Source organism: uncultured Citricoccus sp., from assembly GCF_937871995.1.
Classification (GTDB): Bacteria; Actinomycetota; Actinomycetes; order Actinomycetales; family Micrococcaceae; genus Citricoccus.
The window spans coordinates 1-112,596 of the sequence record NZ_CALMQR010000069.1; the positions used below are offsets into that span (position 1 = coordinate 1).

The window sequence follows — 112,596 nt, forward strand, 5'->3', positions numbered from 1 at the left end:
CTCCTTGAAGTAGTTCTTGGCCAGCTTCCAGGCGGACTCCACCGCCTCGCCGCCACCGGTGGTGAAGAACACGCGGTTCAGGTCCCCGGGCGCGTAGGCGGCCAGCCGCTCCGCCAGGTCGATGGCCGGGGGATGGGCGTAGGACCACAGCGGCATGAACGCCAGCTCCCGGGCCTGCTTCGCCGCCGCCTCCGCCAGCTCCTCGCGACCGTGCCCCACCTGCGCCACGAACAGGCCGGCGAGGCCGTCGATGTAGCCCCTGCCGGCGTCGTCATAGATCATGTGGCCCTCGCCGCGCACGATCACCGGGACGTCGGCCCCGCGCTGGATCGGGCCGTGCGCGGTCATGTGCATCCACAGGTGGTCACGGGCCGCGTCCGTGCGCAGCGCGCCGGTGGGTGTGGTGCGTACCGAGTTGTCGGTCATCGGGTTCCCCAATCGTATTCCTGCTTCCGCAGGGAGAGGTAGGTGAGGGTCTGCGTCTGCGTAACCCCCTCGGTGGTCCGGATGGCGGTGATGACGTCCAGGAGGTGCAGGTCGTCCTCGCAGACCACCTCCACCAGCACGTCCCAGTCACCGGCGACCACCACGCAGTAGTCGACCTCCGGGATCTGCGCGAGGCGGTCGGCGGTCCCGGTCAGGTCGGCCCCGGTCTTGACGTGCACCATGGCCTGCCGGGGGAAGCCCAGCTGCATCGGGTTGGTCACGGCCACGACCTTCAGGACGTCGTCGTCGAGCAGTTTCGTCACGCGCTGCCGCACGGCGGCCTCGGAGAGCCCCACGGCGCGGGCGATCGCCGAGAATGAGCGCCGCCCGTCCTGCTGCAGCTGCTCGATGATGGCCTTGGAGCGGTCGTCCAGCGCTGCGGAATGGGCCTCGGACGGCTTCGCGGGGGCGAGGCTGCTCTGCGGCGTCACGGTGCCTCCTGGCGTCCATGGGGGGGGTGGGGTGTCGGGTACGGGCCGCACCCGGAAAACGGATCTCGTTGACTGGGGGTGGGCTTGCCTCATTGAATCCCACGCGGAGAGGGGGCGCAAGGGTCGGATTTCGTTTCCGAGAGGTAAATGCTCAACGAAAAACCTTGTCAGTGCAGGAGTGCTCTGTCACACTCTGGTCAACAGCCGCGGCAGTACACAACGCTCAGGTCCCGGCCCCCGGGGACCCGCCGTGGCCGCTCGCGTCGATCCGAGGAGCCAGCATGTCCCCCCGATCCCATCCGTCCCACCGTCTCAGCCTCCGGCCGGGTGCCACGCCCGGTCCCCGCGATCCTGACGTCGCCGCGCTGGTCCGGCTGGCGCGGTCGGCGTCGGCCGGCAGGATCAGCCGGCGGTCCCTGCTGACCGGTGCCGGCGGGCTCGGACTGGCCTCCGTGCTGGCCGCCTGCGGAACCGGTGGCGGGACGACGCCGGCCGGGGAGAGCGAGTCCTCCGGGCAGCTGACCCCCGCCGAGGACCGCTCGGCCGAGGACGGGACGCTGCGCTGGTCCAACTGGACGCTCTACCTGGACTATGACGACGCCGCGGGCGTCTATCCCACGCTGGAGCGGTTCCAGGCGGAATCCGGCCTGGAGGTGACCTACACCGAGGACATCGACTCCAACGACGGCTTCTTCGGAAAGTACCAGAACCAGCTGTCACGGGGGCAGGACATCGGCGCGGACCTGATCACGCTGACGGACTGGATGGCCGCGCGATTGATCCGCCTGGGCCAGGTGCAGGAACTGGACGCGGGGAACATCCCGAACCTGGCCAACCTGCTGCCCAACTACCGGGAGGTCGAATGGGACCCGGGTCGCGTGCACTCCGCGACCTGGCAGGGTGGGTTCACCGGACTGGCCTGGAACAAGGAGGAGGTCCCCGGGGGCCTGCGCGCGCTGGACGACCTGTGGGACCCGGCGCTGAAGGGGCGCGTGGTCGTGCTGGACGAGATGCTCGACACCATGGGCCTGCTGATGATGGCAGACGGGGTGGACATCACGGGGGACTGGGGTGACACCGAGTTCGACAACGCCCTGGAGGTCCTGCAGAGGCACATCGCCAGCGGCCAGATCCGCCAGGTCAAGGGCAACGCCTACAAGGAGGACCTGATCTCCGGTGACGCCCTGGCCGTGATCGGCTGGTCCGGGGACATCACCCAGCTGAACGTCGAGAACGGCGACCGCTGGGAGTTCGCCCTCCCGGAGGCCGGCGGGACCATGTGGGCGGACAACCTCATGGTCCCCATGGGGTCCTCGCACAAGGCCAACGCGGAGAGGCTCATCGACTTCTACTACGACCCCGCGGTGGCGGCCGAGGTCGCCGCGTACGTCAACTTCGTCTGCCCGGTGGAGGGGGCGCGGGAGGAGATGGAGAAGATCGATCCCCAGCTGGCCCAGGACCCGATGATCTTCCCGACGGACGAGTACCTGGCCAACGCCCAGATCATCCGGGCACTCACCCCCGAGGAGGAGACCCGGTACAACGAGTCCTTCCAGCGGGCGATCGGCAACTGAGCCCATGGGACAGCTGCCGGCGACGACATCGCCCGAGAGCATCCCGGGGACGGACCTGGCCGCACCCGGGCAGCAGCCCGCCGGGGACCGGCCGGCATCCGGGGGCGCCGAACTGGTCCTGCACCGAGTGCGCAAGCAGTTCGCCGGCTTCGCGGCCGTCCAGGCCACGGACCTGACGGTCCCGGCCGGTGAGTTCTTCGCGCTGCTGGGCCCCTCCGGTTGCGGAAAGACCACCACCCTGCGCATGGTGGCCGGCCTGGAGACGCCCACGGCCGGCAGCATCCGGATCGGTGGACGCGACGTGACCTCCCTGCCGTCCTACAGGCGGCCGGTCAACACCGTCTTCCAGTCCTACGCGCTCTTCCCCCACCTGTCCGTGAAGGAGAACGTGGCCTTCGGGCTGCGCCGCCGGCGGGTGCGGGACTGGAGGGGCCGGACGGAGGAGTTCCTGCGACTGGTGGAACTGCACCACCTGGCCGACCGTCGTCCCGCACAGCTCTCCGGCGGGCAGCAGCAACGCGTGGCGCTGGCCCGGGCCCTGGTCAACCAGCCGGAGATCCTGTTGCTGGACGAACCCCTGGGCGCCCTGGACATGAAGCTGCGTCGGCAGATGCAGTCCGAGCTCAAGCGGATCCAGGCCGAGGTGGGCCTGACGTTCATCCACGTCACCCACGACCAGGAGGAGGCCATGTCCATGGCCGACAGGATGGCCGTGATGAACGAGGGCCGCATCGAGCAGATCGGCAGGCCGGAGGACCTCTACCACCTGCCGCGCACCGCCTTCGTGGCCAACTTCCTCGGCCGGTCGAACCTGATGGCCGGGACCGTCACCCGGGGAGGTGGCGGCACGGACCCCCTGCTCGAGGTGAACGCGTCCGGCCACCGGCTCGCGGTGCACCGGGACCGGGCGGTCTCCACCACCGGAGAGGTCCTGGTGGGCATCCGGCCGGAGAAGATCCACATGCGTGCGGCGGGGGCGGACCCGGACGGTGCCACCGCGAGCGGGGGAGTGAACCGGGTGGCCGGGACCGTCACGGACGTGGCCTTCACCGGGGTCTCCACCGAGTACCGCGTCGAGGTCCCGGGACTGGGCGAGCTCGGCGTCTTCGCCCAGAACCGCGGCGAGGACCTGATGCGGCCCGGTGACGCCGTCGGGCTCTCCTGGGACCCGGCCCACGCCTTCGGCCTGGACGGGCGGCAGGACGCGGCGGCCGGGGACGGCGCGGTATGACCTCCCGGGTGGCGGGCCGCTCGGGGCGGCAGGCCGGATTCGACCGGGCGGCTGCGCTCGCGGACGGGACCGCGCCGGCCCGCGGCCGGGCCGGGTACGGACTGGTCAGCCCCGGGCTGGTCTACCTGCTGGTGTTCTTCGTGCTGCCGGTCTTCACGCTGCTGGCCACCTCGCTGTACGTGAAGCCGCCCGGGGCCGAGGTGGGCCAGTTCGTCCCCGCCCTGGAGTTCGGGAACTACGCCGTGGTGCTGGGCGGGTACTGGCCGGAGCTGCTGCGTTCCTTCGGCTTCGCCCTGCTGGCCACGGTCCTGTGCCTGGTGATCGGCTACCCGATGGCCTACCTGATCGCCGTGCGGCTCCGGGGGCGGGCCTTCGTGCAGGGGCTGCTGCTGGTGCTGCTGATCGCACCGTTCTTCACCTCCTTCGTGCTGAGGACCCAGGCCTGGAAGCAGATCCTGGCGGACGAGGGGTTCCTGGTCCAGGCCCTGAAGACGCTGCACCTGATGCCGCAGGGTGCCTCCCTGACCGCCACGTCGGTGGCGGTGGTGGCGGGACTGACCTACAACTTCCTGCCGTTCATGGTGCTGCCGATCTACGCGAACCTCCAGGCCCTGGACCACCGGCTGCTGGAGGCGGGCCGGGACCTGTACGGCAGCGACCTCACGGTCTTCCGGACGGTCACCCTGCCGATCTCCGTGCCCGGCGTGCTGGCCGGGACCCTGCTGACGTTCATCCCGGCCTCGGGGGACTTCGTCAATGCGGCCATCCTGGGCAACAACCGGAACACGACCATGATCGGGCAGGTCATCGACTCCAAGTTCATGCGCGTGCTCGACTATCCCGGTGCGGCCGCGCTGTCCTTCATCCTCATGGTGACGATCCTCGTGCTCGTGACCCTCTACGTGCGCAGGTTCGGCACCAGGGACCTGGTGTGAACGGAAGGCAGGGACCGACATGACCAGTTCCGGGACGACCACCACGACGCCGGTCCCCCCGCCGGCCGGCAGGCCCGCCTCCGCCGCACCCCGCGCCACCGGGGGCGGGCCAGACGGTCCCCCGGACGGCGGGACGGTGGGCTCGCGACTGGGCCGGGCGATCGGGCGCTGGGCCGTCCCGGTGCTCGGCGGCCTGGCGTTCATCTACCTGCTGGTCCCGATCGCCTACATCTTCGTGTTCTCCTTCAACCAGCCGGCCCGCACCAACCTGACCTGGCGGGGATTCACCTGGGAGAACTGGCAGAACCCCTGCGGGGCGCCCGCGGTCTGCGCGTCGGTGCAGACCTCCCTGCAGGTCGGACTCGTGGCCACGGCGATCGCCCTGGTCCTGGGCACCCTGCTGGCCTACGGGCTGGGACGCTACGCCTTCCGGTTCCGCGACGCCGCCGGATTCCTGATCTTCCTGCCGCTGGCCACCCCGGAGGTGGTGCTGGGCGCCTCCCTGCTGTCCCTCTTCCTGAACGTGGGGATGCACCTGGGGTTCTGGACCGTGGTGCTGGCCCACGTGATGTTCTGCATGTCCTTCGTGGTCGTGACCATCCGGTCCAGGGTGTCCACCCTGGACCCGCGGCTGGAGGAGGCGGGACGGGACCTCTACGGGTCCCCGGCCCAGGTGTTCCTCCGGGTGACCCTGCCCCAACTGGTGCCGGGCATCCTGGCGGCCGGGCTGCTCTCCTTCGCGATGAGCTTCGACGACTTCATCATCACCAACTTCACCTCCGGCACCCTGGAGACCTTCCCGAAGTTCGTCTACGTGGCGGCCGCCCGGGGCATCCCGGCAGAGGCCAACGTGATCGGTTCGGCCATGTTCCTCATCGCCCTGATGGCGGTGATCGTCATCCAGCTGGTCTCCTGGCAGCGGCGGCGGATGACGGCCGGGCCGCGCTGACGTGCCGGCGTCCTCCCGCGGAAGGCCCCCGGACATGGGATACTCACCTCCATGGACGGTGGGGAAGACGTTGACAACGTGGAGTCGGGCGGGGCTGACGGCGAGGTCCGCTGGCTGACGCCGAAGGAACGCCGGGCCTGGCTGAGCATCGTGGCCACCCACATGCAGCTCATGCCGGCCCTGGAGGCGGACCTCCACCGTGAGGGGCCGGTCAGCTTCTTCGAGTACCAGGTCCTGGCCATGCTCTCGGAGAACGACGGCCCGCTGCCCATGAGCGAGCTGGCGGCCCGGACCAACTCCTCGCTGTCCCGGCTCTCGCACGTGGCCCGGAAGCTGGAGGCCAGGGGCTGGATCCACCGCCGGCCCTCCACCGAGGACGCGCGGGTCACCCTGGCCGAGATGACCGATCTCGGCATGGACGAGGTCGTCCGGATCGCCCCCCACCACGTGGCCAGCGTGCGCGCCTGCCTGCTGGACGTCCTCGATGACGAGGACCTCGAGGACATCGGGCGGATCGGGGCCAAGATCCTGGGCCACCTGGAACCCGGGCACTGGGTGTTCCGTGACCCCGTCCTGACGTCCGCCGGCCTCACCCCGTCCTGATCGCGCCGGTTTGATCGCCGTGACGCCGTGCCCTAAGATAGAACGGCGTCAAGCCACGCTGTGTCCTCGCGCGCCCGGTGCCTGCACCGGGAGGAGAGGGCGTCGGAAAACAGCGTGACTCCCGCACATCGGATCCCGCGTCCGCCATCCGGCGACGCGCGGGGCTCACCGTCTTCCCCAGCGATCAAGGGCGCTTCGGTTGGTTCTCACCCAGCCTGGTTATCCCTTCGGAAAGTCGCAGTAAGAGCGCGGTGTCACAACTGGTGGCGGGACTCGTGGTGCGCCGGTCCGACCGGAGGCTCCACAGCGGGTTCCGCCCGTTCTTTTACTACTACTTGCAACGAGGAGTGATCATGGCAGCACACTGCCAGGTAACCGGGGCTGGGCCGGGCTTCGGCCACAGCATTTCCCACTCGCACCGTCGCACCAAGCGTCGGTTCAACCCGAACATCCAGAAGAAGACCTACTGGGTGCCGTCCCTGCGTCGCAACGTGACGCTGACCCTGTCCGCGAAGGGCATCAAGACCATCGACGTGCGCGGGATCGACGCCGTCGTCGCCGACCTGATCGCCAAGGGAGTGAAGCTCTGACATGGCCAAGGACAAGGACGTACGTCCCATCATCAAGCTCAAGTCCACCGCCGGCACCGGGTACACCTACGTGACCCGCAAGAACCGCCGCAACAACCCGGACCGCATCGTGCTCAAGAAGTACGACCCGGTGGTCCGCCAGCACGTCGATTTTCGAGAGGAGCGCTGAGGCATGGCGAAGAAGTCCAAGATTGCCAAGAACGAGCAGCGTAAGGTCATCGTGGCCCGCTACGCCGAGAAGCGCCAGGAACTGAAGAAGACCCTGGTGGACCCCAACGCCTCCGACGAGGCGCGCGAGGCAGCTCGCGTGGGCCTGCAGAAGCTCCCCCGCGACGCGTCCCCGATCCGCGTGCGCAACCGCGACGCCATCGACGGCCGCCCGCGCGGCACCTTCCAGAAGTTCGGCATCTCGCGTGTCCGCTTCCGGGACATGGCCCACCGCGGTGAGCTGCCGGGCATCACCAAGTCGTCCTGGTGATCCACGCGCCGGTGCTCATCGCCGGCCAGGGTGCCTGAACGGCGCCGCCTGATCCACACCGGAAGGGGTGGCAGACCACATGGTCTGCCACCCCTTCCGGCGTTCCGGGGCCCGTCCTCTGTCCCGACCGGCCCCGCGCCCGGGTGCCGTTGCGCAGGCCTGGGCAGTGGGTGCCGGGACGTCCGGAGGGCCCGAAAAGGACCCGAATGGTGGGAATTCGGACATAAATCACCGGAAATCCGCGTGTTCCGGCGCCTCTAGGCCATGTCGGGGGCCTTCCGGGTGGTAGCTTTCCAACCATGTGCCCGGCCCCGCCGGTCCGGGCTTGAACGAATCACCACCGACGTCCAGGAGGACACATGGCTATGAACCGCAGCGAACTGGTTGCCGCCGTCGCCGAGAAGAACAACCTGTCCCAGTCCGCCGTGAACGGCGTGCTGGACGCACTCTTCGAGACCTTCGCCTCCCAGGTCTCCAAGGGCGAGAAGGTCAGCATCCCCGGCTGGCTCTCCGTCGAGCGCACCGACCGTGCCGCCCGCACCGGCCGCAACCCGCAGACCGGTGAGACCATCCAGATCCCGGCCGGCCACTCGGTCAAGATCTCCGCTGGCTCCAAGCTGAAGGCCGCTGCCACCGGCAAGTGACCTGCCGCAGGCCTGACGGCTCCAGCCGTTCACCACAGGGCGTCCCGCCACGGCGGGACGCCCTGGGCGTTTAACCGGCCAGATCGTTTTTCTACGCTCGGTAGAACTCGCGTAGCATGGGAGATCGTCAGAACGAGAGCGTTCCAAGGGTCTCGACGCGGTGGGAGGTGGACGTGGTGGAGCACCGTCCCCTGAGTTCCGCGCGGCACCGTCCCGCGATCCGCAGTGCCGGGCCGGGCCGCCTGCGCGGCCCGGCCCGGCTGCTGCGCGGTTGGGCCGCCGCTGTCGTGGCCACCCTGGTGGCCGCCGGGTCCCACACCCTGGCCTCGAGCACCGAACCCGGACACGACGCCGGCCCCGCGCCGGTCGTCTGGATCCTCACCCTGGCCCTGGCCGGGCCGCTGTGCACCGCACTGGCCGGCAGGGCCCTGTCCTGGTGGCGGCTGGGGTCCGCCGTGGCGTCCAGCCAGTTGCTCTTCCACTGGCTCTACTCGCAGTCCGCGGTCCTGCCGGGTCACCCGGCCGGCCCCGTGCCGGCGGACCCCGCCGGGCACGCCGCCCACGCGGGTCATCCCGGACTCGCCGCCCAGTCCGTCCAGGTTCCACCGTCCTCCCCGGCCGTCGAGGCCTCCCAGCCCGCCGCTGCGCCGGGCCTCGTCGACGGCCCCCTCCCCGGGGCCGAGGCGCTGCAGTCCGCGGACCACTCCAGCCTGGCCATGGTGGCCGCCCACGTGCTGGCAGCGGTGGTCACCGTGTTGCTGCTGCGCCGCGGGGAGGCGATGGCCGCCCGCGTGGTGGAGCTCGCCGTCGGGTTCGTCCTGCAGGCCCCGGGCGCCCGCTTGGCCCGCTGGGTCCCCGCGGTCCGTCGACCGCGTCTGCCGTCCCGTCCCCTCGCCCCGGTGCTGCGCGCCGGGGCGGTCGTGTCGTCCGCTCTCCGGTTGCGGGGTCCGCCGGTGCCAGCGCTGTCCCTCTGACCGCTGACACCCCCACCTGCCCGGCGCCGAGTACGGCCCGGGACCGCAAAGGACACCATGAACCCCCCTGTCTCCCCGCTGCACCCTGCCCTGGACGCCGACGCGTCCACCGCCCGGACCGCCCGCGCCGCCCGCTCAGCCACCGACCGGACGGCCGGCACCCGGCCCGCCGGCCGGCGTCGGGCCCCCCGCCGACGCCTGGGCGGCGTCACCGCCGCGGCCCTGCTCGCCCTGTCCGCGGCCACCGCCGCGGCACCCCCGGCCCTGGCGCACGACCAGCTGCTGTCCACCACCCCCGAGGCCGGGGCCACCGTCACCGCGGCGCCGGCCGAGCTGTCCCTGACGTTCTCGGGCACCCTCATCACCGGCCAGGGCATCCAGAACCTCGTCACGGTGACGGACGAGGCCGGGCACCAGTGGCAGGACGGTGCCGCGCAGGTCGCCGGCCCCGAGCTGACCTCGGCCCTGTGCGAGGGCATGCCCAACGGCGACTACGACGTCGCCTACCGGGTGGTCTACTCCGACGGCCACTCCGAGGCCAAGCAGTACGGCTTCACCGTGGATGACCCCTCGGCCCCGGACACGGCGGTCCCGCAGGACTGCGGCGTGCCGAACCCGGATGCCCCGGTCGGCAGCGGTGAGGGGGCGACGTCGGCCGATGCCGCCTCCCCGGGCGGCGCCACCGGTGACGTGGCCTCGGCCGATCCCGGTGCCGAGCCGGCCCCGGCCACCCCCGGCGCCCCGGACACCACCGGCACCCCGGACACCACCGGCACCCCGGACACCGACGGCCCGGCGGACGGGCAGGCGACCGCCGCGGACTCCGCCACCGCCGAGACGGCCAGCGAGGCAGTGCCCGCCTGGGTGTGGGTCCTCGGGATCCTGGGCGCGCTCGTCGTGGCCGCGGCCGTCACGCTCGTCTTCCGCCGGGCCCGGGCCATCGACGACGCCCCCGGCGGCCGGCCGGGTTCGGAGGGCTGAGCGATGAGGACGGCGTTGACCGCGCACCCTGTATTGACCGCGCACGCTGTATTGACCGCGCACCCTGTCCGGCGTCGCACCCGGCCCGCCCCTCGCCGGTCCGCACTCGCCCTGCCCGCCCTCGCGCTGGCCGGAGCGCTGCTGCTGACCGGTTGCGCCCAGCCCGCCCCGCAGGCGGCCGGGCCGGCCTCGTCCGAGGCCGCCGCCGGGGCTGTCACCGGCACCACCGGTAGCCCCATCACCGTCACCGACCCGTGGGCGAAGGCCACCGAGGAGGCCATGACGGGTGTGTTCGGGACCGTGCAGAACGCCTCCGACCGGGACGTCAGGATCACCGGGGCCAGCACCGACCTCGCCGCGACGGCCGAACTCCACGAGACCGTTGACGACGGGACCGGCGCGACCCTCATGCGGGAGGTCCAGGGCGGTCTCACGATCCCGGCCGGCGGCAGCCTGGAGCTGGTGCCCGGCGGCCACCACATCATGCTGATGGGGCTGCGCCGGGACATCGCCCCGGGTGACGTCGTCGAGGTCCGGCTGGAGTTCGAGGACGGCCGCACCCTGGTGCTGACCGCCCCGGCCAAGGAGTTCGCCGGCGCCCAGGAGGAGTACCGGGGGACCGGGGAGATGGACGCCGGCGGGGAGACGGACGCCGGTGGACACGCGGGCGCCGAGGGTGAGGGCACGACCCCCGCCGTCCAGGGCCATGGCGACCACTGAACCGTCCCGCCGCGCCCTGCTGCTCGGGGCCGGCGTCGCCGGGGGCGGGCTGATCGGCACCGCCCTCGGCTACGCCACCGGGGCCACGGGCCCCGGCCCCGTCCCGACGGACGCCTCCCCGGCGTCCGCCGGGACGGGCGGCCCCCCGGGGGCCGGGCCGGCCGACGTCGGGACCCCGGCCGGGGCCCCGGTGCAGGCCCCCGGATGGGCGGAACCGGGCGGTGAGGCCGGCCGGGTGGCGGTCTCCTCCCCGGTGGGCACGGACACGGTGCCGTTCCACGGCCCCCGGCAGGCCGGGATCGACACCCCGGCGCAGGCGCACGCGATCTTCCTCGCGCTCACGCTGAAACCCACCACGGACCGCCCGGGGATCCAGCGGATGCTGCGGCTGCTCTCCGACGACGCAGCCCGGCTCACCCAGGGCCGGGCCACGCTCGCCGACACCGAACCGGAACTGGCCGCCACCCCCGCGCGGATGACCGTCACGTTCGGGTTCGGCCCGCGGCTGCTGCAGCGGGCCGCGCCCGCCCTGGCCCCGTCCTGGCTGCGGCCGTTGCCGGCCTTCGGCATCGACCGGCTGCAACCGGCCTACACCGGTGGGGACCTGCTGCTGCAGCTGTGCGGGGACGACCCGATGTCCCTGGCCCACGCGCGCCGCATGCTGCTCAAGGACGCCCGCGCCTTCGCCGAGGTGCACTGGGTCCAGACCGGCTTCCGCGGAGCGCGCGGGACCCAGCCGGACGGGACCACCATGCGCAACCTGTTCGGCCAGGTCGACGGCACCGCCAACCCGGCCCCGGGGTCGGCGGCCGCGGAGCGCATCGTGTGGGGCGGGGGCAGCGGCCCGCTGCGACTGACCCCCTGGGTGCCGGGCGGCACCTCGCTGGTGCTGCGGCGCATCGCCATGGACCTGGACTCCTGGGACGGACTCGACCGCCCGGGCAAGGAACAGGTCATCGGCCGCCGTCTCGGCACCGGGGCGCCCCTGACCGGCACCGCCGAGCACGACGCGCCGGACCTGGGCGCCGTGAACGGCCTCGGGTTCCCCGTCATCTCCGAGGTGGCACACCTGCGCCGCTCGCGCACCGCCAACCCGGACCATGCCATGCTGCGGCGGGCGTACAACTACGACGACGGCCCGGGGGAGTCCGTGAGCAACACCGGGTTGCTGTTCGCGGCCTACCAGTGCGACGTGGACCAGCAGTACGTGCCCATCCAGCGCCGGCTGGCCGAGTCCGATCACCTGAACCTGTGGACCACCCCCGTCGGATCGGCGGTCTTCGCCATCCCACCCGGGTGCGACGAGGACGGATTCGTCGGCGACGTCCTGTTCGACCGGGCTGCGAGAGAATGGAACCCGTGACCTCCTCCCGCACCACCCCGCAGCGCCAGTCCCGGGCCGGCTCGGCGCCCACCCACGGCTCCACCCCGGCCGGTGGTGATCCCGGGACGACCGGCAGCGCCGGCGTCCCGGCCTGGGCGTGGCCGCTGGTGGGCATCGTGGCCGGTGCGGTGCTCGTGCTCGCGGCCTCCCTGGCCGGCGTGGTGTCCGCCGACGAGCTGTCCGACCCCGGTGCCTTCACCCGCTGGGGGCTGCCGGTGGCCAAGCTGCTCCACAACCTGGCCATGCCCACGGCGGTCGCCGCGCTGATCTTCGCCTGCGCCATCCTGCCCCCGCGCCGCGGTGAGGACGAGCACCCGGCGTTCACCCTGCTGATGCAGGTGGCGGCCGTGGCCGCCGGCGCCTGGACGGTGTCCGCGCTGGCCGTGATGCTGCTGTCCTACTCCGACCTCGCGGGCGTCCCACTGGACCCGAGCGCCACCTTCACCTCGGGACTCGTCGGATTCCTGCAGGACATCTCGGTGGGCCAGGCGTGGGTGGTGGTGACGGTGATCGCCGCCGTGGTCACCTCCCTGACCCTGGCCGTGCGCTCCGCCACCGGACTGGCGTGGACGGCCGTCCTGGCCCTGGTGGCGATCGTGCCGCAGGCCCTGATCGGCCACTCCGCCTCCGGTGACGACCACAACGGCGCCGTGAACTCCATCGGCCTGCACCTGCTCGGCGTGGTCGTCTGGGTCGGCGGACTGCTGGTGCTGATGCTGGTCTCCCCACGCCTCACCGGCCCGGACGGGGCCACCGGCCGGGCCTCCGCCCACCGCCAGGGCCCCGAGCCGCTGGTCTACACCGCGGTGTCCCGGTACTCGGTCCTCGCCGGGCTCGGCCTGTTCACCGTGGTGCTCTCCGGCGTGGTGAACGCCGCGATCCGGATGGACACCCTCGAACAGCTCACCAGCCCCTACGGGCTGCTCGTGCTGCTGAAGCTGATCGGCTCACTGCTGCTGGGCCTGGCCGGGCTGATGCACCGGCAGTGGATCATCCCCCGGCTGGCCACGGGCACCACCGCCCCGCCGCCGGCCGCCCGGCGCCTGCTGTGGCAGCTGATCGCCGTGGAGGCCGCCGTCATGGCCGGCATCATGTCCCTGGCCACCGTGCTCGCCCGGACCTCTCCGCCCGTGCCGGAGGAGACCGCCCCGGACGCCTCCCCGGCCCGCATCCTCACCGGTTACGACCTGCCCCCGGAACTGACCTTCGAGCGCTGGTTCACCACGTGGCGGTTCGACTGGCTCTGGGTGGCCATCATCGCCTTCCTGGCCCTCTGGTACGTCAGGTCCGCCGTCCGGCTGTACCGCCGCGGGGACTCCTGGCCGGTGCTGCGCATCGCCTCCTGGCTCGTCGGCCTGACCATCCTGTTCTGGGTCACCTCCGGGGCCCCGGCGGTCTACGGCAAGGTCCTGTTCAGTGCGCACATGGTGGCGCACATGACGCTGACCATGATCTCCCCGCTGTTCCTCGTGCTCGCCGCCCCGGTCACCCTGGCCCTGCGCTCGCTGCCCACCCGCACCGACGGCTCCCGCGGGCCGCGCGAGTGGATCCTGGCGATCGTGCACTCCTGGTGGGGACGGTTCATCACCCACCCGGGCGTGGCCGCGGTGAACTTCGCCGGCTCGATCCTGGTGTTCTACTACACCCCGTTCTTCGGCTTCGCCCTGAACGAGCACCTCGGCCACGAGTTCATGAACGTGCACTTCCTGCTCACCGGGTACATCTTCGCCTCCGTGATGATCGGGATCGACCCGCTGCCGCGCACCGTGCCGTACCCGATGCGCCTGGTGCTGCTGCTGGCCACCATGGCCTTCCACGCGTTCATCGGGGTCGCCATGACCTCGTCCGAATCGCTGCTCCAGGCCTCCTGGTTCGGTTCCACCGGCCGGCCGTGGGGACTGCCTGCCATCGACGACCAGCAGATCGGCGGGGCCATCATGTGGGGCATCGGCGAGGTGCCCACCGTGATCATGGCCGTGATCGTCGCGGTCATGTGGTCCCGGTCCGACGCCAAGGAGACCAGGCGGCTGGACCGCAAGGCCGACCTGAACGACGAGGCCGAACTGAAGGCCTGGAACCGGATGTACGCACAGCTGGCCGAAGACGACACCACCACCGGAGGAACCCCGCGATGACCACCCCGATGCGCCCCCGGAGCGCCCGTCCCGGCCGGCTGGTCGTGGCCGGGACCCTGCTGGCCGCGGCGCTGCTCGCGACCGGCTGCTCGGCGTCCCCGGAGGGAGCCGCACCCGCCCCCTCCGATCCGCACGGCACCGCGGCGCCCGGCCAGCCGTCGTCGGGCACGGCCTCCGCCGCCCCCACGGACGCGGAGGCCACCGCGCAGGCCTCCGACGCGCGGGCCGACCAGCGGGCCGTGGGCGCGGCGGCCGAGCGCGCGGCCAGCTTCGGGTTCACCCAGCAGGTCTCCGCCACCGACGCGGAGATCCAGCGGACCCGCGAGGAGTCCCGGTTGCGCCAGACGAACACCTCCGGGACCACGGTGGAACCGGCCGGGTGCAAGGCACCGCTCACGGCGGTCGACTGGTCGCCGATCCTGCTGCCCGGCGCGGACGCCTCCCGCCTGGACTTCGGCTCAGAGGGCTTCACCGGCACCGGCAGCGTGGAGGTCGCCTCCCTCGAGGACCCGGAGGTGCTGGAGCGGCACCTGGCCAACGTCGAACGGCTCGTGGCGGACTGCCCCGACCTGACGATGACCGTGACGGACGAGAACCTGCAGAAGAGCACCTTCGACGTCACGGCCCGGGCCTCCCCGGCCGACGGCGCGGACGTGGACTCGGGGCTGGTGTGGACCCGTACCCCGGCCGGCGGGGGAACGGAGACCACCGCCCAGGTGCTGATCGGCCGGGCCGGGGACCACGTCGTCATGGTCTCCTTCATCGGGCAGCCCGAGGTGGCCGGCGAGGAGTTCACCACCATCGCCGAACAGGTCCTGGCCGCCGCCGTCGGATCGCTGTGACGCGTTCCTGCGCCGTCAGGCACGGGATCCGACGAGGAGGGTCACGGCGGTGCGCCGGCCCGGCCTGGCGGATCGTGCCGGCCCGGTGGGGGTTCACGGGCGGCCGGGTTGCTGACAGGATGGCGGGACCGACGTCCCGGCGTCCCGCCGCACGCAGGTCCTGACGGGCTGAGGCCCGGAGGGGCTGTGGGCCGGAGGGTTGTGTGCCGGACAGGGCGTCGAGAGGACCGGACGACCCGACGCACGCGAGGAGACGACGATGGCCCACGGTGGACAGCCCCAGCCCGACGACAGCTTCCGGGACACCGAGACGAGCGAACTGGACCGGCACGGCACCCACCAGCCGGAGCGGGGCGTCACCGACGCCGGCAACCAGCCCGGCACCGGTGACGAACAGGACTGGGAGCCGACGTCGGAGGAACAGTCCCGCTCGACGAACCCCGACCCGGCGGAGGGCAACGTCACCGGGCTGGAGCCCGGCGGCGGCGTCCCGGCCGGGGAGACCCCGCCCGCCGACGACCAGATGAGCCGCGACCAGGGCCACCAGGAGTAACGGACGCCGGGCCGATTACGCCCGTGGCGTTGTGTGACTTCCCCGGCTGGAACCGCCCGGCGGCTCTCGGCGACAATGGAGCCCATGAGCAGCCCTGAAGACCAGCCGGTCAGCACTCCCGCCACCGCCACCGCCGCGACGGCCACGGCCCCCGCACCGCGCGCGACCTCGCGCGTACGGGCCTCCGAGCTGCACGGGCGCAGCTGGCTGAACACCGGCGGGAACCCGCTGGACCTGGCGGCCCTGCGGGGCAAGATCGTCATCCTGGACTTCTGGTCCTTCTGCTGCATCAACTGCCTGCACGTGCTGGACGAACTGCGTCCGCTCGAGGCCGAGTACCGGGACGTGCTCGTCACCGTGGGCGTCCACTCGCCCAAGTTCGACCACGAGGCGGACCCGGAGGCGCTCGCCGCCGCCGTGGAGCGCTACGACGTCCAGCACCCCGTGCTGGACGACCCGACCCTGACCACGTGGCAGGCCTACTCCGCGCGTGCCTGGCCGACGCTCGTCGTGGTGGACCCGGAGGGTTACATCGCCGCCCACCTGTCCGGCGAGGGCCACGTCGCGGGACTGACCTCGCTGGTCGAGGAACTCGTCGCCGAGCACGAGGCCAAGGGCACGCTGCACCGCGGCAACGGCCCCTACGTCCCACCGGAGCCCGTGGCCCGGGACCTCAAGTTCCCCGGCAAGGCCATCGCCCTGGGCGCCCGTGGCGCGCAGGCGGGCACCTTCCTCGTGGCGGACACCGGCCACCACCGGCTGGTGGAGCTGGCCGAGGACCTGACGACCGTGGTGCGCACCATCGGCGGCGTCGGCGAACCGGGCGCGGACGGGGCCGACGCCCCGGCCCCCGACGGCGGCGCCGACCCGGCCACCGCGACCGGCACCAAGGGCCTGGCCGACGGCGGCCCGGACGCCGCCCTGTTCAACGAGCCGCAGGGCCTGACCCTGCTGCCCCGGGACGTGGCGGACGCGGTCGGCTATGACGTCGTCGTCGCCGACTCCGTGAACCATCGCCTGCGCGGCGTGCGCCTGGCCGACGGGACCGTGCGGACCGTGGCCGGCAACGGCGTGCAGCGGCTGATCGACCCCGAACGGGCCCGCGAGGCGGCCGACCCCGACACGGAGGCGACCCTCTCCCTGGCGCCCTTCGGCACCGACCCGCTGCACACCTCGCTGTCCAGCCCCTGGGACGTGCTGTGGTCCACGGCCGAGGACACCCTCGTGGTGGCCATGGCCGGCACCCACCAGCTGTTCAGCTTCGACCCGCGCACCGGGGACCTGGCGGTCTACGCCGGCACCGGGCTGGAGGGACTGGAAGACGGGGACCCCACCGTGGCCTGGTTCGCCCAGTCCTCCGGTCTCGCCGAGTCCGCGGACGGCACGATCTGGGTGGCCGACTCCGAGTCCTCCGCCCTGCGCCGGATCACCCCGGCCGACCCGGCCGCGGCGGACGGTGCGCTGAGCCGCCGGGTGGGCTCCGCCGTCGGGACCGGACTGTTCGACTTCGGCTTCCGCGACGGCGCGGCCGACCAGGCCCGCCTCCAGCACCCGCTGGGCGTGGCCGCCCTGCCGGACGGCTCCGTGCTCGTGGCCGACACCTACAACGGCGCGATCCGCCGGTACGCGCCGGCCGGCGTCGCCCCGGACGGACGCCCCACCGAGGCGAGCGTGTCCACCCTGGCCCGCGGGCTGAAGGAGCCCTCGGACGTCCTGGTGGAGCCGGACGCCGAGGGGAACGCCGCCTCGATCGTGGTGGTGGAGACCAACGCCCACCAGCTGGTCCGCCTGTCCGTGCCGGAGGAGTACCTGCAGGTCGACGAGGGCGCGCTGCAGACCCATCGCCCGCGCACCGCGGTGGCCGCCGGCGAGCTGGAGCTGACCGTGGCCTTCGAGGCGCCGACCGGGCAGAAGCTCGACGACCGCTGGGGCGACCCCACGCAGCTGAAGATCTCCTCCTCCCCGGAGGAGCTGCTGCTGGACGGCGAGGGCACCTCGACGGGGCTGGTCCGCACGCTGCGCATCAACCCGGACATCGCCGAGGGCGTCCTGCATATCACCGCGCGGGCCGCGTCCTGCGACGGCGAGAAGGGCCAGCCGATCCCGGACCACGCCGCCTGCCACCTGTACCAGCAGGACTGGGGGATCCCGGTCACGGTGCACGCGGACCCGGCCGGGGACGGGGACGTCGTCCCGGAGACCCGGCTGGACCTGGACCTGCGCGGGATACACTGACAACGCCCACCGCACCCGAGAGACCCGAAGGCGGCCGTATCCCATGACCACCCTGGTTGTTGCCTCGTCCAAGCACGGTTCGACCCGAGAGATCGGTGAACGCATCGCCGCGGTCCTGCACGCCAACAAGGGCGTGACCACGGTGGTCGAGGACCCGCAGGGCGCGCCGCAGTGGCTGGCCTCCGTGAACGCCGTGGTGGTCGCGCTGCCGATCTACGCCGGGTCCCTGGAGAAGGCGGGCAAGGCCTTCCTGGACACCCACCGGGCCGAGCTGGCGAACAAGCCGCTGTTCATCCTGGCCTCGGGTGCCGGCCCCGAGTTCGACGACGGCCTGCGCACCACCCTGGAGGCCTACGGCCCGAAGGAGGTCGGGTACTTCCGCGGGGCGCTCTACGAGGAGAAGCTCAGCTGGCTCGAGAAGCTGATGATTAGGCTCGCCAAGGGCCAGTACGGGGACTTCCGGGACTGGCAGGGGATCGAGGCCTGGGGCAAGTCCCTGGCCACCCGCGGCGCCAGCTGAGCCGGCGGCCGGGCGGGCTCAGGGAGCCCGGGGGACGTAGCGCACCGACTCCGGGCCGACCTGCAGGTCGGCCTCGAGCAGGATCGGCTCCGCGTGCTCCACGCGGCGACGCTCGCCGGTGACCAGGTCGATCTCCTCGAGGGTCAGCCGCGCCTCGGTGCGGACCGGTGCGGCCACCGTCACGTCGGTCTCCCCGGAGTCGCCCTCGCCGCCCTCGTCGTCGGCCGGCAGGGGCTCGACCTCGACCGCCGGGTCCGGGGAGACGGACCAGTTGATGGAGTCCGGCGGGATCCGGTTCAGGGTGTCGTAGCCCATGGGGCAGCCCGCCGGGTGGAGGACCTGCTGTTCCGTGCACCCGGACAGGTAGTCGTCGACCTGCCGGTTCGCCTCCTCGGCCACCGCGTCCGTGTACCGCAGGGTGAGGGTCAGGGGGAGCGGTGCCGACGGATCGGCCCCGTCCACGACCGTCCGCACCGGGTCCGCCTCCAGGTAGGTGCTCGTGGCTGCGCCGCTCACCGCCGCCGGCGGCAGGACCGCGAAGTCCTGGACCGGGGACGACTCACCCGTCAGGGTGACCTCCTCGCCGTTCACCGTCCCCGCCAGGTGCTGCCCGGCGGCCTCGGCGGGCCACACCCCCGGCTCCACCCGGACCGTGGACAGGGTCACCGGTGCCATTCGCCAGCGGTCGAAGAACAGCCAGTCGCGTCCCTCGTGCTCCACCGTGAACGTGGTGGCGTGGTCCTCGCCGTCCAGGCGGTAGCCGACCTCCACCTCGACGCCGTTGCCGGTCTCCTCGCCCCGGGACACGGTGACGTCCTCCAGCGCGGCGAAACCGGCGGCCAGCGGTTCACCGTCCAGCAGCGTGGTGGCCGTCCCCGGGGGCGGGACGGGAGTCTTGGAATCCCCGGTGCCGGAATCCCCGGTGCCGGAATCCGCGGTGCCGGAGCCGTCCGCGCCGGTGCCCGTGCCGCCGGCCAGTCCGAGCGCCGCGGCACCGTCCCCGCCGGCCAGCGCGTCGAGGTAGCGCTCGACCTGGGCCGCGGGGGAGTAGACCGTCGCGTTGACCGTCCCGATCGCCACGCCCCCGGCCACCAGGGCCAGGGCGGCGGCCCCGCCCCACAGGGCCAGCGTGCGGCCGGGCCGGCCGGTGCCGCGAACCTGTCCGTGTGCGTCCACCCGCTCAGCCAAACAGGCCTCCCCGGCGGCGTCCGCGCCGCTTGGTGCCGAAGACCGAGCGCACCACGGAGCGGCCGAAGGCGGTGGCGGCGGTGCGCGCGATGTCCTCGACGACCTCGGCCATCGGGTTCTCCTCCCGGCGGGACCGCGCCGGGGCCGGTTCGCGCCGTGGGGGCGGGGCCGGTTCGCGCCGTGGGGCCGGCTCGCCCCGCGGGGTCTCGACCGGACCGGACGAGGGCACCGGGTGGCCGAGGATCTCGGCCTCGATGCGCCGCGCCTCCGCGTCGATGTCCGCCTGCGACTGGCCCGCACCGGGGGTGTGCGAGCCCACGGACCCACCCGTCGGCACGGGGCGGGCCGCACCGGCGCCGGGCGCCGCGGTCGCGGACCCGGTGAGGCGCTCGAACGCCGAGACCCGGTCCTGGTCCTGGCCGTAGGCCTCGAGCAGGGCGGAGGCGGCCACCGCCGCGTCGAGGACCTCGGGCGTGGAGGGGCCGATGACCGAGGTGGGGGACCACATCCGGGTCAGGGCGACCGGGGTCGGCGCACCGTCCTCGTCCATCACGGTGACCACGGCCTCCCCGGTGCCGGCGGAGGTGAGGACCTCCTCGAGGTCGTACTCGGTGTGCGGGAACGTCTGCACGGCCTGCCGCAGGGCCCTGGCGTCCTTCGGGGTGAAGGCGCGCAGCGCGTGCTGGACCCGGTTGGCGAGCTGGCCGAGCACCTCCTCGGGGACGTCCTGCGGGGACTGGGTCACGAAGAAGACGCCCACGCCCTTGGACCGGATCAGCCGGACGGTCGTCGTGATCGCGTCGAGGAAGGCGTCCGAGGCGTCGTCGAAGACCAGGTGGGCCTCGTCGAGGAAGAACACCAGTTTCGGCCGGTCGGTGTCCCCGACCTCCGGCAGTTCCGCGAAGAGGTCCGCGAGCAGCCAGACCATGAAGGTGGAGAACACCCGGGGCCGCTGCTGCAGGCTGGGCAGTTCCAGGCAGGAGATCACCCCGCGGCCGTCGGGAGCCCGGCGCAGCAGCTCGGCGGTCTCGAACTCGGGGACGCCGAAGAAGGCGTCCATCCCGCCGGCGGCCAGCGCCGTGACCTCGCGCAGGATGACGTTGGCGGTGGACGTGGCCACTCCGCCCAGTCCCCGCAGGTCCTCCTTGCCCTCCTTGCTGGTCAGGTGCATGACGACCGCACGCAGGTCCTTGAGGTCGTCCAGCGGCAGCTCACGCTCGTCGGCCCAGTGGAACATCAGCTGCAGGCAGGACTCCTGGGTCTCGTTGAGGTCCATGATCCGGGCCAGCAGCAGGGGGCCGAAGGAGTCCACCGTGGCGCGGACCGGGATGCCCGGGCCGTCCCCGCCGAGGGCCAGGAACTCGACCGGGAACGCCGCCGGCTCCCAGGGCATCCCGGTGGCGGTGGTCCGCTCGGCGAGCCTGTCGCTTGGGGTGGCCGCGGTGGCCAGCCCGGACAGGTCACCCTTGACGTCCGCCAGGAAGACCGGGACGCCGGCGGTGGCGAGCTGCTCGGCCATCACCTGCAGGGTCACGGTCTTGCCGGTGCCGGTGGCGCCGGCCACCAGCCCGTGCCGGTTCATCATCGCCAGCGGCAGGCGGATCGGGGCATCGGCATGGACCACGTCCTCGACGACGGCGGCCCCCAGGGTGATCGCCGGACCCGCGGTCCGGTACCCGGCCCGGATGGTCTCCAGGAGCGCGGACGAGGCGCCCGGGGCGGGCCCGGACGGCGTCTGCTGCGAGGACGTCGCCGGCGGTGATGACTGCTGGTCTGTCATGAAAGCATCCTAGGGCGGATGCAGGGGGTGGGCCCCGATAGATTGATCAGGCCGCCTCGACGTCGAGCGGCAGGACCGTGTCCGGCGGAAGCGCGGGGCACCGAGGGAAGCGAGCGCCATGGCCGACAAGCCGTACCGGGTCACCAGTGACAGCACCGGGCTGGGCTTCTGGTTCCGGCTCCGGTGGCGACTGGCCTACATCGCCTCGTCCATCTACGGCTCCGCGGACCGGCAGGCCAGCCTGGACCCGAAGCGCGAACTGCGCAAGGAACGGGCGGCGCGCCTGATCACCGCGTACCGGGGCCAGGGGCAGGAGCCCTCGGAGGCGCTCCTGCGGGCCGCCCGGGAGGGCTGACCCCCGGGTCAGGCCAGGAGCAGGGCGACGGCGATCATCGCCGGGATCGCCACGATGGTCGTCACCAGCACGGTGTCCTTCGCCATGACCATGCCGGTCTCGTAGCGCGAGGCGGCCACGAACACGTTCTGGGCCGTGGGCAGGGAACCGAGGACCACCGCGATGAGCAGTGCGTCGCCCTCGAGACCCATGACCGGGCCGGCCAGCACCCAGGCCAGGGCCGGGTGGACGATGAGCTTGATGACGGAGGCCACGGCGACGTCGGCGCGGCGGCCCGCGGCCTTCTCCAGCGGGCGCGAACCGACCAGGGACATCCCGAACGCCAGCAGCATGGCGGGGATCGACGCGCCGGCGATCAGGCTGACGGACTCGCCGACCGGGCCCGGCAGCTGCCAGCCGGTGGCCGAGAAGACCAGGCCCAGCGCCGAACCGATGATCATCGGGTTCAGGGCGATGTGCCCCACCTGCCGCCAGAACCTGGCCCACCGGCCGACCGGACGGATCGGACCGGCCCGGCGGCCGGCGTCGTGGCCCGCCCCGGCGCCCCGGCCGCGGGCCCGGGCCTCTGAAGCGGTGGTGGCATCCAGGGACGCGACGTAGATGGGCGTGTAGAGGGCCAGCTGGAAGATGAGCACGGGGGCGGCGAGTGCGGCGTCGCCGAGCACGTAGGCGGCGATCGGGATGCCGAGGTTCGCCGAATTGACCATGGATGCGCTCAGCGCGCCGATGACGGTCTCGGAGCCGCTCCGGCGGGGGAGCAGCAGGCGGGCCACCAGCAGGTAGATGCCCCCGGCGGCCAGCGCGGAGGCACCGGCGACGACCAGCTGGGGGCCCAGGACCGACTGCACGTCCGCGGCGGCGAGGGTGTCGAAGAGCAGGGCCGGGCTGGCCACGAAGAAGGCGGTGCGGGAGAGGACCTGCTGGCCATGGGTGCCCAGGACGCCGGTGCGGCCGGTGAGGTATCCGACCAGGATGATCACCCAGACCACGGTGAACCCGGACAGTACCTCGACCACCGGGCGCCCCCTCGCTGCCTGACCGGAGGAGGCCCAGTGGCCGCTCTGGACATGAAGAGAGCGGGCGACGGGAATCGAACCCGCGTATCTTGCTTGGGAAGCAAGCGCTCTACCATTGAGCTACGCCCGCAGGACAGGAGCTTACGCGCCCGTCACGTGCTTTTCAGCTTACACGCTCTGGGCGGCGTGGCGTGCCACGTGCGCTCGGCGTGGCGATCGCGGGGGTCATCCGGGGTGCTGTGAGGGGGCGTGGTCCCCGTGGCCCGTCGTCAGTCCAGGCTCAGTTCGCCGCCCGCAGTCCGCCCGTCCGCAGTCCGCCCGCTCGCCGTCTGCGCGCCGGCGAGACGGGACTGCCGCCGGGCCGCGGCCCGGCCGACGCCGTCCGCGTAGCGGGTGAGCACCGGGCCGATGATCGCCAGGGACATGACGTAGGCGGTGGCCAGTGCGGACACGTCGGTGGCCATGGCCCCGGAGGTCACGGCCAGGCCGGCGATGACGATCGAGAACTCACCGCGGATGGTCAGGGCGGCCCCGGCGCGCCATCGGCCGGCGGTGCCGATCCCGGCCCGGCGCGCCGCCCAGTAGCCCGTGGCGACCTTGGTCAGTGCCGTGACCAGCGCCAGCAACAGCGCCCAGCCGAGCACCGGGGGCAGGGTGCGCGGATCCGTGTTCATGCCGAACAGCACGAAGAACAGGGCGGCGAACAGGTCCCGCAGGGGTTCCAGGAGGTCCCGGGCCGAGTGCGCGGTGGCCCCCGAGATCGCGATCCCCAGCAGGAAGGCCCCGACACCGGCCGAGACCTGCAGGGCGCCGGCCAGCCCCGCGACCAGCAGTGCCAGGCCGAGCACCTTGAGCAGGAAGGTCTCCTGCTCGGGGGAGGCCACGAAGCGCGAGATCTGCGGTCCGAACCGGAGCCCCACCACCAGGACGATCGCGACCACCAGCAGCGCCACCCCGAGTGCCTGGGCCCCGGCGGCCACGGAGAGCCCGCCGAGCAGGGCGGTCAGCACGGGCAGGTAGACCGCCATGGCGAGGTCCTCGAAGACCAGGATGGACAGGACGACCGGCGTCTCCCGGTTGCCCAGCCGGCCGAGGTCGCCCAGCACCTTGGCGATGATGCCGGAGGACGAGATGTAGGTGATCCCGCCGAGGACGACGGCACCCGCCGCGCCCCAGCCCAGCAGCCAGCCGGCCACGGCGCCGGGCAGGAAGTTCAGGACCAGGTCGACCAGTCCCGCCCGCCAGGACGCCCGCATCCCGGTGACCAGTTCCCGGGCCGAGTACTCCAGCCCCAGCATCAGCAACAGCAGGACCACGCCGATCTCGCTGGCCAGGTGGGTGAACTCGCTGATGTCCTGGAAGGGGACCAGCTCGGAGTCGTGCGTCATGGGATTCAGGTCGCGGCCGAAGAGGATGCCGCCGTAGCCGATCGCCAGCCCGCCCAGCAGGTACAGCGGTACCGGTGACATCCCGATCCGGGCGGCGAACCGGCCCAGCCCTCCGAGCAGCAGCAGGATGGCGCCGAGCTCGATGAGGGCCAGGGTGGTGGTGTTCACGGGATCACGGCGTCACAGGGACAGGATCTCGGCGGCCCGGCGCAGGCCCTCGCCGGTGCCCACGATGATCAGCACGTCACCCTCCTCCAGGAGGAACTCCGGGCCCGGCGAGGGATGGGTGGTCCCGGCGCGGATCACCGCCACGATCGAGGCCGCGGTGCGGGTGCGCATGCGGGTGGCCCCCAGGGGTTCCCCGACGAAGGGGGAGTCCGAGGCGAGCACCATCTGCCGCGTGGAGATGCCGGGCACCTCGGCGTGCTCGTCCTCGAGCTGGGCCACGAGCCGGGGAGCGGACAGCAGGGCCCCGAGCGAGGCGGCCTCCTCGTGGGACAGGGGCACGGAGGCCACGCAGGCGTCGGGGTCCTCGAGGGAGGACACGATGAGCTCCGTGTGGCCGTCCCGGTGCGAGACGATGCCGATCCGTCGGCCGTCCCGCAGCTCGATCTCCTTGCGTGATCCGATCCCCGGCAGCGGGGTCTCATACACCGTCATGGAAAGAGGGTATTCCCCGTCCGGGCCCTGACGCACGGCCGGTGCGCTATCGTTGCCCCGTGCTGCTCTCCGACCGCGACATCCGGGCCGAACTCGACTCCGGGCGCATCCAGCTGGACCCCTCCGCCCCGGAGATGGTGCAGCCCTCGAGCATCGACGTGCGCCTGGACCGGTTCTTCCGGCTGTTCGACAACCACAAGTACGCTCACATCGATCCCTCCCAGCCCCAGGAGGACCTGACGCGGCTGGTGGAGGTGGACCCGGAGGAGGCCTTCATCCTGCACCCGGGGGAGTTCGTGCTGGGCTCCACCTACGAGCAGGTCACCCTGCCCGAGGACATCGCCGCCCGGCTCGAGGGCAAGAGCTCGCTGGGCCGGCTCGGACTGCTGACGCACTCGACCGCCGGGTTCATCGACCCCGGATTCTCCGGCCACGTGACCCTGGAACTGTCGAACATGGCCACCCTGCCGATCAAGCTCTGGCCGGGGTCGAAGATCGGCCAGCTGTGCTTCTTCCGACTGTCCTCGCCCGCCGAGCACGCCTACGGCTCCGGCCCCTACCTCAACCGCTACCAGGGCCAGCGTGGCCCGACGGCCTCGCGGTCCCACCTGAACTACCACCGCACGATCATCGAGCGCTGAGCAGGGAGAAGGCCCCGCGAGGCGTGATCCGGGCAGCCTCGACAGGTGAGAATTGTCCCTTGGGGCCTTCGCCACAGGGACAATTCCCGCCAACGAGTGAGGACGTCCACGGTCCGGCCGGTCGTTGCAGCGCGGCCGCCTAGGCCGAGGGCCCAGTCAGGCGCTCGCGGACCAGCCGGATCAGCCGCGCGAAGCCCTGCGCCTGGTCCGCCCACGTCAGCCTGACGACGAGCCAGCCATGTCGCTGAAACCACTCGTCACGGTAGGCATCCGCTGCCTGTTGTTCCCTGGACCGGTGGTGCTTGCCGTCATACTGGATCGCGATCTTCAGGTCCCGGTATGCGAGATCGGCCTCGGGAGACCATCGCTCTGCGGGGTCGCCTTTGACCTGGAGCTCAGGCTCGGGGAGCCCTGCGTCCACGAGGGCCAGCCGGACGCGGGTCTCTTGCGGTGAGTCGGCCCCGACCCGTGTCTGGTCGATGACGTGCCGAGCCCTGCGTATCCCCGGCCGCCTGCCGGCGCTGGCCACGGCAGCGGCCAGTCCCGCCGGGGTGTCCAGGCCGTCGATACGCCCACCCGGCCGGTACGGGCGATTGACGATCGCGTCGGACACGACCACCAGGTCCACGAAGGCCAGGCGTTCGTCCGCGGCCAGGTCAATCAGGGTCCGGGCCGGGGAGGTCAGGTTCAAACGACGGAATCGCACCCTCTCGGAGGGCAGCAACGGATGCCGATGACTGCGGACCCCCCCGGCGCTGCGCACGGCTTGCCCCGGGGGGCCAGGTCAGGTGAATGTCCTGGTCCGAGAGCACGCTGTCCGGCAGGGGGAGCCTGAACACGTGCGCCGCAGTGACGTGGGAGATGAAGGCTCCCGGATACTGCCGCTGGACGGCGGCGAGAGCGGCAAGTCCCCATCCGTGACCCGGGGTCTCGTACTCGGAGGGCCAACCGAAGTGGGCGATGGTGTCTGCATAGAGGCCGTGACCCAGGCGGACGATGTCTGAACTCCGGAGCCGCTTGTCCGTCACGCCGAGAGCCAGAGCCTCGGAGCGGGTGAAGGGTTGGGACCGCAACATCTCCGGTAAGGGACGGGGAGGGGGCATGACCCCATGCTGGGCGAGCTGCAGCGGGACGCGGCGGGACGCCGGGGAGAGTGTTGACGAACGGCCGGGCGGTGGCGGCCCTGGAGGAACGGACCGGCGTCACGGTCCGCACCGAGGACCCCATGTCCGCACGCGTGGACTCCTCCTGGGTGGATCTCATCCCTCACGACCGGTTACCAGGGGATGGATTCGGCCCATGGATGCCGGCTCCACTCTGTGCATGCCACTCCGCACCCAGTCTCACCCGGGGGCGGGTGTTCACTCCCGTGCTTCCCGTGGCCAGTACGATGCCCCGCATGAACCACTCCACTCCGCCGGCGTCCGAGCCCACGTCAGCGCCCGGTCCCCAGGCGGGCGCAACCGACGACGCCGGGCCGCTCGCGCGCCGCCTGAACCGCAAGCACGTCACCGCCTGGGCGCTGTGGGACTGGGGTTCGGCATCCTTCAACGCCGTGATGGTGACCTTCGTGTTCGCCACCTACCTGGCCTCGGACGCCTTCGGCCCGGACGACCGGGGCACCCAGTGGCTGACCTCGGCCAATGCCCTCGGGGGGCTGCTCATCGCGCTGACCGCACCCGTGATCGGCCAGCGCTCCGACCGCGGCGGGAGGCGCAAGCTCTGGCTGGGCCTCAACACCGCCGTGGTCATCGTCCTGACGGCGCTGTGCTTCCTCGTGCGCCCGCAGGAGTCCTACCTGTTGCTCGGCGTCGTCCTCATCGCCGCCGCCAACGTGGCCTTCGAGTTCGCCGGGGTGAACTACAACGCCATGCTGCTGCAGGTGGCCACGCCCGGGACCATCGGCAAGGTGTCCGGGATCGGCTGGGGCGCCGGTTACGTGGGCGGGATCTTCCTGCTGCTGGTCCTCTACGTCGGGTTCATCGCGGGGGACACCCACTGGTTCGGGATCACGAATGAGGACGCGATGAACGTCCGCGTGGTCGCGCTGTTCTCCGCCCTCTGGTTCCTGGTGTTCGCCCTGCCCCTGCTGTTCGCCGTCCCCGAGAACCGGACCGGCGGGCGGGGCGGGAAGGTCAGCGTCCTGGAGTCCTACCGGATCCTGCTGCGCACCGTCACCGGGCTGTGGCGCCGTGACCGCAACACCTTCTGGTTCCTCGTCTCCTCGGCGGTGTTCCGCGACGGGGTGGGCGCGGTGTTCGCCTACGGCGCGATCCTGGGTGTCACGGTCTACGGGGTGGACCCGGCGGACATCCTGATCTTCGGCATCGCCGCCAACATCGTGGCGGCGGCGGGGTCCTTCCTCGGCGGCTGGATCGACGACCGGGTGGGTCCCAAGCGCGTCATCCTGGGGTCCCTGGTCGGGCTGATCGTCTCCGCCACCATCGTCTTCTTCCTCGACGGCACCACCGCCTTCTGGATCTTCGGCCTGGCGCTGTGCTTCTTCGTCGGTCCCGTGCAGTCGGCCTCGCGCTCCTTCCTCGGCCGGCTGACCTCGGAGGAGCGGGCCGGGGAGATCTACGGGCTGTACGCCACCACCGGGCGGGCGGTGTCCTTCATGGCACCGGCCCTGATCTCCGTGGCGATCGCACTGACCGGGGACTCCCGCGCCATGGTGCCGGCCATCCTGCTGGTGCTCGTCCTCGGAATGGTCCTGCTCCTGCGGGTCCGCGACCCGAGGGCCGATGAACGGCTGGGCGCCCGCTGACGCATCCCCGGGACAGGGCCCGCAGGCCCTCGACCGCGTGGCGCGGAACGGTGATGACCAGGGGAGACACGCCCTGATCCGGTGAGGTGTCGCCCCCGGGAGGCACCGCTGCAGGCCTGTCCGGAACGGCCGCCCGGTCAACGCGGTCGGGCGCGCCCGGTAGTATGGGTCAGGACTCCCCGATCTAGATGCTGGAGGCCGCCGCATGCTCACCGTGCTCATTGCACTCTTCGCAGTGGCATTGGTGGCGCCGATCATCTTCCGGTTCGCGGACCGCAACGGCTTCTACGTCCTGGCCGCCGTACCGGCCCTCGGCTTCGTCTGGCTCCTGTTCCAGCTCCCCGAGGTCCTCGCGCTGCAGGACAGCGTCAACTCCGGGGCCTCCCCGCCCTCCGGGGCCGGCACCGGACTGGTCCAGACCTACGCGTGGATCCCCGACCTGGGCATCGAGCTGTCCTTCCGGATGGACGCCCTGGCCGCGTTCATGGGCCTGATCATCCTGGGCGTCGGCGCCCTCGTCCTGGCCTACTGCGCCCGCTACTTCCAGCGTCACGAGGCGCGGAACGCCTCCTTCGGAGCCCAACTGGTGGCCTTCGCGGGCTCCATGTTCGGGCTGGTCACCACGGATGACCTGATCGTCCTCTACACCTTCTGGGAACTGACCTCCGTCCTGTCATTCCTGCTGATCGGCTACTCAGCCCACCGCATCTTCGCCCGCCGTTCCGCCATCCAGGCCCTCGTGGTCACCACCCTGGGCGGACTGTCCATGCTGGTCGGCCTCGTCATGCTGGGCCAGGCCGCCGGGACCTACCGGCTCTCCGAGATCGTGACCGCCGGCCCGGAGCTGCTCTCCGGCCCCTACGCCGGGGCGTTCATGGAGTGGGCGATCGTGCTGGTCCTCGTCGGCGCCCTCTCCAAGTCCGCCCAGGTGCCCTTCCACTTCTGGCTGCCCGCCGCCATGGCCGCCCCCACCCCGGTCTCGGCCTACCTGCACGCGGCCGCCATGGTCAAGGCCGGCGTCTACCTCGTGGCGCGGCTGGCGCCGGCCTTCGCGGAGTCCGGCTGGTGGCAGGTGCTGGTGATCGGCGTCGGGCTCTGGACCATGCTGGTCGGCGGCTGGCGGGCCCTGCGCCAGACGGACATCAAGCTCATCCTGGCCTACGGCACGGTGTCCCAGCTCGGTTTCCTCATGGTGGCCAACGGCCTGGGTGACCGAGACGCCGCCATGGCCGGGCTGGCGATGCTCGCGGCCCACGCCCTGTTCAAGGCCCCGTTGTTCATGGTAGTCGGCATCATCGACCACGAGGCGGGAACCCGCGACCTGGCCCGGCTCTCGGGCATCGGCCGCAACCATCCGTGGCTGTTCGGCACGGCCGTGGTCTGTGCCGCCTCGATGGCGGGCATCCCGCCACTGTTCGGCTTCGTGGCCAAGGAATCGGTCCTGGAGTCGCTCACGCACTGGGGTCAGCACGGTGCGGCCGGTGCCGGCCTGTGGGCCTCCGTCTGGGCCTGGACGCCGCTGGTCCTCGTGGCCGTGGGCACGGTGCTGACCGTCGCGTACTCCGCCCGCTTCCTGTGGGGCGCCTTCGCCACCAAGACCCTGCCCACGGACGAGGGGATCGTCCAGGTGGAGGACACCCGCTTCCACGGCCCCGTCACGGCGAGTGCACTCGGCCCCTCCGCCCTGCTGGCGCTGGCCTGTGTGGCCGGTGCCCTCATCCCCGGCGCCATGGAGGCCCTGCCCGCCGCGTTCGGCGCGTCGATGGCGCCCCTGGAACCGGGGTCCGAACCGGCCTACCTCGCGCTGTGGCACGGGCTCACCCCGGTGCTCGGGCTCTCGGTGGCCGTGATCCTGACCGGCCTCGTCCTGTACGCGGTGAAGGACCCGGTGGCCCGGTTCCAGGCCGCGGTGCCGTCCTGGGTGGACGCCCAGCGCCTCTACCGGGCCTCGCTGGCCGCGCTGGACGACGTGGCCATCTGGGTCACCGGCCGCACCCAGCGCGGTTCGCTGAGCTACTACCTGTTCATCATCCTCTCGGTGGCCCTGCTCGCACCGCTCCTGGCGCTGCTCTTCCCCCAGGAGAACGACGGCGGAACGGGGCTTGCGGAGTCCATCCTCGGCTCGGCGCAATGGACCTGGGCGGACACGATCGCCCAGGTGCTGGTCGGGGCCGCCATGATCGTGGCGACGTTCGCCGCCATCCGGGCCCGGAAGCGCTTCATGGCCGTGCTGCTGATCTCCGTGACCGGGTACGGGCTCGCCGCGATCTTCGCGCTGCAGGGTGCTCCGGACCTGGCGCTGACGCAGTTGCTGGTGGAGTCGATCGTCCTGGTGGCCATGGTGCTGGGGCTGCGCATGCTCCCACCGGGCTGGTACACCCGACGCCGCTCGGACTTCAAGGTGCCCCGGGCCATCCTCGGCATCGCCTTCGGCGCGGTCATGGTGGCCGTGGCCGTCACCGCCCTGGCCTCCCGCACGGCCGAGCGGATCTCCCTGGAGATGCCACGGCTGGCGTACGAGGAGGGCGGTGGCGCGAACATCGTCAACGTCCTGCTGGTGGACATCCGCGCCTGGGACACCTTCGGCGAGATCGCCGTGCTCGCGGCGGCCGCCACCGGTGTGGCGTCGCTGGTGTTCATCCAGCACCGGGACCGGCAGGCGGGGAACCTGCAGGACGTCGCGTCGGGTTCGGTCGGTCGCTACCGGGCGCAGGACGCGCGGGAACGGCGGGAACTGGCGGCCGTCCGCAAGTTCGCCATCGTGGACCAGGACCAGTGGCTGGTGGCCGGGCGCACCGTGGCGCCCGAACGGCGCTCCATCATCTTCGAGGTGGTCACCCGCCTGATCTTCCACGTCATCATCCTGCTGTCCATCTACCTGCTCCTGGCCGGTCACAACACCCCGGGCGGCGGCTTCGCCGGCGGGCTGATCGCCGGTCTGGCACTGACCATCCGCTACCTGGCCGGTGGCCGGTACGAACTGGAACAGGCCATGCCCATCCCCGCGGGCGTGCTGCTGGGTTCCGGGCTGGCCATCGCAGCCCTGACCGGGGCCGTGCCCCTGCTGTTCGGCGGGCAGGTCTTCCAGTCGGCGATCGTCGAGTTCGCCCTTCCGGTGATCGGCGACGTCAAGTTCGTCAGTTCGACCGTCTTCGACATCGGCGTGTACCTCGTGGTCGTCGGCCTCGTCATCGACGTCCTGCGGTCGCTCGGTTCTGAGGTGGACCGCCGCTCGGAGGCCGAGGGGACCGCTCAGGCCGAGGCCCAGCAGCGCCGCCGGGAGGCCGGGGCCGCGGCCGAGGCATCCTCCGCGGTCCCGGCCGGCGGCAGCACCTCCGGTGACGGCAGGGACCCGGCCCGCGCCGGCCTGCCCGTCTCACCGGATGCGGGGAGGGTGATCTCGTGAGCGTGAACATCGTCCTGCTCCTCGTCATGGGCGTCATGTACGCCGGTGGTGTCTACCTGCTGCTGGAGCGCACCCTGACCCGGGTGCTGCTGGGCATCCTGCTGATGACCAACGCCACCAACATGCTGATCCTCATCATGTCCGGCGCCCCGGGGGAGGCTCCGCTCGTCGAGGACGGCCTGGCCCCCGGGGCGTACACGGACCCACTACCGCAGGCCCTGACCCTGACCGCGATCGTGATCTCCTTCGCGATCACGGCGTTCATGCTGGGGATGATCTACCGGTCCTGGAAGCTGGGCCGGAGGGACGAGGTCCTCGTGGACACCGAGGACGTCAAGGTGGCCGAGCAGCCGTCCTTCGACGCAGAGGACGACGCCGAACTGCTGGAGGAGACCTCCGAGTTCCTCGACGAGGACGAGGACCCGAACGCCGACTACGAGCACGCGACGGCCATCAATCCGGCCACGGGGCCGCTGCCGGTCAAGCCCCAGCGGGACGGCACGGTCCGGGTCCGGCCGCAGGCCGGCCGGTCCGAGTCCTCCGCCCGAGGCGGCCGCCGCAGAGTGCAGGAGATGGAGGAGGGCGAACGCCCCGTCGGGTCCAGCGGGCACGACGATCACCTCCCCGATGAGGACGAGCGGGCCGGCAGCCCGCGCTCCCGCCCGCCGCGGTCCACGGAGCACCAGCAGGACAACCGGCAGGACACGCGAGACGGTGACGGTCGGGCCCCCCGGGGCCGCCGACGGAAGGGAGATGGCTGATGGACCAGGGCCTCGTCTCCCTCGCCCCCCTGGCGGTGCTAATGCCGATCCTCGGGGCCGCACTGGCCTTCGTGCTGGTCCGGCGCCCGCGGGCCCAGATCGCGGTCACGGTCACGACCATCACCATCACCCTCCTGCTGGAATGCCTGCTGCTGGCAGCCACCTGGGACACCGGCGCGGTCGCTGTCTTCCTCGGGGGGTGGGAGGCCCCGTGGGGCATCACCATGGTGGTGGACCGGTTCTCGGCGCTGATGCTGGTGATCTCCTCGGCCGTCGTGCTCGCCGTCCTCGTCTACGCCTCCGCCCAGGGCGTCACGGACCAGGACCAGGGCGGGCCGGTCTCGATCTTCCACCCCACCTTCCTCATCCTGGTGGCCGGGGTGTCCAACGCGTTCCTCGCCGGGGACCTGTTCAACCTGTACGTCGGCTTCGAGATGCTGCTGACGGCGTCGTACGTCCTGCTCACCCTCGGCGGCACCGGGCCGCGGGTGCGGGCCGGCGTGACCTACGTGGTGGTCTCGGTCATCTCCTCGGTGGTCTTCCTGGCGGCCATCGCCATGATCTACGGTGCGACCGGGACCGTGAACATGGCGGACCTGGCCGGCAAGCTCGCCCAGCTCGACCCGGACGTGCAGATGGTGCTGCACGTGATGCTGCTCGTGGGCTTCGGCATCAAGGCGGCGGTGTTCCCGTTGTCCTTCTGGCTGCCGGACTCCTACCCCACCGCCCCCGCGCCGGTGACCGCGGTGTTCGCGGGGCTGCTCACCAAGGTCGGCGTCTACGCGATCGTGCGGACCGAGACCCTGTTGTTCCCCGGTGACCGGGTGAACGCCGTCCTGCTCTGGATCGCCCTCCTGACGATGATCGTGGGTATCCTCGGGGCCCTCGCGCAGAACGACATCAAGCGCGTGCTCTCCTTCACCCTGGTCTCGCACATCGGCTACATGATCTTCGGGCTGGGGATGTCCAACGTGCTCGGCCTGGGCGCCACCATCTTCTACGTGGTCCACCACATCACGGTGCAGACCTCCCTGTTCCTGGTCACCGGACTGATCGAGCAGCGTGCCGGCACGGCGAACGTGGACCGGCTGGGTGGACTGGCCCGGATCTCCCCGCTCATCGCCATCCTGTTCTTCCTGCCGGCCATGAACCTCGCGGGCATCCCGCCGTTCTCGGGTTTCCTCGGCAAGGTGGGACTCGTCCAGGCCGGCGTGGGGGCGGACAGCATGATGGCCTGGGCCCTGGTCATCGGCTCGGTGGTCACCTCCCTGCTCACCCTGCTCGTCATGGTCCGGGTGTGGACCCGTGCGTTCTGGCGCCGCGTGGAGGACGTCGAGCACCCGCCCGCCAAGCTCGTGCTGGCCATGGACTCCCACGAGGCCTCGCTGGCGTCCTCGACGGCCACCCGGGAGGCCGGAGACGGGAGGGGCCGTACGGTCCGCGGCCCGACGGTCGGCCTCGTCGCCCCGACCATCGGCCTGGTCGCCCTGGGACTGTCCTTCACGGTGCTCGCGGGGCCGCTGTACTCCTTCTCCGACCGTGCGGCCACGGACATGCTCGCGCGGACCCCGTACATCGAGGCCGTGCTGGGGGAGGAGGCCGCCGCGCAGGCCGCCCTGGACGTCGGCCAGCTCGAGGACCGGGGCATCGTGACGCCCCAGGAGCAGGAGAATTCCGGGCCGGGGACCTTCCGGCCGATCGACGGCGCTGACAGCGAGGGCGAGGACGCCGGCACCCGCCCGGGCGGAGAGGTCCCCGGCGACCCGGGCGGCTCGCAGGACGAGGACACGAGCCCGGGTACGGAAGGGGGCACGCCGTGAGCGTGAGCGATGACCAGCAGGACGGTCCTCCGTTCTGGACGCAGTGGCCCATCCTGCTCGGGCTGACGCTGACCTGGGGCGCGCTGTGGCAGGACTTCTCCCCGGGCGTGCTGCTCGCCGGCGTCCTGTTCTCGGTGCTGATCCTGTGGTTCTACCGGTTGCCCCGGGTGCAGTTCTCGGACCGGTTCAACCTCTGGTACTTCCTGGTCTTCACCGTGCGGTTCCTCGGGCACGTGGTGACGGCCTCGGTCAGCGTGGCCTGGGACGCCATCACCAAGGGCCCGAGCATCGTGAACTCGGTGGTGGCCGTGCAGCTGCGCAGCCACGACGACCTCATCGTCACCCTCACCGGCCATGCCCTCGCCCTGGTCCCCGGCTCGCTGGTCATCGACGTGGACCGGCCCAGCTCCACGCTGTTCCTGCACGTGCTGGACGCGGGGAACGCCGAGGCGGTCGAGGGATTCCGGAACGAGGCACTGGCCACCGAGGCCGCCATCATCCGCGCCATCGGCACGAAGGCCGACCTCGCCCTGGTCAAGGACGACGAGGCCCGACGCGCCACCGTGGGCACAGGGAGGGGGAGGTCATGAGCCTGCTGGACATCGCCGGGTACCTCAGCCTGGCCCTGCTGGCCGGGGGCGGCATCGCGGCCATCTACCGGATCGTGGCGGGGCCGTCCATCCTGGACCGCGCCATCGCCACCGACGTCCTGCTGATCGTCATCTCCTCGGCGCTGTGCGTGGAGATGGCCCTGAACCACCACACGGACAACATCGTGTTCGTGGTGGTGGCCTCCGTGATCGGGTTCGTCGGATCGGTGACGCTGTCCCGGTTCGTCGCCGAGCGCAAGAAGGAGCCGGTCGAGCATGCTTGAGTCGTGGCCCGAGATCGCCGACGGGATCGCCGCCGTCCTGCTGATCCTGGGGGCCTCCCTGTCCACCGTGGCCGGCATCGGCCTGCTGCGCTTCCCGGACCAGCTCTCGCGGATGCACGCCGGGACCAAGCCCCAGGTGCTGGGCCTGCTGCTGGTCCTGGTGGCCCTGGCCTTCGCGTGGCGGGCGTGGGTCTGGGTCCCCGTGCTGATCCTGGCCTGGGTGCTGCAGATGCTGACCGCACCGGTCTCCGCCCACCTGGTGGGCCGGGCCGGGTACCGGACCAAGCACCTGAAGCGGGAGATGCTCTTTACGGACGAGCTGGCCGACGTCGTGGCCAGCCACGACGACCAGGGCCGGCCGGCGGCCACCGCGGACCGGCGCACCGTGCCCCAGCCCGATCCCACGGACCATCACGGCCGGGACTGAGCGCCGAGCGCTCTGAGGGACAGGGGTCCGGGGGACTGCGGGCCAGGCCGGCCGGGAGCGCGGCAGCGCGAGGCGCAGGGCCCACTCCCGGCCGGCCGGATCAGACCTCCCCGCGGCCGACCTTGACGGACTTCGCGGACCGGGCCTGCATCCGCTCGATGGCCTCGTTGGCCCCGCGCTGGGAGGTGACCCGGATCAGCGCGGCGATGCCCGCGGCGATCGTGGCGAAGGCGATGGCCTCCCACATGTTGTTGTCCGTGTCCTCGAGGTCCTTGGGGGCATCGTGACCGGTGACCTTCTTCCAGCCGAACTCGACGACCTTGGTGCCGATGAGGCCGCCGGCGATCGTGACGCCGGTGGTGATGAGCTTGCTCACGAGGGTGTTCATGCGGGGTACCTCCGAAGACGATGGGCGATGTCCGGGTTCAGCCTATCGGCTCGCCGGAGCCCTCAGGCGGCGGGGGTGCAGCCGTCAGCGGGCCCGCGTCCTCGAGGGTGTCCTCGGCGCTGAGGCATTCCGCCATCTCCTCCAGGAACCGGGCCACGTCCGGCCGCGAGGCCTCCGGGACGGCCTGGGCCACCTCCATCATGCGCCGGTGCATGAGCGACAGGCGCGCCCGGACCTCGGTGTGGGCGTGGTCGGTGGCCACGACGACCACGGAACGCCGGTCCCGCGGATGGGGTTCCCTGCGCAGGTGACCGGACCGGCCCAGCCGGTCCAGCAGCTTCGTGGTCGAGGCCGTGGAGATGCCCAGGTGGGTGGCCAGCGCGCGGGGCGTGACGGCCTCGCCGGCCCCCTGGCGGGCGATGACGAAGCGCAGGGCGTCCACGTCGGTGGCGTTCATGTCCATGCCCTCGCGCATCCGCCGGCGCATGTCCCGGTCGGCGACCCGGAACCGGCGCAGGGCGCGCAGGATCCTCACGGCACCGTCCGACTCCTCGAACCAGTACCCGCGAGCCCGCTCATCACCCGGTAGATCGACCACGCCCCTGATGGTACGCTCAATTTCACTAGCCAGGCTAGAAACACTACGATCGTGATACATCGCATCCGGGACGCTTAGGCTATGAGCGACGACGCCGGCACCGCCCGGAAGGGGAACCCGCCATGGAGCAGACGACCGACGACCACGTGATCCTCGTGGACGACGAGGGCCGCACCGTGGGCCTGGCCCCCCGGGCCACCGTCCACGACGAGTCCACCCCGCTGCACCGCGCGTTCTCCTGCTACGTCTACCGCGACGACGGCCACGTGCTGGTTACCCGGAGGGCTCTGTCCAAGCGCGCGTGGCCGGGCGTCTGGACCAACTCCTTCTGCGGGCACCCCCGGCAGGACGAGGACGGCCTCGACACGGTGAACCGCTATGCGCGCCACGAGCTGGGACTGGTGGTCGAGGACGTGCGCTGCGTCCTGCCGGACTTCCGGTACCGCGCCGTGGACGCCTCCGGGATCGTGGAGAACGAGCTCTGCCCGGTCTACGTGGCCCGGGCCGCCGGTGCCGTGCAGCCCAACCCCGAGGAGGCGATGGAACACCGGTGGGTGAGCCCGCAGGAGCTGGAACGGTGGGTGGGCGCGGCCCCGTGGTCCGTGAGCCCCTGGCTGGTCGAACAGCTCCCCGGCGTCCTGCCGGTCCTGGCCGGTGGTGTCCCGCAGCGCGGAGGGAGCGGGTCATGAGCGGCGTCGAGCGCGAGATCCAGGACGTCCTGGACGAGGGCGCGGCCCGGTCCGGGCGGTTCGGCACCGGGCACCGGGACCTCTGGGCCGCCCTGGCCACGGCGGTCGAGGGCGGCAAGCGCTTCCGGCCGCACCTGCTGACCGAGACCCACGCCGCGCTGGGCGGTACCGAGCCCGGACTCGTGGACCGCGTCGGTGCGGCCCTCGAGATCCTGCACACCTCCTTCGTGGTGCACGACGACGTCATCGACGGCGACGAGGTGCGGCGGGGCCGGCTGAACGTGTCCGGCACCTTCGCCGCGGAGGCCCGACGGCGGGGCGCGGCCGAACCGGTCGCCCACCACTACGGGGCGGCCGCAGGGCTGCTGGCCGGTGACCTGGCCCTCGTCACCGCCACCCGGATGATCGCTAGCTGCGGTGCGCCCCCGGAGGTGACCGAGGACCTGCTGGACCTGCTCGAGGACGCGGTGCACGCCTCCGCGGCGGGCGAGCTGGCCGACGTCGGGCTCGCCCTGCCGGTGGACGGGCGGACGGCGAGCGTGGCGGACGCCGTGCGCGTGGCCGAGCTGAAGACGGCCGTCTACTCCTTCGTGCTGCCCCTGCAGGCCGGTGCCGTGCTGGCGGGCGCCCCGGCGGCGGCGGTGGCGGCGCTGGCCCCGGTCGGCCGTCACCTCGGCATCGGCTTCCAGCTGCTCGACGACCTGCTCGGCGTGTTCGGCGACCCGGAACGCTCGGGCAAGGGCACCCTGTCCGACCTGCGCGAGGGCAAGCCCACCGCGCTGATCGCGCACGCCCGGTCCACCGGCGCCTGGACCGAGTTGCGCGCGCTGGTGGGGAATCCCGCCCTCGACGACCGCGGCGCCGACCGCGCCCGCGCGCTGCTGACGGACTGCGGTGCCCGCCAGCGGGTCACCGCCCTGGCCAACGAGTTCCTCGACGACGCGCTGGCGGCCGCCGGCCGGCCACCCCTGAGCCCGGCGCTGCACGCCGTGCTGGCCGGGATGGCCGAGGAGATCCGGCAGGCGGCGACGTCGGCCCTGCTGGCGGCCCCGGACCGCGGGCGGACGACCGCCCCGGCGTCGGACACGGTGCCCGGCGCGGTGCCCGGTGCCGCTCCCGCAGGCCTGTCGCGCCGCGAGGGGGCCCAGTCGATGGCGGGGCGGTCATGAGCGCCCCGGACCACCGCTATGACGACGTCGCCCAGGCCAGCGCCGCCCAGGTCATCGCCGGCTACTCGACATCCTTCGGCTGGGCGACCCGGTTGCTGGCCCGGCCGGTCCGGACCCACGTGCGGAACATCTACGCCCTGGTGCGGGTGGCCGACGAGATCGTCGACGATCCGGACCCGGCCCTGACCCCGGCATGGCGCCGGGAACAGCTGGACGAGCTCGAGGCCGAGACCTACCGCGCCCTGGACAGCACCCGCAGCTCCAACCTCGTGGTGCACGCCTTCGCGCTGACGGCCCGCCGGTTCGGGATCGGGCCCGGGCTCGTGGGGCCGTTCTTCGCCTCCATGCGCGCCGACCTGGTCCGCTCCCGGCATGACGCCCAGAGCCTGTCCGACTACGTGCACGGGTCCGCCGAGGTGGTCGGCCTGATGTGCCTGCGCGTGTTCACCGGTGGTGACGTGGCGGCCTACGAGCGGCTCCGGCCCGGGGCCGAGCGACTGGGTGCGGCGTTCCAGAAGGTCAACTTCCTCCGTGACCTCGCCGACGACCACGACCAGCTGGGCCGGACCTATTTCCCCGGCCTGGACCCGGCCGCGTTCAGCGACGCCCACCGGGACGAACTCCTGGACGACATCGACGCCGACCTCGCGGCCGCCGCGGAGGCCATCCGGCTGCTGCCCGACTCGAGCCGGCGGGCGGTGCGGGCGGCCCACGCGCTGTACTCGGCGCTGTCCAGGCGCCTGCGGTCCACGCCGGCGGCCCGGATCCGCGAGTCCCGCATCCGGGTCCCGGACGGACAGAAGGCCGTGATCCTGGTGAAGGCCCTGGCAGGAAGGACAGCATGAGCGAGCGAGTCGTGGTCATCGGCGGGGGGATCTCCGGACTGGCCTCCGCGGCCCTGCTGGCGCGGGACGGATACAGCGTGGACCTCGTGGAGGCCCGCGAGGACTTCGGCGGCCGGGCGGGGAGCTGGGAACGGGACGGCTTCCGGTTCGACACCGGACCGTCCTGGTACCTGATGCCCGAGGTCTTCGACCACTTCTTCCGCCTGCTGGGCACCTCCGCCGCCGCCGAGCTGGACCTGCAGCAGCTGGATCCCGGCTACCGGGTGTTCTTCGAGGGGGAGTCCCGGCCGCTGGACATCGCGGCGGACCGGCAGGCCAACGTGGAGCTCTTCGAACAGGTCGAGCCCGGAGCCGGCCGTGCGCTGGAGCGGTACCTCGACTCCGCGCAACGAACCTACGACATGGCCATCGGCCGGTTCCTGTACACCTCCTTCACCTCCTACCGCCCGTTCCTCGACCGCGACCTGCTCACCCAGCTCCACCGACTGGGTCCGCTGCTGCTGGAGTCCCTGGAGCGGTTCACCGGCCGGCACTTCACCGACCACCGGTTGCGGCAGGTGCTCGGTTACCCGGCGGTGTTCCTCGGTTCCTCCCCGGACCGGACCCCGAGCATGTACCACCTGATGAGTGCCCTCGACCTGACCGGCGGGGTGCTGTACCCGCAGGGCGGGTTCACCGGGCTGATCGACGTGATGGTGCGCCTGGCCCGCGAGTCCGGCGTCCGCCTGCACGCGGCGACCCCGGCCACGGCCATCCTCACGGAACCGGCCGGCACCGGTCGCCGCGGGAACCGCGGGGTGCGTGACCTGGTCTCGGGGGCCCGGGCCCGCGCCACGGGCGTGCGCGTGCGCGGACGGGACGGGGCCGAGCGCGTGCTGCCGGCCGACGTCGTGGTCTCCGCCGCCGACCTGCACCACACCGAGACCACCCTGCTCCCGCAGGGCCTGCAGACCTACCCGGAGGCGTACTGGCGCAAGCGCACGTCCGGCCCCGGCGCGGTGCTGGTGATGCTCGGGGTGCGCGGGGACCTGCCGCAACTGCCCCACCACTCCCTGTTCTTCACCCGTGACTGGGACGCCAACTTCGGGGCCATCCGCGCCGGTGACGTCCCGGACCCGGCCTCGGTCTACGTGTGCCGGCCCTCGGCCACGGACCCGCACGTGGCGCCGGCCGGCCACGAGAACCTCTTCGTCCTGGTCCCGATGCCGGCCGATCCCGGCCTGGGCGGCGGAGGGCCGGACGGTGGCGGGGACCCGGCCGTGGAGGCCATCGCCGACGCGGCCATCGACCAGGTCGCCCGCTGGGCGGACGTGCCGGACCTGGCCGAGCGGGTGGTGGTGCGGCGCACCGTGGGACCGGCCGACTTCGCCCGTGACCTCGGGGCCTGGCGGGGCGGCATGCTCGGCCCCGCGCACACCCTGGCCCAGAGCGCCATGTTCCGCACCGGCAACGTCTCCCGCCGCGTGAGGTCCCTCTACTACGCCGGCTCCAGCACTATCCCGGGCATCGGCCTGCCGATGTGCCTGATCAGCGCGGAGATCCTGCTCAAGAGGCTGCGCGGGGACCACTCCGCCAGTCCGCTGGCCGCACCGCTCCTTCCCACGATCGGTGGCCCGACGCCGTCCGGCCCGGTCCCGGCGGCCGGGCCGGCCCCGGTGGGGACGGGGGACTCATGGCGGTGATCTACCTCGTCTCACTGCTGGCCAGCCTCGGCTGCATGGCGCTGCTCGACCGCCGGTTCCGCCTGGTGCTGTGGCGCGCCCCGCGGGCCGGTGCCGTGGTCCTGGCCGTGGGACTGGCCTTCTTCCTGGCCTGGGACCTGGTCGCCATCGCTTCCCAGCACTATGCGGCGGGCACGAGCGAGGCCATGACCGGCATCATGCTGGCTCCCGAGCTGCCGCTGGAGGAGATCCTCTTCATCCTCTTCCTGTGCTACCTGACCCTGGTGCTGCGCGGGCTGCTCGTGCTGGCCCTGGGCGGACGGACACGGACGGAACAGGCGGACCGGACGGCCCGGACGGACCGCCGAGACCGGACTCACCGGCCGGCACGCCGGACGCTGGCGACGGGGGAGCGGTCATGAGCTACCCGGTCCTGGCCCTGGCCTTCCTGGCGCTCGCCGCGGCGGTGGCCGTGGTCGCCACCCGGCGACGGCGGCTCGGGCCGAGGTGGTGGGCCGTCACCGGCCTGACGGTCCTCGCCCTGATGGTCCTGACCGCCGTGTTCGACAACCTCATGATCGCCGCGGACCTGTTCCGGTACAACGAGGAGCTGCTGGTGGGCTGGTATCTGGGCCTCGCGCCCGTGGAGGACTTCGCCTGGCCGCTCGCGGCCGGACTGCTGCTGCCCTCGCTGTGGGAGCTGCTGCACCCCGCCCCCGCCTCTCCTGCCGGCCCCTGGACCAACGCCCGGACCGACGCCCGGAACCACCCCCGGGAGCGGCCATGACGATGGTGCTGGGTGAGGCGACGCGCCAGCTGCTGGGCTCCTCCCGGCCGGTGAGCTGGGTCAACACCGCCTATCCGTTCGCGGCGGCCTACCTGCTCTCGGGCGGCGGGCTCACCGCGGAGCTGGTGATCGGGACCCTGTTCTTCCTGATCCCCTACAACCTGTTGATGTACGGGATCAACGACGTCTTCGACTACGAGTCCGACCTGCGCAATCCGCGCAAGGGCGGCATCGAGGGCATCGTGCTGTCGGACCGGTGGCACGGGGTGACCCTGTGGGCCTCCGGCCTGCTGGCCCTGCCCTTCGTGGTGGCCCTCGTGGCGTTCGGGGACCTGGTCTCGACCCTCGTGCTGGCCGTGACGCTGGCCGCGGTGGTCGGTTACTCGGCCCCGCGGATCCGGCTCAAGGAACGACCGGTGCTGGACTCGATGACCTCGTCCACGCACTTCGTGGGCCCGGCCGCATTCGGCCTGGCCCTGGCCGACGGCGCCTGGACGGTGACGGCGGCCGCCTCCCTCGTGGCGTTCTTCCTGTGGGGCATGGCCTCGCAGGCCTTCGGCGCCGTGCAGGACGTCACCGCGGACCGCGAGGCGGGCATCGGGTCGATCGCCACGGTCCTGGGGACCGCGACCACCGTGCGCGTGGCCATCGGGCTCTACGCGGCGGCCGGCGTCGTGATGGTGCTGGCCGGCTGGCCCGGGGTGCTGGCGGGACTGCTGGCGATCCCGTACATCCTGAGCATCCTGCCGTTCCGGTCCCTGCCCGATGATCGCTGCGAGGAGGCCAACGCCGGCTGGCGGCGGTTCCTGTGGCTGAACATGCTCACCGGTTTCGCGCTCACGATGCTCTTCCTCTGGATCGGCCTGCGTGGCTGAGCGGACCCGCGCCCGGACCCGGGCACGGCCCCTGCGGACGGAGGCCTGGCGGACCCTGAAGGTCGAGGGACGGTGGACCGGACTCGTCGCGGACGCCGCAGCCGTGCTCACCGTGGTCAGCCTGCTGGCCGGCCTGCTCGACGGTGCCGTGGCGGTCGCCCTGTTCGCCCTGGTGCTGCTGGGCCACGTGGTGATCCGGCTCGCCCCCCTGCGGCCCGCCGTGCAGGCCGCGACCGCCGTGGCCCTGCCGGCCGCCGCCTGGGCGGCCATGGCCGACGCCTACCAGCGGGTCTCCTGGCTGGACATCGCCGCGCACTTCGCCGTGACCGGGCTGCTCGCCGTCCTGGTCACGGCCGGGGTCTACCGGGCGGGCTGGCTCCGCCCGGGTGGGGCCGCCGCCGGGACCGTCCTGCTCGCCACCGCCCTGGGGGTGCTGCTCGCCGTGGCCTGGGAGTTCGGGGAATGGGTGGGCCACACCTATCTGGATCCGGCCATCCAGGTCGGGTACGACGACACGATCGGGGACCTGGCCGCCGGCCTGGCCGGTTCCCTGACCGCGGGCGTGCTGTACCGCCGGCTGACCGCGGACGGCAGGACGCCGTGACCGCGGGCGACCACGACGTCACCGTGGTGATCCCCGCACGCAACGACGCGGTCCTGCTGGATCGGTGCCTGCGCGCACTGGCCCGCCAGACCCGGGAGCCGGCGGAGGTGATCGTGGTGGACAACGCCTCCACCGACGCCACGGGCGAGGTCGCACGGGCCCACGGGGCCACCGTGGTCCAGGAGGAGCGGATCGGGATCTGGGCCGCCGCGGCGGCCGGTTATGACGCCGCGTCCAGTCCGGTCATCGCCCGGCTGGACGCGGACTCCGTGCCGCCCGCGGACTGGGTCCAGAAGGTGGCGGCCGGGCTGCGGCGCCGGCCGTCCGCCGTGGCGCTCACGGGCTGGGGGGTCTTCGAGGACCTGCCCAGGCCCGTGGGGGTGCCGGTGGCGACCCTCTACCTCGGCGCCTACTACGTCCTGGGCCACGCGGCGGCCGCGGGCCCCGTGCTGTGGGGGTCGAACATGGCCCTGCGCCGCACGGCCTGGCACCAGGTCAGGGATCGGGTGCACCGCTGGGAGCGGGAGGTGCATGACGACATGGACCTCGCCCTGGTTCTCGGCCCCGGCCAGGCGGTGAGCTTCGATCCCCGGCTCGTGGTCGGCGTCTCCGCGCGATCGCTCAAGGGGGCCTCCCAGCTCGTGCGGCGGGTGCGTCGTGCCCGGCGCACCCTGGAGCTGAACTTCCGCGAGGCCCAGCCGTGGGAACGGTGGGCGGAACGGCTCAGGGCCGCTCCCAGTCCTCGATAGGACCCGGCACCACCTGGAACAGCGGATGGACCTCCGGATCGGTCACCGCGCGGAGTGCGGCGTGCCGGTCCGGGCTGCGCTCGGCGAGCTTGGCCAGCAGGTGCTGCCACTCGAAGGCCACCTGGCCCTCCGTGACCGGGATGGGCCTCACCGGCATCGTCGGTGACACGGGCGGCACGGGCGGCACGGGTGGCACGGGCGGGATGCCCGGGGGTGTCACCGACGGGGTGCCCTCAGCCCCGGATGCCCCGGATGCCCCGGGCGCTCCGGGTGTCCCGTCCTTTGTGCCCGTACCCGTACCCGTCTCGGACGCCGCCGGCGGACAGTCGATCCGGGAGCGGTCGAAGCGGTAGCCGCGCCGCTCGGCCTCGTCGGCCAGGGCGGCCAGGTACGCACCCATCGCCGCAGGGGTGTCCGCGTGCCGCCGGAAGCGGACCAGCTGTGGATGGGATCGGTAGCCGCGCGTGCGCCCCGCCAGGACCGCCTGGGCCAGCAGGGCCTCCCGCCAGCCGCCGGTCAGGCCGGGTCGGTCGAGGTACCGGGGGTGCAGGGTCCACAGGCGCATGCACCCATCCTCTCGCGGATGCCGCCCACCCGTTCCCGATGTGCTCCCGGAGGGGTCAGCGGGACCGGCCCCGGCCGGCGTCGATCGTCTCGACGGCCGGTTCATCGGTCGCGCCGGACCGGGCCCGCCGGTGGCGCCAGGCGGCGATCCCCGCGAGGACGGCGGCGCCGGCCAGGAACGGCAGGCCCAGCCGCCACACCTCCCACTCCACCTGCGTGGCCAGCGCGATGCAGGACATCAGCCCGGCGACCGGCAGGAACGCGGGCACCCGGAAGTGACGGTGCCCCACCGCGTCGCGGCGCAGCACGAGCACGGCGGCGTTGACGGCCGCGAACACCACCAGCAACAGCAGGACCATCGTGCTGGCCAGGATGTCCAGGGTGCCGGTGAGGGCCAGGACCAGGGACAGGGCGGTGGTGACCAGGATGGCCACCCACGGGGTGCGGCGCCGGGGCAGCAGCGCGGCCAGCACCGGCGGCAGCAACCCGTCCCGGGCCATCCCGTAGGCCAGCCGGGAGGACATGATGCCGGTGAGCAGCGCGCCGTTGGCCACCGCCACCAGGGCGATGACGCTGAAGACCACGGGCGGGATGATGCCGGCGGCCTCGACCACCTGCAGCAACGGGGCGGTGCTGGCGGCCAGCTCCTCGGTGGGGATCACCGCCGAGGCGGCCATGCCGACCAGGGCGTAGACGACGCCGGCCACGGCCAGCGCCCCGAACAGGGCCCGCGGGTAGGACCGTGAGGGGTCCTTGGTCTCCTCGGCGACGTTCACGCTCGTCTCGAAGCCCACGTAGGAGTAGAAGCCCAGGACGGCACCGGCCAGCACCGCGGAGACCGGACCGCGCTCCGGCGTGCCCAGCTCGACCAGCCGGCCCAGGTCCCCCTCGCCGCGGGCGAGCACGACCACGCCCAGGGCGATCACGAGCAGCAGGCCGGAGACCTCGATGATCGTCGCCACCCGGTTGGCCCCCATCGACTCCGTGATGCCGCGGGCGTTCAGCGCGGCCAGCAGTCCCAGGAACACGATGACCACCAGGGCCGTGGGCAGGGTGATGAACTCGGTCAGGTAGTCGCCGGCGAAGCCGAGGGCCAGGGCTCCCACGGAGACGATCCCGGCGGACAGCATGCAGAACCCGACGAGGAATCCGGTGAACGGCCCGAAGGCACGGGTGGCGTAGTGCGAGGAGCCCCCGGCCCGCGGGTACTTCGTCGCCAGTTCGGCATAGGACCCCGCGGTCAGCAGGGCCAGCACCAGGGCCGCCACCAGGGGGACCCAGACGGCCCCGCCGGAGAGGCCGGCGATCTCGCCGACCAGGACGTACACCCCGGCCCCGAGGACGTCACCCAGGATGAACAGGAACAGGCCCGTGGTGGTGACCGTGCGGCGCAGGGACCGGGTCTCGCCGGAGGCTGTGGTGGAGGGCATGGGATCACAGTAGACGGCGCCGGGGCGGGGTGCCGAGTCCCCGTGCGCATCCGGGGTCTGAGAGGGTGCGATGCGCACGGGGCCCCTCTACGATGACGGTGTTCGCCTCCCCGCGCGGGACGCGTCCGCCATCGGATCCCGCAGGACGGAACAGGACGGATGCAGCATGGACCCCAGGACGTCCCTCTGGCATGACACCCACCCGGTCCCCGCCACCGGCACCGACCACCTCTCCCCGGGTGACCGGTTCGACACCGTGGTCGCCGGCGCGGGCTTGACCGGGCTGGCCACCGCCGTCCTGCTGGCGCGCGCGGGCCAGCGCGTGGCCGTGGTCGAGGCCCGCTCGGTGGGGGCCGTGGCCACCGGGAACACCACCGCGAAGGTCTCGCTGCTCCAGGGCACCACCCTGGCGGAGATCAGCCGTCACCAGTCGGACCAGGTGCTGCGCTCCTACGTGGAGGGCAACCGCCGGGGGCAGTCCTGGCTGCTGCGCTACCTGGACGAGAACGGGATCGACTACCAGCGCAGGCCCGCCTACACCTACGCCACCACCCACGAGGGCCTGTCCCGGCTGCACTCCGAGCTGGAGGCCGACCGCGCCGCGGGCCTGGACGTGACCTGGACACGGGAGACGGACCTGCCCTACCCCGTGGCCGGGGCGATCCGGCTGGAGGACCAGGCGCAGGTGCACCCGATGCAGGTGCTCGACGCCCTGGCCACCGAGTTCCGCCGGCTCGGCGGGACGCTGGTGGAGGGGGTGCGGCTCACGGGCGCGGGCTACCGGTCCCCGCTGGCCGTTCACACCTCCGCGGGGGAGATCAGGGCCGGGCAGCTGGTCCTGACCACAGGGGCCCCGGTCCTGGACCGCGGCGGTTACTTCGCCAAGCTCAGTCCACACCGTTCCTACGCACAGTCCTACCGGGTGCCGGGGCCCGTTCCCCAGGCGATGTACCTCTCCGCGGACAGTCCGTCCCGCAGCCTGCGCACGGCCCCCATCGACGACGGTGAGCTGCTGCTCGTGGGCGGCAACGGCCACGTGGTGGGGCGATCGGCCTCACCGCAGGCCGCCGTGGACGCCCTCGAGGCGTGGACCCGGGAGCACTTCCCCGGAGCGGAGCGCACGCACGCCTGGTCCGCGCAGGACTACCGCTCGGCCAACCTCGTCCCCTTCGTGGGGACACTGCCCCGCGGCGGTGGCCACGTCTACCTGGCCACCGGCTTCAACAAGTGGGGCCTGACCAACGGCGTGTCGGCCGCCCTGCGGATCTCCGCGCAGATCCTCGGCGGTGCCACGGACTGGGCCAGGCCGATGGATCGTCGCCTCACCTCGCCGGCCGACCTGCTGACCGGCCTGAGGGACAACGCCGCCGTCGGTGCCCGGTTGGCCGGCGGCTGGACGTCGGCCGCACGCAGACCCCTGCCCCAGGAGCCTCCGGCCGAGGGCCAGGGCACGGTGGGCCGGGACCACGGCCGGCCCGTGGCGGTCTCCACGGTGGACGGGGTGACCTGCCGGATGTCGGCGGTCTGCCCGCACCTGGGCGGCATCGTCTCCTGGAACGACGCCGAGCGCTCCTGGGACTGCCCACTGCACGGATCACGCTTCACCGCGGACGGCACCCTGCTCGAGGGGCCGGCGGTCACGGGCCTGCGGGCACCCACGGATGCCAGGGGGCGGGCGGACTGAGAGCCGTTCCCCGCAACGGGAGGACCGTGGCCGAGGGGTCGGGGGTGGTGCCCTATGCTGGTGCCACATCGTGAACGACAGGGGAGCGCCGCCCGGCGCTGAGAGTGCGCCCAGCGCAGACCCTCGAACCTGCTCCGGTTAGTACCGGCGAAGGAAGTCGAGTTCTCCGATGGAGCGTGGGGCCCGGTGCCTGACGCGCCCGGATCCCGAGGGTTCGGGCGGCGTGCGTTCCATTCCCCTCCTTGGATCCTTGAGGAGGACATCACATGGTCTCGACGCAGACCCCCGGCAGTGATCACCAGGCCACCCCGCCGGCCGGTACACCGGACCGTCCCGGGCGCTCCCGCCCACACCACGACCCGCGCGGCCCCGCCCACCGCACCTCCGCCCACCGCACCTCCTCCCGCCACACCTGGCGCGTGGTGGACATCGTCGTGGCCGCCGTCGTCGCCGTGGCCAGCGGCGTGGTCTTCTGGGCCTGGAACCTGGCCTATGCGGGACTGGGCGGGGTGTTCCTGGCGTTCCCGCCGTCGTCGGGACTGGTCGCCGGCATGTGGCTGTTCCCGGCGGTCCTGGGTGCACTGCTGATCCGCAGACCGGGTGCCGCGCTGTTCACGGAACTGGTGGCTGCCGCCGTCTCCGCGTTGCTGGGGTCCCAGTTCGGCCTGACCGTGCTGGCCTCCGGACTCGTCCAGGGCATCGGGGCCGAGCTGGTCTTCCTCCTGTTCCTCTACCGTCGCTTCACCCTTCCCGTGGCCCTGCTGGCCGGTGCCGCCGCGGGAGTGGCCTGCGGTCTCAACGAGGCCTTCCTGTTCGCCTGGTTCCCCGAGTACACGCTGGCCTGGAAGTGGCTCTACGTGGGGTTCACCGGCATCTCCGGGATCGTCATCGCCGGCCTGCTGAGCTGGCTGGCCACCCGCGCCCTGGCGGCCACGGGCGCACTGGCCGCCCTCCCGTCCCGCGGCGCCCACCGGGAACCGGCGGGCCGGGGGTGACCGCGGCCACCGTCACCGCGCAGGGCTGGGGCTGGCGGCACGCCGGACGCGACCGGGCCGCCGTCGCCGGCCTGGACCTGACCATCCCACCGGGGCAGCGGGTCCTGCTCGCCGGGCCCTCCGGGGCCGGGAAGTCCACTCTGCTGCACGGACTGGCCGGCGTGCTGGACCCGGCGGACGACTCGGAGGAGACCGGCCGGCTGCTGCTGGACGGCGTGCCCACCCGCGAGCTGCGCGGCCACGCCGGGTTGGTGCAGCAGGACCCCGAGACACAGGTGATCCTCTCGCGCGTGGGGGACGACGTGGCCTTCGGCGCGGAGAACCTCCGCGTCCCGCCGGACGAGATCTGGGACCGGGTCCGACACGCCCTGGCCGCGGTCGGGCTGGGGGAGGACGAGGGCATCGCCCTGTGGCGGGACACGTCGCGACTGTCCGGCGGGCAGAAGCAACGGATGGCCCTGGCCGGGGTCCTGGCCATGCGCCCGCCGCTGGTCCTGCTCGACGAGCCGACCGCCAACCTCGACCCCGCCGGTGTGCTCGAGGTCCGCGACGCCGTCCTGGCGGTGGTCGAGGCCATCGGCGCCACCCTCGTGGTCGTGGAGCACCGGCTCGGGACGTGGGCCCGGCACGTGGACCGGTTGCTCGTCCTGGAACCGGGCGGGGGCATCAGCCACGACGGCACCCCCGCCGCGCTGCTCGCACCCGGCCCCGTCCGGGAGGAACTGGCCGCGGCCGGGGTGTGGGTGCCCGGGGTGGTGCCCGAACCCGTCACCCCCGCCCCCGGTGGTCCGCGGCCGGCCGCGGAGCCCTCCGGACCGGCACGGAGCCCGCGACGGGACCCTGCCGGTCACCGGGACCCTGCCGGTCACCGGGACCCTGCCGGTCACCGGGACCCCACGGGGACCGCGCTGTTGTCCGCCCGGGACCTGGCGGTGTCCCGGCACGCGGTGAGGCCCGGCTGGCGCCGCCGCCTCGGGCCACCGCCGGTCCCGGTGCAACACGGACTGGACGTGACCGTGGAGGCCGGGGAGGCCGTCGTCGTGACCGGGCCGAACGGGGTGGGCAAGTCCACGCTGCTGCTGACCCTGGCCGGGCTCATCCCGGCCCACGCCGGGACGCTGACCGCCACCGCCGCCCTGAAGGGACACGGGGTCCGGCTGCCGGACGACCCCCACCGCTGGCCCGCCCGGGACCTGGTGAGCCGGATCGGCACGGTGTTCCAGGAGCCCGAGCACCAGTTCGTCGCGGCCACGGTGCGCGAGGAACTGGCCTTCGGGCCGCGTCACGCCCGGGACCACCGGACGGGCACGCTGCGGTGGTCGGCCGCACAGGCCCGGGGCCGCGCCGACGAATTGCTCGAGGCCATGGGACTAACCGGACTGGCCGAGGTCAACCCCTTCACGCTCTCCGGTGGGGAGAAGCGCCGGTTGTCCGTGGCCACCGTGCTGGCCACGGGCCCGGACGTGGTGTTCCTCGACGAGCCGACCTTCGGGCAGGACGCCAACACCTGGGCGGTGCTGACCGGGATGCTGCGCCGGCTCGTCACCGAGGGCAGCTCCGTCGTCGCGGTGACCCATGACCAGGACTTCGCCGCGGCCCTCGACGCCCGGGTGGTGGAGCTGACATGAGCGCCGTCCTGACCGCCCCGGCCCCCTCCCGCCCCGTGGCGGGCTCCCCGATGGAGCGGGCCCACCCGCTGGCGAAACTGGCCGCCCTGCTGCCGGTCACCGCCGTGCTGGTGGCGTCCATGGACTGGGTGTCCTCGGGCCTGGTGCTGTTGGCGGCGGTGGCCCTGCTGCCGTTCTCGGGCATCCGCGCCGGGGAGTTCCTGCGCCGGGCGTGGCTGCTCGTGGCCGCCGCGCTGGCCTCGGCGTGGGGCACCGCGCTGGTCGGCCAGGACACGGGGCGGATGCTGCTGGAGGCCGGACCGGTGTCCGTCTCGGAGGGGTCGGCGTTGGCCGGAGCCGCGACGGGCCTGCGCATCCTGGCGGTCGCCCTGCCCGGAGTGATCGTCTTCGCGACCACGGATCCCACCGACCTGGCCGACGCGCTGGCCCAGCGGCTGCGTCTGCCCGCGAGGTTCGTGCTCGGCTCGCTGGCCGCCTTCCGGCTTCTCGCCATGCTGACCGAGGAGTGGCGCGTGCTGGGCCACGCCCGGCGTGCGCGGGGCGTGGGCGCCGGCGGGGGCCCGGTCCGCCGCACGACGTCGTGGCTGGGACAGGTGTTCGGGCTGCTGGTGCAGGCCATCCGCCGTGCCAGCCGGCTGGCCGTCACCATGGAGGCCCGAGGCTTCGGGGCCGGCGCCCGGACATGGGCCCGGACCTCGGTCTTCACCGCGGGGGACGTCCGGCTCGTCCTCGGTGGGTGCGCCCTGGCCGCGCTGGCCGCCGGCCTGGCCCTGGGGACGGGGGCGTGGAACCTGGTCTGGGCCTGAACCCGCCCCGGGCCTGAACCTGCCCGGGGCCGGACTCAGTGCAGCGGGCCGTGCCGCCCGGGGGACCTGTCCTCGTCCAGGAAGGCCGAGAGCCGGTCGGTCAGGTCCCGGTCCACGTCCAGCGCGACCCCGTCCAGGGAGGTCACCGGGGCCACCCCGCGCACGGAGGACACGAGCCACACGCCGTCCGCGTCGAACAGGTCCGACGGCTCCAGCGGACCGTAGCCGAGGTCCCAGCCGGCCGCCTGGGCGGCGGCGAAGATGGTGCCCTGGCTGGTGCCCGGCAGGATCCCGGAGCTGCGCAGCGGCGTGACCAGCTCCACGGCGTCCGGGCCGTCGGCGGCCGGGACCCGGCGGGCCAGCAGCACGGTCGAGGTGGGGCCCTCGAGCACCTTGCCGTCGGAGGAGACGAAGATGACGTCGTCGGCCCCCTGGGCGGCGGCGAAGCGCATGGCCGCCATGTTCACGGCGTAGCTGAGGGTCTTCGCGCCCATCAGCAGCCACGGGGCCCGCTCGGAGACGGAGGAGTCGAAACCGCGGTCCAGGAGCAGGACGGACAGGCCGCGCTCGCGCCCGGACGCCAGGCCGGGGGAGACGGGGGAGACCAGTACCCAGTACGTACCGGTCAGTGCGGGTGCGTCCGGGGCGGTCCCCGCGGTGATGTCCTTCAGCTCGCCGTCGGATCCGGTGTCCGCGGTGCCCCGCACGTAGTGCCCGCCGCCGGGGGCGCCCTCGGGGCCCCGCGTGGCCACGAGCTTGACCACGGCGTCCCTGCCCGGGTTCCCGGCCGCGTACGCGCTCAGCCCGGTGACCGCCGCCTGGCGCCAGGCCTGGGCGTCCGGGACCGGCAGGTCGAGGGAGGCGGCCGAGGAGATCAGCCGCTCCAGGTGGGAGTCCTCCTTGCGGATCCGGTGCCCGGTGTCCCCGGCGAGGGCGGTCATCGTCTCGAAGATCCCGTCCCCGCGGGTCAGGCCCTGGTCCGTGACCAGCACGGCAGGCTGCCGTGGATCGGCGACCCGGGTGCCGACCCCGTCCGCGGACGGGTCGAGGAACACGACCACGGAGCCGCCGGGCTCCGGGATGAATGATGCGGAGTGGTGCGTCATGGACCCCAGACTACGCATCCGTCCCCGCGTTCCGAGCACACCGTCGGGTGCGCGCCGGCACCGGCACACACCCGACGGTGGCCTCGGCCGGGCGGGCAGCGGACCGCGCGGTCCCGTCAGACCCGGGCCGGTTCCGGTTCGGGGGCCGCCTCGCCGGCGCCGTCACCCGGGGTGCCCTGCCTGGCCGCGTCAGCCGCCGGCCGGCCGGGCCCCGCGGAGGCGTGGTCGCGTTCCAGGGCGGCGCCCTCCACGTCCACGTTCGGCAGGATCCTGTCCAGCCACCGCGGCAGCCACCAGGCGGCGTCGCCGACCAGGTGCATCAGGGCGGGCATCAGCAGCAGCCGCACCAGGAAGGCGTCCAGCAGCACCCCGAAGGCCAGGCCGAAACCGATGGGCCGGATCATGGCGGACTCGGCGAAGACGAACCCGCCGAACACGGAGATCATGATGATCGCCGCGGCGGCGACCACGGCCCGGCCCGCGTGCAGGCCGTCCATCACGGCCACCCGGGCCGGGGCCCCGTGGGCGTAGGACTCGCGCATGCCGGAGGAGATGAACAGCTGGTAGTCCATCGCCAGGCCGAACAGCACGCCCACCATGATGGTCGGCAGGAAGGCCAGGATCGGCCCCGGGTTGTGCACCCCGAACACCGCGGACAACCAGCCCCACTGGTAGATGGCCACCACGCCGCCCATGGCCGCGAAGACGGACAGGATGAACCCGCCGGTCGCGATCAGCGGGACCACCAGCGAGCGGAACACCAGGATCATGATGAGCAGGGACAGCCCGACGACGACGCCCAGGTAGAGCGGCAACGCACCGGAGAGCTTGTCCGCGACGTCGATGAACCCACTGGTCATGCCGGCCACGGCCAGGCCGGAGGCCTCTCCGGCCGGGGCGGTGGCCCGCAGGTCGTGCACCAGTTCCTCGGTCGAGACCGCGTTGGGTCCCTCGGCCGGGATGACCTGGAACATCATCATGGTGGAGTCCTCGTTGACGGCGGCCGGGACCACCACCTCCACGTGCTCCAGGGACGCCAGCTGCTCGCCGACGGCGACCTGCTGGTCCATGACCTCGCCCTCGTCCAGGCCGGCGGGCAGATCGGCGGTCACCACGAGCGGGCCGTTGTACCCCTCCCCGAAGGCCTCACCGAGGGCCGTGTAGGACTGGTACGCGGCCGACTCCGGCGGTTCGGAGCCACCGTCCGGCAGTCCCAGGCGCATGGAGAAGAACGGGATGGCCACGATCGCCAGGGCGAGCACGGAGCCCAGGGAGATCAGCACGGCCCGGCCGGTGGGCATGGCCGCGCGCCGCGGGCCGGCACCGTGGGACCGGCGGGCCTGAAGATGGCCGGCGGAGGCCGACTCGCGGCCGCGCTCCTCCTGGCGGCGCAGTCCCGCCTCCACCGCGCGGACCTCCTGCTCCCGCTGCAGGCGCCCGCGTTCCGTGCGGCTCAGCGCGCGGTGGCCGATCAGCCCGAGCAGCGCGGGGGTGAGGGAGACGGCGATGAGCACGGCGATCAGCACGCAGAAGGCGCCCACGGTGCCCATCAGGCCCAGGAACGGGATGCCGGTGACGTTCAGCGCGGCCAGCGCGATGATCACGGTCAGGCCCGCGAACACCACGGCGTTGCCGGAGGTGCCGTTGGCCAGGCCGATCGACTCGTGCAGCGGGGCGCCGTCCTTGAGCTGGCGGCGGTGCCGGTTGACGATGAACAGCGCATAGTCGATGCCCACGGCCAGGCCGAGCATGAGGCCCAGCACGGGGGTGACCGAGAGCATCTCGATCATGCCGGAGAACGCCAGGGACCCGGCGGCCCCGATGCCCACGCCGATCAGGGCGGTGAGGATCGGCAGGCCCGCGCCGATGAGGGTGCCGAGCATGATGACCAGCACGATGGCGGCCACGACCAGGCCGATGACCTCGGCCGGGCCCACGATGTTGGGGATGGTCTGGGACAGCGAGGTGGTCGGCAGCACCTCGACGCCCTCGATGTCCGCGTCCTCCAGGGCGGAGACCACGGCGCCCTGGATGTCCTCGGTGACGTCCAGGGTGGGCCGGTCGAACACCACGTTCCCGACGGCGGTGCTCCCGTCCTCGGAGACGGTGCGGTAGTCCCCGGCCAGGGCCAGCAGGTCCTCGCCGCGGTCGAGGTCGGCGCTGCCGGCCTCGGCCTCCACCGCGCCCTCCTCCAGCTGCGTCCGCTGCTGCTCGAGCTGGGCGCGGCCCTCCTCGAGCTGGGCGCGGCCGGCGTCCAGCTGGGCCTGCTGGGCGTCCAGCTGGGCGGTCACCGCCGGCGGGGCACCGGCCGCCTCTGCCTGGGCCCGGCCGGCGCCGAGTTCGGCCTGTCCGGCGTCCAGCTGCCGCTCGGAGGCGTCCAGCTGCTCCTCGGCCCGGGCGATCTGTTCCCGCCCGGACTCGACCTGCTCCTGCCCCTCGGCCAGCTGGGCGCGGCCGTCCGCGATCCGGGCACGCTGGTCGGACAGCTCGGCCTCGGTGGTGAAGGGGTCCACCACGGAGTCCACGCCCTCCAGGCCCTCGACCTCGGAGAGCACCTCGCCGATGCCCTGGCGCTGGTCCTCGGTGAGCTCCGTGCCGTCGGTGGTGCGGAACACCACCGAGCCGGTGCCGTTGGCCGCCTCGGGGAACTCCTCCTGCAGCCGGTCCGTGACCTGGGACGTCGGGGTGCCGGGGATCGTGATGGAGGTGGTGAGGGTGCCGCCGAAGGCCAGGAACCCGCCCACGGACAGGGCCAGCGCCGCCAGCCAGGCGACGATGGCGACCCAGGGCCGGCGGGACGAGGCGAAACCGAGGCGGTAGAGCAGTTCGGCCATGAGGGGCGCTCCTTCGGGAGGGAAAGGCTGCAGCGGGGACCGGGGGCGGCGCATCATGGGCAGAGTCCGCCGGCGGGTCCGGCGACCACTATAGTAGACGGACCGTCTCGTATTGAAACAGGGTCCCCACCGGCCCCCGGTGCCCGAGAGGGTGCCAGGCACCCGGGGCGGGGGACCGGCCGGCACAGGAGGTCATCGGTGAACGCAGCATCAGAGCCTGCTTCCGCAGAACAGCGGGGGCGTCCGCGCAGTGAGAGGGCCCGCGTCGCCGTCCTGACCGCCGCCGCCGACCTCATGCTGGTCGGCGGATTCGAGCACCTCACCGTCGAGGGCATCGCCGCGGCGGCGGGCGTCGGCAAGCAGACGGTCTACCGCTGGTGGGGATCCAAGGCCGAGGTGGTCGTGGAGGCCATCGCCGAGAAGTACCTGGACGTGCCGATCGGCGGGCCGGTGGACACCGGGGACCTGCGGGCGGACCTGCGGGCGTGGCTGCTGGAGATCCGTGACCGGGTCGAGGAGGGGGACACCTCCCGGCTGGTGCAGGCCATCATGTCCGCCCTGGCCGCGGCGGGAGAGACGGCCGAGGCGATCGACGAGGCCCTGATCCAGCCGATCATGACCGGCCTCGACGCCAGGTTCCACGCGCATGACCGCGCCCACCCGCGCTCCCTGCCGGCGCCGCCGTCGTTCCTGGCCGAGACCGTGGGCGCGAACCTGCTGCTGCACGTGATGTTCGGCCGGCCGCTGGACGAGGAGCGGATCGGGCGGTTGCTGGACCTGGTGGCTCCGGCCGCACCGTAGGCTGAGGGGATGCTCTGGCCGCTCGCCGAGTTCGGCAACTATCCCCAATGGCTGACGATCCTGTCCTGGATCATCGACGTCGGCATCCGCGTGCTGCTGCTCGGCATCGTGCCGGGCGGCCGCCGGCCCGCCGTGGCGATGGCCTGGCTGCTGGTCATCTTCTTCCTGCCGCTGCCCGGTCTCGTGCTGTTCCTGCTGCTGGGCTCGTTCCGGCTCGGTGGCCAGCGCCGGTCCCGGCAGCGCTCGGTCAACGAGGCCCTGGGCCGCGCCACCTCGCACCTGACCCTGCCCAACGAGGCCGGCCACGCGCCCCTGTACGTGGCCTCGGCCGCGCAGCTGACGCGGAACCTGACCAGTTTCCCCATGCTCGACGGCAACCACTTCGAGTTCATCACCGACTACCGCGCCTCGATGCAGCGGATGGCCCAGGACATCGACCGGGCGACGGACTACGTCAACCTGGTCTTCTACATCGCGGCGCTGGACCCCGAGGGCCGCGAGGGGTACACCAACGAGGTGCTGGACGCCCTGGAACGGGCGAAGGCCCGCGGGGTGCGGGTGCGGATCCTGTTCGACCACATCGCCTCGCTGCGCGTGCCGGGATACCGGAAGCTGGTCCGCCGGCTGGACGCGGCCGGGCTGGAGTACCACCCGGCCATGCCCGTGATGCCGCTGCGCGGCAAGTACCAGCGCCCCGACCTGCGCAACCACCGCAAGATCCTCGTGGTGGACGGGCTGATCGGCTACACCGGGTCGCAGAACCTCATCGAGCCCGGGTACAAGCGGCGCTCGGCCCACCGCATGAACCGGCAGTGGGTGGACCTGATGGCCCGGATCACCGGGCCCACCGTGGCCTCACTGGACCTGGTCTTCGCCACCGACTGGTTCTCCGAGACGGGGGACACCCTCGAGGGCCAGCTGCGGGACCCCACCGAGGAGGAGCTGAACGAGCAGGACGGTTCGATCGCCCAGGTGGTGCCCTCCGGTCCCGGGTTCTCCAACGAGAACAACCTGCGCCTGTTCAACCACCTCTTCTACGCCGCCAAGCGCCGGCTCGTGGTGGTCTCGCCGTACCTGGTGCCGGACGACTCGATGCTCTACGCCCTGACCACCGCCGCCCAGAAGGGCGTCCACGTGGAACTGTTCGTGTGCCGCAAGGCCGACCAGTTCATGGTCCACCACGCCCAGCAGTCCTACTACGACGCCCTCCTGGCCGCCGGCATCCGCATCTGGCGCTACCCGGATCCGAACGTCCTGCACGCCAAGCTGTTCACCGTGGACGACGACGTGGCCGTCTTCGGGTCCTCCAACATGGACATGCGCTCGTTCTCGCTGAACATGGAGGTCTCCGTGCTCACGGTGGGCTCGGAGATGGTCGAGGCCCTCACCGAGGTGATCGAGCAGTACCGGGAAGTCTCCGAGGAGCTGACCAAGGAGGAGTGGGACGCCCGTCCGCGGGCCCAGCGCTGGGTGGACAACGTCTTCCGCCTCACCTCGGCCCTGCAGTGAGCCGGTGAGGCTCCCGGACCGGTTCAGGCCAGCTGGCCGAGCACCTCGTTGAGCGCCTCCGTCGAGGAGGGGTGGGTCCAGATGCCGTCCCGCAGCGCGGAGGCGGTGACCTGCGCCCGCATGGCCAGGGCCACGAGGTTGACGACCTCCTGGGAGTCCACGTGGAACAGCCGGGCGCCGAGCACCTGGTCGGTGTGCGCGTCCACCACCACCTTGATGACCCCGCGCGGGTCGTCGACCGCCTTCGGCCGCGGCATCGCCTTGATCCCGGTCACCTTCGCGAAGGCCACCCGCACGTCCCGGCCGGCCTCCCGGGCGGCGCGTTCGGTCAGGCCCACGGAGGAGAACGGCGGCGTGAGGAAGAGGGTGGCCGGCACCCCCGCCCGGTCGCCGACCCGGCGTGAGCCGTCCCCGTCCAGTGCGCTGAGCACCACCCGGTGGTCGTCCAGGGACAGGTAGGTCTGCTGCTGCCCGCCGTGCACGTCACCCATCGCGAAGACCCGGTCGGCGGAGGTGCGCAGCTGGTCGTCCACCACGATCGCGCCCCGGTCGTCCACCTCGATCCCGGCGGCGTCCAGTCCGAGCCCCTCGGTGGCCGGGCGCCGTCCGGTGGCGAACAGCACCGCGTCCACCGTGGGGCCGGTGCCCTCCTCGAGCTGGACCGTCACACCGTCCGGCCCGTCCTGCAGTCCCGTGACCGAGGCGCCGGTGCGCACGGTGATGCCCGCACCGATGAGCACCTCGGCGACGGCGTCCGCGACGTCCTCGTCCTCATGCGGCAGGATGCGCCGGCCGCGGTTCAGCACGGTCACCTCGGCACCGAAGCCGGAGAACATCGAGGCGAACTCCAGCCCCACCGGCCCGCCGCCGACGATCGCCAGCCGCCGCGGGAAGGGCCTCACGTGCTGCAGGGAGGTCGAGTCGTGCACGCGGGGCCCGTCCGCACCCGGCAGGTCCGGGACCACCGGGGCGGAGCCGGTGTTCACCACGACGGTGCGTCCGGTGATGCGCATCCGCTCGGCCCGCCCGGACCCGCCGGCGGAGGGCGTCACCTCGACCTGGCGCTCACCGACGAAACGGGCCCGGCCGTCCACGACGGTGACGGTGTCACGGTCGAAGAGCAGGTGGAAGCTGGTGTCGTTGAGCCTGCCGGTCAGCGAGTCACGGCGCCGGACGGCGGATTCGAAGAACTGCTGCACATCGTCCTGGTCACGGCGGGTGGAGGCCGAGTGGATCAGGGCCTTGGTGGGCACGCAGGCGACGTTGATGCAGGCACCCCCGTACATGGCCGCCGACTGTTCCACGAGGGCCACGGTCCTGCCGGTCCCGGCGGCCGCCGCGGCGAAGGTCTTGCCTCCCTTGCCCCAGCCGATGACCAACACGTCCACCTCGAGGTGGCGCGGCGTGCCGCCGGCCCGGGTGGTCGCGTCAGGGGTGGTCCGGGGTGTTCGGGCGGGATCGGTCATGGTCCTCACCGTAGTCCCGCGCGCAACCGTCCTGTCAGTACCGCGGTCCCTCGGCGTCGTCGTCGGGGAACGCCGCCCCGAGCACCCTGAGGACGCCGTGGGCCTTGGTGCGCACCTCGTCCCACTCCTCCTCCGGCACCGAGTCCGCGGTGATGGCCCCGCCGACGCCGAGCGACAGCCGCGTCCCGCCGCTCCCGGGCCCCGCCGGGCCGGTGGCGACCAGGGTGCGGATCAGCACGCTGAGGTCGGCCGCGCCGTCGTCGGACAGGTACCCGGCCACGCCCGAGTAGACCCCGCGCGGTCCGGACTCCAGTCGCTCCAAGATCTCCATGGTGGAGATCTTCGGGGCGCCGGTCATCGACCCCGGGGGGAAGGCCGCCGCCACCGCCTCCGCCCGGGCGACGCCGGGTTCCAGGTGCGCGGTCACCGTGGACACCATCTGGTGGACGGTGGGGTAGGACTCGATCGCGCACACCCGCTCGGTGGCCAGCGTGCCGGGCACGGCCACCCGGGACAGGTCGTTGCGGGCCAGGTCCGTGATCATGATGTTCTCCGCCCGGTCCTTGGCCGAGGACGCCAGTTCCCCGGCCAGCGCCGCGTCCCGTTCCGGCGTGCGCCCGCGGGGACGGGTGCCCTTGATCGGTTCGGTCACCATGCGGCCGGCGGCGGAGATGGCCAGGAACCGCTCGGGACTGGTCGAGAGCAGTTCGACGACGGCCGGCCGACCGGACCCGGATACCGCCGCCGGGTCCGACACCGGGTCGGCCGCCGGGGCCGTCGCCCGCAGGTACAGCGTGAACGGCGCCCGGTTGGCCGCCACGAGCCGGCGGTAGGTCCGCCAGCCGTCGAAGGGCGCGGTGCCGGGCCGGCCCCGGGTGGACGTCTCGAGGGACGCCTCCAGCATGGTCGTCAGGCAGACCTCGTAGGTGTTGCCCTCGTGGATCTCGTGCTGGGCGGCGCGGACCTTCTCCAGGTAGCCCGCGCGGCAGTCGCGGAGCGTGAACACGGGGACCGGCCCGGCACTCGCGGCCACGACCCCGGGGCCCACGGCAGCCGCGGCACCGGCACCCGCACCCCCGGTCCGCATGCCCTCGCCACCCGTGCCCCCGACGCCCGTGTCCCCGACGCCCGCCGCCGCGGCGACCCGATCCGCCCAGGCCGCGCCGGCGTCGTCGTCCGCGGGCCACCACAGCGTGGTGGTGCCGGCCCGGTGGTCCACCGTGGCCACCCGTGAGGGGCGGAACAGCAGCGCGTCCGCCGGCCCCTCGCCCGCTCCGCGCAGGGTGGCGGCCCCGTCCGGGGAACCGGCCTCGCGCTTCAGGCCGTACCCGAGCCAGCCCATCCAGCCGGACCGGAAGGGTGCCTCCGGGGCGGGTTCGGCGGTCGGCGCGGAGGCAGGCGCGCCGGCCGGCCAGACCCCGGCCAGCCAGCGGAACCACGGGCCCTCCCGTCTGACGGTGACCGGGCCCTGGCGCACCACCGTGACCCCGTCGGCATGCTCGGCGACCGGGTCGTCATCGCTCGCCAGGCCGAGGATGGCGTGCCGGCTGCGGCCGGGGGAGGGCGTGGTGGCGTGGTCCGAGCTCTCCAGCAGCATCGCCACCGAGGCCGCCGGGCCCCCGGCGGCCTCGAACAGGGACTGCGGGTCGCCGGCGCCGGCGACCGTGCGGTGGTGCAGGGGCGGCCGGGCCGGCGCGGGCACCAGGGCCAGGGAGGTCTCCCAGCCCGGCAGGGTGCGCAGGGCCTGGACGAGCAGCGGCGCGGCGCCGGCCGTCCCGGTGGTGCTGTCCACGGTGATCCCCGCCTGGGACGCGGGGTCCTCGAGGGCCAGGTACGCGTCCTCCTGGGCGGCCCACCGGTCCCAGTGCGGGGCGAACGTCCTCCCGTCCCGGCCCAGGGCCCGGTCCTTGCGGTCAGCGGCCGGCAGCTCGACCCACACCAGGGCGTCCAGTGCGGCGCGGGCGGCACCGGTCCCGGCGCCCACGCCCTCCAGGATCACGACGTCGACCGGCCGCGTGCTGCCCGCCCGGCCCGGCCGCCCGCCCTCCCAGTCCCACCAGCTCCAGTAGGCGGTGCGGCCGGCGGACAGGGGGATGACGACCTCGGCGGCGTAGGTCTCCAGGGCGGCGGCGAGCCCGTCCCAACCGGGGTAGATGGAGTCCAGGTGGAAGACCTCGACGTCCAGGTGGGGGCGCAACAGGGCCGCGAGCTCCAGGGCCAGGGACGTCTTGCCCGCACCGGAGCGGCCGTCCACGGCCAGCAGCAGGGGGCGACGGGCCACGGTGGTCTCCGGAGGGTCGAGGGCGGTGGTGCGGGGGTGTGCTGGGGGTGCGGGGCGTCGGCTCCGCGAGCACCCGGACCAGTCTACCGAGGTGGGGTCACGGCCCGTCGGTGAGGGGCCCGGTGACGTCCAGCTCCTCCAGCGCGGCGGTCGCGGCCGCGACGACCTGCGCGGCCGTGTCCATCTGCTGCGGCGTGAACTGGGCCAGGTGTTCCATCATCAGCCGGCTCATGGGGGAGAAGATGGCCCGGCCCTCGGCCTGTGCGGAGGGCGTGTGCTGGACGAACACGCTGCGCCGGTCCGTGGTGGAGCGCCTGCGCTCGGCGTGCCCGTTGGCCACGAGGCGGTCCACGAGTGCCGTGGTGGAGGCGGAGGTGAGGTTGAGCAGCTGGCCCAGGTCCTTGGGGGTGGTCTGCAGCCCCTCGGCCTGCCGCTGCATCAGCAGGGACAGGGCGCGCAGGTCCGTCCGGTACATCCCGTGCTGGTTCCCCGCGGCCTCGACCATGCGGTCCGAGGCCTCGGCGTAGCGCCGCAGGGCGTGGATGAGGAGACGCATCTGCTCGGAGTCATCGGGGGCCTGAGGGGCATCCGGCATGCGCTTCTCCTTCGTGCGGCGGTGGATGACAGGCCGTCCATTCTACGTCCCGGCCGCCTCCACCACCCTACCTGCCTAGCCTAGAAAGTATCTTGAAGATCAAGATATATGCGCTACGCTGGGCCCATGCAGCCAACACTCACCCCTGAACGGGCCCCGAGCGCCACCGGGTCCTCGTCCCCGTCCTCTCCCGGCGCTCCACGCGGGTCCTCGTCCGTGAAGTCCATCGGCCTGCGCGTGGGCGTGGCCATCGTCCTCGTCCTGGCCTGGCTGGCCGGGACGGGTATCGGCGGCCCCACCTTCGGCAAGCTCTCGGAGGTGTCCTCGAACGACCAGTCCACGTTCCTGCCCGCATCCGCCGAGTCCACCCGCGCCGGGGAATGGGTGGGCGAGTTCAGCGGGACGGACCAGATCCCGGCCCTCATCGTGGCCGGGCTGCCGGACGGCCAGGCCATCCCGGAGGACGCCCGGGGTGAGCTGGACGCGCTGGCCGCCCTCGGTGAGGACCTCGGTGCGGCCGAGGGCGTGGACCAGGTCGTGGGGCCCAACGTCTCCGAGGACCGCGAGGCGGTGCAGTACATCGCGATCATCGACACCGCTGCCGCCGAGCCGGACGTGGTGGTCGAGGAGCTGCGCGGGCTCGTCCAGGATGCCTCCGGCGGCCTGGAGACCGCCGGGGACGGCGCCCTGTCCGGGGTCGAGGTGCACGTGGCCGGCCCCGCCGGCCTGGCCACGGACCTGGCGGGCGCCTTCGCCGGCATCGACGGCCTGCTGCTGGCCGTGGCGCTGGGCGTGGTGTTCGTCATCCTCGTGCTGGTGTACCGCTCCGTGCTGCTGCCGATCCTGGTCCTGCTGAACTCGGTGGCCGCCCTCAGCGTGGCCATCCTGGCGATCTACTGGATGGCCAGGGCCGACTGGATCAGCCTGAACGGCCAGTCCCAGGGCATCCTGTCGATCCTCGTGATCGGCGCGGCCACGGACTACTCCCTGCTGATGGTGGCCCGCTACCGCGAGGAGCTGCGCCTGCGGCCGCAGGCCTTCGACGCCCTCAGGGCCGCCTGGAAGGGCTCCTTCGGGGCCATCACCGCCTCGGCGGCCACGGTGGCCATCGCCCTGCTCTGCCTGCTGGTCTCGGACCTGAACTCCAACAGCTCACTGGGACCCATCGCGGCCTCCGGCATCGTCCTGGCCTGGGCCGCCACGCTGACGTTCCTGCCCGCGATCCTGTACCTGACGGGGCGGGCCGCCTTCTGGCCGTCGATCCCGCGCGCGGGCGTCCCCCTCACGACGAGGAAGGCCTTCACCCAGCCGGAGGACGCCACCGGTCGGCCCATCGCCGGACTCGAGGAGAGCCACGGCGTGTGGACCCGGATCGGCGCACTGGTGGCGCGCAGGCCGCGCGCCGTGTGGATGGTCACCGCCGCCGTGCTGGCCCTTGGCGCCATCGGCGCCACCCAGCTGCAGGGCAGCGGCGTGGCCCAGACCGACGTGATCCTGGGGGAGTCCGACGCCAAGGCCGGACAGGTCGTCCTGGAGGAGCATTTCGACGCGGGCACCGGCTCGCCGGCGACCGTCATCGCCCCGGCCGACCGGGCCGACGAGGTGCTCGAGGCCGTGGAGGGCACCGACGGCGTCGGCTCGGCCTACCTGACCGCCGAGGGCGGCGCACCGGCCGGGACCCCGGACCCGGAGGCGCTGGCCGAGCTCCAGGAGCAGGCCGCGGCCGCCGGCCGGGGGCAGGGCCAGGCACCCGAGGGTGCCGCCGGACCTCCCGCTGGACCCCCCGCCGGGGTGAGCGGAGGGGCCGGCGACGGGGCCCCGGAGACCGCCGGGCCGCCGTCGGGCATTCCGGCGGAGGTGCCCACGCTCCAGCCGCAGGAGGTCGACGGCCGCGTGTACCTCCAGGCGACCCTGCAGGACCCGGCCGACTCGAAGGAGGCCGAGCAGACGATCATCGAGCTGCGCGAGACGCTGCACGCGATCGACTCCGAGATCCTGGTCGGCGGCACCTCCGCCACCGCCCTGGACTCCAACACCACGGCCCAGCAGGACCTGCGCACGATCATCCCGCTGGTTCTGCTCGTGGTGCTCGTCATCCTGATGATCCTGCTGCGCTCGATCGTGGCCCCGGTGCTGCTGGTCCTGGCCACCGTGCTGAGCTTCGGCACCGCCATCGGCGTCTCCGCGCTGGTGTTCAACGAGGTGCTCGGCTTCCCGGGGGCAGACCCCTCCGTGCCGCTGTACGGGTTCGTGTTCCTGGTCGCCCTGGGCGTGGACTACACCATCTTCCTGATGACCCGAGCGCGGGAGGAGGCGGTGATCCAGGGCACCCGGCCCGGCGTGCTCAAGGCCCTGACCGTCACGGGCGGGGTCATCACCTCGGCGGGCATCGTCCTGGCGGCCACGTTCGCGGCACTGGTGGTCATCCCGCTGATGTTCATGGTGCAGCTGGCCTTCATCGTGGCGTTCGGCGTGCTGCTGGACACCTTCCTGGTGCGCTCGCTGCTGGTGCCGGCCCTGACCTACGACATCGGTCCGAAGGTCTGGTGGCCCTCGAGGCTCTCCCGGGCCGCAGGTGGCGGCGGGGGCCGCCACGTGGCCGGCTGATCCCCGGATCCCCTCCACCACGGCGCAGGGCCCCGGCATCGTCACGATGCCGGGGCCCTGCGCCGTGCCGGCGGTCCGGCCGGCCGATCCTGCGGGAGGATCAGGACTTTTTGGCGGCGCCCTTCCGGGCCGCGCCCTTCTCCGTGTGCTCTCCGGCGGTGCTCAGCTCGCCCGCGGCGTTGGTCAGGAACGAGCGCAGGAACCACTGGAACTGCTCGAGGCCGCCGGTCTGGCCGATGAGGATGTCCTCGGTGACCGGGTCCAGCTTGCCGGCCTCCTCGATGGCGTTGCGGTGATCGGCGATGACGCCGTCGTAGACCTGGTCCAGGGCGGCGATGTGCTCGATGGTGTCCGCGCGGCCCAGGTCGTAGTCGTCCCAGGTCCGCTCCTTCACCAGGGCGCCGGGGGTGCCCGTGGGGGAGACGCCCAGGGTCGCCATGCGCTCGGCCAGCACGTCCACGGCGGCACGGACCTCCTCGATCTGGGGATCGAGCATCTCGTGCACGCCGATGAAGTTCTGGCCGACCACGTTCCAGTGGGCGTGCTTCAGGGTCAGCTGCAGGTCGTTCAGTGCGTGCAGGCGCAGCTGGAGGATCTCGCCGACACGGTGGCCGTCCTCGAGTTCGAGTCCGGGAACGGTGTACGTCGCAGGGGTGTCCTTGGCTGCCATGATGACTCCTTTCCGGGCGGCGCCACAGACGTGCTGCGGGCGCCGCGGTGGGTGATGTCCTCACTCAAACACCCGGAACGTCGCCGTGCAAGAAGCGCCCAGGTCGACGTCAGGAAACTCCCAGCACATTCACATGGTCGCCATCGGTGCTGGTGGGGGCCGTCCGCCCCTGGCCACCGGGGCGGGGGTGCGCCCCCACCCACCCGGTGCCCGGCCGCCTGCGCCCGTGGGCACCGGGTGCGCGGTGATGGACTCCAATCATGGCCGGGAATGAATCCCGGACCGCCCCGGTTGTACTCGGCGACACAAAGTTGAGTCAGATGGACTCAAGGCAGATTGACACGGAACTCCCGGCCATGAAACCTTGAGTCCTGAACGCTCAGGTGGCTGGATGGCAACGGGTCGACATCGGCTCGCGTCACCTCTCACCGGGCGTCTGAACCGCATCACCTCCAATCGTCAGGGAAAGGAACCGCCATGTCCCGTGCAGTGGGAATCGACCTCGGTACCACCAACTCCGTCGTCTCCGTCCTCGAGGGCGGCGACCCCGTCGTCATCGCGAACGCCGAAGGCTCCCGGACCACCCCGTCCGTCGTGGCCTTCTCCAAGTCCGGGGAGGTGCTGGTCGGCGAGATCGCCAAGCGCCAGGCCGTGAACAACCCGGAGCGCACCATCGCCTCCGTCAAGCGCCACATGGGCACCGACTGGTCCACCGAGATGGACGGCAAGAAGTACACGCCGCAGGAGATCTCCGCGCGCACCCTGATGAAGCTCAAGCACGACGCCGAGGACTACCTGGGCGAGAAGGTCACCGACGCGGTGATCACCGTGCCGGCGTACTTCAACGACGCCGAGCGCCAGGCCACCAAGGAGGCCGGTGAGATCGCCGGCATGAACGTGATGCGCATCATCAACGAGCCGACCGCGGCCGCGCTGGCCTACGGCCTGGAGAAGGGCAAGGAGGACGAGCTCATCCTGGTCTTCGACCTCGGCGGCGGCACCTTCGACGTCTCCCTGCTCGAGGTGGGCAAGGACGAGGACGACTTCTCCACCATCCAGGTCCGCTCCACCGCCGGTGACAACCGGCTTGGCGGCGACGACTGGGACCAGCGGGTCGTCGACTGGCTGCTGGCCCAGGCCAAGTCCAAGGGCGCCGACCTGTCCAAGGACAAGATCGCCCTGCAGCGCCTGAAGGAGGCCGCCGAGCAGGCCAAGAAGGAGCTGTCCTCGGCCACCTCCACGAACATCTCGCTGCAGTACCTGTCCGTCACCCCGGAGGGCCCGGTGCACCTGGACGAGCACCTGTCCCGCGCCAAGTTCCAGGAGATGACCTCGGACCTGCTGGAGCGCACCCGCCAGCCGTTCAAGGACGTCATCAAGGAGGCCGGCGTCTCGGTCTCGGACATCGACCACGTCGTGCTCGTGGGTGGCTCCACCCGCATGCCGGCCGTGGCCGACCTGGTCAAGGAACTGGCCGGCAAGGAGCCCAACAAGGGCGTGAACCCGGACGAGGTCGTGGCCGTGGGCGCCGCCCTGCAGGCCGGCGTGCTCAAGGGCGAGCGCAAGGACGTGCTGCTGATCGACGTCACCCCGCTCTCCCTGGGCATCGAGACCAAGGGCGGCGTGATGACCAAGCTCATCGAGCGCAACACGGCCATCCCGACCAAGCGCTCGGAGACGTTCACCACCGCCGAGGACAACCAGCCCTCCGTGTCCATCCAGGTCTTCCAGGGTGAGCGCGAGTTCACGCGGGACAACAAGCCGCTGGGCACCTTCGAGCTGACCGGGATCGCGCCGGCCCCGCGGGGCATGCCGCAGATCGAGGTCACCTTCGACATCGACGCCAACGGCATCGTCCACGTCTCCGCCAAGGACAAGGGCACCGGCACCGAGCAGTCCATGACCATCACCGGCGGCACCTCGCTGTCCGACGAGGACATCGACCGCATGGTGAAGGACGCCGAGGCCCACGCCGCCGAGGACAAGGAGCGCCGCGAGGCCGCCGACCGCCGCAACCAGGCCGAGCAGACCGCCTACTCGGTGGACAAGCTCCTCAAGGACAACGGCGACAAGCTGCCCGAGGAGATCAAGACCGAGGTCCAGGCCGACGTCGACGCCCTCAAGGCGGCTCTCGAGAAGCAGGACAACGACACCGAGATCAAGGCCGCCTACGAGAAGCTGCAGGCGTCCCAGACGAAGATCGGTGAGGCCCTGTACGCCTCCCAGTCCGCGGAGGCCGGCGCAGCCGGCGCCGATGCCGGGGCTGCCGGCGGCGAGGGCGCCGGGACCTCCGCCGACGAGGACATCGTCGACGCCGAGGTCGTGGACGAGGACGAGCCGAAGGACGCGGGCTCCAAGTGATCCCCGCCCCCCAGCACCCCTGACACCCGGTCCGCGTGAGCGGACCACCGGACCCGGGCCGGCCGCCCTGCCACACGGCGGGACGGCCGGCCCGCAGGGCACCGGAGGAAAGGACGAGAGACCATGCCCCATCACGGACACGACGAAGAGCACGAAGAGCGCGAGGAGCCGGTGAGCTTCCAGGACAAGCGCCGGATCGACCCCGAGACCGGACAGGTGCGCCAGCCCGCCGGCGGGCAGCAGGCCGCCGACGGCGCGGCCGCGGCGGGTGCCGGCGAGGACGGCGACGCGCTGTCTCAGGCCGAGCGGATCCTCAACGAGGCCGCGGCGGACGCCGAGGGCGATGCCGCGGACGCGGGGATCACGGGCGCCCAGGACCCGGACACGGCCGGCGCCTCCGTCCGCGAGGAGGAACTGCGCACCGACCTGCTGCGCGTGCAGGCGGAATTCGTGAACTACAAGCGCCGCGTGGAGCGGGACCGGAACGTGGCCAAGGACACCGCCATCCAGTCCGTGCTGAGCGCCCTGCTTCCGGTGCTCGACGACCTGGACGCCGCCCGGGCCGCGGGCGACCTGACGGAGGGACCGTTCGCCGCGATCGCCACCAAGTTCGACACGGTGCTCTCCGGGTTCGGGCTGGAGCGGCAGGACCAGGAGCACCTGGCCGGACAGCCGTTCGACCCGGCCCAGCACGAGGCGATGCTGCGCCAGCCCAGCGCCGACGTGCCGGAGGAGCACATCGTGCAGGTCTTCCGCAACGGCTACGTGCGCGAGGGCCGCGTGCTGCGTGCCGCCCAGGTGATGGTCTCCGCCGGCGCGGAGCGCTAGTCATCACCGCCCCGGGCCCCCTCGCCGAACCGAACCGAACCGACCCGAACTGAACTGACCCGAACTGAACTGACCCGAAAGGAGGCACCATGGCCTCACAGGATTGGGTGGACAAGGACTTCTACGCCATCCTCGGTGTCTCCAAGGACGCCTCGGAAGCCGACATCAAGAAGGCCTACCGGAAGCTGGCCCGGAAGTACCACCCGGACCAGAACCCCGGGGACGACGCGGCCGAGAAGAAGTTCAAGGAGATCACCGAGGCCAACGCCGTGCTCTCGGACCCGGAGGAGCGCCAGCAGTACGACGCCATCCGGGCGATGGGCTCCGGTGCCCGGTTCAGCGCCCCCGGCGCGGGGGCCGGTGGCCCCGGCGCCGGCGGCGGGGGCTTCGAGGACCTCTTCGGGGGGCTGTTCACCAGCGGCTCCGGGGGCCGCCGGTCCTATTCCACGTCCGGGGACATCCCGCCGGAGTTCGCCGACCTGTTCGGCGGCTTCAGCGGCGGGGGCGGGGGATACGGCGGGCCCTCCGGAGGCCGCGGCGGGTTCGGCGGCTACGGGACGCCGACCAAGGGCGCGGACCGCACCGCCACCACCACGATCTCCTTCGCCGGCGCCGTGCGCGGGACCACCATCTCGCTGCGGGAACCCGACGGGGACGTCATCGACGTGCGCATCCCCGCCGGCATCAAGGACGGGCAGAAGGTCCGGGCCCGCGGCAAGGGTGCCCCCGGCGCGGCCGGCGCCGGGGACCTGCTGGTGACCGTCAAGGTGCGCGAGCACCCGTTCTTCCACCGCGAGGGCGACAACCTGCGCATCCACGTGCCGATCACCTTCGACGAGGCCGCCCTGGGCGCCACCATCCAGGTGCCCACCCTGGACGGCTCCGTGAAGGTGAGGGTCCCGGCCGGGACCTCCTCGGGGCGGGTGCTGCGCGTCAAGGGCCGCGGCGTGAAGACCTCCAAGGCCAGCGGCGACCTGCTGGTCGAGCTGCAGGTGGCGGTGCCGGCATCCCTGTCCGAGGAGGCCCGCGCCGCCGTCGAGTCCTATGCCCGGGCCGCGGCCGGCCACGACCCGCGGGCCGCACTGGCGGACAAGGCGCGGCTGTGACCACCGCCTGGGAGGACCCGCTGTACGTGATCTCGGTGGCCGCCGAGCTGGCGGGCATGCACCCGCAGACCCTGCGCCAGTACGACCGCATGGGCCTGGTGGTCCCGCAGCGCCAGGGCGGGCGGCAGCGCCGCTACTCCCGGCAGGACGTGGACCGGCTCCGCACCATCCAGCAGCTGTCCCGCGAGGGCGTGTCCCTCGAGGGCATCCGGCGGATCGTGGCCCTGGAGGACGAGGTCGAACGGCTCCAGCAGACGGTCGCCGACCTGGCCGGCCAGATCCAGGCCTTCCAGGCCTACGCCCGGTACCCGCGCGTGTTCGCCGCCGGCGCGCAGGGAGACGTGACCACCACCTTCGACGCCGGGCCGGACCGTGAGGCCGCCGAGCAGGGGTACGCGGCCGCCCGGCGGCGAGGGGCCGGCCAGCGCGACTGGCCCCGACGGCGCCCGGCCGCCGCCCTCACCGCCGGCCCGTCGTCGTCGTCGGCACTCACCCCCTCGGCCCGGACCGTGTCCGGGGTCCTGGTGTGGAAGCCGAAGAACTGAGCCCGGCGCAGGTCGCCCGGCGGGACATCTGGGACCCCGTCGAGCGGCGGGCCACCCGCGAGCGGCTGCGGGCGGACATGCGCCGCCGCCACCTGCTCGGACCCAAGCAGCGGGCCGCCCTCGACGGGATCGTCCACGCGCTCAAGCCCGGTGCCATGGACCCCTCCTTCCCCGACCGCGTCCTGCTCGCCTACGACCTCGGCAACGCCCTTCGCCCGGCGGCCGGGGTCGTCGCCGTCGGGGAGCCGGCCGACGCCACCCACCTGACCTGGCAGGTCTCCGGGATGGGGATCTTCGTGCACTCGGCCATGTGGGGCAGCGCGCGGGAGGCCGGTCAGCTGTGGGCCGCCCAGCGTGAGGCCGGGGCGGCCAGTCCCTGCGTGGTGAGCTGGCTGGGCTACCAGCCGCCGGGGCCGTGGGGAGCGCTCTCCGGCCGGCATGCCCTGCGCGGCGGCGCCCGGCTCGCCCTGCACATGGCCGGCTGGTACGACTACCGCGAGCGGATCGCCGCGGACGGCCCCGGGGACCGCCAGGGCTCCGGGGCCACGGACCCGTTCCCGCACACCGCCGTGGAGGCACACTCCTACGGCAGCATCGTGGCCGCCCGGGCCCTGCAGATGCTGCAGCGCCGCAGGCCACCGCGGTCCGTGGACGCGCTCGTGGTGTCCGGGGCCGTGGGCCTTCCCCGGGACCTGGCCGGGAACCCGCACCTGCTCGGACTGACGCGGGACCAGGTCTACTTCGCGCTGACGGACTCGGACTACCTGTCCTGGCTCGGGTTCCGGCTCTCCGGCCGCAGGCCGTGGACGAAGATGACCCGGCTGACGATCGCGGCGGACGAGGCGCTGGACCTGGCCGCCGCCGTCGGGCACAACACCTCCCGCTTCCGTCCGGGCGCCGGCCCGTTCCGCCGCGGTCACGGCTACCGGGACGCGGGCACGGCCTCCCTGTACCGCATCGCCCGCGCCACCGCGGGCCTGCCCCTCGACTGACACCTCCCGCCCGGGCCCGCCGGCGCGGAGGTCCCGCGCCGCGGACGCGGGGTCCGGCGGGGTCGGGCGCGGGGTCAGGCGCGGGCCGGTTCGACCGGGCCCTCCGTCGGGCCGGAACCCGCACCGGAGGCGGGGTCCGCGGCGTCGTCGGCGTAGGTGCCGGTCTCGTAGTCGTACTCCACGGGGTTGCCCTCCTCGTCCGTGCGGCGGTACCACTCCGTCACCTCTTCGGCCGTGGAGTCGAAGTCGGCCCCGGCACCGCGGCCCGCGGGGGCCCGGCGCACGGACAGCTCGAAGTCGTCACCGTGGTCCTCGATGCCGCGGCGGACGGCGTTGGACAGGGCGGTGACCGCGAAGTCCCGGCGGATCGCCACCGGGTCGGTCATCAGGTCACGGATGAACGCCACGATCATCAGCAGCAGCACGATCGAGAACGGCAGGGCGATGAGGATCGTCAGGTTCTGCAGACCCGTCAGCGCGGTCTCGCCCCCGGTCAGCAGCATCACCACCGCGATGCCCATCATGCACAGGCCCCAGAACACCACGACCCAGGTCCGCGGCGCCGGCGTGCCCCGAGAGGACATCGTGCCCATGACCACGGAGGCCGAGTCGGCGGAGGTGACGAAGAAGATGGCCAGGATGGTGATCAGTACGAAGGGGGTGAACTGGCTCAGCGGGAACTGGCCGAACATGCTGAACAGCACCTGCTCCGGCGTGGCGCTGCCGTCGAAGCCGGGCACGCCCTGGGTGTTCATCCAGATCGCGGTGCCGCCGAAGATCGAGAAGGCCAGCACGAGGATCGCCGTGGGCACCCCCATGGCCACGAGCACGAACTCACGCAGGGTCCGCCCGCGCGAGATCCGGGCGATGAACATGCCCACGAACGGCGTCCACGCGATCCACCAGGCCCAGTAGAACGCGGTCCAGGCGGACTGGAACTCCACGGCCTCCGCACCCCAGGACAGCGACTTGCCCATCATCGCGAACATCTCGTCGAAGTAGTGCATGACGCCGGAGGGGACGAGGTTGAGCAGGAACAGCGTGGGCCCGGCGATGAAGACGAACAGCACCGCGCCCAGGGTCAGCGTGATGTTGATGTTGGAGAGGTAGCGGATGCCCCGGGTCACCCCGGACACGGCGCTGACGATGAAGGCCAGGGTCAGCACGGCGATGATGACGAGCAACGCGGTGTTGCCCAGCGGACCCGCCCCGGAGATGATCGACACGCCCTCGCCGATCTGGATGGCGGCGATGCCCAGGGTCGCGGCGGTGCCGAACAGGGTGGCGATGATGGCGAAGATGTCCACGATCTTGCCGGCCACCCCGTCGGTGTGCCGTTCACCGAACAGCGAGCGGAACACCGAGCTGACCAGCGAGACGCGGCCGCGTCGGTAGGAGGAATAGGCGATGGCGCCGCCCACCAGCGCGTAGAGCGCCCAGGCGTGCAGTCCCCAGTGGTAGTGCGACTGGGCCATGGCCTGGTGCAGGGCCTCCGAGGTGCCGGCCTCGACCGTGTGCGGCGGGGGAGAGGTGTAGTACGCCAGCGGCTCGGAGGGGCCGAAGAAGAAGATGCCCACGCCGATGCCCGCGGAGAACATCATGGCGACCCAGGAGAACCGGGAGAACTCGGGCTCCTCGTCGTCCTTGCCCAGCCGGATGCGGCCGAAGCGCCCGAAGGCCAGGACCACCATGACGACCACGCAGACCATCAGCGTGATGTTGAGCAGCCAGCCGGCGTTGGTCATGGCCCAGCCGAAGGCGGTGGCCGAGACCTGGCCCACCGACTCCGGGGCGGTGACGCCCCAGGCCACGAAGGCGACGATCAGCGCCGCCGTGATCCCGAAGACCACCCAGTCCAGCCCGAAGCGGTTGCGCTGCTCGTCCACCCCGATCCCGGGGACCAGTCCCGGGTGGATGTCGTGCGGGTAGAGGCCGACGGCGCCGGTGCTGGCCCCGGCGTCCTGCGCGGCGTCCGCCGGCGGGCCGGCGGGAGAGGCCGCGGTGGATCGGTCGTGTGGTGCGGGGGAGGACGAGGCGTCAGGCACCCGGGGTCCCTTCGTCATGACCCGGCCCTCACGACGGCGGCCGACGCCCGGCGGGCGAAGGACTGGCGCCCGGGGGTCCACGGTCGGTGGTCGGTGGTTCGGCGTCCAAGTATCCCCGGTGACGCGCCGGGCCGCAAAGCCGGGGCCGGGCGCGCACCCTCAGCGGCGGCGGTAGGCGAGGTCGAACACGAGGCGACCGGCCCGCAGGGCCTTGGCCTCGAAGCTGGTCAACGGGCGGCCGTCGAAGCGCGGTGCCCAGCCGCCGGCGTGGTCCACCGGGTCCTCGACGCCGGCCCCCGCGGCCGCCTCGCTCAGCCCCGCGCGCGAGCCCAGCGAGTCCGGGGTGATCGGCTGCGCGCCGACCTGCAGTTCCCGGCCCTCGACCCGCACCCGGGTCAGCGGGGACTCCTGGCCGGCGGAACGCCCCGGATACAGGTTGGCGAACTCCGGGTGCCCCTCCATGACCCGGCGCATGTGCACGGCGTAGCTGGACCAGTCGGTGGCCAGCCGCAGCACGCCGCCGGGCGCCAGGACGCGGGCCACGCGGTCGGCGAAGGCGGGGGAGACCAGCCGGCGCTTGTGGTGGCGCGTCTTGTGCCACGGGTCCGGGAAGAACACCCAGACCTCCTGCACGGACCCGGGGGCCAGGAGGTGGTCCAGCACCTCCGGGGCGTTGGCCTGCACACCGCGGACGTTGGTGAGACCGCGGTCCTCGATCTCCATCAGCAGCGCGGCCAGGCCCGGGGTGTAGACCTCCACGGCCACGAAGTCCGCCTCGGGACGGTCCACGGCACCCTGGACCGTCGACTCCCCGAGGCCGCAGCCGATGTCCACCACGAGCGGGGCGCTGCGGCCGAACACCGCGGACCAGTCCACCTCGGTGCCGGCCGCCACGGAGGTGGTGGCGTGGTGCCGGGGGACCTCCACGATGTAGGTGCCGCGGGCGCGGTCCCACGTCTTCTGCCGCCGCGGGTTCAACCGCTCCCCGCGGCGCACGAAGGAGACCGGCTCGGTGCGGTACAGGTCCGGGTCCGGGTGGGGGTTGTGGCCGTGGGCGTGCTGCGCCGGGGCGGGGTGCTCGGGGGGAGTCTGGTCGCTGCTCATCAGGCCTTCAAGGCTACCGCCGCCGGGGTCCGATCACTCCGAGGGGACGATCTTCTCCACCGCGGTCAGGAAGTCCCGCACGACCGGACCGTTGTCGTGCCCGCCGCCGAGGCCCTCGTTGAAGAACAGCGCGACGGCCAGGTCCCCGTGGATCGCGATGAGCCAGGTGTGGGCGAGGTCCTCGCCGTCGGCCACGAACTGGGCCGTGCCGGTCTTGGCCAGCACCGGGGCACCGGGGACGTCCTGCAGCATCTCCGCGGTGCCCGTCTCCACCACGCCGGACATCAGGGACCGCAACCGCCCCGCCTCCGCCTCGGTGACCCCCGTGGCCGGGGGCGCCGCGGTGTCCACGGCCGGATCGGACACGAACACGGGACGCACGGTCCGCCCGGCGGCCACCGAGGCCGCCACCGTGGCCATGCCCAGCGGCGAGGCCTCCACCACGCCCTGGCCGAAGAGGTTGGCCGCGTGCTCGGTGCCGGTGGAGTCGTCCGGGACGGACCCGAGGAAGGCGGCGTCGAGCCCGGTCACCGGGTCCGGGTCCAGCCCCAGGGCCTGTGCCGCCTCCGCCTCCTGCGCAGCCGAGACCTCCTGGTGCGCACCGACGAAGACGGTGTTGCAGGACTCGGCGAAGGCCTCGGCGAACGGGATGGTGCCCACCGAGGCGTCCGGGTAGCCGTCGTAGTTGCCCACGACCATGCCGCCCACGGTGAGGGTGGCCGGGCACTGCACGGGGTCCTGGGGGGCGAGGCCGGACCTCAGCAGCGCCAGGGCGGTGACGACCTTGAACGTCGAACCCGGCGCGTAGGACCCGGACACCGCCACCGGCCATCCCTCCGGCCCGGACGCGGCGGCCAGCACGTGACCGTCGGAGGGGCGGATCGCCACCAGCCCGGCCGGGACCTCGGAGGCGCCCACCACCTTCTCGGCCGCCGCCTGGATCCTCCGGTCCAGGGTGGAGGACAGGGCCGTGCCGGCCACGGGCCCGGCCTCGAAGGCGGTCACGTCCGGGCCGGGCGCCGCGGGCCCGGCCCCGGACCCGGCGTCGTCGGCGCTGTCGGGGTTCTCCGGCTCGTCGGGGTTGTCGACCGTGATGGTGATCCCGGGAGTGCCGGCCAGGTGGTCCTGCCACGTGGACTGCAGGCCGGAGAGCCCGACGGCGACGCCGGCCTCCAGCTGCCCGTCCGAGTCCTCCACCTGCTCGGCGGAGGGCTCCCCGTAGGTGCCCAGCACGTCCCGGGCGAAGGCGCGGCTGGGTGCCAGGACGGCGGTGTCCTCGATGACCCGCCCGCCCGGGACCCTCGCGAGCGCGTCCACGGGGATGTCGGTGGACCCGTCGGCTCGCAGGGTGATGGCCTCCACGAACGCCTGGTCCCCGGCGGCCTCGGCGCGGGCCACGAAGGCCTTCGCGTCCACCTCGGCCAGTTCGGCCACCTGCCGGGCGGAGCCGGCGACCTCGTCCGGCTCGATGCGGGCCTTGTCCAGGCCGACTACGGCCACGTCCCGTTCCGTCATGAGCGGTTTCCCGGCGGCGTCCAGGATGTCCCCGCGGTCCGCCTCCGTGCGCCGGACCGTCACGGTGCCCCCGGGGGCCAGGCCGGCCACGAGGTCATCGGGCCGCAGGTCCGCGCGCCACTGCCGGCCGTCCTCGTCCCAGACGAGTTCGGCGTCCGTGCGGTAGGTCCACTCCTGGCCCTCCAGGCCCAGGGCGCCGAGGTCGCGCCGGACGGTGTACTGCGCGGTGGCCCGGTCCGGGTCGTCCTCGTGCACGGTGACGGCGTCCGTGGTCACGGTGACGGTGGCCTCCCCGGGGCGCAGCGCCGCGGGGAGCGCCCCGAGGACGGCGGAGGGGACGGAACGGCCCGCGTCCGTCAGGGGGACCCCGACGTCACCGGTGGCGATCCCCGCGCCGAGGGCGGTCGCGGCGTCCTCGGGGGAGGGGCGGGAGGGGCCCAGGCAACCGGTGGTGGACAGCAGTAGGGCGACCGTCACGCCCAGGGTCACGCCGCGGGCCAGTCGGGACGGGCTGGCGGGACGGGCGAGGGGGCGCCCAGCCCCGGAGCCGAGCTGCGGACGTCGCGGACTGCGCTCTGACATGAGGTTCTTTCGGGTCGGCGGCCTGGCACTCGTCAGCGTAGCGCCAGGCTGGGACGATGGGGACATGAACCGTGCCCTGAACCTCGTGCTCAACATCATCTGGCTGGTCTTCGGCGGGTTCTGGCTGGCCCTGGGCTATGCGCTGGCCGGGATCGTGTGCTGCGTCCTCATCGTCACCATCCCGTTCGGCATCGCCTCGTTCCGGATCGCCGGTTACGCCCTGTGGCCCTTCGGGCGAGTGGTCGTGGACGAACGGCCCGGCGGGGACTTCTGGTCCGGCCTGGGCAACATCATCTGGCTGGTCGTGGCCGGGCTGTGGATCGCGATCGGGCACGTCCTGACGTCCATCCCGATGTTCCTGTCCATCATCGGCATCCCGCTGGGGATCGCGAACCTGCGGATGATCCCGGTCTCCCTGCTGCCGCTCGGCAAGCGCATCGTCAGCTCCGGCCAGGCGCGGTCACTGCCGAGGTACGTCCCCGCGGCACCGGTCGGCTACCGCTGAACCGGCGGGCCCCGGTCTCCGGCCGGTTCAGCGGCGCCGGCCCGGCTCCCCGAGCAGCTCGTCCATGCGGGCGGCGGCGGCCTCGGCCGAGGGCGCCACGAAGTGCGGGTCCCGCGCGCGGCGGCGGTTGCGCAGCACGCGGGCGACGATCCACCAGGCCAGGAACACGATCACGGCGATCATCACGATGTTGGAGAAGACGTCCGCGTAGTCCGAGACCAGGTGCCAGTTGTCCCCGAGCAGGAATCCGCCCCAGACGAAGATCGTGTTCCAGATCGCCGAGCCCAGCAGGCTGTAGAGGGTGAACAGCCCCAGGTTCATCCGCTCGATACCGGCCGGGATGGAGATCAGCGAGCGGAAGATCGGCACCATCCGGCCCAGGAACACGGTCCAGTAGCCGTACTTGTTGAACCAGCGCTCGGTCTTCTCCACGTCCTCGATGTCCACCAGGGGCAGCCAGTCGACGATCCGGTACATGCGGCGACGGCCCAGCCAGGCACCGATGCCGTAGAGCATCAGGGCACCCACGACGGAACCGACCGTCGCCCAGATGGTGGCCTCCCACGGGCCGAACGCCCCGCCGGCCGCGGTGAACCCGGCCAGGGGCAGGATCAGCTCGGACGGGATCGGGGGGAACAGGTTCTCGGCGAAGACGGCCAGGGCCACGCCGATGGGGCCGATGGCCTCCATGATCGTCACCACGATGTCCCCGAGCCAGCCGTAGGACTCCCCACCGCCCGATCCGCTGCCGGCCGCGCTCGCGAGCACGGTCGGCGCGGAGGACACGGAGGACAGGCCGGCGTATACAGGTGAGGTCATGGATCCCATTGTCCCCGGGATGGCCTCCGATCGCCGAACCGGCAGGCAGGCGGCCGGCGGGCGGGGGGCATCGGACCTGATCGGATGGGCATAATGGGGACCATGCGGTTCAGACCTGACGGGGCAGGCATCGCCGGTGCCCACGTCATGAGCTGGGTGTCGCTGTCGCCCAGCTTCATCCCACGGACCTGGTGGATGACGTCCATCGCCACCGCCGTCTCCCAGACCTTCGGCTACGCCGTCGGGGCCACCGGCCGCGCGGCGGTGCGCGGCGCCGGCCGCGCCCTGGGCATCTCGGTCACGGTGGACCCGGAACGGATCGGGCCGCTGCGGAAGGCCGCCCCGTGGTTCATGTTCGGGGTGAGCGGACTGTCCTGGCTGCGCAGCCTCAAGGCCCAGGCGGAGATCGCCGGGCTGATGGAGACCCGTCCCGTCCGGACCCGGGAACACGTCCTCGGCGTCGCCGGCGGGCTCGCCCTGACGGCCGGGCTGGTCGGTATCGGACGCGGCGTCCACGGCGTGGCCGGCACCGCCTCCCGGGCCCTCACGCCGGTCCTGCCCGCCCCGGTCGCGACCGCCGTCGGCGCCGGGGCCACCGCCGCCGGCACGGCCTTCGTGCTGGACAAGGTGGTCTACCGCCGGCTGCTGGAACGGTTGTCCAGGGCGGCCCAGGAGACGAACTCGAGGCTGCTGCCGGGCCGGGTGCCACCGATCGAGCCGGAACGCTCCGGTTCCGCGGCGTCCCACGAGTCCTGGGCCTCGCTCGGGGCCAAGGGTCAGGCCGTGGTCTCGGACGGCCCGCGGGCCGTGGACATCGCCGAGGCCACCGGCGAGCCCGCGATGACCCCGATCCGGGCCTATGCCGGCTGGCAGGAGGGCCGGGACCTGCAGGGCACGGCGGCGGCCGTCGTCGCCGAGCTGCGGCGCACCGGCGCCTTCGAGCGTGAGGTGCTGCTGGTGCTGACCACCACGGGCACCGGCTGGTTGCAGGAGTGGTCCGCGTCCTCGGTGGAGTTCCTCACCGGCGGCAACTGCGCCCTGGCCTCGATGCAGTACACCTACCTGCCCTCGGGGGTGGCGTTCTTCGCCGACCGCGCCACGCCCGTGCTCGCCGCGGACACCCTGCTGACCGCCATCGAGGCCGAACTGGACAGGCTTCCGGCGGGTCACCGGCCGAAGCTGCTGGTCGGCGGGGAGTCCCTCGGGGCCCTCGGGGGCACCGAGGCCTTCGAGGACCTGGAGGACATGATCGCCCGCGTGGACGGGGCCGTCTGGTCCGGGCTGCCGCGGTTCACCGCCTTCTGGCAGTCCCTCGCCCCGTTCCGTAGGCGCGGCACCCCCGAGATCGCGCCCGTGGTCGACGACGGCCGGCACGTCCGGTTCGCCACGCGCCCCGAGGACCTGGTCACCGACTACAACGGGGTCCCGTTCGGTGCGTGGGACGCCACCCGGATCGTGGTGGCCCAGCACGCCTCCGACCCCGTGGTGTGGTGGAGCCCGGAGCTGCTGTGGCGCAAGCCCGACTGGGCGAAGGAGAGGGCGGGGCTGGACGTGTCCCGGAACCTGCGCTGGATGCCGTGGGTGACGTTCTGGCAGGTCGCCTCGGACATGCCGCAGTCCGTGGCGGTGCCCGGGGGCCACGGGCACCGGTACATGGAGGACATGCTGCACTACTGGGCGGCCGTGCTGGGCAAGGACCCGCTGGCCGACTACTCACGCATCGCCCAGGCCATCCGCCGCACCATCGTCCCCACCTACGCCTGAACCGGCCGACGCCCGCCCGTCACGCGCCCGTCGTGCCGGGGGAGTATCCTGCGCCCCAGAATCCCCGACGAGCCCAGTCCAGGAGGGCCCATGGCGCAGGACGCCGACCCGCAGCACGTGGCCGCCGCGACCCCGGCCGCCGGACGGGACTGGACGCAGGCCGCGGCGGAGGACGTCGTCCGGCACGTCGCCACGGACCCGGACCGCGGGCTGTCCGCCGCGGAGGCCGCCGGGCGGCTCGGGGCGTACGGGCCGAACGAGCTGGCCACGGCCCCGCCCGAGCCCGGCTGGAGGCGGTTCCTGCGCCAGTTCACGGACCCGCTGATCTACCTGCTGCTGGCCGCCGTGGCGGTCTCCCTGCTCGTCTGGGCGGTGGAGGGTGCCGCGGGGGTGCCGGTCGACGCCGCGGTCATCTCCGTCATCGTGGTCTTCAACGCCGTCCTCGGTCACGTCCAGGAGGCCCGGGCGGCGGACGCGGTGGCGGCACTGCAGGACCTCACCGCCGTGACCGTCTCGGTCGTCCGGGACGGCCGCACCGAACGGGTCCCCGCCACGGACCTGGTGCCCGGGGACCTGCTCGTCCTGGCCGAGGGTGACTCGGTGGGCGCGGACGCCCGGCTGCTGAGCGCCTCCTCGCTGCAGGTCGCCGAGGCCGCCCTGACCGGGGAGTCCGTCCCGGTCACCAAGTCCACGGCCGTCCTGGAGGCGGCCGTGCCCCTGGGCGACCGGGTCAACATGGTCTTCAAGGGCACCGCCGTGACCCAGGGGGTCGGCCGGGCCGTGGTGACGGCCACCGGCATGGACACCGAGATGGGGCACATCGCCGCGCTGCTGGCCGGCACGGAGCGGGAACCGACCCCGCTGACGCGGGAGCTCGACGGGATCGGCAGGACCCTGGGGATCGCGGTCGTCGTCATCGCCGTGGTGGTGATGGCGGCCATCGCGTTCACGAGCGGGGTCTCCTCGCTGCAGGACGCGGTGGACGTGCTGCTGGTCGGCGTCTCCCTGGCGGTGGCGGCCGTGCCCGAGGGACTGCCGGCCGTGCTCTCGGTGGTGCTCTCGCTCGGCGTGCAGGCGATGAGCCGTCGCCATGCGATCGTCAAGGACCTGGCCTCCGTGGAGACTCTCGGCTCGGCCTCCGTCATCTGCTCGGACAAGACCGGGACCCTGACCCGCAACGAGATGACGATGCTCAAGGTCCGGTCCTCCTCCGGGGAGTCGCACGTCACCGGGGTGGGTTACGCCCCGGACGGGGAGGTGCTGCTGGAGGGCACCCCGCTGCTGGAGAACGACCCGGAGCTGGACCTGCGCGAGGAGGACATCGTGGTCCTCGCCGGCGGCACCCTGGCCTCCGACGCCGAGGTCCGCCAGGACGAGGACGGGCACTGGGTCGTGGTCGGTGATCCCACCGAGGCGGCGTTCGTCGTGGCCGAGCGCAAGGCCGGGTTGTCCGGGATGCGCGAGGCGCGGTTCGAGCGCGTGGCGGAGGTGCCCTTCACCTCCGAGCGCAAGATGATGTCGGTCATCGTGGACGACCGGGACCACACGGATCCGGGCGCTCCGGCGGACGCCGGCTGGCCCGGTGCCGGCCGGCCGGTCCTGGTGGCCAAGGGGGCGCCGGACGTGCTGCTGCGCCACTGCACCCGCGTCCGCACCGGGCTGGAGGTGGCCCCGCTCACCGAGGCCGACCGGGCCGCCGTCGCCGCCGACGTGGAGTCGATGTCCCGCGAGGCCCTGCGCACGCTGGCCGTGGCGTACCGGCCGCTGACCGTCCTCGAGTACGCGGGCGCGGTCGGCCCGGACGGTGCCTTCGACGCCGGGGCGGGCCTGGCGCTGGAGCAGGACCTGATCTTCGTCGGCACGGTGGGGATCATCGACCCGCCGCGCTCCGAGGTCGCCGAGGCGGTGGCGCAGGCCCGCCGGGCCGGGATCCGCGTGGTGATGATCACCGGCGACCATCCGGCCACGGCGCTGCGGATCGCCCAGGACCTGGGGATCGCGCACGCCGGGCAGGGGGCGGTCACCGGTCCCGAACTGGACGCCCTGGACGCGGCGCAACTGCGGGCGGCGGCACGGCGGGCCACGGTGTTCGCGCGGGTCGCCCCCGAGCACAAGCTGCGCATCGTCGAGGCCCTGCAGGCGGAGGGCCACGTGGTGGCCATGACCGGCGACGGCGTGAACGACGCCCCGGCCCTGAAGAAGGCGGACATCGGGGTGGCCATGGGCATCACGGGCACGGAGGTCTCCAAGGAGGCCGCCGCCATGATCCTCACGGACGACGACTTCACCACCATCGTCGCCGCGGTGCGCCAGGGCCGGGTGATCTTCGGGAACGTCCGGAAGTTCCTGCGCTACCTGCTGTCCTCCAACACGGGGGAGGTCCTGACCATGTTCCTGGGTGTGCTCCTGGCGGGGTTCCTGGGCCTGGCCGGGCACGACGACGGGATCGTGGTGCCCCTGCTGGCCACCCAGATCCTGTGGATCAACCTCATCACCGACTCCGGCCCGGCCCTGGCGATGGGCGTGGACCCCGAGGCGGAGGACGTCATGGCCGGGCCGCCGCGCGGGGTGCGGGACCGGGTGGTCGACGGGCGGATGTGGGCCGGGATCCTCTGGACCGGGCTGGTCATGGCCGTGGTCACCCTGTTCGCGATCGACCTCCACCTGCCCGGCGGACTGGTGGAGGGCGCGGAGACGGTGGAGGTGGCGCGCACCGCCGCGTTCACCACGCTCGTGTTCGCCCAGCTGTTCAATGCCCTGAACTCCCGGTCCGAGACCGTCTCCGCCTTCCACCGGCTGTTCACCAACGGCTGGCTGTGGGCGGCGATCGCCTTCGGCGCGGTGACCCAGGTCCTCGTGGTGCACCTGCCGTTGCTGCAGGGTGCCTTCGGCACGGCGGCCCTGGGCTGGGACCAGTGGCTGGCGTGCCTGGCGCTGGCCTCCGGGGTGCTGTGGTCCGGCGAGCTGCGCAAGGTGGTGCTCAGGGCCCGGGCGGCGTGACAATGGATCACAACGCCGACGAAGGGTAACCGTCATGACCGAGTCAGGATCCCGGTCCCAGCTGGTCACCTGCCTGTGGTCCACCGGGCAGGCGGAGGAGGCCGCGCGGTTCTACGTGGACGCGTTCTCCGCCTACCGGCCCGACACCCACCTGGACGAGATCCGGCGCAGCGCGATCGACGTGGTCCCCGGCGGGGACCAGGTGCACCTGCGCGCCGGTGACGTGCTCACGGTGTCCTTCACCCTGGACGGCCAGCGCTTCGTCGCGCTCAACGACCCCGCCCGGCCGGTGCCGTACACCGACGCCGTCTCCCTGCAGGTGCTGTGCGGGAACCAGGAGGAGGTGGACCACTTCTGGTCCGCGCTCACGGCCGGCGGCGGGACGGAGGTCGCCTGCGGCTGGCTCCAGGACCGCTTCGGGATGCGCTGGCAGGTGGTCCCCACCGTACTGCCGGAACTGCTGGCCGGGGAGGACCGCGACGCCGCCGCCCGGGTGCAGCGGGCGATGATGGGCATGGTGAGGCTCAGCATCGAGGGGCTCATGGACGCCGCGCAGGACGCCTTCGGCGCCGAGGAGCAGTGACCCCGGGCCCTCAGCGCACCAGCAGCGCGACCAGGAAGTCCGCCTCCGGGGTGAACTCGTCGAGCTGCCACGTGGCGAACCGGCCCTGCAGCCGGAACCCGGCCTGGCCGGCGTCGTCCACGAACTCCTCGAAGTCATAGCCGCGCCCCGCGCCGAAGCCGACCACCGCGCGACCGCCGTCCCGCAGGGCGGCGTGCAGGTGGCGCAGCACGTCCTGCCGGGACCCGGGGGAGAGGAAGCCGAAGACGTTGCCCGCCGAGAAGATCAGGTCGAAAGGCTCCTCCTCACCCAGCTCGGCGAGGGTGGCCGCGTCCAGGGTCTCCAGGTCGGCCACGTACCAGTCGGCGTCCGGGTGGTCCTCGCGGGCCACGTCGATCAGGTGCTCGTCCAGGTCCACACCGGTGACGCGGTGCCCCGCGCGGGCCAGGTACCCGCCCACCCGGCCGGTGCCGCAGCCGGCGTCCAGGACGCGCGCGCCCCGGGGGCACAGGGCGTCCACCAACCGGGCCTCGCCGTGCAGGTCCATGCCCTCGGCGGCCAGGGACCGCCAGCGCTCTGCGTAGCGGCGGGAGTGCTCGGGATCGTTGGCCACCATCCGGGCCCAGAGGTTCTCGGTCATGTCCCCAGTATCGCGCGTTCACCGGCACGTGCACTTCTGCCCCCGGGTGGTTATAAGGTGAGACAGGAACGAGCCCGAATACCGGAAGGACCACCCCATGAGCATCGCGCAGATCCCGCTCCGGCTGACCGCCGGCGCCTTCATCCTCAACTCGGGGATCAACAAGACCAAGATCTCGGAGGAACAGGCCGAGCAGATGCGGGACCTGGCCGCCAACGGCGTGCCGTTCCTGAAGGACATGACGCCGAAGCAGTTCAAGCAGTTCCTCATCGCCGGGGAGCTCGGGGTCGGTGCCGCGTTGCTGCTGCCGTTCGTGCCGGGCTGGCTCGCCGGTGCCGCGCTGACCGCCTTCTCCACGGGGCTGCTGTCGATGTACAAGAACACCGAGGGCATGACGGAGCCCGACGGCATCCGGCCGACCGAGCAGGGCACCGCCGTGGCCAAGGACGTGTTCCTCTTCGGCATCGGCACCGCCCTGATGGTGGACGGCGCCGTGAACCGGGTCGGCCGCAAGAACGCCGCCGCCGCCCGCCGCGCCAAGAAGCTCACCGCCGCGGCCGAGGTCAAGGCCGACGCCATCCGCTCCGCCGCGGACGCCAAGGCCGAGGCCATCAACAAGGCCCGCGAGGAGCAGACGCAGGCGCTGCGCGCGGCCCGCAAGAAGCTGCAGGAGACCCGCAAGAGCATCTGATGCCCTGAGGGTCGCCGCCAGGGGCCCGTCCCGGTTCTGCCGGGGCGGGCCCCTGGCGCGTCCGGCAACCCTGCCCCCCACGACCCTGCCCCGACGGGCCGCGTCCGGCGCTACGGTGGCACCATGAGCGATGCCGATCCCGCCGACGTCCCTGCCGGCCAGGACGTCCCCGGCCCCGGCCCCGGGGCACCGGACCTGGGCACCCTCGCCATCCTGGGAGCCGGTGGGGACCTGACCCGCCGGCTGCTGCTGCCGGGACTGGCCACCTGCCTGGCCGCCGGGGTACCCCAGCACGGGATCACCGTGATCGGCGTCGGCCGGACCGAGGACGTGGACTTCGCCGCCACCGTGCGGGAGGCCTTCGCCGAGGTGCTGGACGAGGTCCAGCTCGGGCTCCCCGCGGTGCGGGCCACCCTCGAGTCCGTCCGCTGGGTCACCGGGGACGCCGCCGACGCCGGGGACCTGGCCGCCCTGCTGGCGGCGGCGCAGGGTCCCACCGGGCTGTACTTCGCGCTGCCCCCGGGCGTCACGGAGGACGCCTGCCGGGAGCTGGCGGGACTGCACGCGGAGGGACGGCTGCCCCCGGACACCGTCCTGGTGCTGGAGAAGCCCTTCGGGTCCGGGCAGGAGTCCGCACGGCGCCTGAACGACCTGCTGGCCGGGTTCCTGCCCGAGGAGCGGGTGTTCCGGGTGGACCACTTCCTGGCCACGCCCGGGGTGCTCGGACTGGTGGGGCTGCGCTTCGCCAACCGCATCCTGGAACCGGTGTGGAACCGGGACCACGTGGAACGGATCGAGATCACCTACGACGAGACCCTGGGGCTGGAGGGCCGCGCCGGGTTCTACGACGGCACGGGGGCGGCCCGGGACATGATCCAGTCCCACCTGCTCCAGGTGATGGCCCTGGTGATGATGGACCCGCCGGAGCGGTTCGACGGCGTGGCGGTCCCGGCCGGCACCGAACAGGTGCTGCGGGCCACCCGGTTGTGGCCGGACGGGCCTGACGGGCCCGACCACGGCGTGGACGTCCCCGTGGTGGTCCGTGGCCGGTACACCGCCGGCACCGTGGACGGGCGCACGCTGCCCTCCTACGTGGACGAGGACGGCGTGGACGCCTCGCGGCAGACCGAGACGTTCGCGCAGGTGATCGTGGAGGTGGACTCCCGGCGATGGAGCGGGGTGCCCGTGGTGCTGCGCTCCGGCAAGGCCATCGGCTCCCCGCGCCAGGAGATCTCGGTGGTGTTCCGCCGCCCGCCGCTGGACGCCGGGCACGTCCCGGCGGGCGGGCCACCGCCGGCCAACGTGCTCCGGATCGGCTTCGAGGACGAGCGGATCGCGCTGGAGCTCAACGCCGGCGGGCCGTTCGACTCCCGCGGGATGACCCGCACCGTGCTGTGCTCCGAACTGCCCGAGCCCGGCCTCACCGCCTACGGCTCCCTGCTGCACCGGGTGCTCGCGGGCCGCGGGGCCTTCACCGTCAGCGGCGAGGGGGCCGAACAGGGCTGGCGCATCACCGAGGGCATCACCGCCGCCTACGGCTCCGGGGCCGCCCCGCTGCTGGACTACCCCGCCGGGTCCTCCGGCCCCCGGGCCGGGGGCTAGTCGCCCTCGACCGCCATCCGGGACCAGCCGCCGTCGGGATCCGCGGGCAGCTCGCGGATCACGCGTGCGGGCACGCCCACGGCCACCACGTTCGCCGGCAGGTCCGAGGTGACCACCGCGCCGGCGCCGACCACGGTGTTCTCCCCGATGGTGACGCCCGGGCCCACGATCACGCCGCCACCGAGCCACACGTTGTCCCCGATGGTGATCGGCTGGGCGCCCTCCCACTTGTCCCGGCGGGGACCCGGTTCCAGGGGATGGGTGGCCGTGAGCAGTTGCACGTTCGGGCCGATCTGGGCATCCGCACCGATGCGGATCGGCGCGCAGTCCAGGGCGACGAGGTTGAAGTTGGCGAAGGTGCGGTCCCCGACGTGGAGGTTCACGCCGTAGTCCACGCGCAGCGGCGGACGGATCACGATGCCCTCCCCCCGGGTGCCGAGCAGCTCACCGAGCAGGTCCCGGCGCTCGGCGAGCTCGGTGACCGTGGTGGCGTTGTACCGCTCGGAGAGCAGCTCGGCGCGCGTGTTCAGTTCCTCCAGCGTGGGGTCGTCGGCGAGGTACGGCTCCCCGGCGAGCATCCGCTCGTGCATGGAGCGCTCGTCCGGGAAGTACGGGGAGGTGAGGGCTGGGTTCGTCATGGTCCCAGCGTGCCAGAATGGCCGCATGAGCACCCCAGGCACCACGCGCGAGCCCACCGGCCGGATCATCGACGGGCCCGAGGGCCGGGCCATCCAGATCACCAGGATACTGCCGCACGCGGTCGAGGACGTGTGGAACCACCTGGCCGAACCGGGCCTGCTCTCGAGGTGGTACGGCACCTATACCGGGGACCCGGCCACCGGCAGCGTCCGGCTGGCCATGGTCGAGGCCCCGGACCAGCCGGGGGAGTGCACCATCGAGGCCTGCGAGCGGCCCCACCGCCTCCACGTGGTGCTGCAGGACCCGTCCGGGGCGGCCTGGCGCCTGCGCCTCACCCTGGACTCCGCTGACACCGGGGCGGGCACCGCGCTGGTCTTCACCCAGCCGATCTCCGGGTTCGAGCAGATGGCCCCCGACGTCGGCCCCGGCTGGGAGTACTACCTGGACCGGTTGCAGGCCGCCCTGGACGGCGACGACGTGGACGCCGTGGACTTCGCCGACTTCCACCCGCACCAGCGGGACCACTACACGCCCGTGGAGCCCACCACGAGCGGTCCGGAGGAGGACGGCCGGGGGTGAAGCGGGAGGTGAGGCCCGAGGTGAGGCCGGACGAGGGGGACCTGCTCGATCACGAGCACCGCTTCGCCTGCGTGTCCTCGGTCCCGCTGTTCAGCGGGGTGGAGGAGGAGGACCGGCACCGGATCGCCGAACGCGTCATCACCCGGCCCTACCGGCGCGGCGAGGTGGTCTACTCGATCGGGGACAGCCCCGGCCTGCAGATCGTGCACTCCGGACGGGTCAGGCAGTCCCGGGTGCTGGAGAACGGCAACGAGCAGCTGCTGCGGGTGCTCTCCCCCGGGGACTTCACCGGTGAGCACGCACTGCTGAGCGACGAACCGGTCACCTCCCTGGCCGTGGCGGCCACGGACGCCCAGGTCTGCTCCCTGGCGCGCGCGGACATGGACCGGTTCCTGGCGGACTACCCTCGGGTGGCGATGACCATGCTGCGGACGGTGGCCCACCGGCTGGAGGCGACCGAGCACCAGGTCGCCGAGATCACCGGCCGCTCCGTGGAGTCCCGGCTGGGGGAGTACCTCGTGGCCGCCGCCGCGGAGGCCGGCGCGGCACCGGGGGCCGGGTACAGGCTGCCGATGCCCAAGAAGGACCTCGCCTCCTACCTCGGCACCACCCCGGAGACCCTGTCCCGGCGCCTGCACGCGCTCGCGGACCGGGGACTGATCACCCTGGGCCGCGGCAACCGGGTCACCGTGCTGGACGAGCCCGGACTGCTCCGGCTCTGAACCGCCCGGGAGTCACCGCAGTCACCGCGGCCCGTCCGCGTACCGTCCACGTCCTGACGGGCCCCTCCGCCGGCCGTGGGCCGGTCAGCCGTGGCTCTCCTCCTCGACCCCGGTGACGGTGGTCAGCAGGAACACGCTGTCCTCGAGGGCGAGCACGCCGTGGCGCTCCTTGGTCAGCTGCACCAGTTGCCCCACGCCCAGCCGCTGGTCACCCCCGGTCCCGGCGGTGACCTCCAGGGAGCCCTGGAGCACCTGGAGGGTGGCGGCCGGCGGGGCGTTGTGGTCGGCCAGCCGGGCGCCGTCGGTCAGCGCGATGATCGACTGGCGCAAATGGCCGTCGCGCAGCAGCAGGTCCCCGTGCCGGCCGTGCGGATTGGCCCGGGCGGCGTCCAGGGTGCTGCCGATCAGTGCGGTCAGGTCGTGGGGTCCGGGCGAGTAGGTCATGGGATCACCGTAGCCGGTGAGCCTCGGCCGGGGCACCCGTGGGCGCGGGGGCCAGGACTGGATCTACCCGGCGTGGTTCCCGGCGTCATACGGCTGCCCGGTCGAGACCTCCCGGTCCAGGGCGTCGACCGACCAGAACGTGTCGGCCTCGGCGAGCCACGGGCTGGCCGGCATCGTCACGGGCTCGCCGGTCCGCGCCGACCGTGCCACCGCGCGGGCCGTGGCGCGTGCCCTGGCGGTGTCCTCGTCGAGGAACTCCAGCACCCCGGTGTGGCGGGTGCGCAGTTGCAGCACGTCCGCCGCGGGCAGCCCCGCGGCCAGCTGGCGCCCGCGCAGCAGCTCGGCGTCGAAGGCCGCCCCGGCCACCAGCACGATGTAGCTGATCCACACGACCATCATGATCACCACGAGGCCGTTCAGGGTGCCCAGGATCCGGTCGAAGGTGCCGAAGCGCTCGGCCAGCCAGCCCAGCAGCACGGTCATGGCGAACAGGATCAGCACGGCCGCGAGCCCGCCCCAGGACATCCAGCGGAAGTGCGGCTGCACCACGTTGGGCCCCCAGTGGTAGGCCACGGTGACGGCGAACGCGATCAGCGCCAGGATCACCGGCCACTTCAGCAGGTTCCAGGCGGCCACGGTGGTCGCGGGCAGGCCCAGCAGGTCCCCGAGCCGCTCCGAGAGCCCGCCGCCGATCAGCACGAGCAGCAGCACGGCGATCACGGCGATCATCAGCGTCAGCGTCTCGACGAAGATCACGGTCCGGAACCACAGGAACCTGCGGCCCTCGCGGGTGTCGTGGATGCGGTGCATGGCCCGGTGGAAGGAGGCAAACACGTTGGAGGCGGCGATGATCGAGCCGACCAGCCCGAGCACCACGCCCGGTACGCCGCCGTCGGTGTTGGCCAGGGCCAGCAGCGCCGCCGTGACCACGTCCGGGTTCAGGCCCGGCAGCAGCTCGTGCAGCAGCTCGGCACCGGTGTGCACCGTCTCGTCCTCGAGGCCCAGCAGGGACACGATGGACACCACGGCGATCGCGGCCGGCACCACGGACAGCAGCGAGTAGAAGGCCATGGACCCGGCCACGTCCCAGACCTGCATGTCCACCAGCTTCATGACGGTGCGCCGGACCACGTGGAACAGGGTCACCCGGGGGCGCCGGTAGGTGCGCTCCGGCGCCGGGCGGCGGAACAGGTGACTGGGCATGGGACGAGCGTAGCCCGCCGAAGCCCGCTCAGAACTCGACGTCGGTGGGATTCAGCACGCGGGCCAGGAAGTCCTGGGTGCGCGGCTGCTGCGGGTTCCCGATGACCTGGGCGGCCGGGCCCTGCTCGACCACCACGCCGCCGTCCATGAACACCACGCGGTCGGCCACCTCGCGGGCGAAGCTCATCTCGTGGGTGACCACGAGCATCGTCATCCCCACGCCGGCCAGCCGGCGCATCACCGCCAGAACCTCGCCGACGGTCTCGGGGTCCAGCGCGGAGGTCGGCTCGTCGAAGAGCATCAGCTGCGGGTCCATGGACAGCGCGCGGGCGATCGCCACGCGCTGCTGCTGGCCGCCGGAGAGCTGGTCCGGGTAGCGTCCCTCCATCCCGGCCAGCCCCACGCGCTCGAGGTTGGTCCTCGCGACGTCGGCGGCCTCGGCCTTACCCCGGTGCAGCACCTTGACCTGGGCGACGGTGCAGTTCTCCAGGACGGTCAGGTGCGGGAAGAGGTTGAAGTGCTGGAAGACCATGCCCACGTGCCGGCGCATGGCGTTGAGGTCCACGTCCTCGTCGGTGGCCTCGAACCCGCCCACGGTGACGGTCCCGGAGTCGGGGACCTCCAGCAGGTTCACGCAGCGCAGCAGGGTGGACTTGCCGGAGCCGGACGGGCCGATCAGGCAGACCACCTCGCCGGGGGCGACCGTCAGGTCGATCCCCTTCAGCACGTGGTTGGAGCCGAAGGACTTGTTCAGTCCGGTGATGGAGACGCCGGAGGCGTGGACGGTGCCGGCGGCCGGGGAGGCGGGGGAGGGATTCGTCATGGGATCGGCTTTCTCGGGATCGTCGTCCGGGCCGTCAGGACCGGGAGCGGCGAGCCCCGCGGGACTCGAAGCGGCGGGCGAGCAGGGACAGCGGCACCGTGATGATGAGGTACATCAGCCCGGCCACCAGCACGGGGGTCAGGCCGGCGCCCAGGGCGGTGATCCCGTCCCGGCCGAACTTGGTCAGCTCGAACTCGTGGGCGGCCAGGCCCAGGACGTAGACCAGGGAGGAGTCCTTGGTGAGCAGGATGACCTCGTTGGTCAGCGGCGGCAGCACGAGGCGGAAGGCCTGCGGGATGACGATCGTGACCATGGCCCGCCAGCCCGGCATGCCCAGCGAGCGGGCGGCCTCGTACTGGCCCTTCGGCACGGCCTGCAGGCCGGCCCGCAGCGTCTCCGAGATGTAGGCGGCGGACACCAGGCCCAGCGAGGCCATGACGACGACCGGGATCGGCCACTGCACCCCGAAGGCGAAGGGCACGCCGTAGCCGAAGGCCAGGAACACCAGCAGGGCGGGCACGCCGCGGAAGAACTCGGTGTAGACGGTGGCCAGCCAGCGGTAGGGCGGGAACGCGGACATCCGCATCAGGGCCAGCACGATGCCGCCCACCAGGCCCACGGCGAACGAGGTCGCGGTGTAGAGCAGCGTGTTGCCGAACCCGATGAGGATGATGTCCGGGAACATCGGGGCCACCGCGGCGAAGTTGAACACCGACTCGCCCACGGTCTGCCAGTCGACGGCCAGCAGGACGACGATGATCGCCGCCACGAAGACCGCCGCCTGGATGCCCAGGGAGATCCGGCGACGGCGGCGCGCGCCACCCGGCCGGGCGGCGTCCGGGTCCCGGGACGTCGCCGGGGCGGAGCCGGCGCCGGGCTCCGGCTGCGGGACCGGGGCGTGCCCGGGCTGGTTCTCACTCACTGCGCGGCCTCCTCGCCGAACCAACGGACCCGGGACTCGTTCAGGGTGCCGTCCTCTTCCATGTCGAGCAGCGTCTGGTTGACGAAGCTCAGCAGCAGTGCGTTGTCCGGGGAGATGCCCATGCCCAGCTGCTCACCGGTCTCGAAGGTCTCCACGACCTCGTAGGCCGGGTCGTCCTTGAGCTGGTAGAGCAGCACCGATCCGTTGCCGAGCACGGCGTCCGCGCTGCCGGAGCGCAGGCCCTCGACCTGCATGCCGCCGTCCTCGAACTGCACGATGTCCAGGCCGTTCTCCTCGGCGAAGAACTCGCCGGTGGTCGCCTGCTGGACGCCGATGCGCTTGCCCTGCGCGGACTCCAGGTCCGTGATGCCCGAGTCGACCGGGGCCACGAGCACGAGGTCGTCGTCCAGGTAGGGGATCGAGAAGGCCATCGTCTGCCGGCGCTCGTCCGTGATGGTGATCGAGGAGATGTTCACGTCGCAGCCGGTCAGCGAGGCGCCGGACTGGATGGCCTCGAAGGAGGAGTCCACGATGCTCAGCTCCGCGCCGAGGTCGTCGGCGATGCGCTGCACGATGTCGATGTCGTAGCCCACGGTCTTGCCGCCCTGCTGGAACTCGAACGGGGGGTAGGGGATGTCCGAGCAGACGGTGAGCTGGCCGGGGTTCAGCAGCGGGACGGACTCGTTCACGGCGACCTCGCCGCCGTTGCCGGTGCCGCCGGAGTCGGCCGGACCGAGCACCGCGCACCCGGACAGGGCCAGGGTGCCGGCGCAGAGGGCGGTCGCGGCGAGTCGCCGGACGCGTGAGGGGGGCATGATCGGCCTTCCGTGGAGCGGGGATGGTCCAAGGCAGTCAGGATAGTGCCCAGTGGGTCCGCCGTCGACGCGCACCGCCGTCGGGGACCCCGGGACAGCCCGGTACCGCGCGCGTACGGTGGTGCCGATGGCCGCCTGAACCGGGGAATAGCGCGGTGCGCGGCAGGGTTGAGTCAAGTACACTCAAGTTCGAGTAGGAATCCACGTTCCGCCAGTGACCGCCCGGGGGACCGGGAGGGAGGAGTACGCCATGGACGCGAAGTTCACCACGAAGAGCCAGGAGGTGCTGTCCGCCGCGGCCATGCACGCCTCGACGGCCGGCAATCCGCAGATCGAGCCGGCCCACCTGCTGAAGGCGCTCATGGACCAGCGCGGCTCCGTCGCCGTCGCGGTCCTCAAGGCCGCCGGCGTCGACCCGGACGTGGTGTCCACCGCCGCGTCCACCGCCATCAAGCAGATGCCCGCCACCTCCGGCACCTCCGTGGCCCAGGCGCAGCTCTCCCGCCAGGGGCTGCTCGCGGTGCAGGCCGCCCAGCAGCAGGCCGAGGCCCTCGGGGACGACTACGTCTCCACCGAGCACCTGCTCCTGGGCCTGGCCGCGGACGCCGGCCGGGCCGGGGCGGCCCTGCGGGACGCCGGTGCGAGCCTCGAGGCCCTGTCCGCCGCGGTCAAGGAGGTCCGGGGGGACACGCGCGTGACCACCCCGGACCCGGAGAACACCTTCCAGGCGCTGGAGAAGTACGGGACCGACCTCACGGAGATCGCCCGGGCCGGCACGCTGGACCCCGTCATCGGCCGTGACGCCGAGATCCGCCGCGTGGTCCAGGTGCTCTCGCGCCGGACCAAGAACAACCCCGTGCTCATCGGCGAGCCGGGCGTGGGCAAGACGGCCGTCGTGGAGGGCCTGGCCCAGCGGATGGTGGCCGGGGACGTCCCGGAGTCGCTGCGCGGCAAGTCGCTGATCAGCCTGGACCTGGGATCCATGATCGCCGGGGCCAAGTACCGCGGTGAGTTCGAGGAGCGGCTCAAGGCCGTGCTGGAGGAGATCAAGGCCTCGGACGGGCAGATCGTCACGTTCATCGACGAGATCCACACCGTGGTCGGCGCCGGGGCCTCGGAGGGCGCCATGGACGCCGGCAACATGCTCAAGCCCATGCTGGCCCGCGGCGAGCTGCGCCTGATCGGCGCCACCACCCTGGACGAGTACCGGGAGAACATCGAGAAGGATCCGGCCCTGGAGCGCCGTTTCCAGCAGGTCTACGTGGGCGAGCCCTCCGTGGACGACACGATCGCCATCCTGCGCGGCCTCAAAGAGCGCTACGAGGCGCACCACAAGGTGGCCATCGCCGACTCGGCCCTCGTGGCCGCGGCGAACCTCTCCGACCGGTACATCTCCGGCCGGCAGCTGCCGGACAAGGCGATCGACCTGGTCGACGAGTCCGCCTCCCGGCTGCGCATGGAGATCGACTCCGCCCCGGAGGAGATCGACCAGCTGCGCCGCTCGGTGGACCGCCTGACCATGGAGGAGCTGGCCCTGCAGGACGAGACCGACCCCGCCTCGGTGGAGCGCCTGGCCGCGCTGCGCGAGGAGATGGCCAACCAGAAGGAGCAGCTCGCCGCGCTCAACGCCCAGTGGGAGTCCGAGAAGGCCTCCCTCAACCAGGCCGGTGACCTGCGCGTGCGGCTGGACGAACTGCGCTCGGCCGCGGACAAGGCGCAGCGCGACGGCGACCTGGCCGAGGCCTCCCGCATCCTCTACGGCGAGATCCCGGCGCTGGAGAAGGCACTGCAGGCCGCGGTGGAGGCCGAGTCCGGCGCGCCCAGCGGCGAGCAGGCGATGGTCTCCGAGGAGGTCACCGCCGATGACATCGCCGAGGTCATCTCCGCCTGGACCGGGATCCCGGCCGGCCGCATGCTCCAGTCCGAGCAGGACAAGCTGCTGACCATGGAGGACCACATCGGCGAACGGCTGATCGGCCAGCGCCAGGCGGTGAGCTCGGTGTCCGACGCGGTGCGCCGCTCCCGGGCCGGGATCTCCGACCCCGACCGGCCCACCGGCTCGTTCCTGTTCCTCGGCCCCACGGGCGTGGGCAAGACCGAGCTGGCCAAGGCGCTGGCGGAGTTCCTGTTCGACGACGACCACGCCATGGTGCGCATCGACATGTCCGAGTACTCGGAGAAGCACACCGTCTCCCGGCTCGTGGGTGCCCCTCCGGGGTACATCGGCCACGAGGAGGGCGGCCAGCTGACCGAGGCCGTGCGGCGCCGCCCGTACTCGGTCATCCTGCTGGACGAGGTGGAGAAGGCCCACCCCGAGGTCTTCGACATCCTGCTGCAGGTGCTCGACGACGGCCGCCTCACCGACGGCCAGGGCCGCACCGTGGACTTCCGGAACGTGATCCTCATCCTCACCTCGAACCTGGGGTCCCAGTTCCTGGTGGACCCGGCGCTGGACGACGCGGCCAAGCGCGCGGCGGTGATGAAGGTGGTGAACGCGTCCTTCAAGCCGGAGTTCCTCAACCGGCTGGACGACATCATCATGTTCGACGCGCTGTCCATCGAGGACCTGACCCGGATCGTGGACCTGCAGGTCGCCTCGCTCGCGCGGCGGCTGGCCTCGCGCCGGCTGAGCCTGGAGGTCTCGGACGCGGCCCGGGAGTGGCTGGCGCTGACCGGCTTCGACCCGGCCTACGGCGCCCGCCCGCTGCGCCGGCTCGTGCAGCGGGAGATCGGCGACCAGCTGGCCCGCGCCCTGCTGTCCGGAGAGATCGCGGACGGGGACACGGTGACGGTGGACCGGACCGGGGACCAGGGCTCGGAGCAGGACCGCCTGAGCGTGGCCCGCAGGGGCTGAGCGTCAGGACCCCGCGGCGCCCGGGGTGCTCCAGTCCTGGAACGCGGGCTCGTCGACGAGGGAACCGGTGAGGGTGCCGTCATGGGCCACCGCCACGCAGTCCACGCGGCGGTCACCGGCGGCCCAGGTGCCCTCGGTCGGGTGGGAGATCTCGACGACGACCTGGGCGTCACCGGTCTGCCCCAGCTGGATGGTCCCGCAGAACTCCTCGGCCTCCGGCCGCATCCGGTCCCCGGGGAACTGGCCGTCGGCGGGCCACAGCTTGCGTCCCACCAGCTCGGCCTCGTGCTCGCGGCTGCACTCGACCACCGTGGCCGGCTCCGGCACGGCGGTGAAGTCCGTCAGGCAGTCACCCGGCTGGACCTGGCCCGGGGGCACGTCGCGGGCGATGATGCCGTCCAGGCCGGGGTCCGCGTCGCGGGACACGGAGGGCTCGGGGGTGCCGGCGTCCCCGGTGCGCGGGTCCAGCTGGGAGGAGACGAGTGGCCACACGACGAACAGGGCCAGCGCCAGGACCACCGCCGCGCCGATCGCCACCCACCAGCCGCGGCGTGGCCGCTGCGGGGGGACGTCCTCGGACGGCCTCGGCGGCAGGTAGGGGACGGAGCCGGACCCCTGCTCGCTGGGGCGGTCCTCGTTCGTGTCCATCAAGGGGTCCTTCCGTACCGGTGGGACACCCCCGTCGGCGCGGCCGGCGGGCCCGCGCGGCCGGCGTCGTGTGGTCGCCGGCGTGAGGGGGCGGACGTCACGTTCCGGGCGGCGCCAAGGGGTGCTGAAACATGTTAACCTAGTGAGCACGAACCATCATGACAGCGCATACTCCGGTCCAGCCCTGCCTAGAAGCTGACCACCCGGAGACGGAGAACAAAGGGGGTCACGCTCATGGGGCGCGGCCGTCAAAAGGCTAAAGCAACCAAGCAGGCCAGGGACATGAAGTATTTCTCCCCGGCCACAGACCTGTCGGCGCTCGAACGTGAGCTCGCCGGCAGCCGTGGTTCCAGCCGTGACGATGACCAGTACATCGCCTACGCGGACAAGTACACGGACGTCGAGAATACCGAGGAGGACGACGATCCCCGTTACGCGGGTTGATGGTCGTCATGACTGCTGAAGGACCCCAGGACCCTGACCTCACGACGCCGACCGGCTCCGTGAGGTCAGGGTCCTCCTTGCGCCCCGGGCATCCCGCGGCCGACGGCCATCGCGCCGCCCTGCGCTCGATCGCCCGCGTGGTGGAGGACTCCGCCCCGCTGCAGGACCCCGAGGTGGCCCGGGCCGGGATCCGGGAGCTGCTGGCCGGCGCCGCGCCCCTGGTCATCACGGGTGCCGGGGTGTCCACCGACTCCGGGATCCCGGACTACCGCGGGCCCGGCGGCTCGCTGCACCGGCACCGCCCGATGACCTACCAGGAGTTCCGGCACGACGACGGCGCCCGGCACCGCTACTGGGCGCGGTCCTTCGTCGGGTGGCGGCAGATGGACACCGCGGAGCCGAACGAGTCGCACCACATCCTCGCCGGCTGGCAGCGCGAGGGCCTGCTGGCCGGGATCGTGACCCAGAACGTGGACGGGCTGCACACCGCCGTGGGGACCCCGGGGCTGGTGGCCCTGCACGGGGACCTGGACCGGGTCGTCTGCCTGCACTGCGGCGCCGTGGAGGACCGGCGTGACTTCGACGCGCGGCTGGTGGCCGCCAACCCCGGCTACCTCGAGGCCGTGCGGGTGGACCCGGAGCTGGTGAACCCGGACGGGGACGTGACCCTGGGCCAGGAGTGGGTGGACCGGTTCACCATGGCCGGCTGCCGGGAGTGCGGCTCCGTGGAGCTGAAGCCGGACGTCGTGTACTTCGGGGAGAGCGTGCCGGCCGAGCGCAAGGCCGCGGCCCGCGAGGCCTTCGAGCGCGCCGGCGCGGTGCTGGCGATCGGCACGTCGCTGGCGGTGATGAGCGGTTTCCGGTTCGTGCTGGACGCGGAACGGGCCGGCAAGCCGGTGGCCGTGATCAACGGCGGCCCCACCCGGGGGGACACCCGGGCCACGTTCCGCTGGCGCACCCGCGTGGCCCCGGCCCTGGCCTGGCTCGACGCCCGGCGCTGATCAGGCGCTCCGGGACCTGGTCGGGGCCGACGGTGGCCCGGCCGGGCCCGACGACGCCCGATCAGGACTGGGCGTAGGCTCCCGTGAGCAGGACGGCGCCGCCGTCCACGCCCTTGGCGCCCTGCATGAAGTCCTCGCCCGCACCGGCGGCCTCGTCGGTCAGCGTGCCCACGGTGCCGGCGACCCAGGACCTCAGGCCGCGTGAGTGCAGTCGGGCCACGGCCTCGTCGGCGGCCTCGGGGGCCACCACGGCCACCATGCCCACGCCCAGGTTCAGGGTGCGCTCCAGGTCCGCCAGCGGCACCCGGCCCAGCTGGGTGATGAGCTCGAAGACGGCCGGGATGGCCCACGTGCCGCGGTCCACGGTGGCCATCAGGCCCTGGGGCAGCACGCGCGCCAGGTTGGCGGCCAGCCCGCCGCCGGTGACGTGGGAGAAGCCGCGCAGGGCCGGCTCCCCGGAGGCCGTCGTCACGGAACCGGCCGAACCGGTCACGGGATCGCCGTTGAGGTGGCGCACCAGGTCGAGGCAGTCGCCGGCGTAGATGCGGGTCGGCTCGAGCAGCTCCTCACCGAGCGTGCGGCCGAAGTCGGTGACCTCCCGGTCGAGGGACCAGCCGGCGGAGTTGATGACACGGCGCACCAGCGAGTAGCCGTTGGAGTGGATGCCGGAGGAGGCCATCGCGATCACGACGTCGCCCTCGCGCACCCGCTCCGGGCCGAGCAGGGCCGAGGCCTCGACCACGCCCGTGACCGCACCGGCCACGTCGTACTCGTCCACGCCCAGCAGTCCCGGGTGCTCGGCGGTCTCCCCGCCCACCAGGGCGGCGCCGGCGATGGAGCAGCCCTCGGCGATGCCCCGCACGATGTCCGCGATGCGCTCCGGGACGACCTTGCCGCAGGCGATGTAGTCGGTCATGAACAGCGGCTCGGCGCCGACCACCACGATGTCGTCCACCACCATGCCGACCAGGTCGAGGCCGATGGTGTCGTGCTTGTCCAGGGCCTGGGCGATGGCGACCTTCGTGCCCACCCCGTCCGTGGACGTGGCCAGCAGCGGCTTCGAGTACTTCAGCAGGGCCGAGACGTCGTACAGGCCGGCGAAGCCGCCGAACCCGCCGACCACGTCAGGACCGTGGGTGGCCTTGACGGCCTCCTTCATCAGGTCGACGGCGCGGTCACCGGCCTCCACGTCCACACCGGCGGCGGCATAGGTGATGCCAGCGTGGCTGGCGGACTCGGCGGGGTTCACGGCATCGGTCACAGCGGGGTCCTGTCGGTCTCGGTCAGCAGGGGTTCCAGGGAGGCTCCGGGGCCCGGGTCCTCACCGTCGGCACCCGGCCGCTCGGCCGGGTCCACCGTGGGGGCCGGTCCGGCGGTGGCCTTCTCCAGCAGGTGCTTGCCGCGCTCGTCCTCGACGGGCAGCGCGATGGGGTAGTCGCCGGTGAAGCAGGCGGTGCACAGCCTCTCGCGGGGCTGCTCGGTGGCCTGGATCATCCCCTCCTCGGAGATGTACTTCAGCGAGTCGGCGCCGATGGAGGCGGCGATCTCCTCCACCCCGGCGCCGTTGGCGATCAGTTCGGCCCGGGAGGCGAAGTCGATGCCGTAGAAGCAGGGCCACTTCACCGGCGGGGAGGAGATGCGCACGTGCACCTCGCGGGCTCCGGCCTCCTTGAGCATCCGCACGATGGCCCGCTGGGTGTTGCCGCGCACGATCGAGTCGTCCACGACCACCACGCGCTTGCCGGCCACCACGGCCGGCTGCACGTTGAGCTTGAGCCGGATGCCCAGCTGCCGCAGGGTCTGGGAGGGCTGGATGAAGGTGCGTCCCACGTAGGAGTTCTTGACGAAGCCCTGGCCGAAGGGGATGCCGGACTCCGTGGCGTAGCCGACCGCCGCGGGGGTGCCGGACTCGGGGACCGGGATGACGACGTCGGCGTCCACCGGGTTCTCCCGGGCGAGCGCCCGGCCCATCTCCCCGCGGGACTCGTACACGGAGCGGCCGTTGATGGCGGCGTCCGGGCGGGCGAGGTAGACGTACTCGAAGACGCAGTGCGCGGGGGTGGGCTCGGCGAAACGGGTCGAGCGGATGCCCTCCTCGTCGATCGCGATCATCTCGCCGGGGGAGACCTCACGGATGAACCCGGCGCCCACGGTGGCCAGGGCGGACTGCTCGGAGGCGACCACCCAGCCGCGCTCCAGCCGGCCCAGCACCAGCGGGCGCACCCCGTGCGGGTCGCGCGCGGCGTAGAGGGTGTGCTCGTCCATGAACACGAAGCTGAACGCGCCGCGGATCTGCGGCAGCAGCGCCACGGCGGTCTCCTCGAGGGTGGATCCCTCCTCGCCCTGCAGCAGCGCGGTGACCAGGGCGGTATCCGTGGTGTTGCCCTGGGCCAGCTCGCCGCGGGTCTGCCTGCCGTAGCGCGCCTCCACCATCCGGAACAGCTCGGCGGAGTTCACCAGGTTGCCGTTGTGCGCCAGCGCGACGGTACCGGCCGACGTCGCCCCCAGCGTGGGCTGGGCGTTGGCCCAGTTGTTCCCGCCGGTGGTCGAGTACCGGCAGTGCCCGACGGCGATGTGCCCGGTCAGGGTGTTCAGGGTCGCCTCGTCGAACACCTGCGAGACCAGGCCGAGGTCCTTGTAGACGGAGATGCGCTGGCCGTCCGAGGTCGCGATGCCCGCGGACTCCTGGCCGCGGTGCTGCAGGGCGTAGAGGCCGTAGTAGGCCAGCTTGGAGACGTCCTCCCCGGGTGCCCAGACGCCGAAGACGCCGCACTCGTCCTGGGGCCCCTTCTCCTGGGGATCGAGGTCGTGGGTCAGCCTGCCGTCACCGCGCATCGTCGTCACGTCCCTCATTGTCCCACTTCTCCCGCCACTGCTGCAGGTCGGAGGGGTCCACGGCGTAGTCGGCCTGCGCCGGGTCCGTCACGGCCCGGGCGTGCACCGTGCGGGCACGCGCGCGGGACCGCCGGTCCAGGACCAGCCAGACCAGTCCGGCCACGCCGACGCCGATGATCCCGAAGACCACCACGAAGTACCCGAAGACGGACCCGAAGGTGAACTCCGGGTTCTGCCGTCCGGTCAGGGAGACCGCCAGGGCCGCGAGGACCCCGAGCGCGGCGCCGCCCAGCAGGAAGACGTGCACCTTCGGGGCACGCCGGACCACCAGGTCGCGGTGTTCCAGGGCGTCCGGGTCCGGCCGCATCGGGGTGGCGGCGGGATCGTCCGCGGGGCCGTCGGAGGCAGAAGTCATGCCGTCCATGGTACTGGGGTGCGGGCGGGGGCCGGGCCGTGCGTCGCCGCCCGCGGCGCCGGTCCCGCGCTGACGCTACCGGGCCAGCGGCAACCAGGCGGACAGGTCGGCCCGGGACCCGGAGGCCAGCACCCGCCCGTCGGCGACGGCGGCGTCCCAGCCGATCAGTCCCGTGGCCAGGTCCAGCCAGGTGGCGGGGTCCGTCTCGATCACGTTCGGCGGGGTGCCGCGGGTGTGCCGCGGACCCTCGATGCACTGGCACACCCCGAACGGCGGGACACGCACCTCCACGGAGTTGCCCGGGGCCCGTTCCGCCAGTTCCTCCAGCAGGTACCGCACGGCCGTGGCCCGGGTGGAGCGGGGCAGGGCGGCGGCCTCCTCGGGCCCGTCCCGGCGGGCGGCGGACCAGGCACCGACGGCGGCGCGGCCGGCGTCGGGGGCGATGCGGCGCTTGACGGACACGGCCTCAGTCCAGCAGGTCCAGCACGGGCCGGGCCAGCTGCACCCGGCCGACCGGTTCGCCGCGGCCCAGGATCTTCGGGACGACCGTCTCCAGCACGCCCGGCAGGGCCTCGAGGTCCACCTGCCCGGGGGCGAACTGGGCGAGCAGCACCAGGGCCACGAGGTTGCCGGCGCGCGTGCCGCCGTCGAGCGCCTTGACCGCCACCGAGGTGCCGTCCGGGGCGGCCATGGCCATGACGCCGTCGGCGCCGAGCTTGGCGAGCAGGCCCAGCTCCCGGATCACCACGGTGTTGGTGTTGGTCTCCCCGTGGACGGCCCAGGGGTGCTCGAGCATGGCGGTGGCCACCGCGGCGGCGTGCACCTCGGCGTCCCGGCGGTCCGGGGCGGCCGCGACCGCGCCGAAGCCGCGCGCGAGACCGGTCAGCGACAGCACCGGGGCCGGGGCCCCGCACCCGTCCACGCCCCAGCGGGTCACGGGCTCGCCGCAGTACTGCTCCAGCACGGCGGCGACCTCGCCCTGGACCGGATGGTCCAGGTCCAGGTAGGTGGCGGGGTCGTGCCCGCCGTGCTTGCAGGCGGAGAGGAAGCCGGCGTGCTTGCCGGAGCAGTTGTAGGCCAGCGGGGTCTGCACCGGGCCCTCGGGGCCGGCGTCGCGGGCCAGCTGGATGATGCCGGCCGGGTCCGCGGGCCAGGCCGGCGGGCACTGCAGGAAGGACTCGTCCATGCCCGCGTAGGACAGGATGGTCGCCGCGGCCTGGCGGTGCCGGGCGGTGCCGCGATGGGAACCGCAGGCCAGGGCGATCTGCTCGTCCACCAGCCGGGCGCCCTGGCGCAGCGAGGCGATGGCCTGCAGCGGCTTGAGCGTGGAGCGAGGGTAGATGAGCGCCTCCGGCGCCCCCAGGGAGGCCAGCACGGACCCGTCCGGGGCGGTGACCACGGCGGAGCCGGTGGTGCGGGACTCGATGAAACCGTTGCGGACCACGTGGACCAGTTCCACGGCCTCGGCGGGGGAGAAGGTGGCGGAGGGCGACTGACGCGCGGCGGACTTCTGGGGCATGGTCACCACTGTAGGCGCGCACCCGGCGCAGGGCCTCCCGGACCGGCCGGTCAGAGTCGTTCCCGTCGGCGCCGTCAGCGCCGGCGGCGCCGGACCCAGGCGGTGATCGCGATCGCGGCGGCCAGCGAGCACGCCAGGGACACCACCGCGACGGTCACGTCGCCGCGCTCGAAGCCGAACAGCCGGCTGCCGAACCACATGATCAGGGCCGTCGTCATCCACACCAGCACGAACGTGTAGACCGTGGACAGGGTGTTGGCCCCGGCGCCACCGGTGCGGGGCGCCCGGCCGTAGAGCCGGCCGTAGGAGAAGTCGTCGTCATCCGGGCCGCGGGACGGGGTGCTCATGGGTTCAGGCTACGGGACCGTCTAGGCTTGGGCACCGTGAAGATCCTCGTCCTCGGCTCCGGCGGCCGTGAGCATGCCATCGTCCGCGCCCTGCTGCGCGACCCCTCCGTCCGCGAGGTCCACGCGGCACCCGGCAACGCCGGCATCGCGCTCGACGTCCCCGTCCACCCGGTGGACGCCACGGACGCCACGACCGTCACCGAGCTGGCCGGCGAGCTGGGGGCCGACCTCGTCGTCGTGGGGCCCGAGGCCCCGCTGGCCGCCGGCGTCTCCGACGCCCTGCGCGAGGCCGGGTTCACCGTCTTCGGCCCCTCGCGGGCCGCGGCCGAGCTGGAGGCCTCGAAGTCGTTCGCCAAGGACGTCATGGCCCAGGCCGGCGTCCCCACCGCCGCCGCGCACTCCTGCGCCACCGCCGAGGAGGCCGCCGCGGCGCTGGACGAGTTCGGCGCCCCCTACGTGGTCAAGGATGACGGGCTGGCCGCCGGCAAGGGCGTGGTGGTCACCTCCGACCGCGACGAGGCCCTGGCCCACGCCCGGGCCTGCTTCGCCGCCCACGGCACCGTGGTCATCGAGGAGTACCTGGACGGCCCCGAGGTCTCCCTGTTCGTGCTCTCGGACGGCACCAACGCCGTCCCGCTGGCCCCCGCGCAGGACTTCAAGCGGATCGGCGATGCCGACACCGGTCCCAACACCGGCGGCATGGGCGCCTACACCCCGCTGGACTGGCTGCCCGAGGGATTCGTGGACGAGGTCATGGACCAGGTGGCCCGCCCCGTCATCGCCACCATGGCCGACCGCGGCACCACGTTTGCGGGCGTCCTCTACTGCGGACTGGCCCTGACCGCCCGCGGGATCCGCGTCATCGAGTTCAACGTGCGCTTCGGGGACCCCGAGACCCAGGCCGTGCTGGCCCGGTTGCGCACCCCGCTCGGCCGGCTGCTCATGGACGCCGCCACGGGCTGCCTGGCCGGGGTGCGGGCACTGGAGTGGTCGGACGAGTACGCCGTGGACGTCGTCGTCGCGGCCGAGGGCTACCCCGAGGCCCCCGTCAAGGGCGGCCCCGTGACCGGGGTGGAGGACGCCGAGGCCCTGGAGGGGGTGTCCGTCCTGCACGCGGGCACCGGCCCCGGGCCCGACGGCGGACTGGTCGCCGCCGGCGGACGCGTCCTGGCCGTCGTCGGGCTGGGACAGACCCTGGCCGCGGCGCGCGAGCGCGCTTATGCGGGCGTGGAACGGATCACGCTGCCGGGGTCCCGGCACCGCACGGACATCGGGCTGAAGGCCGAACGCGGGGAGATCACCGTTCCCGCGGGGGAGGCGCTCTGATGGCCGACTACTCCAAGGGGCTCGGCGCGACGGTTCTGGAGCTGCCCGGCTGGCGGCACGTCTACTCGGGCAAGGTCCGGGACCTGTACGAGCCGGCCGACGCCGCACCGGGGCAGTCCGCGACGCTGCTGGTGGTGGCCTCGGACCGGATCAGCGCCTACGACTTCGTGCTGGAGACCGAGATCCCGGACAAGGGCGCGGTCCTGACCCAGCTGTCCCTGTGGTGGTTCGAGCAGCTGGACGTGCCGCACCACGTGGTCTCCGTGGACGTCCCCGCGGCCGTGGCCGGCCGGGCGATGGTCGTCAAGCGGCTGGACATGTTCGAGGTCGAGTGCATCGCGCGCGGTTACCTCACCGGCTCCGGCCTCGCCGAGTACCGCGAGTCCGGGACGGTGACCGGGATCCGGCTGCCCGCAGGGCTCGTGGACGGCTCGCGGCTGGCCGAGCCCATCTTCACCCCCTCGGCGAAGGCGGACGTGGGCGAGCACGACGAGAACATCACCTTCGCGCAGATGTCCCGGCTGATCGGGGAGACCCCGGCGCAGCGACTGCGGGAACTGACCCTGGACGTGTACACGCGGGCCGAGCGGATCGCCCGGGAGCGCGGCATCATCCTGGCGGACACCAAGGTCGAGTACGGGCTGGACGCCGACGGCCGGATCGTGCTCGGTGACGAGGTGCTGACCCCGGACTCCTCCCGCTTCTGGGACGTCGGGGACTACGAGCCCGGCCGCGCCCAGCCGTCCTTCGACAAGCAGTTCGTCCGCGACTGGCTGACCTCGGCCGCATCCGGCTGGGACCGGCACTCCGGCGAGGCGCCCCCGGCGCTGCCGGCCGACGTCGTGGCCAGGACCCGCGCGCGGTACGTGGAGGCCTACGAGCGGCTGACGGGACGGGCGTTCACCGCCTGATCCCGCATCCGGGCCACCAGGTCGTCCAGCCAGGTCCCCACGTTGCGCCGGGCCTCGTGCGTGTCCGGGTAGCGGCAGCGCAGGTGCACGCCGGTGCCGTCGATGATGAACCACAGCATCACCCCCGTGGTCCGGATGGCGGCGCTCACGTACTGGGCGTTCAGCGCGTGTGAGTCGACCTGCACCGGCAGGCGCCGCAGGTCCAGCCAGGAGACGGCGAGCATCCCGGGGGCCTCCGGCATGCCGCCCCACGGGGCCATGATCCCGGCCAGCGGCCAGGATCCCAGCCGGATGGCCTCCCGCACGGCCCCCGCACACGCGCCGGGATCGGGATCGGCGGACTCGAGCACCGAGTTGGTGATGAACCAGCCCACCGCATCGTGCCACCGCTCCTCGTAGCGGCTGTGCACGGGGAACACCGCACGCAGGTCCGCGCCGGCCACCTCGCGGGTGGTGACGGTCAGGACCGACACGGTCATCGCCAGCGTGGACACGCCGGCTTCCCGCGCCCGGGTGGCGAAGGCGGTCATGCCCGTCACGTTCAGCACGTCCCGGACCTCCACGCGTTCCGGCTGCGGGGCCGGATCCCCCAGGGGCAGCGGGAACCGGGGCATCACCCCGCCCCCGGCCTCGATGACCTCCGCCCAGCGGCGGTGGACCTCGGCGGGGGCCCCGGGCCGGTCCAGCAGGCACCGGCTGTGCTCGGCGAAGGCCGGGGCGCCCGTCAGCCCGGGGTCCAGGCCGTCCGCCAGCCGGTCGAGGGCGGTGAGCAGGTCGCGGGCGATGACCAGCAGGGACCACATGTCCACGTGGGCGTGATCGGCGCCGACCACGATGGTCGGCCCGTCGGCGGTCTCGATGACGCAGAACCGGTGCGAGGGCCGGGCGAAGGGCGTGCACCCGGCGTCCAGGACGGCGCGCAGGGCGTCGTGCATCGCCTGGCCCGGGGCCACCTCGTGCCGGACCCACGTGCCCGGGCCGATGCCGGCCTCGCGCAGGGTGGGGGCGCCGTCGTCGTCCCGGACGAAGACCGTGCGCAGGGTGCCGTGCGCGGTGACGACGGCGCGCCAGGCCGCCGCGAGGTGATTCCGCGGCACCGGGGCCGGCAGGCTGAAGGCCAGCGCCATCCAGGAACCGGGCCGGTCCCCGCCGCCCACGTGCCGGGCCTGGTCGAAGGACACGGGGAGGGTGCCCTCCGCGGGGGACACCGCCAGGTCGTAGGAGAGCAGCGGACCGAACGGCAGGCGCAGGGACGCGACATGCGTGAGGCGCATGGCAGTACTGTAGCCTGCTGTCCTCTCAGGACGGCACGGGAGAACGGAGCTGACATGCACAGGTTCACGGTGCCGGGCGCCGAGATCGCCTGGTCGTTCAGCGATGAGTCCGGCCATCCGGTCGTGCAGCTGCACGGGCTGACCTCGAGCCGGTCACGGGACCGGGTCCTGGACCTGGACCTGGGCCGCGGACTGTCCGGCACCCGGTTGTTGCGCTACGACGCCCGGGGACACGGCCACTCCACCGGCCGGCGCGAGCCGGAGGACTACCGCTGGCCCGCGCTCGCCGAGGACCTCCTGCGCCTGCTCGACCACTGGTTCCCGGGAGAGGCCGTGCACGGGGTGGGCCCCTCCATGGGTGCCGCCACCCTGTTGCACGCCGCCGTCCGCGACCCCGACCGGTTCAGCGGGTTCACGCTGCTGCTGCCCCCGACCGCCTGGGACACCCGCACCGCGCAGGCCGGTGACTACCGGCGCCTGGCGCGGTTCATCGAGGACCACGGGGTGGAGCGGTTCGTCGCGGCCAGCCGGTCCATGCCGCGGCCCCCGGCCACGGTGGGCACGCCGGACACGGTGCCCCACGTCAGCGGTGACCTGTTGCCGTCCGTCTACCGGGGGGCGGCGATGAGCGACCTGCCCACCCGGGAGCAGGTGGCGGGGATCGGGGTTCCCACGACGGTGCTGGCCTGGGCGGACGATCCCGCCCATCCCCTCTCCACCGCCCGGGCGCTGGTCGAGCTCATGCCCCGGGCCACGCTGCAGGTCGCGACCACCCCGCAGGACGTGTCCCGCTGGCCGGCCGTGCTGGCCGAGGACGTCCCCCGCGCCTGACCGCCCCCCCACGCGGCCCCGCCCCGCGGGCGCCGGAAGGCGGGGATCACCCGACCAGGGAGTCCTGCCAGGCGGCGTGGAGTTCGGCGAAGCGGCCTCCGGCGGCGATCAGCTCCTCGGGGGTCCCGTCCTCGACGATCCGCCCGTCGTGGACCACGAGCACGCGGTCGGCGATCTCCACGGTGGAGAGCCGGTGCGCGATGATCAGCGCCGTCCGGTCACCGAGCAACCGCTCCAGGCCGGACTGCACCAGGCGCTCGCTGGGCAGGTCCAGGGACGAGGTCGCCTCGTCCAGGATCAGGACCGCGGGGTCGGCGAGGAACGCGCGGGCGAAGGACACGAGCTGCCGCTGCCCGGCGGACAACCGCCCGCCGCGCTTGGTGACGTCCGTGTCATAGCCCTCGGGCAGGGACAGGATGAACTCGTGGGCACCCACGGCCCGCGCCGCCGCCTGGATCTCCTGGTCCGAGGCATCGGGCCGGCCCAGCGCGATGTTCTCGGCCACCGAGCCGGAGAACAGGAACGCCTCCTGCGTCACCATCACCACGTTGTGCCGCAGGTCGGCGGCGGAGAGCTGGTCCAGCTCCACCCCGTCCAGGGTCAGCGAGCCGGAGCTCAGGTCGTAGAAGCGCGCGATGAGCTTGACCAGGGTGGACTTGCCGGCGCCGGTCTGGCCCACCACGGCCACGGTCTGACCGGCCGGGATCGTCAGGTCGAACGCGGGCAGGATCACCTCGCCCTGGCCGTAGCCGAACTCGGCGTCGCGGAACTCCAGGCGCCCCTGGGCCCGGGGCAGCGGCACCGGGGTGGGGGACTCCCGCACGGTGGGCGCCTCCTCGAGCAGCCCGGAGACCTTCTCCAGGGCGGCCGTGGCGGACTGGAAGGAGGAGTAGAACATCGCCACCTGCTCCATCGGCTGGAACACGCGCTTGCCGGCCAGCAGCAGGGCCACCAGCACGCCCACGGCCAGGGTCCCGTCCAGCACGCGGAACCCGCCGAGGACCAGCAGCGCCACCACGGTCAGGTTGCCGGTGACCAGCAGGGTCGGCTGCAGCACGCCGAACAGGTTCAGCGAGTGCACCATGTCGTCGCGGTACCTCGAGGCCAGCCGGTCGTAGGTCTCGTCGTTCGTCCGCTCCTTGCGGAACGCCTGCACCGCGCGGATGCCGGTCATGGTCTCCACGAAGTGCACGATCATCCGCGCGGAGGACACCCGGGACCGGCGGTACACCGCCTCCGAGCGCACCTGGTACCAGCGCACGGCGATCGCCACGGGCACGAAGGCCCCGAGCAGCACGAGCCCGGAGCGCCAATCCAGCACGAAGACCGAGACGGTGGTGAACAGCATGAACATCAGCCCGGACACCAGCGAGGACACGCCCTGGTCCAGCAGTTCCCGCAACGAGTCCAGGTCCGAGGTCTGCCGCGAGATCACCCGGCCGGAGGTGTAGCGCTCGTGGAACTCCAGGCTGAGCCGCTGCGTGTGCCGGAAGACCCAGACGCGCAGGTCCAGCAGCATCGCCTGGCTCACCCGGGCGGTCAGCCAGGTGTAGGTGCCCAGCAGCAGCCCGGCCGTCAGCGCGGCCGCCACGTAGGTCCCCCCGACGGCGGCCAGCACGGGGGCGGGGGAGTCCCCGTCCCGGAGCGTGGAGACGACCTGCGGCAGCCCCCAGTCGATGCCCCAGGCGATGATCAGCGGGAACGACGCGCGGGCGGCGTTGGAGACCACCACGAGCACCACGGTCAGGAGGAGCTTCCACCGGACCGGCCGGGCGAGGTCCTTGAGCAGCGTCCAGGACCGGGCCCGCACGTAGCGCCGCTCGGCGGCATCCAGGTCCAGGCGCTCCTCGCCCCGGGTGCCCAGGAGGGTGGCGTCCCGGCGGCTCATGCCCGGTCTCCCTCGGTGCCGGTCATCGCGGTGATCCCCCCGGAGTCCATGACCGACTCGATGGAACGGTCGGCCTCGAAGCTGGAGATGATGAAGCGGTAGTCGGCGGAGCGGGCCAGCAGCTCGGCGTGGGTGCCCACGTCCAGGATCCGCCCGTCCTGCAGCACCGCCACCCGGTCGGCCAGCGCCACCGTGGAGGGCCGGTGGGCCACGATCAGCGTGGTGGTCCCGGCCAGCACGCTGCGCAGCCGGCGGGTGACCGCCTCCTCGGTGCGCACGTCCAGGGCGGAGAGCGGGTCGTCCAGCACGAGGACCTCGGGCCGCGCGGCGATGGCCCGGGCGAGGGCGATGCGCTGGCGCTGGCCACCGGACAGGCTCAGCCCCTCCTCGCCGATCTCGGTGTCGAGTCCCTCCGGCAGCCGACGGGCGAACTGGGCCTGGGCGGTGTCCAGGGCCAGGTCCAGCAGCTCCTGGGCCGCCGCCGGGTCCGCGAGCACCTGCTCGGGTGCGCCCAGCAGCACGTTGTTCCGGATGGAGTCCGAGAACAGGGTGGAGTCCTCGAACGCGATCGAGACCCGTCGCCGCAGCTCCACCAGCTCGTACTCCCGCACGTCCCGGCCGCCCACCAGCACCTGCCCGGCGGTGACGTCGTAGAGCCGGGGGACGAGCTGGACCAGGGTCGACTTGCCGGAACCGGTCAGCCCCACCAGGGCCATCGTCTCCCCGGGGCGCAGGTCCAGGGTGATGTCCCGCAACAGCGGCTCGGCGCCCTCGGGGACATCGGGGTAGCGGAAGCGGACGCCGCGGAAGGCGAGGGCCCCGGGGATGCCGGTGGCACCGCCGGTTCGGGGTGCCACCGGATCCGCGATGTCGACCGGGGTGTCCATGACCTCGGCGTGCCGGTCGATGGCGGTCTTGGCGGACAGGGACATGCCCATCAGCTGCCCGACGGACTCCACCGGTCCGCCCAGCACCGCGGTGGTGGCGAAGAACCCGGCCACGGCGCCCACCGTGAGGTCCCCGGTGGCCACGAGGTAGATGCCGACGCCCAGGGACAGCCCGATGACCGTCTCCGGCAGGGCCACGATCAGCGAGATGAACTTGGAGAGCACGGCGGCCTTGTGGACCTCGGTGCCGCGCAGGGTGTCGGCCTGGCCGCGGAAGCCCTCCAGCGCCTCCCCGCCGCGGCCGAAGGCCTTGAGCACCCGGATGCCGTGCACGGACTCCTCGACGGTGGTCGCCAGGTCCCCGGCCTGGTCCTGGGAGAGCCGGGAGGCGGCGCGGAAGTCGTTGCGGAAGTGGAAGGAGCGCCACATGATCGGCACGGCCCCGGCCAGGTAGATCAGCGCCAGGACCCAGGAGGTGGCGAACAGCAGCACCAGGCCCACCACGATCGTCACGATGGAGACCACGAACATCACGGTGCCGAACGCGATCCACCGCCGCAGCAGGGACAGGTCACCCACGGACCGGGAGAGCAGCTGGCCCGAGGGCCAGGAGTCGTGGAAGGACACCGGCAGCCGCTGCAGCCGCCGGAACAGGGCGACCCGGGCACGGTTCTCCACCCCCGCGGCCGGGGGCAGGATGAAGACACGGCGCAGGTAGACCAGCGCTCCCTCGGCCACGCCGAGCACGGTCATGATGGCCACCGCCGTCCACACGTCCGAGGCGTCCCCGCCGGGGCGCAGCACGGAGTTGACCAGTTGCTGGATCACCTGGGGGATGGCCAGGGCCACGAGTCCGGCCAGCATGGCGGAGGCCAGCCCGGCTCCCCAGCGCCAGCGGATGCCCTCCAGGTAGGGCGAGAGCCGCCGGAGGGCCTCGGCGAGGCTGCGCTCCTCGCCCCGCACGCGCCGCAGGGATGGACGGGCGGACGTGGACACGGCGGGACCTCCGGGTCGAGGGGGTGGGCGATCCACCATCCTACGGGCGCCCGGGACGTTCTGAAAGACTCCTTTGACGCAGGTCAGCGCGCGACGACGTCCAGCACCACGGCCTCGGGCCGGCAGGCGAACCGGAAGGGCGCTGTGGGGGAGGTGCCGATGCCCGCGGAGACCTCGAGGGGGACGGTGCGGCCGTCGAGGCTCCACTGCGTCAGTCCCGAGGCCTGCCACGTGGGCAGGTCGCAGTTGGTGACGAGGGCGCCGTACCCGGGCACGCAGACCTGGCCGCCGTGCGTGTGCCCGGCGAAGATGACGTCGGCCCCGTCCGCGACCATGGCGTCCAGCACCCGCCGGTAGGGGGCGTGGGTGACGCCGATCCGCAGCGACCGGGCCGGCGTCGCACTGGAACCGCGGAAACCGGGCCAGGCGTCGCGGTCCAGGTGCGGGTCGTCGGTGCCGGCCAGGTCCAGCCGGATCCCCTGCAGCACCACGGACGTGTTCCGGTTGGCCAGGCCGGTCCAGCCGCGGGCCTCGAAGGCGCTGAACAGCTGGTCCGCGGGCAGCCGGACCCGGTCCGGGTCCTGGCGGGACGGTCCGGCGAGGTAGCGCAGCGGGTTGGCCGGCGTGGGCGCGTAGTAGTCGTTGGAGCCGGGGACGAAGACCCCCGGCACGTCCAGCAGTGGGCCCAGGGCCTGCAGCAGCGGACGGATCGAGGCGGGGGAGGCGATGTTGTCCCCGGTGTTCACCACCAGGTCCGGCTGGAGCGTGTGCAGCGTGGACAGCCACCGCAGCGTGTCCGCGTGGGCCGGCATCAGGTGGATGTCGGACAGGTGCAGGATCCGGAACGGCCGGCCCCCGGGGGGCAGGATCGGCAGCCGCTCGGTGCGGACCGCGAAGTTCCGGGCCTCCACCAGGGTGCCCCAGGCCACGGCCGCCGCGGCGGACAGGGCACCGGCCCCGGCCACCGCGGCCGGGATCGCCCACGTCCTGCGCGGACCGGTCACCTTCTCAGCCCCCACGGCGGGCCTCCTCACTCCGTCGAGACGACGGTGTCGGGATCGTAGTACGGACGGGGTCCACCGTAGTTGCCGACCGGGATCCGCTGTCCACCCTCGCGCGACCCCTCGGTGCGCGGATCCGAGCTCGGGCCGTCGAACGCGGTGAAGTCGTCGGTCGGGTAGTTCCCGGCCACGTCGCGCATGTAGTCGGCCCACATGGGCCCGGCGATGATGGAGCCCCAGACGTCGTCATAGGTGATGCCGGCGATCCGCTTGCCCTCCAGGGAGACCTGGTTGCGGAAGTTCCCGACCCACGAGGCCGTGGTCAGGCCGGTGGTGGAGCCGATGAACCAGGTGGACGAGGACCAGTTGTTCGTACCGGTCTTGCCGGCGATCTCGAACGGCATGTCCGTGGCGATCCGCTCGGAGGCGATCGCCTTGAGGGTGTTGTTCAGTTCGGCCACCTCCTGGGAGTCGGCGACCTTCTCGCACTCCACCGGGGGCACCTGGTAGGTGTTGCCCCGGGTGTCGGTCACCTCGGAGATGACGCGGGGTGCGCAATAGTTGCCGTCGTCCGCGAGGGTGGCGTAGGCGGCGGCCATCATCAGCGGCGACACCTCCTCCGAGCCCAGCACGAAGGACGGGTTCCGCGGGTCGATGGACTCGCCCGTGCCGGCGTTCTGGATGCCCACCCGGTCCAGGAGCCCAGTGATGGCGCACAGGTCCTGGGTGTGGGCCGCCGCCACGGTGGCGGTGTTGATGGACCAGTACAGCCCGTAGTCCGCGCGCATCGGCTTGTTCATGTCGGCGATCGCGTTGCGGACGGTCCAGCCGTTGCCGTCGACCAGGAGCGGGATGGTCCCGCCCTCGCCACAGGAGCCCTTGAACCGCGTGTAGGTCGGGTACTCGTTGATCCGCGCGTCGAGGGTGTCCGTCATGGAGTGCCCGGACTCGATGAACGAGAGGAACACGAAGGGCTTCATGGTGGAGCCGGCCTGGAACCCGGCGCCGCCGCCCATGGTCTTGTTGACGTTGAAGTTGATGGTGGTGCCGCCCTCGGACTCACCCGGGTCATAGGTCGTGTTCTGGGCCATGGCGCGGACGTTGCCGGTGCCCGGCTCGACCGTGACGAGGGAGGCTCCCAGCTCGCCGACCGTGCCGCGGTCGCTCTCGAAGGTGGTGTACGGGGCGTTCTCGCGGGCGACCTTCTCCGCCTCCTTCTGAAGGGTGGAGTCCAGGGTGGTGGTGATCTGCAGCCCGCCGCGGTCCAGCAGCCGCTGGCGGGACTCGAGGTCCGGGCCGAACGCCTCGGAGGACTCCACGGTGCGCTTGACGTAGTCGCAGAAGTAGTTGCCGAAGTCGGCGGACATGCACCCGGAGGACAGCGGGGTGACGTCCAGCGTGATCTCCGTGGCCACGGCCTGGTCGTGGGTGGCCTGGTCGATCTTGCCCGTGCGCAGCATGGCGGCCAGCACGGTGTTGCGGCGCTCCAGGGCGCCGTCCGGGTTGTTCACCGGGTTGTAGCCGTTGGGGGACTGCACCATGCCGGCGAGCAGGGCCGACTCCGGGATGGTGAGGTCCTTCGCGTTCTTGTTGAAGAAGTAGCGGGATGCGGCCTCCACGCCGTAGACACGGCCGGAGAACAGCACGATGTTCAGGTAGCCCTCGAGGATCTCGTCCTTGGTCATCTCCTTCTCGATGGCCACGGCGAGCTTCATCTCACGCAGCTTGTCCGCCACGTTCTTGGTGCCGGAGATGGTGGTGCGCTCGTTGTTGAGGTACTGCGCGTTGACGAGCACGTTGTTCACGTACTGCTGCGTGAGGGTGGAGGCGCCCTGCGTGGTGTCCGAGGTGGCGTTGTTCACGAGGGCGCGCGTCAGGCCGCGGGGGTCCACGCCACCGTGCTCGTAGAAGCGCTCGTCCTC

At 72.7% G+C, this 112,596-nt stretch carries 102 protein-coding genes, 1 tRNA gene, 1 pseudogene and 1 riboswitch (1 of these 105 only partly in view); of the genes and pseudogenes, 62 read left to right on the forward strand and 42 right to left on the reverse strand.

Annotation, left to right across the window (positions count from 1 at the left end; translation table 11 throughout):
- Positions 1–426 (reverse strand): aminotransferase class III-fold pyridoxal phosphate-dependent enzyme (locus tag Q0283_RS07475; protein WP_298044092.1); only part of this gene is annotated, 426 nt, incomplete at its 3' end.
- The gene (locus Q0283_RS07480) at positions 423–917 is read right to left on the reverse strand and encodes an Lrp/AsnC family transcriptional regulator (RefSeq protein ID WP_183527957.1); all 495 of its coding nucleotides are present in this window, start codon (positions 915–917) and stop codon (positions 423–425) included. The genes Q0283_RS07480 and Q0283_RS07475, both read right to left, overlap by 4 nt.
- Before the next feature lie 281 nt (positions 918–1,198).
- Here Q0283_RS07480 and Q0283_RS07485 point away from each other — a divergent pair, with 281 nt between their 5' ends.
- From Q0283_RS07485 to Q0283_RS07570, 18 genes are all read left to right on the forward strand, one after another.
- Complete coding sequence (locus tag Q0283_RS07485; RefSeq protein ID WP_183527956.1) at positions 1,199–2,491, forward strand: spermidine/putrescine ABC transporter substrate-binding protein; 1,293 nt, start codon at positions 1,199–1,201, stop codon at positions 2,489–2,491.
- A 4-nt stretch (positions 2,492–2,495) separates the two neighbouring features.
- A complete protein-coding gene (locus Q0283_RS07490; RefSeq protein WP_183527954.1) occupies positions 2,496–3,722 on the forward strand; it encodes an ABC transporter ATP-binding protein in 1,227 nt (408 codons plus the stop codon).
- Positions 3,719–4,657, forward strand: coding sequence for an ABC transporter permease (locus tag Q0283_RS07495; RefSeq protein ID WP_183527952.1), 939 nt, complete (start codon positions 3,719–3,721; stop codon positions 4,655–4,657). The genes Q0283_RS07490 and Q0283_RS07495 overlap by 4 nt, the downstream gene beginning before the upstream one ends.
- 19 nt (positions 4,658–4,676) lie before the next feature.
- The gene (locus Q0283_RS07500) at positions 4,677–5,606 is read left to right on the forward strand and encodes an ABC transporter permease (protein ID WP_255459484.1); all 930 of its coding nucleotides are present in this window, start codon (positions 4,677–4,679) and stop codon (positions 5,604–5,606) included.
- Positions 5,607–5,657: 51 nt separating this feature from the next.
- Positions 5,658–6,209 (forward strand): MarR family winged helix-turn-helix transcriptional regulator, encoded by a 552-nt coding sequence (locus Q0283_RS07505; RefSeq protein ID WP_183527950.1) that lies wholly within the window; start codon positions 5,658–5,660, stop codon positions 6,207–6,209.
- 353 nt (positions 6,210–6,562) lie between these two features.
- Positions 6,563–6,799, forward strand: coding sequence for a 50S ribosomal protein L28 (gene rpmB / locus Q0283_RS07510; protein WP_067189728.1), 237 nt, complete (start codon positions 6,563–6,565; stop codon positions 6,797–6,799).
- 1 nt (position 6,800) lies between these two features.
- Positions 6,801–6,968, forward strand: a complete 168-nt coding sequence (gene rpmG / locus Q0283_RS07515) for a 50S ribosomal protein L33 (RefSeq protein WP_010145439.1) — start codon at positions 6,801–6,803, stop codon at positions 6,966–6,968.
- A 3-nt stretch (positions 6,969–6,971) separates the two neighbouring features.
- Positions 6,972–7,277, forward strand: coding sequence for a 30S ribosomal protein S14 (gene rpsN / locus Q0283_RS07520; RefSeq protein ID WP_010145440.1), 306 nt, complete (start codon positions 6,972–6,974; stop codon positions 7,275–7,277).
- A gap of 359 nt (positions 7,278–7,636) precedes the next feature.
- A complete protein-coding gene (locus Q0283_RS07525; RefSeq protein ID WP_029139339.1) occupies positions 7,637–7,921 on the forward strand; it encodes an HU family DNA-binding protein in 285 nt (94 codons plus the stop codon).
- A 116-nt stretch (positions 7,922–8,037) separates the two neighbouring features.
- On the forward strand, positions 8,038–8,895 hold the full coding sequence (locus tag Q0283_RS07530) for a hypothetical protein (protein ID WP_255459483.1): 858 nt from the start codon (positions 8,038–8,040) through the stop codon (positions 8,893–8,895).
- A gap of 57 nt (positions 8,896–8,952) precedes the next feature.
- Positions 8,953–9,876 (forward strand): copper resistance CopC family protein, encoded by a 924-nt coding sequence (locus Q0283_RS07535; protein WP_183527948.1) that lies wholly within the window; start codon positions 8,953–8,955, stop codon positions 9,874–9,876.
- Positions 9,877–9,927: 51 nt separating this feature from the next.
- On the forward strand, positions 9,928–10,596 hold the full coding sequence (locus Q0283_RS07540; RefSeq protein ID WP_298044099.1) for a copper chaperone PCu(A)C: 669 nt from the start codon (positions 9,928–9,930) through the stop codon (positions 10,594–10,596).
- Positions 10,583–11,959 (forward strand): Dyp-type peroxidase, encoded by a 1,377-nt coding sequence (locus tag Q0283_RS07545; protein WP_298044101.1) that lies wholly within the window; start codon positions 10,583–10,585, stop codon positions 11,957–11,959. Before Q0283_RS07540 ends, Q0283_RS07545 begins: the two co-directional genes overlap by 14 nt.
- On the forward strand, positions 11,947–14,115 hold the full coding sequence (locus Q0283_RS07550) for a bifunctional copper resistance protein CopD/cytochrome c oxidase assembly protein (RefSeq protein ID WP_183527943.1): 2,169 nt from the start codon (positions 11,947–11,949) through the stop codon (positions 14,113–14,115). The genes Q0283_RS07545 and Q0283_RS07550 overlap by 13 nt, the downstream gene beginning before the upstream one ends.
- Positions 14,112–14,957 (forward strand): hypothetical protein, encoded by an 846-nt coding sequence (locus Q0283_RS07555; protein ID WP_298044103.1) that lies wholly within the window; start codon positions 14,112–14,114, stop codon positions 14,955–14,957. Before Q0283_RS07550 ends, Q0283_RS07555 begins: the two co-directional genes overlap by 4 nt.
- 259 nt (positions 14,958–15,216) lie before the next feature.
- Positions 15,217–15,510 carry a DUF6480 family protein gene (locus Q0283_RS07560; protein WP_298044104.1) on the forward strand — a complete coding sequence of 98 codons (294 nt, stop codon included), beginning with the start codon at positions 15,217–15,219 and terminating at the stop codon, positions 15,508–15,510.
- 84 nt (positions 15,511–15,594) lie between these two features.
- The gene (locus Q0283_RS07565; protein WP_298044106.1) at positions 15,595–17,745 is read left to right on the forward strand and encodes an NHL domain-containing thioredoxin family protein; all 2,151 of its coding nucleotides are present in this window, start codon (positions 15,595–15,597) and stop codon (positions 17,743–17,745) included.
- A 43-nt stretch (positions 17,746–17,788) separates the two neighbouring features.
- Positions 17,789–18,265, forward strand: a complete 477-nt coding sequence (locus Q0283_RS07570) for a flavodoxin domain-containing protein (RefSeq protein WP_183527937.1) — start codon at positions 17,789–17,791, stop codon at positions 18,263–18,265.
- Positions 18,266–18,283: 18 nt separating this feature from the next.
- Here Q0283_RS07570 and Q0283_RS07575 read toward each other — a convergent pair whose 3' ends face one another.
- Together Q0283_RS07575 and Q0283_RS07580 are read right to left on the reverse strand one after the other, a co-directional pair.
- Positions 18,284–19,441, reverse strand: a complete 1,158-nt coding sequence (locus Q0283_RS07575; protein ID WP_298044107.1) for a hypothetical protein — start codon at positions 19,439–19,441, stop codon at positions 18,284–18,286.
- A 4-nt stretch (positions 19,442–19,445) separates the two neighbouring features.
- Positions 19,446–21,233 carry a helicase HerA-like domain-containing protein gene (locus Q0283_RS07580; RefSeq protein WP_298044108.1) on the reverse strand — a complete coding sequence of 596 codons (1,788 nt, stop codon included), beginning with the start codon at positions 21,231–21,233 and terminating at the stop codon, positions 19,446–19,448.
- A gap of 118 nt (positions 21,234–21,351) precedes the next feature.
- On the opposite strand from Q0283_RS07580, the gene Q0283_RS07585 reads away from it, so the two are divergent.
- Positions 21,352–21,588 carry a hypothetical protein gene (locus Q0283_RS07585; protein WP_183527933.1) on the forward strand — a complete coding sequence of 79 codons (237 nt, stop codon included), beginning with the start codon at positions 21,352–21,354 and terminating at the stop codon, positions 21,586–21,588.
- A gap of 8 nt (positions 21,589–21,596) precedes the next feature.
- On the opposite strand, the gene Q0283_RS07590 is transcribed toward Q0283_RS07585, so the two are convergent.
- The 4 genes from Q0283_RS07590 to Q0283_RS07605 all read right to left on the reverse strand — a co-directional run bounded on the left by Q0283_RS07590 (position 21,597) and on the right by Q0283_RS07605 (position 24,652).
- Positions 21,597–22,604, reverse strand: coding sequence for an AEC family transporter (locus Q0283_RS07590; protein ID WP_298044110.1), 1,008 nt, complete (start codon positions 22,602–22,604; stop codon positions 21,597–21,599).
- Between the two features lie 59 nt (positions 22,605–22,663).
- A tRNA-Gly gene (locus Q0283_RS07595) sits at positions 22,664–22,734 on the reverse strand.
- 139 nt (positions 22,735–22,873) lie between these two features.
- The gene (locus tag Q0283_RS07600; protein ID WP_183527929.1) at positions 22,874–24,160 is read right to left on the reverse strand and encodes a cation:proton antiporter; all 1,287 of its coding nucleotides are present in this window, start codon (positions 24,158–24,160) and stop codon (positions 22,874–22,876) included.
- A gap of 12 nt (positions 24,161–24,172) precedes the next feature.
- The gene (locus Q0283_RS07605) at positions 24,173–24,652 is read right to left on the reverse strand and encodes a cation:proton antiporter regulatory subunit (RefSeq protein WP_298044112.1); all 480 of its coding nucleotides are present in this window, start codon (positions 24,650–24,652) and stop codon (positions 24,173–24,175) included.
- A gap of 59 nt (positions 24,653–24,711) precedes the next feature.
- On the opposite strand from Q0283_RS07605, the gene dcd reads away from it, so the two are divergent.
- A complete protein-coding gene (dcd, locus tag Q0283_RS07610) occupies positions 24,712–25,293 on the forward strand; it encodes a dCTP deaminase (protein ID WP_010142995.1) in 582 nt (193 codons plus the stop codon).
- Between the two features lie 139 nt (positions 25,294–25,432).
- On the opposite strand, the gene Q0283_RS07615 is transcribed toward dcd, so the two are convergent.
- Positions 25,433–25,984 (reverse strand): endonuclease domain-containing protein, encoded by a 552-nt coding sequence (locus tag Q0283_RS07615; protein WP_183527925.1) that lies wholly within the window; start codon positions 25,982–25,984, stop codon positions 25,433–25,435.
- Positions 25,985–26,692: 708 nt separating this feature from the next.
- Here Q0283_RS07615 and Q0283_RS07620 point away from each other — a divergent pair.
- From Q0283_RS07620 to mnhG, 7 genes and pseudogenes are all read left to right on the forward strand, one after another.
- Positions 26,693–28,060, forward strand: coding sequence for an MFS transporter (locus tag Q0283_RS07620; protein WP_183527923.1), 1,368 nt, complete (start codon positions 26,693–26,695; stop codon positions 28,058–28,060).
- Positions 28,061–28,265: 205 nt separating this feature from the next.
- On the forward strand, positions 28,266–31,466 hold the full coding sequence (locus Q0283_RS07625) for a Na+/H+ antiporter subunit A (protein WP_298044114.1): 3,201 nt from the start codon (positions 28,266–28,268) through the stop codon (positions 31,464–31,466).
- A pseudogene (locus Q0283_RS07630) lies at positions 31,463–31,876 on the forward strand (Na(+)/H(+) antiporter subunit C); the annotation flags it as partial. The gene Q0283_RS07625 and the pseudogene Q0283_RS07630, both read left to right, overlap by 4 nt.
- Positions 31,877–32,226: 350 nt before the next feature.
- Complete coding sequence (locus tag Q0283_RS07635; RefSeq protein ID WP_183527917.1) at positions 32,227–34,047, forward strand: Na+/H+ antiporter subunit D; 1,821 nt, start codon at positions 32,227–32,229, stop codon at positions 34,045–34,047.
- Between the two features lie 2 nt (positions 34,048–34,049).
- Positions 34,050–34,637, forward strand: a complete 588-nt coding sequence (locus Q0283_RS07640) for a Na+/H+ antiporter subunit E (RefSeq protein ID WP_324590463.1) — start codon at positions 34,050–34,052, stop codon at positions 34,635–34,637.
- Complete coding sequence (locus Q0283_RS07645; protein WP_183527913.1) at positions 34,634–34,921, forward strand: monovalent cation/H+ antiporter complex subunit F; 288 nt, start codon at positions 34,634–34,636, stop codon at positions 34,919–34,921. Before Q0283_RS07640 ends, Q0283_RS07645 begins: the two co-directional genes overlap by 4 nt.
- On the forward strand, positions 34,914–35,348 hold the full coding sequence (gene mnhG / locus Q0283_RS07650; protein WP_183527911.1) for a monovalent cation/H(+) antiporter subunit G: 435 nt from the start codon (positions 34,914–34,916) through the stop codon (positions 35,346–35,348). The genes Q0283_RS07645 and mnhG overlap by 8 nt, the downstream gene beginning before the upstream one ends.
- 100 nt (positions 35,349–35,448) lie before the next feature.
- Here the strand turns inward: mnhG and Q0283_RS07655 are convergent, their stop codons facing one another.
- Together Q0283_RS07655 and Q0283_RS07660 are read right to left on the reverse strand one after the other, a co-directional pair.
- Complete coding sequence (locus tag Q0283_RS07655) at positions 35,449–35,736, reverse strand: DUF4235 domain-containing protein (RefSeq protein ID WP_183527909.1); 288 nt, start codon at positions 35,734–35,736, stop codon at positions 35,449–35,451.
- A 37-nt stretch (positions 35,737–35,773) separates the two neighbouring features.
- Positions 35,774–36,334, reverse strand: coding sequence for a MarR family winged helix-turn-helix transcriptional regulator (locus Q0283_RS07660; protein WP_298044117.1), 561 nt, complete (start codon positions 36,332–36,334; stop codon positions 35,774–35,776).
- A 122-nt stretch (positions 36,335–36,456) separates the two neighbouring features.
- Here Q0283_RS07660 and idi point away from each other — a divergent pair, with 122 nt between their 5' ends.
- From idi to Q0283_RS07705, 9 genes are read left to right on the forward strand one after another with little or no spacing between them, the layout of a single operon-like run.
- Positions 36,457–37,023: an isopentenyl-diphosphate Delta-isomerase gene (gene idi, locus Q0283_RS07665; protein WP_183527907.1), complete on the forward strand. Its 567-nt coding sequence runs from the start codon at positions 36,457–36,459 to the stop codon at positions 37,021–37,023.
- On the forward strand, positions 37,020–38,192 hold the full coding sequence (locus Q0283_RS07670) for a polyprenyl synthetase family protein (protein WP_298044118.1): 1,173 nt from the start codon (positions 37,020–37,022) through the stop codon (positions 38,190–38,192). Before idi ends, Q0283_RS07670 begins: the two co-directional genes overlap by 4 nt.
- Positions 38,189–39,037 (forward strand): squalene/phytoene synthase family protein, encoded by an 849-nt coding sequence (locus tag Q0283_RS07675; RefSeq protein WP_183527903.1) that lies wholly within the window; start codon positions 38,189–38,191, stop codon positions 39,035–39,037. Before Q0283_RS07670 ends, Q0283_RS07675 begins: the two co-directional genes overlap by 4 nt.
- On the forward strand, positions 39,034–40,719 hold the full coding sequence (gene crtI, locus Q0283_RS07680) for a phytoene desaturase family protein (protein WP_298044119.1): 1,686 nt from the start codon (positions 39,034–39,036) through the stop codon (positions 40,717–40,719). The genes Q0283_RS07675 and crtI overlap by 4 nt, the downstream gene beginning before the upstream one ends.
- Positions 40,710–41,120, forward strand: coding sequence for a lycopene cyclase domain-containing protein (locus Q0283_RS07685; protein ID WP_183527899.1), 411 nt, complete (start codon positions 40,710–40,712; stop codon positions 41,118–41,120). Before crtI ends, Q0283_RS07685 begins: the two co-directional genes overlap by 10 nt.
- On the forward strand, positions 41,117–41,485 hold the full coding sequence (locus tag Q0283_RS07690; protein WP_298044120.1) for a lycopene cyclase domain-containing protein: 369 nt from the start codon (positions 41,117–41,119) through the stop codon (positions 41,483–41,485). Before Q0283_RS07685 ends, Q0283_RS07690 begins: the two co-directional genes overlap by 4 nt.
- Positions 41,482–42,360, forward strand: a complete 879-nt coding sequence (locus tag Q0283_RS07695; protein WP_298044122.1) for a prenyltransferase — start codon at positions 41,482–41,484, stop codon at positions 42,358–42,360. Before Q0283_RS07690 ends, Q0283_RS07695 begins: the two co-directional genes overlap by 4 nt.
- A complete protein-coding gene (locus Q0283_RS07700; protein WP_298044123.1) occupies positions 42,353–42,964 on the forward strand; it encodes a hypothetical protein in 612 nt (203 codons plus the stop codon). The genes Q0283_RS07695 and Q0283_RS07700 overlap by 8 nt, the downstream gene beginning before the upstream one ends.
- Positions 42,961–43,713: a glycosyltransferase family 2 protein gene (locus Q0283_RS07705; protein ID WP_183527891.1), complete on the forward strand. Its 753-nt coding sequence runs from the start codon at positions 42,961–42,963 to the stop codon at positions 43,711–43,713. Before Q0283_RS07700 ends, Q0283_RS07705 begins: the two co-directional genes overlap by 4 nt.
- On the opposite strand, the gene Q0283_RS07710 is transcribed toward Q0283_RS07705, so the two are convergent.
- Together Q0283_RS07710 and Q0283_RS07715 are read right to left on the reverse strand one after the other, a co-directional pair.
- Positions 43,688–44,278, reverse strand: coding sequence for a pyrimidine dimer DNA glycosylase/endonuclease V (locus Q0283_RS07710; RefSeq protein WP_298044124.1), 591 nt, complete (start codon positions 44,276–44,278; stop codon positions 43,688–43,690). The two genes, Q0283_RS07705 and Q0283_RS07710, sit on opposite strands and share 26 nt — an antisense overlap.
- Before the next feature lie 55 nt (positions 44,279–44,333).
- Positions 44,334–45,707 carry an APC family permease gene (locus Q0283_RS07715; protein ID WP_183527887.1) on the reverse strand — a complete coding sequence of 458 codons (1,374 nt, stop codon included), beginning with the start codon at positions 45,705–45,707 and terminating at the stop codon, positions 44,334–44,336.
- 166 nt (positions 45,708–45,873) lie between these two features.
- Here Q0283_RS07715 and Q0283_RS07720 point away from each other — a divergent pair, with 166 nt between their 5' ends.
- The 4 genes from Q0283_RS07720 (at position 45,874) to Q0283_RS07735 (ending at position 50,820) form a co-directional block, all read left to right on the forward strand.
- Positions 45,874–47,391: an FAD-dependent oxidoreductase gene (locus Q0283_RS07720; RefSeq protein WP_298044125.1), complete on the forward strand. Its 1,518-nt coding sequence runs from the start codon at positions 45,874–45,876 to the stop codon at positions 47,389–47,391.
- 69 nt (positions 47,392–47,460) lie between these two features.
- Positions 47,461–47,564: riboswitch (TPP riboswitch) on the forward strand.
- Positions 47,565–47,657: 93 nt separating this feature from the next.
- The gene (locus Q0283_RS07725) at positions 47,658–48,386 is read left to right on the forward strand and encodes an ECF transporter S component (RefSeq protein WP_298044126.1); all 729 of its coding nucleotides are present in this window, start codon (positions 47,658–47,660) and stop codon (positions 48,384–48,386) included.
- Positions 48,383–50,014 (forward strand): ABC transporter ATP-binding protein, encoded by a 1,632-nt coding sequence (locus Q0283_RS07730; protein ID WP_298044127.1) that lies wholly within the window; start codon positions 48,383–48,385, stop codon positions 50,012–50,014. The genes Q0283_RS07725 and Q0283_RS07730 overlap by 4 nt, the downstream gene beginning before the upstream one ends.
- The gene (locus tag Q0283_RS07735) at positions 50,011–50,820 is read left to right on the forward strand and encodes an energy-coupling factor transporter transmembrane protein EcfT (RefSeq protein ID WP_183527881.1); all 810 of its coding nucleotides are present in this window, start codon (positions 50,011–50,013) and stop codon (positions 50,818–50,820) included. Before Q0283_RS07730 ends, Q0283_RS07735 begins: the two co-directional genes overlap by 4 nt.
- Positions 50,821–50,855: 35 nt before the next feature.
- On the opposite strand, the gene Q0283_RS07740 is transcribed toward Q0283_RS07735, so the two are convergent.
- Positions 50,856–51,926 carry an aminotransferase class IV gene (locus tag Q0283_RS07740; protein ID WP_298044128.1) on the reverse strand — a complete coding sequence of 357 codons (1,071 nt, stop codon included), beginning with the start codon at positions 51,924–51,926 and terminating at the stop codon, positions 50,856–50,858.
- 116 nt (positions 51,927–52,042) lie between these two features.
- Positions 52,043–54,760, reverse strand: a complete 2,718-nt coding sequence (locus Q0283_RS07745; RefSeq protein ID WP_298044129.1) for an MMPL family transporter — start codon at positions 54,758–54,760, stop codon at positions 52,043–52,045.
- Positions 54,761–54,958: 198 nt separating this feature from the next.
- Here Q0283_RS07745 and Q0283_RS07750 point away from each other — a divergent pair, with 198 nt between their 5' ends.
- Positions 54,959–55,561, forward strand: coding sequence for a TetR/AcrR family transcriptional regulator (locus tag Q0283_RS07750; protein WP_221243390.1), 603 nt, complete (start codon positions 54,959–54,961; stop codon positions 55,559–55,561).
- 9 nt (positions 55,562–55,570) lie between these two features.
- Positions 55,571–57,070, forward strand: a complete 1,500-nt coding sequence (gene cls / locus Q0283_RS07755; RefSeq protein WP_183527874.1) for a cardiolipin synthase — start codon at positions 55,571–55,573, stop codon at positions 57,068–57,070.
- A gap of 23 nt (positions 57,071–57,093) precedes the next feature.
- Here the strand turns inward: cls and Q0283_RS07760 are convergent, their stop codons facing one another.
- The 3 genes from Q0283_RS07760 to Q0283_RS07770 form a co-directional block, all read right to left on the reverse strand.
- On the reverse strand, positions 57,094–58,536 hold the full coding sequence (locus Q0283_RS07760; protein ID WP_221243389.1) for an FAD-dependent oxidoreductase: 1,443 nt from the start codon (positions 58,534–58,536) through the stop codon (positions 57,094–57,096).
- A 34-nt stretch (positions 58,537–58,570) separates the two neighbouring features.
- Positions 58,571–60,817, reverse strand: a complete 2,247-nt coding sequence (locus Q0283_RS07765) for a chorismate-binding protein (protein ID WP_298044130.1) — start codon at positions 60,815–60,817, stop codon at positions 58,571–58,573.
- Positions 60,818–60,914: 97 nt separating this feature from the next.
- Positions 60,915–61,412, reverse strand: coding sequence for a MarR family winged helix-turn-helix transcriptional regulator (locus Q0283_RS07770; RefSeq protein WP_183527870.1), 498 nt, complete (start codon positions 61,410–61,412; stop codon positions 60,915–60,917).
- 126 nt (positions 61,413–61,538) lie between these two features.
- On the opposite strand from Q0283_RS07770, the gene Q0283_RS07775 reads away from it, so the two are divergent.
- A complete protein-coding gene (locus tag Q0283_RS07775; protein ID WP_298044131.1) occupies positions 61,539–64,019 on the forward strand; it encodes an MMPL family transporter in 2,481 nt (826 codons plus the stop codon).
- Positions 64,020–64,119: 100 nt separating this feature from the next.
- Here Q0283_RS07775 and Q0283_RS07780 read toward each other — a convergent pair whose 3' ends face one another.
- Positions 64,120–64,689, reverse strand: coding sequence for a Dps family protein (locus tag Q0283_RS07780; RefSeq protein WP_183527868.1), 570 nt, complete (start codon positions 64,687–64,689; stop codon positions 64,120–64,122).
- 477 nt (positions 64,690–65,166) lie between these two features.
- Here Q0283_RS07780 and dnaK point away from each other — a divergent pair, with 477 nt between their 5' ends.
- The 5 genes from dnaK (at position 65,167) to Q0283_RS07805 (ending at position 70,521) form a co-directional block, all read left to right on the forward strand.
- Positions 65,167–67,050 carry a molecular chaperone DnaK gene (gene dnaK, locus Q0283_RS07785; protein ID WP_183527866.1) on the forward strand — a complete coding sequence of 628 codons (1,884 nt, stop codon included), beginning with the start codon at positions 65,167–65,169 and terminating at the stop codon, positions 67,048–67,050.
- Between the two features lie 123 nt (positions 67,051–67,173).
- On the forward strand, positions 67,174–67,878 hold the full coding sequence (locus tag Q0283_RS07790; RefSeq protein WP_298044132.1) for a nucleotide exchange factor GrpE: 705 nt from the start codon (positions 67,174–67,176) through the stop codon (positions 67,876–67,878).
- 89 nt (positions 67,879–67,967) lie between these two features.
- Positions 67,968–68,984 carry a DnaJ C-terminal domain-containing protein gene (locus tag Q0283_RS07795; protein ID WP_183527855.1) on the forward strand — a complete coding sequence of 339 codons (1,017 nt, stop codon included), beginning with the start codon at positions 67,968–67,970 and terminating at the stop codon, positions 68,982–68,984.
- Positions 68,981–69,529 (forward strand): heat shock protein transcriptional repressor HspR, encoded by a 549-nt coding sequence (locus tag Q0283_RS07800; protein ID WP_298044133.1) that lies wholly within the window; start codon positions 68,981–68,983, stop codon positions 69,527–69,529. The genes Q0283_RS07795 and Q0283_RS07800 overlap by 4 nt, the downstream gene beginning before the upstream one ends.
- Entirely contained in the window at positions 69,511–70,521 is a 1,011-nt protein-coding gene (locus tag Q0283_RS07805) for an alpha/beta hydrolase (RefSeq protein ID WP_298044134.1), read from the forward strand. The genes Q0283_RS07800 and Q0283_RS07805 overlap by 19 nt, the downstream gene beginning before the upstream one ends.
- Before the next feature lie 74 nt (positions 70,522–70,595).
- Here the strand turns inward: Q0283_RS07805 and Q0283_RS07810 are convergent, their stop codons facing one another.
- From Q0283_RS07810 to Q0283_RS07820, 3 genes are all read right to left on the reverse strand, one after another.
- The gene (locus Q0283_RS07810; RefSeq protein WP_183527853.1) at positions 70,596–72,584 is read right to left on the reverse strand and encodes a BCCT family transporter; all 1,989 of its coding nucleotides are present in this window, start codon (positions 72,582–72,584) and stop codon (positions 70,596–70,598) included.
- A 141-nt stretch (positions 72,585–72,725) separates the two neighbouring features.
- Positions 72,726–73,670 carry a tRNA (guanosine(46)-N7)-methyltransferase TrmB gene (trmB, locus tag Q0283_RS07815; protein WP_183527852.1) on the reverse strand — a complete coding sequence of 315 codons (945 nt, stop codon included), beginning with the start codon at positions 73,668–73,670 and terminating at the stop codon, positions 72,726–72,728.
- Between the two features lie 33 nt (positions 73,671–73,703).
- Positions 73,704–75,767, reverse strand: a complete 2,064-nt coding sequence (locus Q0283_RS07820; RefSeq protein WP_183527850.1) for a penicillin-binding transpeptidase domain-containing protein — start codon at positions 75,765–75,767, stop codon at positions 73,704–73,706.
- A 76-nt stretch (positions 75,768–75,843) separates the two neighbouring features.
- Between Q0283_RS07820 and Q0283_RS07825 the strand changes: the two genes are divergently transcribed.
- Positions 75,844–76,272, forward strand: a complete 429-nt coding sequence (locus tag Q0283_RS07825) for a YccF domain-containing protein (RefSeq protein ID WP_255459667.1) — start codon at positions 75,844–75,846, stop codon at positions 76,270–76,272.
- A gap of 27 nt (positions 76,273–76,299) precedes the next feature.
- Here the strand turns inward: Q0283_RS07825 and Q0283_RS07830 are convergent, their stop codons facing one another.
- Positions 76,300–77,091 (reverse strand): DedA family protein, encoded by a 792-nt coding sequence (locus Q0283_RS07830; protein ID WP_183527846.1) that lies wholly within the window; start codon positions 77,089–77,091, stop codon positions 76,300–76,302.
- A 102-nt stretch (positions 77,092–77,193) separates the two neighbouring features.
- Between Q0283_RS07830 and Q0283_RS07835 the strand changes: the two genes are divergently transcribed.
- The 3 genes from Q0283_RS07835 (at position 77,194) to Q0283_RS07845 (ending at position 82,438) form a co-directional block, all read left to right on the forward strand.
- Positions 77,194–78,855, forward strand: a complete 1,662-nt coding sequence (locus Q0283_RS07835; protein WP_183527845.1) for an alpha/beta-hydrolase family protein — start codon at positions 77,194–77,196, stop codon at positions 78,853–78,855.
- A 90-nt stretch (positions 78,856–78,945) separates the two neighbouring features.
- The gene (locus Q0283_RS07840; RefSeq protein WP_298044135.1) at positions 78,946–81,855 is read left to right on the forward strand and encodes a cation-translocating P-type ATPase; all 2,910 of its coding nucleotides are present in this window, start codon (positions 78,946–78,948) and stop codon (positions 81,853–81,855) included.
- A 34-nt stretch (positions 81,856–81,889) separates the two neighbouring features.
- A complete protein-coding gene (locus Q0283_RS07845; RefSeq protein WP_298044136.1) occupies positions 81,890–82,438 on the forward strand; it encodes a VOC family protein in 549 nt (182 codons plus the stop codon).
- A 10-nt stretch (positions 82,439–82,448) separates the two neighbouring features.
- Here the strand turns inward: Q0283_RS07845 and Q0283_RS07850 are convergent, their stop codons facing one another.
- Entirely contained in the window at positions 82,449–83,057 is a 609-nt protein-coding gene (locus tag Q0283_RS07850; RefSeq protein WP_183527838.1) for a bifunctional 2-polyprenyl-6-hydroxyphenol methylase/3-demethylubiquinol 3-O-methyltransferase UbiG, read from the reverse strand.
- Positions 83,058–83,154: 97 nt separating this feature from the next.
- On the opposite strand from Q0283_RS07850, the gene Q0283_RS07855 reads away from it, so the two are divergent.
- Together Q0283_RS07855 and Q0283_RS07860 are read left to right on the forward strand one after the other, a co-directional pair.
- Positions 83,155–83,748, forward strand: a complete 594-nt coding sequence (locus Q0283_RS07855) for a hypothetical protein (protein WP_183527836.1) — start codon at positions 83,155–83,157, stop codon at positions 83,746–83,748.
- Positions 83,749–83,871: 123 nt separating this feature from the next.
- Positions 83,872–85,350: a glucose-6-phosphate dehydrogenase gene (locus Q0283_RS07860; RefSeq protein ID WP_183527834.1), complete on the forward strand. Its 1,479-nt coding sequence runs from the start codon at positions 83,872–83,874 to the stop codon at positions 85,348–85,350.
- Here the strand turns inward: Q0283_RS07860 and Q0283_RS07865 are convergent.
- Positions 85,347–85,988 carry a sugar O-acetyltransferase gene (locus tag Q0283_RS07865; RefSeq protein WP_255459479.1) on the reverse strand — a complete coding sequence of 214 codons (642 nt, stop codon included), beginning with the start codon at positions 85,986–85,988 and terminating at the stop codon, positions 85,347–85,349. The two genes, Q0283_RS07860 and Q0283_RS07865, sit on opposite strands and share 4 nt — an antisense overlap.
- Before the next feature lie 25 nt (positions 85,989–86,013).
- Between Q0283_RS07865 and Q0283_RS07870 the strand changes: the two genes are divergently transcribed.
- On the forward strand, positions 86,014–86,568 hold the full coding sequence (locus tag Q0283_RS07870) for an SRPBCC domain-containing protein (protein WP_183527832.1): 555 nt from the start codon (positions 86,014–86,016) through the stop codon (positions 86,566–86,568).
- Positions 86,565–87,290, forward strand: a complete 726-nt coding sequence (locus Q0283_RS07875) for a Crp/Fnr family transcriptional regulator (protein ID WP_298044138.1) — start codon at positions 86,565–86,567, stop codon at positions 87,288–87,290. The genes Q0283_RS07870 and Q0283_RS07875 overlap by 4 nt, the downstream gene beginning before the upstream one ends.
- Positions 87,291–87,374: 84 nt before the next feature.
- Here Q0283_RS07875 and Q0283_RS07880 read toward each other — a convergent pair whose 3' ends face one another.
- From Q0283_RS07880 to Q0283_RS07900, 5 genes are all read right to left on the reverse strand, one after another.
- Positions 87,375–87,734, reverse strand: coding sequence for a cupin (locus tag Q0283_RS07880; protein WP_183527830.1), 360 nt, complete (start codon positions 87,732–87,734; stop codon positions 87,375–87,377).
- Between the two features lie 63 nt (positions 87,735–87,797).
- Positions 87,798–88,937, reverse strand: coding sequence for a YihY/virulence factor BrkB family protein (locus tag Q0283_RS07885; RefSeq protein ID WP_183527828.1), 1,140 nt, complete (start codon positions 88,935–88,937; stop codon positions 87,798–87,800).
- A 28-nt stretch (positions 88,938–88,965) separates the two neighbouring features.
- Entirely contained in the window at positions 88,966–89,760 is a 795-nt protein-coding gene (locus Q0283_RS07890) for an amino acid ABC transporter ATP-binding protein (protein WP_255459478.1), read from the reverse strand.
- 34 nt (positions 89,761–89,794) lie between these two features.
- Positions 89,795–90,559, reverse strand: a complete 765-nt coding sequence (locus tag Q0283_RS07895; protein WP_183528575.1) for an amino acid ABC transporter permease — start codon at positions 90,557–90,559, stop codon at positions 89,795–89,797.
- A 119-nt stretch (positions 90,560–90,678) separates the two neighbouring features.
- Positions 90,679–91,497 carry an ABC transporter substrate-binding protein gene (locus Q0283_RS07900; RefSeq protein ID WP_183527826.1) on the reverse strand — a complete coding sequence of 273 codons (819 nt, stop codon included), beginning with the start codon at positions 91,495–91,497 and terminating at the stop codon, positions 90,679–90,681.
- Between the two features lie 250 nt (positions 91,498–91,747).
- Between Q0283_RS07900 and clpB the strand changes: the two genes are divergently transcribed.
- On the forward strand, positions 91,748–94,351 hold the full coding sequence (clpB, locus tag Q0283_RS07905; protein ID WP_183527824.1) for an ATP-dependent chaperone ClpB: 2,604 nt from the start codon (positions 91,748–91,750) through the stop codon (positions 94,349–94,351).
- Between the two features lie 3 nt (positions 94,352–94,354).
- Here the strand turns inward: clpB and Q0283_RS07910 are convergent, their stop codons facing one another.
- On the reverse strand, positions 94,355–94,999 hold the full coding sequence (locus Q0283_RS07910) for a hypothetical protein (protein ID WP_183527822.1): 645 nt from the start codon (positions 94,997–94,999) through the stop codon (positions 94,355–94,357).
- Between the two features lie 234 nt (positions 95,000–95,233).
- On the opposite strand from Q0283_RS07910, the gene Q0283_RS07915 reads away from it, so the two are divergent.
- Both Q0283_RS07915 and Q0283_RS07920 read left to right on the forward strand, forming a co-directional pair.
- Positions 95,234–95,443, forward strand: coding sequence for a DUF3073 domain-containing protein (locus tag Q0283_RS07915; RefSeq protein ID WP_029138985.1), 210 nt, complete (start codon positions 95,234–95,236; stop codon positions 95,441–95,443).
- 77 nt (positions 95,444–95,520) lie between these two features.
- Complete coding sequence (locus tag Q0283_RS07920; protein WP_183528574.1) at positions 95,521–96,444, forward strand: Sir2 family NAD-dependent protein deacetylase; 924 nt, start codon at positions 95,521–95,523, stop codon at positions 96,442–96,444.
- Between the two features lie 61 nt (positions 96,445–96,505).
- On the opposite strand, the gene purM is transcribed toward Q0283_RS07920, so the two are convergent.
- The 6 genes from purM to Q0283_RS07950 all read right to left on the reverse strand — a co-directional run bounded on the left by purM (position 96,506) and on the right by Q0283_RS07950 (position 101,560).
- Complete coding sequence (gene purM, locus Q0283_RS07925; RefSeq protein WP_183527820.1) at positions 96,506–97,705, reverse strand: phosphoribosylformylglycinamidine cyclo-ligase; 1,200 nt, start codon at positions 97,703–97,705, stop codon at positions 96,506–96,508.
- A complete protein-coding gene (gene purF, locus Q0283_RS07930; RefSeq protein WP_183528572.1) occupies positions 97,702–99,279 on the reverse strand; it encodes an amidophosphoribosyltransferase in 1,578 nt (525 codons plus the stop codon). Before purF ends, purM begins: the two co-directional genes overlap by 4 nt.
- On the reverse strand, positions 99,269–99,694 hold the full coding sequence (locus Q0283_RS07935) for a hypothetical protein (RefSeq protein WP_183527818.1): 426 nt from the start codon (positions 99,692–99,694) through the stop codon (positions 99,269–99,271). The genes purF and Q0283_RS07935 overlap by 11 nt, the downstream gene beginning before the upstream one ends.
- Before the next feature lie 75 nt (positions 99,695–99,769).
- Positions 99,770–100,156, reverse strand: a complete 387-nt coding sequence (locus tag Q0283_RS07940) for a sterol carrier family protein (RefSeq protein ID WP_183527816.1) — start codon at positions 100,154–100,156, stop codon at positions 99,770–99,772.
- A 4-nt stretch (positions 100,157–100,160) separates the two neighbouring features.
- Entirely contained in the window at positions 100,161–101,213 is a 1,053-nt protein-coding gene (locus Q0283_RS07945; RefSeq protein WP_183527814.1) for an asparaginase, read from the reverse strand.
- A 74-nt stretch (positions 101,214–101,287) separates the two neighbouring features.
- Positions 101,288–101,560, reverse strand: coding sequence for a hypothetical protein (locus Q0283_RS07950; protein WP_298044139.1), 273 nt, complete (start codon positions 101,558–101,560; stop codon positions 101,288–101,290).
- Positions 101,561–101,596: 36 nt separating this feature from the next.
- On the opposite strand from Q0283_RS07950, the gene purD reads away from it, so the two are divergent.
- A complete protein-coding gene (gene purD, locus Q0283_RS07955) occupies positions 101,597–102,886 on the forward strand; it encodes a phosphoribosylamine--glycine ligase (RefSeq protein WP_298044140.1) in 1,290 nt (429 codons plus the stop codon).
- Positions 102,886–103,797 (forward strand): phosphoribosylaminoimidazolesuccinocarboxamide synthase, encoded by a 912-nt coding sequence (locus tag Q0283_RS07960; RefSeq protein ID WP_298044141.1) that lies wholly within the window; start codon positions 102,886–102,888, stop codon positions 103,795–103,797. Before purD ends, Q0283_RS07960 begins: the two co-directional genes overlap by 1 nt.
- On the opposite strand, the gene Q0283_RS07965 is transcribed toward Q0283_RS07960, so the two are convergent.
- Positions 103,761–105,071, reverse strand: a complete 1,311-nt coding sequence (locus tag Q0283_RS07965) for a condensation domain-containing protein (protein WP_298044142.1) — start codon at positions 105,069–105,071, stop codon at positions 103,761–103,763. The genes Q0283_RS07960 and Q0283_RS07965 overlap by 37 nt on opposite strands.
- A gap of 54 nt (positions 105,072–105,125) precedes the next feature.
- On the opposite strand from Q0283_RS07965, the gene Q0283_RS07970 reads away from it, so the two are divergent.
- Positions 105,126–105,902: an alpha/beta fold hydrolase gene (locus Q0283_RS07970; RefSeq protein WP_183527804.1), complete on the forward strand. Its 777-nt coding sequence runs from the start codon at positions 105,126–105,128 to the stop codon at positions 105,900–105,902.
- A 46-nt stretch (positions 105,903–105,948) separates the two neighbouring features.
- Here the strand turns inward: Q0283_RS07970 and Q0283_RS07975 are convergent, their stop codons facing one another.
- The 4 genes from Q0283_RS07975 to Q0283_RS07990 form a co-directional block, all read right to left on the reverse strand.
- Positions 105,949–107,790, reverse strand: coding sequence for an ABC transporter ATP-binding protein (locus Q0283_RS07975; RefSeq protein WP_183527802.1), 1,842 nt, complete (start codon positions 107,788–107,790; stop codon positions 105,949–105,951).
- Positions 107,787–109,673: an ABC transporter ATP-binding protein gene (locus Q0283_RS07980; protein ID WP_298044143.1), complete on the reverse strand. Its 1,887-nt coding sequence runs from the start codon at positions 109,671–109,673 to the stop codon at positions 107,787–107,789. The genes Q0283_RS07975 and Q0283_RS07980 overlap by 4 nt, the downstream gene beginning before the upstream one ends.
- Positions 109,674–109,756: 83 nt before the next feature.
- Positions 109,757–110,692 (reverse strand): metallophosphoesterase, encoded by a 936-nt coding sequence (locus Q0283_RS07985; protein ID WP_183527798.1) that lies wholly within the window; start codon positions 110,690–110,692, stop codon positions 109,757–109,759.
- A gap of 11 nt (positions 110,693–110,703) precedes the next feature.
- On the reverse strand, positions 110,704–112,596 hold the 3' portion of the coding sequence (locus tag Q0283_RS07990; RefSeq protein ID WP_183527796.1) for a transglycosylase domain-containing protein. 321 nt of this gene lie beyond the right edge of the window; 1,893 of the gene's 2,214 nt are visible here — the last part of the coding sequence; its start codon lies off the right edge, out of view — the gene reads right to left on this strand; the stop codon is at positions 110,704–110,706.

Bases quoted from the DNA above. Each gene is read 5' to 3' on its own strand.
- Q0283_RS07525 (WP_029139339.1), top strand. From the start codon at position 7,637: ATGGCTATGAACCGCAGCGAACTGGTTGCCGCCGTCGCCGAGAAGAAC.
- Q0283_RS07840 (WP_298044135.1), top strand. From the start codon at position 78,946: ATGGCGCAGGACGCCGACCCGCAGCACGTGGCCGCCGCGACCCCGGCC.
- Q0283_RS07585 (WP_183527933.1), top strand. From the start codon at position 21,352: ATGGCCGACAAGCCGTACCGGGTCACCAGTGACAGCACCGGGCTGGGC.
- Q0283_RS07535 (WP_183527948.1), top strand. From the start codon at position 8,953: ATGAACCCCCCTGTCTCCCCGCTGCACCCTGCCCTGGACGCCGACGCG.
- Q0283_RS07770 (WP_183527870.1), bottom strand. From the start codon at position 61,412: ATGCCGGATGCCCCTCAGGCCCCCGATGACTCCGAGCAGATGCGTCTC.
- Q0283_RS07950 (WP_298044139.1), bottom strand. From the start codon at position 101,560: ATGAGCACCCCGTCCCGCGGCCCGGATGACGACGACTTCTCCTACGGC.
- Q0283_RS07795 (WP_183527855.1), top strand. From the start codon at position 67,968: ATGGCCTCACAGGATTGGGTGGACAAGGACTTCTACGCCATCCTCGGT.
- purF (WP_183528572.1), bottom strand. From the start codon at position 99,279: ATGCGCGGTGACGGCAGGCTGACCCACGACCTCGATCCCCAGGAGAAG.
- Q0283_RS07490 (WP_183527954.1), top strand. From the start codon at position 2,496: ATGGGACAGCTGCCGGCGACGACATCGCCCGAGAGCATCCCGGGGACG.
- Q0283_RS07830 (WP_183527846.1), bottom strand. From the start codon at position 77,091: ATGACCTCACCTGTATACGCCGGCCTGTCCTCCGTGTCCTCCGCGCCG.
- Q0283_RS07970 (WP_183527804.1), top strand. From the start codon at position 105,126: ATGCACAGGTTCACGGTGCCGGGCGCCGAGATCGCCTGGTCGTTCAGC.
- Q0283_RS07845 (WP_298044136.1), top strand. From the start codon at position 81,890: ATGACCGAGTCAGGATCCCGGTCCCAGCTGGTCACCTGCCTGTGGTCC.
- crtI (WP_298044119.1), top strand. From the start codon at position 39,034: ATGAGCGAGCGAGTCGTGGTCATCGGCGGGGGGATCTCCGGACTGGCC.
- Q0283_RS07885 (WP_183527828.1), bottom strand. From the start codon at position 88,937: ATGCCCAGTCACCTGTTCCGCCGCCCGGCGCCGGAGCGCACCTACCGG.
- Q0283_RS07675 (WP_183527903.1), top strand. From the start codon at position 38,189: ATGAGCGCCCCGGACCACCGCTATGACGACGTCGCCCAGGCCAGCGCC.
- Q0283_RS07855 (WP_183527836.1), top strand. From the start codon at position 83,155: ATGAGCATCGCGCAGATCCCGCTCCGGCTGACCGCCGGCGCCTTCATC.
- Q0283_RS07690 (WP_298044120.1), top strand. From the start codon at position 41,117: ATGAGCTACCCGGTCCTGGCCCTGGCCTTCCTGGCGCTCGCCGCGGCG.
- Q0283_RS07670 (WP_298044118.1), top strand. From the start codon at position 37,020: ATGAGCGGCGTCGAGCGCGAGATCCAGGACGTCCTGGACGAGGGCGCG.
- Q0283_RS07865 (WP_255459479.1), bottom strand. From the start codon at position 85,988: ATGACGAACCCAGCCCTCACCTCCCCGTACTTCCCGGACGAGCGCTCC.
- Q0283_RS07935 (WP_183527818.1), bottom strand. From the start codon at position 99,694: ATGACTTCTGCCTCCGACGGCCCCGCGGACGATCCCGCCGCCACCCCG.
- Q0283_RS07570 (WP_183527937.1), top strand. From the start codon at position 17,789: ATGACCACCCTGGTTGTTGCCTCGTCCAAGCACGGTTCGACCCGAGAG.
- Q0283_RS07945 (WP_183527814.1), bottom strand. From the start codon at position 101,213: ATGCCCCAGAAGTCCGCCGCGCGTCAGTCGCCCTCCGCCACCTTCTCC.
- Q0283_RS07780 (WP_183527868.1), bottom strand. From the start codon at position 64,689: ATGGCAGCCAAGGACACCCCTGCGACGTACACCGTTCCCGGACTCGAA.
- Q0283_RS07580 (WP_298044108.1), bottom strand. From the start codon at position 21,233: ATGACAGACCAGCAGTCATCACCGCCGGCGACGTCCTCGCAGCAGACG.
- Q0283_RS07555 (WP_298044103.1), top strand. From the start codon at position 14,112: ATGACCACCCCGATGCGCCCCCGGAGCGCCCGTCCCGGCCGGCTGGTC.
- Q0283_RS07605 (WP_298044112.1), bottom strand. From the start codon at position 24,652: ATGACGGTGTATGAGACCCCGCTGCCGGGGATCGGATCACGCAAGGAG.
- Q0283_RS07710 (WP_298044124.1), bottom strand. From the start codon at position 44,278: ATGCGCCTGTGGACCCTGCACCCCCGGTACCTCGACCGACCCGGCCTG.
- Q0283_RS07725 (WP_298044126.1), top strand. From the start codon at position 47,658: ATGGTCTCGACGCAGACCCCCGGCAGTGATCACCAGGCCACCCCGCCG.
- Q0283_RS07560 (WP_298044104.1), top strand. From the start codon at position 15,217: ATGGCCCACGGTGGACAGCCCCAGCCCGACGACAGCTTCCGGGACACC.
- Q0283_RS07655 (WP_183527909.1), bottom strand. From the start codon at position 35,736: ATGAACACCCTCGTGAGCAAGCTCATCACCACCGGCGTCACGATCGCC.
- rpmG (WP_010145439.1), top strand. From the start codon at position 6,801: ATGGCCAAGGACAAGGACGTACGTCCCATCATCAAGCTCAAGTCCACC.
- Q0283_RS07810 (WP_183527853.1), bottom strand. From the start codon at position 72,584: ATGACGAAGGGACCCCGGGTGCCTGACGCCTCGTCCTCCCCCGCACCA.
- Q0283_RS07620 (WP_183527923.1), top strand. From the start codon at position 26,693: ATGAACCACTCCACTCCGCCGGCGTCCGAGCCCACGTCAGCGCCCGGT.
- dnaK (WP_183527866.1), top strand. From the start codon at position 65,167: ATGTCCCGTGCAGTGGGAATCGACCTCGGTACCACCAACTCCGTCGTC.
- Q0283_RS07720 (WP_298044125.1), top strand. From the start codon at position 45,874: ATGGACCCCAGGACGTCCCTCTGGCATGACACCCACCCGGTCCCCGCC.
- Q0283_RS07695 (WP_298044122.1), top strand. From the start codon at position 41,482: ATGACGATGGTGCTGGGTGAGGCGACGCGCCAGCTGCTGGGCTCCTCC.
- rpsN (WP_010145440.1), top strand. From the start codon at position 6,972: ATGGCGAAGAAGTCCAAGATTGCCAAGAACGAGCAGCGTAAGGTCATC.
- Q0283_RS07685 (WP_183527899.1), top strand. From the start codon at position 40,710: ATGGCGGTGATCTACCTCGTCTCACTGCTGGCCAGCCTCGGCTGCATG.
- Q0283_RS07960 (WP_298044141.1), top strand. From the start codon at position 102,886: ATGGCCGACTACTCCAAGGGGCTCGGCGCGACGGTTCTGGAGCTGCCC.
- Q0283_RS07550 (WP_183527943.1), top strand. From the start codon at position 11,947: ATGGAACCCGTGACCTCCTCCCGCACCACCCCGCAGCGCCAGTCCCGG.
- Q0283_RS07715 (WP_183527887.1), bottom strand. From the start codon at position 45,707: ATGCCCTCCACCACAGCCTCCGGCGAGACCCGGTCCCTGCGCCGCACG.
- Q0283_RS07565 (WP_298044106.1), top strand. From the start codon at position 15,595: ATGAGCAGCCCTGAAGACCAGCCGGTCAGCACTCCCGCCACCGCCACC.
- Q0283_RS07625 (WP_298044114.1), top strand. From the start codon at position 28,266: ATGCTCACCGTGCTCATTGCACTCTTCGCAGTGGCATTGGTGGCGCCG.
- Q0283_RS07530 (WP_255459483.1), top strand. From the start codon at position 8,038: ATGGGAGATCGTCAGAACGAGAGCGTTCCAAGGGTCTCGACGCGGTGG.
- Q0283_RS07910 (WP_183527822.1), bottom strand. From the start codon at position 94,999: ATGGACACGAACGAGGACCGCCCCAGCGAGCAGGGGTCCGGCTCCGTC.
- Q0283_RS07860 (WP_183527834.1), top strand. From the start codon at position 83,872: ATGAGCGATGCCGATCCCGCCGACGTCCCTGCCGGCCAGGACGTCCCC.
- Q0283_RS07850 (WP_183527838.1), bottom strand. From the start codon at position 83,057: ATGACCGAGAACCTCTGGGCCCGGATGGTGGCCAACGATCCCGAGCAC.
- Q0283_RS07835 (WP_183527845.1), top strand. From the start codon at position 77,194: ATGCGGTTCAGACCTGACGGGGCAGGCATCGCCGGTGCCCACGTCATG.
- Q0283_RS07645 (WP_183527913.1), top strand. From the start codon at position 34,634: ATGAGCCTGCTGGACATCGCCGGGTACCTCAGCCTGGCCCTGCTGGCC.
- Q0283_RS07900 (WP_183527826.1), bottom strand. From the start codon at position 91,497: ATGCCCCCCTCACGCGTCCGGCGACTCGCCGCGACCGCCCTCTGCGCC.
- Q0283_RS07735 (WP_183527881.1), top strand. From the start codon at position 50,011: ATGAGCGCCGTCCTGACCGCCCCGGCCCCCTCCCGCCCCGTGGCGGGC.
- Q0283_RS07775 (WP_298044131.1), top strand. From the start codon at position 61,539: ATGCAGCCAACACTCACCCCTGAACGGGCCCCGAGCGCCACCGGGTCC.
- Q0283_RS07500 (WP_255459484.1), top strand. From the start codon at position 4,677: ATGACCAGTTCCGGGACGACCACCACGACGCCGGTCCCCCCGCCGGCC.
- Q0283_RS07635 (WP_183527917.1), top strand. From the start codon at position 32,227: ATGGACCAGGGCCTCGTCTCCCTCGCCCCCCTGGCGGTGCTAATGCCG.
- clpB (WP_183527824.1), top strand. From the start codon at position 91,748: ATGGACGCGAAGTTCACCACGAAGAGCCAGGAGGTGCTGTCCGCCGCG.
- Q0283_RS07880 (WP_183527830.1), bottom strand. From the start codon at position 87,734: ATGACCTACTCGCCCGGACCCCACGACCTGACCGCACTGATCGGCAGC.
- trmB (WP_183527852.1), bottom strand. From the start codon at position 73,670: ATGAGCAGCGACCAGACTCCCCCCGAGCACCCCGCCCCGGCGCAGCAC.
- Q0283_RS07485 (WP_183527956.1), top strand. From the start codon at position 1,199: ATGTCCCCCCGATCCCATCCGTCCCACCGTCTCAGCCTCCGGCCGGGT.
- rpmB (WP_067189728.1), top strand. From the start codon at position 6,563: ATGGCAGCACACTGCCAGGTAACCGGGGCTGGGCCGGGCTTCGGCCAC.
- Q0283_RS07545 (WP_298044101.1), top strand. From the start codon at position 10,583: ATGGCGACCACTGAACCGTCCCGCCGCGCCCTGCTGCTCGGGGCCGGC.
- idi (WP_183527907.1), top strand. From the start codon at position 36,457: ATGGAGCAGACGACCGACGACCACGTGATCCTCGTGGACGACGAGGGC.
- cls (WP_183527874.1), top strand. From the start codon at position 55,571: ATGCTCTGGCCGCTCGCCGAGTTCGGCAACTATCCCCAATGGCTGACG.
- Q0283_RS07505 (WP_183527950.1), top strand. From the start codon at position 5,658: ATGGACGGTGGGGAAGACGTTGACAACGTGGAGTCGGGCGGGGCTGAC.
- Q0283_RS07915 (WP_029138985.1), top strand. From the start codon at position 95,234: ATGGGGCGCGGCCGTCAAAAGGCTAAAGCAACCAAGCAGGCCAGGGAC.
- Q0283_RS07820 (WP_183527850.1), bottom strand. From the start codon at position 75,767: ATGTCAGAGCGCAGTCCGCGACGTCCGCAGCTCGGCTCCGGGGCTGGG.
- Q0283_RS07965 (WP_298044142.1), bottom strand. From the start codon at position 105,071: ATGCGCCTCACGCATGTCGCGTCCCTGCGCCTGCCGTTCGGTCCGCTG.
- Q0283_RS07870 (WP_183527832.1), top strand. From the start codon at position 86,014: ATGAGCACCCCAGGCACCACGCGCGAGCCCACCGGCCGGATCATCGAC.
- Q0283_RS07760 (WP_221243389.1), bottom strand. From the start codon at position 58,536: ATGACCGATCCCGCCCGAACACCCCGGACCACCCCTGACGCGACCACC.
- Q0283_RS07740 (WP_298044128.1), bottom strand. From the start codon at position 51,926: ATGACGCACCACTCCGCATCATTCATCCCGGAGCCCGGCGGCTCCGTG.
- Q0283_RS07975 (WP_183527802.1), bottom strand. From the start codon at position 107,790: ATGAGCCGCCGGGACGCCACCCTCCTGGGCACCCGGGGCGAGGAGCGC.
- Q0283_RS07890 (WP_255459478.1), bottom strand. From the start codon at position 89,760: ATGACGAATCCCTCCCCCGCCTCCCCGGCCGCCGGCACCGTCCACGCC.
- mnhG (WP_183527911.1), top strand. From the start codon at position 34,914: ATGCTTGAGTCGTGGCCCGAGATCGCCGACGGGATCGCCGCCGTCCTG.
- Q0283_RS07495 (WP_183527952.1), top strand. From the start codon at position 3,719: ATGACCTCCCGGGTGGCGGGCCGCTCGGGGCGGCAGGCCGGATTCGAC.
- Q0283_RS07745 (WP_298044129.1), bottom strand. From the start codon at position 54,760: ATGGCCGAACTGCTCTACCGCCTCGGTTTCGCCTCGTCCCGCCGGCCC.
- Q0283_RS07790 (WP_298044132.1), top strand. From the start codon at position 67,174: ATGCCCCATCACGGACACGACGAAGAGCACGAAGAGCGCGAGGAGCCG.